Below are 115,343 nucleotides of genomic sequence, written 5' to 3' on the forward strand. Positions count from 1 at the left end.
GGTGTCCCTTCGCACCCAAGGCGACCGGCAATGTGCCGACCGAGGACGTGGTCTACATGTTCGAACGCTCGGGCCTGGCCACCGGGCTGGACCTCGACCGCGTGATCGAGGCCTCGCACTGGATGGAGGGCGTCATGGGCGGCCCCCTTCGCGGTATGGTCTCGAACGCGGGCAATTTCCCGGCCGTAGCGCTGGGCAAGGACATCTGATTTTCACCGACATGACCGGGTCAGGGGCAAAGCCCCGACCCCTGTTCCCACTTTGCAGGAAGATATCGAATGACGAATGAAGGGGCTTTGGCCGGAATCCGGGTCGTGGAACTGGGCCAACTGATCGCGGGGCCATTCTGCGGCCAGCTGCTGGGCGATATGGGCGCGGAAGTCATCAAGGTTGAGCCGCCCCAGGTCGACGGTAAAGGCGGCGGTGATCCGATGCGCAACTGGGGTCACGGCGAGGCCAAGCTGTGGTGGGAAGTCGTCGCCCGCAACAAGAAGTCGGTCAGCGCCAACCTGCGTATCGCCGAAGGTCAGGAGATCGTCCGCAAGCTGGTCGCCCATGCCGACATCCTGATCGAGAACTTCAAGCCCGGCACCATGGAGAAATGGGGCCTTGGTCCCGATGCGCTTCACGCGATCAACCCGCGTCTCATTATCGTGCGCGTTTCGGGCTATGGTCAGACCGGCCCTTATTCTTCGCGCGCGGGCTTTGGCGGCATTGGCGAGGCGATGGGCGGCTGGCGCTATATCGTCGGCGATGCCGACCGCGCGCCGTCGCGCATGGGCGTCTCGATCGGCGATAGCCTTGCCGCGACTTACGGTTGCATGGGCGCGCTGGCCGCGCTCCACGCCCGTGAGCGCACCGGCAAGGGCCAGGTCGTCGACAGTGCGCTTTACGAAGCGGTGCTGCAGGTGATGGAGAGCCTCGTCCCTGAATACATGGTGTCGGACCACGTGCGGCAGCGGACTGGTTCAATCCTAGAGGGTGTTTCGCCGTCCAACGTCTACCCCACCAGCGACGGCGAGTACCTCATCGGCGCAAATCAGGACGCGGTGTTCAAGCGGCTGTGCGATGCGATGGGCCGCCCCGACCTTGCCACCAACCCGCGCTACGCGACCCACGTCGCGCGCGGCGACAACTTGCGCGAACTTGACGATATCATCGCCGAGTGGACGCGTACTTTGACGGTCGACGAACTGGAGGCGAAGATGATCGAATTCTCGGTCCCCGCAGGCAAGATCTTCCGTGCGGCCGAGATGCTGGAGGACCCGCATTTCGAAGCCCGCGACGCCCTTGTCGAGATGGAGCACCCGCGCTGGGGCTCCTACAAGATGCAGAATGCCTTCCCCAAGCTGTCCGATACGCCCAGTTCGGTGCGTCGGCGCGCGCCGCTGGAGATCGGGCAGGACAACGCCGAGGTCTACGGCGAATTGCTGGGCATGACGGCTGAGGATATGGCCGCGCTTCAGGCCCGGCAGGCGATCTGAGTATACCGCAGGGGCGCGGCGGCCCCTGCATTTGCCAGAACGGTGGTACGCTAACCGTTCGCAGGAGCGGCCGGATTGAGGCGGGCGTGGAGAGCGCGGCGAATATGCGCGATCATCAGCGCTTCCGCCCAGTCCGGGTCGCCCTGCGCCAGCGCGGCGGTGATTTCGGTGTGTTCACTGTAGCTGCGGGCCAACTGTTCGCGGCTGTAGGCCATGGCTGTCTGTTGCACCACCGGCTGCATGACGAGGCGGCCGAGCAGCGCCGCCAGCCGGTCCGACGCGGCGATCTCAAGGATCAGCGAGTGAAATTCGGCATTGGCGGCGAGGTACGCCTGTACGTCGAGCGTGGGTGCATCGAGCACATCGCGCAGGTTCTCGTTGATGGTGCGCATGCGTGCGATCTGGGTCTTGTCGGCACGGCTGGCCGCGCGGCGCACGGCATAGCCTTCCAGCATGCCGCGAAGCGTGAAGACTTCCTCGATGTCCTCCAGCGTCCACTCGGCCACGAACGAGCGCTGGCTGTCCGTGCGGCGCACGAACAGTTCAGTCTCCAACCGACGGATGGCATCGCGCACCGGGGTACGCGACACGCCGCAGATGGCGGCAAGTTCCTCTTCCTTGAGCTGCGTACCGGGCGCGAGTTCGCCCGAAAGAATACGCGCGCGCAGTTCGAGATAGGCCTGATCGCTGGCTTTCGACAAATATGCCTCCCCGGCGATGTGACGAAGCTGCGCAGTATACAAAATCACTCGTCTTCGCGAGTGCTATACGCCGTGGATCAAAATTTTTCTGGACGCTGCGGAAAAATCCAGGCGAGGCTGCTTTGAAGATTTTCGCGCACGAGCAGGCATTGCTGCCACGCCATGATCCAGGACCTACTCGAGAACAAATTGCTTCCCCAACCGGGTCTTTCAATCATCCACCCACAGAGGCGGGAAACGAAGAGGAGGAGGCATCACTATCATGAAGGCGTAGAAATCGAGGCCCTGCCTTGTGATAAACGATGCCAACTCAACATTACGACGCCAGGCGGCAATCCTCGGCCTCTGCTGGAGGACCGGAGGCAGTCAGCAATTATGGTGTTTGCGGGCGCGCGCCGATGTAGTGGCCGAAATACCGTGAACCGTCGCTATCGCGTGAGAATTCGAAGACAATTCCCACTTCCGCTCGATTGGGCCCGAACACTTGACCGCGAAATGTCCCGCGATAGCCGTTCAATTGATCGGTCAGGGTGCCGCTCAAGGTGTTGGTCGGGCGGTCGAAGCGGCCTTCGGCGGTCAGGAGCCCTATCTGGATCTGGGTTCTGTCACGCACGATCGAGAGCGCCACCGACCCTCTGATGTGGTTGACAGAAGGAGTGTAGGACCAGAAGACGTCTTGGTCGCTGGTGACGAGGTCATTCAGGCTTTGATCCTGCGATCCGGGGATGCCGCCATAGACCGCGGTGCGCCCGGTAAAGCCCAGGAAATCGGGCAGGGGGTCGGCCGACGAGGACGGCGTGCCCAGTAGTGCAACCCGGTACTGGTAGCTTGGTTTCTGCGCCCCGCCTGGAAGCATCAGCGGCTTGGTCGAGCGCCAGGTGTATTGGGCAATGTAGCGTGGCTGGGCGGCCAGGTTCAACGCCGTCAGCAGCAGCGATTCTTTTCGCTCGTTCTTCTCATAGAGCCGGTAGGTCAGGCCTGCCACTCTATCCGTTGCGGCGAAGTTCATCGTCATGCCATCATAGCCGATGTCCAGGCGCTCGGGATCGTGGGTATAGTTGAACGCGGCGAAGTGCGCGGCGTCGATCAACGCGCCCGAGGCGAAGTACTGCCGGTCCGGGTCGGTGCCGGTGCCCGGTACGACCTCGAAGTTAGCCAGATAGGCCAGGTTCGATGACAGCCCGAAAGTGGCGCTATAGTCGGTCACCGCGTAAGTCGGCGCGGGCGTCGGGTTCGGGGTGGGGGCCGGTGTCGGCGCCGGAGTGGGCGTAGGCCCACCTCCACCCGAACCCGTATCGTCACCACCGCAAGCGCCAAGCGCTAGCACGCTCACCGCGAAGGCAATATTCAGAAACCGCAAGTATATTCTCCCCTGTTTGCGTGAAAATCGTTAGCCTGCACGCAGGGCTTGAAACAACAGCGGAACGAAAAAAGTACTCGGCAGTGTCGGTCAGGTTGCCGGGGCGTCCTGCCATGTGCCGCCCAGTGCGCGGAACAGGTCGACTTGTGCAAAAGCCACGTCGCGGGTTGCGGCCGCCGAATCCGCTTCGGCCTGCGCTAGCGTGCGCTGGGCATCCAGCACGGCGAGCGAATCTATCTCGCCCCGGCTCTGGCGGGCCAGGCCGACGTTCGCAGCGCGGCTCGCGGCATCGCGCGAGGCGGCTAAGCGGTCCTTGCGCAGCAGCGCGTTGCGGTAGGCGGAAAGCGCTGTTTCCGTTTCTCCCAGCGCGCGCAGGACGGCGCCGTCGAAGGTGGCGAGGTCTGCCTTCGCGTCTGCCCTTGCGCCGCCGATGCGGGCGCGGATCGCTTCCTGGTTGGGGAAGGCCCATGAGATCATCGGGCCCAGCAGCCACCGCAGCGGGCCGCCGCCGAACACTTCGGCGGCGCCCACAGCTGTGGTGCCCACCGAGCCGCCCAGCGTGATGCGGGGATAGAGGTCTGCCGTGGCCACGCCGATGCGCGCGGTGTCGGCCGCGAGGCGGCGCTCGGCTGCCTTCACGTCGGGACGGCGGGACAGCAGCGTAGCGCCGTCTCCGACCGGGATAGGCTGGCCGACATCGGGGGTGGTCGTGCGGGCGAGCACCGCGTCGGGCAGGTCCTGCGGCGTGCGGCCGGTGAGGACTGCGATGCGGAACAACGCGGCGTCGCGCCGCGCCTCCAGCGCCGGGATCGCGGCGGCCTGAGCCTCGCGCAGCTGGATGGTGCGGATCACGTCGAGCTTCTGGTTGAGACCGCGCTCGAAGCGGGCATTGGTGATGCGCTCCGACCGGGCGAGCAGGTCTACCGTGCGCTCGGCGACGTCGATCTGTTCGCCTGCGCTGGTGGCGTCGACATAGGCGCGCACGGTATCCGCCACCACGGTCACCCGCACGGCGTCGGCATCTTCCTGCGCAGCGCCGAGATCGGCGCGCGAGGCTTCGATGCCGCGTTTTACCCGGCCGAACAGGTCCAGTTCGTAGCCGACCGAGAGGCCGCCATCGACGCGGCGGCCTTCGCGGTCGTATCCGGGCAGGACCTGACTTTCAGAGGCGCGGCCATAAGTGCCGGTGGCGTCGATGCTGGTACTGGGCAGCGCGTCCGATCGCGATCCGCGCAAGGAAGCGCGGGCGCGCTCGATCCGTGCCAGGGCCACGCGCAGGTCGGTGTTGGCCGTCAGTGCATCGGTGACGAGGCCGTCGAGGACGGCATCGTTGTAGAGGTGCCACCACTGCGCCACGGGCGCGCCGGCGGACACTTCGGCGGACTGCACGCCTACGAAAGGCGCCTCGGCGGACGGGGGCGGCGTGGGCGCGACATGGTCGGGGCCGACCGCGCAGGCGGAAAGGGCGGTTGCGGCCAGCAAGGCCGCGATGGTCTTCGTCATCATCGAAGATATCCTGTCATTCGCCGCGACTGGCGGCGGTGTGAATTTTGTGGTCCTTGGCAAGTCCAGGGTCGGCAGGTTCGATCCCGCCTACCCTGGACTGCCAAGATCATTCCGTCGGCTGCAGCGCGTGGCTGGCGTGATGGTTCGGGCCGCGGCGGCCGCCGAGCCTTTCGGCAAGATTGCGGCACACGACGTAGAAGGTCGGCGTGAACAGCAGGCCGAACCCGGTGACGCCGGCCATGCCGAAGAACACCGCTGTGCCCAGCGCCTGGCGAAGCTCGGAACCGGCGCCTTCCGCGATAACCAGAGGCACGGCGCCCAGGATGAACGCGAAGCTGGTCATCAGGATCGGGCGCAGACGGGTCCGGGCGGCGTAGATGGCGGCCTCCACCGGAGACATGCCGCGTTCGTCCTCGGCCTGCTTGGCGAATTCTACCACGAGGATCGCGTTCTTCGCCGACAGTGCGATCAGCACAACGAGGCCAATCTGAGTGAGGATGTTATTGTCCATGCCCCTGACGTTGACGCCCAGCATTGCTGCGAGAAGGCACATCGGCACGATCAGGATGATCGCCAGCGGCAAGGTCAGGCTTTCGTACTGCGCGGCAAGGACGAGGAACACGAACAGGACCGCCATGCCGAAGACGACGCCTGCCGTATTGCCGGCGGTGGACTGCTGGTAGGCGATGCCTGTCCATTCGTGGCCGTAGCCTGCGGGCAGGGTATCGTCGGCGAGCTTTTCCATCGTCGAGAGCGCCTGTCCGGTCGAGTATCCGGGGGCGACGTTGCCGTCGACCTCGATGGCCGGGTGCAGGTTGTAGCGCACGACGCGGTAAGGGCCGGTCTTGTCCTCGAAATTGGCCACCGAACCGATGGGAACCATCGCGCCGGAATTCGAGCGGGTCTTGAGGTTGGCGATATCGGCGACCGAGCCGCGATGGGCCTGATCGGCCTGCGCCGTGACGCGGTAGGTGCGGCCCAGCAGGTTGAAGTCGTTCACGAAGGCCGAGCCGAGGTAGACCTGAAGCGCTTCGAACACGCGCTCGGGGGGGACGCCCAGAAGATCGGCCTTGCGGCGGTCGACATCGGCGAAGACGCGCGGGGTATTCTGGTCGAACAGGGTGTAGATCTGATGCAGGCCTTTGGTCTGATTGGCCTTGGCGATCAGCGGGCCGGTCGCCTTGGCAAGGTCACCGTAGCCGCGTCCTTCATTGTCCTCGACGATCATGCGGTAGCCGCCGGCGGGGACGATGCCGTTGATGGTCGGCGGCGGGATCAGCAGGACCTGCGCTTTGTCGTAACCCTTCATGGCTTCCTGCGCCTGCTGCATGATCTGATCGTAAGTGACGCCCAGTTCCTTGCGCTCCTCGAAGGACTTGAACGGGAAGTAGATCGCGGCGGCATCGGGAGCGGCGGTGCGCGAAGGCCCGTGGAAACCGGCAAACATCACCGCGCCGCGAATGCCCTTGATCGGCAGCAGCCGCTTGGCGATGTCCTGCGTCACCTGGTCCGTGCGCTCCAGCGAGGAGCCCGAGGGGAGGAACGCGGCGGCAAGGAAGTAGCCCTGGTCCTGCTGCGGAACGAAGCCGGTCGGCGTCGCCCAGAACAGGCCCACGGTAGCGGCGATGAGGGCGCCGTAGACGGCCATCATGCGCGCGGGCAGAACCACGAGACGGGCGGTGAGGCGGGCATAGCTGTCGCTCATCCGCTCGAAGCCGTGGTTGAAGCGGTCGCCCGCCGATTGCAGGACACGGCGCCAGCGCGGCGCATCCTCGCCAAGGCGTTCCTTGTGGCGCAGCAGGATCGCTGCAAGCGCCGGGGAAAGGGTGAGCGAGATGATCAGCGACAGCACCGTTGCGGTCGAGATGGTGACGGCGAACTGCTTGTAGAACTGGCCGGAAATGCCATCGATGAACAGCGTCGGCACGAAGACCGCGCAGAGCACCAGGACGATGGCCACAAGCGCGCCGGAAACCTCGTCCATCGAACGGCGCGAGGCTTCGAGCGGGGTTAGTCCTTCCTCGATGTAGCGTTCAACGTTCTCGACCACGACAATCGCGTCATCGACGACGATGCCGATGGCGAGCACGAGCCCGAACAGCGAGAGGTTGTTGAGCGAATAGCCCACGGCTGCCAGCATCACCGCCGTGCCGACCAGCGAGACCGGGATGGCGATGATCGGGATGATCGCCGCACGCCAGTTCTGCAGGAACACGAGGATGACGAGGACGACGAGGATCACCGCTTCGAACAGGGTGTGATAGACGGCGTCGATCGACTGGCCGATGAATTCGGTGGGGTTGTAGATCACCGAATATTCAAGGCCTTTGGGGAACTTGGCGGCAAGTGTATCCATCTCGGCGCGGACGGCCTGCGCGGATTCGAGCGCGTTGGAGCCGGGGCGCTGCAGCACAGCCATGACGATGGTGGGCTTGCCCGAGAGGTAGGTGTTGGTGTTGTAGTCCTGCGCGCCCAGCTCGACGCGGGCGACATCCCGTACGCGTACCTGATGGCCGTCGGGATCGGTGCGGATAACGATGTCGGCGAACTGCTTCGGGTCGGCAAGGCGCCCCTGAAGTTCCACGCCGACCTGATAGGCGTTACCCTTGTCGAACGGTGGGGCACCGATGGAGCCTGCCGAGACCTGTACGTTCTGGGCCCTGAGCGCCGCGACGATCTCACCGGCGGTCAGGTCCATTTCGGCGGCGCGGCCGGGGTCGATCCAGATGCGCATTCCGTAGTCGCGCGCGCCGAAAAGTTGCACGTCGCCCACGCCCTCCACGCGCGCCAGCCGGTCCTTGACCTGGGTGAGCGCGTAGTTCGAAAGGTAGTCGCGGTCATAGGTGCCGTCGGGCGACTGGAGGTTGACCACCATCAGGAAGTCCGGCGAGGACTTGCGGGTGACCACGCCCAGGCGCTGCACTTCTTCCGGCAGGCGCGGCGTGGCGACGGCCACGCGGTTCTGCACGAGCACCTGGGCAGCATCGAGGTCGGTGCCGATCTTGAAAGTGACGGTGATCGTCACCTTGCCGTCGCCGGTGGACTGCGAGTCGACATAGAGCATGTCGTCGACGCCGTTGATTTCTTGCTCGATGGGAGCAGCGACGGTGTCTGCGACGGTTTCGGCGGAGGCGCCGGGATATTGGGCGGTCACCGTCACGGTAGGCGGGACGATGTCGGGATACTGGCTGACCGGCAGGCCGACGAACGCCAGCGCGCCGATCACGGTGATGATCACCGCGATGACGCCCGCGAAGATCGGGCGGTCGATGAAGAAGCGGGAAAGTCGCATTTTTGGGTGGCCCTTATGGGCGCGCGTCGGGGCGGGCGTGTAGCGGGGGCTACACGTAGGGCACTCCGGCGCGCCGGTGGCGCGGTAGGTTGAAATCGGTAGTCGCCGTCATCCCAGATTTGATCCGGGATCGCCGGGTACTCTTGAGGCGAGACCTCGCCACGAGTTTTCTGCAGCGCCGTACCTGCTCAACAGGTGGGCGCGACTTTCCCAGCGATCCCGGCTCAAGTCCGGTATGACGAAAATCAGGTCACGGAAGTCAGTTCACGAGCGTCGCCTGTGCGGCAGCCGGTTCGGCCGGGCCGGGCCCTGCCCGGACCTGACCGCCGGAAACGATCTTGCCCGGTTTGGTCTGGACATGGGCGCCGGGCATGACGGCCTGATAGTTGGAGATCACCACGGTGTCGGCCGCCGTCAGCCCGGACCGCACGACGCGAAGGTCGCCGATCAACGGTCCGGTTTCTACCGGCCTGCTGGCCACGGTGCCATCCTTGCCCACGACCATTACGACCTTGCGGGTCTGGTCGGCACGGATTGCAGCGTCGGGCACCAGCATGGCCTTGACGGTGCCGCCGCTGGCGAGGCGCATGTTGCCGAACATGCCCGGCGTCAGGAAGCCATCGGCGTTGTCGAGGCTGGCGCGCACGCGGATCGTCCCCGAACGCGGATCCAGTCCGTTATCGGTGAAGTCCAGCTTGCCCTTCCAGCGATAGTCGGCCTCATCCTGCAGGCGGACCTCTACCGGGGCGGCCTCGCGCTTCTCGGCCTTGTCGCGCTGGGTCTTGAGGAACAGCGATTCAGAAGCGTCGAAGGTGAAGTAGATCGGCGAAACCGCGTTGATCGTAGTGAGCAAGGTGGCATTCGCACCGCTCTCGCCGGAGACGAGGTTGCCCGAGTCTACCCGGCGATCCGAAATGCGGCCCGAGATCGGGGCGCGCACGATTGAGAATTCGACATCGAGGTCGCGGGTGCGTACGCGTGCCTGTGCTGCGGCGAGCGCGGCTTCGGCGGCCCGGACGCGCGAGCGCCGCTGGTCGACCTCGCTGGCGGCCATGGCCTCGTCACCGGTTAGTCCGGCGACACGGCTGTAGTCCGATCGCGCAAGCGACAGTGCGGCACTGGCCGAGGCGGCGTCCGCCTGCGCTTCTGCCAGGGCGGCGCGGTAAGGGCGCTGGTCAACCACGAACAGCGCCTGTCCGGCCTGAACGTAATCGCCGTCCTTGAACAGGATCTGGGTGATCGCACCCGAGACACGCGGGCGCACCTCGACCGTCTTGCTGGGGGCGAAACGGCCGACGTAATCGTCCCACTGCGTCACTTCGCGCACCAGCGGATGGGCGGCCTGGACGATCGTGGGCGGGGGCAGGGCAGCAGCAGCCTCGGGCTGGAGGAATTTCCAGCCGAGACCGGCGACCGCCACCAGCGCAAGGGCGCCGATGACGACCGGCATCCGGCGCGAGGACGAGCCGCGCTCGGTCCTCACGTCGGTGTCCCGCGCATATTCGGAAGGGATTTCAAGAGATGTGGCGAGATTCACGCGGCGAGCCTCCGGAAGGGCGCTTTCGAACGCCCGATGATATCGATGACGGCGCCGATCTTGGCTTCGCTGTGGCCGGCCGCACGGGCTTCCTTCAGCGCAGAGACCGGGAGGGTGTAGCCCTGATGCCAGGCGTAGACCGCCAAGCGTCGCAGGGCTTCGAGCTGTTCGTTGGCCAGCATGGCCGAAGGCGGCGTCGGGCCGAGGACCAGCCGCGAAAGCCAGCCTCGCTTGCGATGGGGGCGCAGTGTGCCGAGGCCGTCCTGCCTTGCGAGGGCGACGACGCGGTGTTCCAGGGCGGAAAGCGGCTGCATTTCGGCAGTCGGGACCAGCGGGGCGGAAATTGCGATGGGCAGCGCTTGATGTGCTGCATCGGTGAAGTCGATGAAGGCCATGTTTCGTGCTCCTTCCTGGAGTGCCCCGGCGCGCGCCCCGGGACGGGGGAAGGGCGCACACCGGGGCAACTTCCGGCTCGGGGCAGCCGGAAGGGTTTCGGGCGCAGTCGGCCAGCGCCGGACACGGGTGTCCGACCGGGCAACTGCCAGTTCTGCGTAATAGGGCCTCGACCCACACGGGTGTTCGGCGCCATGACCGACCCGCGAGGACCGGCTGGTTATTAAGGGATTACCCGATGCCGTGTCGGCGGCGAGTCGGGTGGTTTGTTTCTATACCGATTGGTATATATTCCGTGCTGCGTTGCGTCAAGCGGCTTTCTGTACCGACCGGTAAATTAGGTCGCGCCAGCGCTTTTCAAGAGGTGAACCGCAGTTGAATGAAATATTTTGCACAAAGGGGCGGCAGGTTTAGCCCGGCTTTCGTGTGGCTCCGTTCCCTGTCCTCAGGGCATTTCTCGAGAGCTTTTTGAGTAGCCCGCGTTAGCGGCTGGGCCACATCGAAAGAAACGTATCGACGGTACCCTGAAGTTCGGTGGGGCACACGCAACCCTGCGCCTTGACCGACATGCCCTGCAGCACGGTGGTCAGACAGCCGGCGAGCGCGCTGGCGTTGACGCTGTCGGGGAGGTCGCCTTCAGCCTGCGCGCGCTTGAAGCGCACGGCGACGGCTTCTTCCGATGCGATGCGCCGAGCGATGACATGTGCGCGGATCGAATCGTCTTCGGCACAGGCGACGGCACTGATGACGCCTAAGCAGCCGTGCGGGTCGCTTGTACCGCAGTGAGTCGCCAGCGCGCCATTAAGCAGCCGTTCGGCCACTCCGCGTGCGGTGGGCGCTTCCAGCGCCTTGCCGATATAGGCCATCTTGTCGCGCTCGTAGAGGTCCAGCGCCTTCTTGAAGAGCGCTTCCTTGTTGCCGAAACACGCATATAGGCTGGGCTTGGTAATGCCCATGGCCTCGGTCAGTTCGGCCATCGAGGCGCCTTCGTAGCCGCGAGTCCAGAACACTCGCAGCGCGGCGGAAAGTGCCTCGTCGGGATCGAATTCACGCGGTCGGCCCCGACTCGCAGTGGGGGCCGTATTGGGGGCCGAACATTTCATACCGAGCGGTATATAGGTAGGAGGGGCGGCTGCGTCCAGTGCCGCTGCCCCTCCTGTCCTTTTGCGCAGGCCGCTGTCCCTTGCCGCGCTCCGGTCATGCCGGGAGCATCGAGCCCGTGTCGATGAAGCGCTGATGCCACGACAGCGCCTCGCTCGGCAGCGATGGGGCGTGGCGTCCGTAGGAGCCGTGATAGGCGCGGTCGTAGTAATCGCGCAGCGCGTCGCGGTACATCGGGTGCGCGCAGTTCTCGATCACCAGCGCGGCGCGCTTGCGCGGGGGCAGGCCGCGCATGTCGGCAAGCCCCTGTTCGGTCACCAGCACCGCCACGTCCTGCATGATGTGGTCGACATGGGCCGCCTGGGGGACGATCGCGGAGATCGCGCCGCCCTTGGCCGTCGAAGGCGTCATGAAGATCGAGACATAGGCATTGCGCGCGAAGTCGCCCGAGCCGCCAATGCCGTTCTGGATGCGCGATCCCATCACGCAGGTCGAGTTGACGTTACCGTAGATGTCCGCCTCGATCAGGCCGTTCATGGCGATGCAACCAAGGCGGCGGATCAGTTCTGGGTGGTTGCTGATCTCCTGCGGGCGCAGGATCATACGGCTGGAATAGCGCGCCATCTCGGCGTTGATACGCTCCGCCGCCTCGGGGCTGAGTGAGAACGCGGTGGCGGATGCCATGCGCAGTTTGCCCGCGTCGATCAGGTCGAGCATGCCGTCCTGGATCACCTCGGTATAGGCCGTCAGCTCGTTGAAGGGCCCGTCGATGAGGCCGGTCAGCACGGCATTGGCGATATTGCCCACGCCCGATTGCAGCGGCAAGAGGTCCGCCGGCAAACGGCCCTTGGCAACTTCGTGGCTGAGGAACTCGATGATGTTCCCGGCGATTGCCAGCGCGCTGGCATCCGGCGCGGTGAAGGGCAGGTTGCGGTCTGGCGCGTCGGTTTCGACGATGGCGACGATCTTGGAAGGGTCGCACTGCAAGGTGGCCTGGCCGATGCGGTCGTCGGGACGAACCAGAGGGATCGGCACGCGGTGGGGCGGCAGGGCGGTGCCGTAATAGATGTCGTGCATTCCCTCCAGAGCCGGGTTCTGCCACGAGTTCACTTCGAGGATTATCGCGTCGGCGCGGTCGAGCCAGGTCTTGTTGTTGCCCACCGAAGAGGAAGGCACCAGCGAACCGTCGGGCCGGATCGCAGTCACTTCCACCACCGCAACATCCAACGGGCCAAGGAAGCCCTGCCATGCCATCGGCGCCACCTGCGACAGGTGCATGTCGAGATAGTCCATCTCGCCCTTGTTGATCCGTTCGCGGGCGATGGGGTCGGAATTGTACGGCAGGCGCAGTTCGATGCCATCGGCCTTGGCCAGCGCGCCGTCGAGTTCAGGGCCAGTCGAGGCGCCGGTCCAGACCTTGACCCGCATCCGGCGTCCGGCGGCGTGTTCAGCTTCGATTCGGGCTGCGAGTGCCATCGGCACCGCCTTGGGGTAGCCGGAGCCGGTGAAGCCGCTCATCCCAACGGTTTGGCCGTTGTGGATTAACGCGGCGGCGTCTGCTGCGGACATTACTTTCTGGCGCAGGTCGGCACGGGCGATACGGTTCGTCATGGGGAGTCCCTCTCAGTACTCTGGCCTTCTCGGGGCCGCAGCTTCTCATTCGAACCGTGCAGGAATGAAGGCAATAGCTCAAATGAGTGCATCACTTGTGCTATACGCGTTCAAATGAGCGACCTCATCCGATCCCTGCGACTATTCGTGCGCCTGAGCGAAGAGGGTAATTTCTCTGCCCTCGCGCGTCGGCAGAACCTCAGTCATACCACGATAGCGCGGGCGATTGACGATCTTGAGGCACACTTCGGTGTTCGCCTGTTCCAACGCTCGACTCGCCGCCTGAGCCTGACCGGTGATGGCGAGCGGCTGGTGGAATATGCTGCGGCGATCCTCGATCAGGTCGGGCAGGCAGAGGCGGATCTGGCCGGTGCGGTGGCGGCGCGCGGACTGGTGCGGATCGGCGTGACCACGGCGCTTGGCCTGCATTATGCGCAGCGGCTGGAGCACTTGCGCGAAGGGCATCCCGATCTCATGGTGGAATTGCTGTTCGCCGACTGGCGAGACGTGGCCGACGACGGCGGCCTGGACCTGTGGCTAACGGTCGGGGCGAGCGAGGCGCCCGGCGCAGTCGCGCTGGGAGAACTGGCGCGCATTCTCGTTGCCGCACCTGCCTATCTGGAAGCTCACGGTGTGCCGTCTGGCCCCGACGATCTGATGGCGCACCAGTGTCTCACTTACGGCTACGCTGCCCGGTCCGAGCCTTGGCCGATCGATGGCCGCGAGATGCGCGTGAACGGGTTCCTGCGCGCCAATACCAGTGAGGCTGTGCTACGGGCGACACGCGGCGGGCTGGGTATCGGCCTGCTTCCGCGCATTCAGGTTGAGGAGGATCTGGCGCGCGGCACTGCGGTGCAAGTGCTGCCAGAGGCCCGCATCGCACCGCTGGTCATCATGGTCGCCCACGGGTTTCGCGGTATGCGCCTGCCGATGCGGGCGCGCGTGGCTATGGATTTCCTGGTTGAGGGCTTTCCCGGCGAAACGCTTCGATCTTCCATACTGTGAGCAATGACAGCAGCGGCGGTTTGCAGGCTTGCAGGGCCGGACTAACGCCGCCGCACCACCTTGAAGCACCGGAGACAGACGCAATGACGCTCATCGGCACTCACATGGTCCAATCACCCTTGACCGCCCGCCAGTATTTCGAGCAGGTCATGGCCAATCCTGCGCGCCGGCCATTTGGCTTCGGCCGCAAGCTCGCCATCGTCAACGTCGACATTCAGTGCGCCTATACGCAGATCGACCGCTACGTGACCGCTTACGAAACGGATCCCCGGCAGGTCGAGCATGTCAACACGATTTCGGCGCTTGCCCGCAAGAAGGCGATGCCGGTGATCTGGACCCGCGTGGCCTATATGCCGACCGGCGCCGACTGCGGTGTCTGGGGCATGCGCGAGGATGGGCCGGACGCGCTGCAGTCTATCCGTGCAGGCAGCGAGCGCCACGCTTTCGACCCGCGCTGCGTGGTTGACGAAAGCGTCGATGCGGTGTTCGACAAGCGCATGGCCTCGGCTTTTCACGAGACGCACCTGAACAGCCTGCTGACTTGGCACAGGGTCGATACCGTGGTGATCACCGGCGGTTCGACGTCGGGCTGCGTGCGCGCGACTGCCATCGATGCGGTGAGCCACGGTTACCGCGCCATCGTGCCGATCGAAACCACCGCCGACAAGCATGAGAGCCCGCATTTCGCCAATCTGACCGATATGCAGCTCAAGTATGCGGACGTGGTCCCGGTAAGCGCCGTGGTGGAGTGGCTGGAAACCCGTTGAAGTTGGTCTAGCCGTCTTCCCCGCGCGTGCTGGCGCCGGGCAGGGCGGGCCAATCCGCCGTGCGCGGAGTTGCCGTCAATTCGGCGCTGATCGAGGCTGCGCACGTGCGGATCAGTTCGGAAAAGCGCTGGATCGCGTCCTCCATCTTCATCGCCGAGGCAAAAAACGCCAGCGATATGGCGCCGATCGGACGCTCATCGTCGAAGATCGTCGCGGCCAGTGACGATGTCTTGCCGGGATTACGCGTAAAGCGGTTGAAGCTGCGCGTGGCGTAACCCTGATCGCGCAGTTGGCTGATGAAACCGGCGTCCTCGGCAAGGGCGATGGCGTGGTCCCACTCAGGGTTCTCCAGCACCTTCATCGAGGCAATCAGCGTACCACGCTCCGCATCGCCCAGAGAGGCGATGTAGATCAGGCCCGCAGCGGTATCGAGCAGCGGACTGGCATAGCCGGGGAAGTATTCGTTGAAGGTCAGCGCGCTGAGCGCATGGGTAGAATCGCGGATCACCATCGAATGGCCGACATGGGTGGAAAGCGTGATTGGCCAGCCCACCATGCGGGTCAGCTCGACGATATGCGGGCGCGTAGCTTTCACCAGGCGAGCATCGCCCTGAAACCCATGCGCGAGAGTTTGCACCAGAGCGGTCGGGCGGTAGCGGCGGCGGCTCTGCTCGCGCTCTATCAAGCCTTCGTGAAGCAGCGACTGGACGAGCCGAGAAACCGTAGGAAAGGGTAGATTACAAGCCTTCGCAATGTCGGTGAGCGTCGCCGATCCACCCCGGTTAATGGCCTGAAGCACGGCGATGCCGCGAGACAGAGAACGAATCGGGATACCATTTTCCAACGTCGACGGCCCTCAATCTTGCGCCTCGAACGGGCGATTCCACATGAGCATCATGCCAATGCTGCAAGGCAATGTCCACAGGGTGAACATGCGGGGCGAGCCGGGTTCGATATCGGGTCTTGCAGGCATAGGACGGTCGGCAAGCAGCAGGCACCCGGCAAGGCGCCGCGCACCGAAATAGCAACGAGGAACACGATGGCACAGCCGATCCTGCGCAAGATGCTCGCTGAGGGCAAGTTCGTGACCGCTCCGGGCATCCAGGACATGATTTCCGCGGTCGTCGCGGCGCAGTGCGATTTCGAGGTCGTCTACGGGTCGGGCTACTGGCTTACCGCCTCGGCGCACGGGTTGCCGGATGCCGGAATCGCTTCGGTCACGCAGATGACTGATCGCATGGCGACGCTGGTGGCTTCTTCGAAAGCGGCGGTCATCGCCGATGCGGACACCGGCTTCGGCGGCCTGCTCAACGTCCACCACACGGTGCGCGCCTATGAGGCGGCGGGCGTCACCGCGATCCAGATCGAGGATCAGGAATTCCCTAAGAAGTGCGGCCATACGCCGTTCAAGCGGGTGATCCCGGCGGACGACATGGCGCGCAAGATCGAAGTCGCCTGCGAGGCGCGATCGTCCGAGGATTTCCTTGTCATCGCCCGCAGCGATGCGCGTCAGTCAGAAGGCTACGACGGGATCATGCGGCGCATGGAAGCCTATGCCAAGGCCGGCGCCGATGTGCTGTTCCCCGAGGCGCTCGAAAGCCATGAGGAAATGACCGCGATCACCTCGTCCTTCGATGTGCCGATGCTGGCGAACATGGCGCATGGCGGCCTCACCCCAATCGTCTCACCTGGCGAGCTTGAAAAGCTGGGCTACGCGATCGGCATCTATCCGGCGATGGCCTCGCTGGTAGCCGCGCAGGCGATGGAGGAGGCGTTCCGCCGCCTCCGCGCCGGCGATGCCCCTGCCAACGACGAGATGTTCGATTTCAAGCGCTTCTGCCGCCTGATCGGCTTCGAGGACGTCTGGGCCTTTGAAAAGCGCTGGGCGCAGGACTGATCGGGAGGCTGAGCGACATGACCCCACGCACTCTTTACGAAAAGATCTGGGACGCCCACGTGGTGTCGAGCCGCGATGACGGCAGCAGCCTGATCTACATCGACCGCCATCTGGTTCACGAAGTCAGCAGCGCACAGGCTTTCGAAGGCCTGCGCAAGGCCGGGCTGCCAGTGCGTCGCACCGACCTGACTCTGGCGATGCCCGACCACAACGTGCCGACGACGCCGCGCGTCGATGCGGCGGGTAACCTGATCCCGATCGTCGACCCGGCCAGTGCCATCCAGCTTGCCGCGCTGGAATCCAACGTGGCTGAATTCGGCGTGCCGTTCTTCACCGCAACTTCGCCTGAGCAGGGCATCGTCCATGTCGTCGGACCGGAACAGGGCTTCACACTTCCCGGCTGCACACTGGTCTGCGGTGATAGCCATACCGCCGCGCATGGCGCACTGGGCGCGCTGGCCTTCGGGATCGGCACGACCGAGGTGGAGCATGTGCTGGCCACGCAGACGCTGCGGATGGCGCGCTCCAGATCGATGGAAATCCGTGTCGAGGGCAAGCTGGGCCACGGCGTTTCGTCCAAGGACGTGATCCTTGCGGTGATCGGCCGCATCGGCGTTGGCGGGGGCATCGGCCATGTGATCGAATATCGCGGCTCGGTGTTCGATGCGATGAGCATCGAGGAGCGCCTGACGGTCGCCAACATGTCGATCGAAGCGGGCGCGCGGGCAGGCCTGTTCGCGCCTGACGAGACGACCTTCGCTTACCTCAAGGGCCGCCCGATGGCGCCCAGAGGCGAGCAGTGGGAGCACGCGGTTGCCCGCTGGCGCGAACTGCGCAGCGACGAAGGCGCCGTGTTCGACAAGTCGATCACTATCGATGCCTGCGAAATCGCGCCGAGCGTGACCTGGGGAACCAACCCCGAGCAGGTCGTGTCGATCGACGGCGCCGCGCCGCGTCTCGAAGACTTCGCCGACGAGGGGCGCCGCGCCGCCGTCGCCCGCGCGCTGGACTATATGGGCATCGCGCCGGGACAGGCGATGATCGACGTCGAGGTCGACCACGTCTTCATCGGCAGTTGCACCAACAGCCGCATCGAGGATCTGCGCGCCGCCGCCAGGGTGCTGGAAGGGCGCCATCTGTCGCCGCGGATCCAGTCCGCCATCGTCGTGCCGGGCTCGGGCCTGGTCAAGCGCATGGCCGAGGCCGAGGGCCTCGACAGAATTTTCACGGACGCCGGTTTCGAATGGCGCGAGCCGGGCTGTTCGGCGTGTCTGGGGATGAACCCAGACGTGATCCCGCCGCTGGGCCGCTGCGCCTCCACGTCCAACCGCAACTTCGTCGGCCGTCAGGGCCCTGATGCCCGCACCCACCTGATGAGCCCCGCAATGGCGGCGGCAGCGGGCTTGGCCGGGCACCTTGCCGACGTGCGCGCCTATATCGGAGAACCGGCATGACCATGGCCGTAGTGGCAGGGCGGGCCTATCCGCTGGGCCTCAGCAACGTCGATACCGACCAGATCATCGGTTCGGACTGGCTCAAGACGATCAGTAAGGTCGGCCTTGGCGAGGGTGCCTTCGCAGCCCTGCGCGATAACGGCGTCACAGTGTTCGACGACGAACGCTACAAGGGCAGCGAAATCCTCGTGGCGGGTGCCAACTTCGGCTGCGGCTCCAGCCGTGAACATGCCGCCTGGGCGATCGTCGACACCGGCATCCGCGTGGTGATCGCACCCAGTTTCTCGGATATCTTCTCCAGTAATGCCTTCAAGAACGGCATCCTTACCGCTGTCGTCGACGAAGCGGCTATCTCCCCGCTGATGGCCGTCGCGAGCGCCGACGGCGAGGATGGTTTGCTCAAAGTCGACCTGATCGACCAGATCATCGAGACGCCGGACGGCCAGCGCCGCCCCTTCAACATTGACCCCTTCCGCCGTGAATGCCTGATCGAAGGTCTCGACGAAATTGCGCTCACCCGCACTGAGGACCCTGCGATCAGCGCCCACGAGGCGCGCGTCTCGCTCGTCGAGCCCTGGCTTGCCGGAGCGGTCTGAACCCTATCCCCCCGGCTCCACCCCTGAAGGCCCGCGGGCCATCGTAACGGAGAATGAAATGACCACGATTGCGAGGATGGACCGCCGCAGCAAGGATCGGCAGGGCTACCGGATGAAGTTCGGCGTGCTGGGCCCGTCGACTAACACGATCGTCCAGCCCGACTTCGACGACCTGCGCCCGCGCGGCGTCACCAACCATTATTCGCGCATCCACGTCGACAATGCGCAGGCCGTCTCGAACGACACTTTCATGGCTGGCGCATGGAAGATCAGCGACATGACGCACGATGCGGTGAAGCGCGTGTTGACTTGCGAGCCGAACTACCTTGTCATGGGTATGTCGGCCGTCACGTTCTTCAACGGCGCCGAGGGCGGCCGGAAATGGCGCGAGCAGGTCGAGGAAGTCTCGGGGCTGGGCGTCTCGACAGGCGCGGAAGCGACCGTGGCTGCGCTGGAGGCCTATGGCGGGATCAGGAAGGTGGCGTTCCTTTCGCCCTACTTCCCCACTGCCAACGCCGAAGTGCGCAATTTCCTCTCGGACTACGGCTATGAAACAGTGCGCGACGTTGCGCTGGAGCGGCCAAGCTGGATCGCCATCGCCGAAACGCCCGAGCAGACCTTGCGTGAAACCTTCCGGCAGCTTGACGGCGACGATGTCGACGCGTTGATCCAGGTCGGCACCAACCTTGATTGCATGCGCTTCGCTGCAGCGGCCGAGACGTGGCTGGGCAAGCCGGTGATCGCCATCAACGCCGCCACGTACTGGCACGCGCTGCGCCGCAACGGGATCGACAACCAGATCGAAGGCTTCGGCCGCCTGATGGCCGAATTCTGACAATTTTCATCCGTGCCCGGCATCCGTGCCGGGCCTTGGAGACTACGAAATGACTACGAAGAAGCGGGTGCAGGTTGTCGTTGCGGGCGCGGGGCCGGTGGGCTCGGTCGCCGCGATGTATCTGGCGATGAACGGCGTGGACGTGGTGCTCGCGGAGGTCGGGGCGGACAACGCAGTCGACCTGCGCGCCTCCACCTTCCATCCGCCGACGCTCGAGATGCTTGACCAGATCAAGGTCACCGACTTCCTGATGGAGACGGGCCTCAAGTCGCCCATCTACCATTGGCGCGACCGCAAGACCGGCGAGATCCTGCCGTTCGACTTCGCGGAACTGGCCGGCGATACCAAATATCCCTTCCGCCTTCAGTGCGAACAGCACCACCTGTCGGGCAAGCTCGCAAGCCGCCTTGCCGAGGAGCCCCATGCAGAGGTGCTGTTCAACCACCGTCTCGTTTGGTTCCAGCAGGACGATGACGGAGTTGATGTGGCGTTGGAAACGTCGACCGGCATCGAGCAGTTCCGCGCCGACTATCTCATCGGCGCCGACGGCGCGAGTTCTATCGTGCGCAAGTGGCTGGGCATCGAATTCGACGGCTTCACTTACCCCGAGCGCTTCCTGTGCCTGTCGACCGAGCAGGAAATCCGCGACGAAGTGCCCGATCTTGCTTACGTCAACTACATCTCCGATGCGCAGGAGTGGATGGTGCTGCTCCGCGTGCCGCGCCTGTGGCGTGTGCTGGTGCCCGCCAACGAGGCAACCGATGCGGAGTTGCTGTCCGAGGAGAAGAAGGCCAGCGTCTTCGACGGCTTCCTCAAGGACGGCGCCAGTGTTCAGACGCACCACCGCACGATCTACCGCGCCCACCAGCGCGTGGCCAAGCAGTTCCGCAAGGACCGGGTGCTCCTGGTCGGCGATGCCGCGCATCTCAACAACCCACTCGGCGGCTTCGGCATGAACAGCGGCGTGCATGACGCGTTCAACTTGTGTGAACGTCTCGTCGACGTCATCAAGGGCGGCGACGATGGCCTGCTCGATCAGTTCGATCGGCAGCGCCGCACCGTTACCCATGCCTTCACGCAGAAGCAGACCATCGAGAACATGGAAGCCATGCGCGGCGGGCAGGGCGAGGCGCATGCGCGCCGCCGCGACAAGATGAGAGCCCTGCTCACCAATGACGACGCGCGCCGCAAGTACCTCCTGCGCCAGTCGATGATCGATAGCCTGAGGGATGCAGCCGCCATCGCTTGATGGGCTGATACCGGGCCGCTGTCCTGTTCAGATGGAACAGGACAAGCCCGTTAGCCCCGCGCAAGGGGTGGGGCGCGGTCCTGAAGGCAAAGCCACCTGGCTCTTCTCAAGGCAGTGAGCGGTAGAATTCCAGCTTCATGTCCTCGGCTACGCAGTCGAGGATGCCGGGCACCAGCCGGTCGTGGAAATCGATGTGCATGTGCTTTTCGTAGGCCGCATCGTCGCGGAAAGTGGCGACGACCTGGAACAGATCGGGGTCGGCCTCCGACTGGAACAGTTCATAGACCAGCGCATCGGGTTCGTGCTCGAACACCAGGCTCTTGAGCTGCGATTGCAGGGCGATCATGTCGCCGCGTTTTTCGGGGCGGGTGCGCAGTTGCGCTATGAAGCTCTTGGCGCTCATCGTGCCTGCCCCTCCAATTCTGAGGCCAGGTCGAACAAGAGTTCGCGCTCGTAGCTACCGTCCATACAGCCGACGATCTTTTCGATCAGCGGTTTGTTGTGGTCATAGGCCATATGCGCTTCGTCGGCGGCCTCGTCGACGAAACTTTCATGGACTGCGAACATGCCCGGCTGAGCCAGCTTGAAGAACTTGTAGTAAAGGGTTCCAGGTTCCTGCTTTGAAAGCGCCTCCATCTCTCGAGCGAGGGTCACGAATTCGTCTTGGCGGTCGTCTTTGATTCGGAAGCGGGACAGGAAGCTGAACGCCATTTGATAGGTCTCCTCAGATGCCGATTCGGCCGCCGCGGCAGCATTCTTCGGCTTCTCTCCAACGCGGCACCTGTTTCGGCGCCTGCTCGTCGGAGAGCATAGGTGATCCCGATATAAAAACAATCATGAATGCATGTGATAGGGCTTTTTCCGGTACTTGCACGGGGTTGCAGATAGGACGCGCATCTCCTTGGACACGGCGCATAGTACGGCTATCAAAAAAACATACATGAATGATTGCTTATCGCTCCGTCCGTGATACGTATTCGGGCAACCCGCAATAAATGGCGGGGTACAAGGAGAGAGAGGCCATGTTCACCAGGCAGCTATATTGCTCGTCTTGCGCGTTCGCGCTCGTCGCCGGACTTGCAAGCGCACCCGCCCATGCTCAGAACTCACCAGCGGATGAGGCGGCACCCCAGACCGCAGCTCAGCAGACCAGTACAGGTCTGGCCGAAATCGTCGTTACCGCTACGCGGCGGGCAACCGATCTTCAGTCGACTCCGGTCTCGGTCTCGGCGGTCGATGCCAACCTGATCGCGCAGGCCGCGCCGCGCGACCTTGGCGACATTGCCGCGTTCGTGCCGAACTTCTCGGCCGCGACGATCGCCAACTTCAACGCTGCCAGCTTCGCGATGCGCGGTGTCGGGCAGACCTCGATCATAGTCTACTTCGAGCCGCCCGTCGCGGTTCTTGTCGACGACTTCGTGGTGCCTTCGGTACAGACCCAGCTCCTCGATACCTTCGACATCGCGCAAGTCGAAGTGCTGCGCGGACCGCAGGGCACCCTGTTCGGCAAGAACACCACCGGCGGCGTCGTCACCGTGCGCACCAAGCGGCCACAGATGGAATATGTCGGCGTCGATGCGCGCGCCGAATTCGGCGACTTCGGACAGAAGAAAGTCCAGGCCGCCATGAACGTGCCGATCGGCGACATCGCCGCGCTGCGCCTTGTCGGCGGGTACGAGAAGTCGAACGGGTTCTATCACAACGGTGCCTGCTACGGCCCTGTCACCGGCTTCGTACCGAACAAGTTCGAAGACTCCACCGGGTGCCTTGGCGGCGAGCGGATCGGCGGCAAGGACGTGTGGCAGGCCCGCGCCAAGTTGCTGATCGAACCGTCGCCCGATTTCAGCGCACTGTTCCAGTACGAATGGATCCGCGACCGTTCGGATTCGGTGCCTTCGGTCAATGAGAACTACCTCTATACCGGCAGCAACCCATTCGTCACCGACCTGCTGGGCCTTACCAATCCCAACGCGCAATCCATCGATCCGCTCAAGCGAGCGGCGTATACCGGACGCCACGACGGACTGCTCTACATGGATGAAGGGCAGCGCATCTCGGTTGACGGGTTCTACGCCAATCTGGAATATCACACCGGCATCGGCACGGTCAGTTCGGTCACCGGCTATCGCAAGCAGAAGTCGCGCATTCCCAACTCCTATGCGGGCGCGACGGCGGTGGGCAGCGATGGACAACTGCTTTCGTTCTTCGATGCTACTCGCGATGACGACCGCAAGACCTTCCAGCAGGAACTGCGCTTCTCGTCCGACTTCAAGGGGCCGTTCAACTTCGTCGCCGGCGGGTTCTACCAGCATGACAAGATCGACTTCTGCGTCTCCCAGATCCTCGGCTTCCTCGACCTGACTTCCGGTCCGCTGCCGTTCGGGGAGTGGAACAACACGCCTTACATCCTGTGCAATGCCCAGAAGGCGAAATCGCGCGCGCTGTTCTTCGAAGGCACCCTCAAGCTGGGCGACAAGCTGACGATCGCGGCAGGCGGGCGCTATACCTGGGACGACAAGACCTGGATGGGCCGCCAGCAGACCTTTATCCCGGCGCTGAACGGCGGTTTCGACCCGACGATCACCATCGACCACGCGCTGGACGCCAGCGTATACAAATATCCCGCGGGGGTTGTGACGGTGAAGGGCAAGTGGCGCGAGCCGACCTACCGCGCCAGCATCAGCTATCAGGCGACCGACGACATCTTCGTCTTCGGCGGCTATTCGCGCGGCTACAAGGGCGGCGGTTTCAACGACCAGATCGGCGGCTTCGCGGCCTTCGGTGCCGATCTCGACGCCTTCCGCGCAGCGGCGCGCGCCACCGACCCGGAAACCGCCGACAGCTTCGAGGTGGGCTTCAAATCGCAGTTCCTCGACAACCGGGTGCGCTTCAACGTCACCGGTTTCTATGTGAACTACAAGGACCTGCAAAAGCAGCTCAACGTGCCGATCGAGGTCAACGGGCAGCCCAATCAGGTGACGATCTTCGTCAATGCCGCCAGCGCCACCGTGAAGGGGCTGGAAGGCGAACTTTCGGCTACTCCGGTCGAGGGACTGACCCTGCGCGGCGTGCTCGGCTATCAGGACGGCAAGTACAAGACCTATACGGCCGCGAACGCCGGCTACGATCTGGCGAGCGCGCCGCTGGACCGTGCGCCCAAGTGGCAGTGGACGCTGGATGCCGCCTATTCGCTGCCTTTGGGTGATGACTACAAGGTGACGCTCAACGGCAACGTCGCCTATACCGGACGCAACCTCAATACCCAGGCAATCGATGATCCGCTGGGCAATACTTTCCTCAACGCCCGGACGCTGGTGAACGGATCGATCACTCTCGCCCAGGCTAATGACAAGTATTACGTCCGTGTGATCGGCAGGAACCTGACCGACAAGCGCTACCGCATCGCTTCGCAGAACGTGGCGGGCCTGTGGCTCAACTCGCAGTTTGGCGCGCCGCGCTACTTTGGCGTCGAGCTGGGCGTGTCCTTCGGCGATCACTTGTAAGGCGGCCCGCCAATCCTCTCCATCGCCAGGGCCGATGGGGAGGATTGGGCCTTGCCCCCATTTTCGAACAAGAGGTGCACTGCGTGTTGGTGAAAGGCGATTTGGAAATGCTGCGGCCGGTCATGCTGGGCGCGCTGGTGTGGAGCCTCGCTGCCTGCGGTTCGGCCGATCAGCAGGCCATGGCGGGCAAGCGGGTAGCGGAGCCCTGGCTTCAGCAGCTGGACGATGCCAGCAGCGGCGACGACTGGCCCGCTTTCGGGCGCACGTATGGCGAGCAGCACTACAGCCCGCTGGACCAGATCAACGCGGGCAACGTCAAGGACCTCGGCCTCGTCTGGTCGGTGGACCTGCCTGTCGGCAACCCCGCCACCGGACCGATCGAAGTGGGCGGCAGCGTTTATCTCGCCACCGGCTATTCGGTGGTGCGCGCGATCGATGTGGCGACCGGCAAGGTCAGGTGGGAGCATGATCCCAAGGCGCCCGAGGCTTCCGGCATTCGTTTGCGGCAGGGATGGGGCAGCCGCGGTGTGGCATATTGGAACCACAAGGTCATCACCGCCACGCAGGACGGCCGCCTCGTCGCGCTGGACGAGAAGACCGGCACGCCCGTCTGGACCGTACAGACCCTGGACGATGGAGCGCCGATGTTCATCTCAGGCCCGCCGCGCGTGTTCGACGGCAAGGTCATAATCGGCAATGCAGGGTCCGATGAAAGCGCGGTGCGCGGCTTCGTGACTGCCTTCGACGCCGATACCGGCAAGTTCCTCTGGAAATTCTACACCGTCCCCGGCGACCCTGCGAAGGGCTTCGAGGACGAGGCGCAGGAGATGGCCGCCAAAACCTGGCACGGCGATTGGTGGAAGTACGGCGGCGGTGGCTCCGCGTGGAATTCGATCACTTACGACAAGGCGAACGACCAGATCCTGATCGGCACCGGCAATGGCGCTCCGTGGAACCACAAGATCCGCAGTCTGGGCAAGGGCGACAATCTGTTCGTGTGCTCGATCGTCGCGCTCGACGCGAAGACCGGCAAGTACAAATGGCACTATCAGATCAATCCCGGCGAAAGCTGGGACTTCAATGCCGCGATGGACATGCAGCTTGCCGATCTCACCATCGACGGCAAACAGCGGCAAGTGGTGACGACGGCGCCCAAGAACGGCTTCTATTATGTGATCGACCGCAAGGACGGCAAACTGATCTCGGCCGAGCCTTTCGTACAGGTGACCTGGGCGAAGAAGATCGACATTGCCACAGGCCGCCCGGTCGAAAATCCCGGTGTACGTTACGAAAGCGGTAAGACCACGTTCCGGCCTACGCCGCTTGGCGCGCATAGCTGGATGCCGATGGCGTACAGTCCGAAGACCGGCCTCACCTATATACCCGCCATCGATCTGCAGGTGCATTTCGACGACACCGGCATCACGCGGGAGAACTTCAAATTCGCGGGCGGAATGGCGCTCTCGCCGGGGGTGGGTTACGCCATCGACGCGGGTGACAGCAAGGTCACCGGCTGGCTGATCGCCTGGGACCCGGTGGCGCAGAAGGCGCGCTGGAAGCTGCCGATGCCGACCCACGGAAATGGCGGCATCATGGCGACGGGCGGCAATCTGGTGTTCCAGGGAAGACCAGACGGCGGCTTTTCCGCCTACAACGCGCAGGACGGCAAGCGGCTATGGAACTTCGACGCGCGCGCCGGAGTGGTCGCGCCGCCGATCACCTACCGGGTGAACGGCAAGCAATACGTCACGGTGATCGCGGGCATCGGCACGAGCGTGGGCCTGTTCGGTCCGATGTTTGAGAAGTACGGCATCGATTACCGTACCCAGGCGCGCCGGGTTCTGACTTTTGCAATCGGTGGCAAGCAGGCCTTACCGCCGCGCATTCCGTATAAAGCAGTTGCCTTCGAGGATGCCGACTACAAGCCGGATGCTGCACTTACCGAGCGGGGGGAGGGGATATTCGGCGGTCGCTGCGCGGTATGCCACGGCACCGGCGTCGTCGCAGGCGGCACCGCGCCGGACCTGCGCACTTCGCCGATCCCGCACGATGCCGAAGTCTTCGCGCAAGTGGTCAAGGACGGCGCGCTGGTATCCTCCGGGATGCCGGCTTTCGGAGAGTTCACGCCGGAACAGATCGGAGCGTTGCGCCAGTACATCCGCTCAAGGGCATATATTTTGCGAAGTGGAAAACCGGAAACGCCCTTCGGTTCGGCCCACAAAACGGGAGAATGAGCTTCTCGTCGTCCCGGACGTGATCCGGGACGACGATCTGCGGTCTCAATCCGAGCGTTTGGGCCATAACATCGTCAGTGCAATCCGGGCGAACTTCCACTGTCCGTCCTGGCGCACATAGACGTCATCGTAGCGCCCGATCAGCAGCAGCGGATTGGCCTCTCCGCCCCTGGTAACGATGGCTGATCCCTCATGCTGGCGCGTTACGAGATCAAGCAACAGGCAGTGGCCGTGCGCGGTATCGGGGCCGGTAAGTTCGATCGAATGGTTGGCGATGTAGTGCAGCGTCTCCAGCGGCGCTCGGCAATGGCGCCAGTTGTCGCGGAACAGGCCCAGCACCGCCTCCACGCCTTCGTAAGCGCCGCCAAAGGCGAGGGGGTATTCGCAGACGATATCATCCGTGCAATTCCGGCGCACGGCGGCTTCGTCCATCGTGTCGAAGGCGGTCGAATAGTCGACGCGCAATTGGCGGATGGCCTCGCGCGCGGTCAGATCTTCAAGCGTCATTGCCGTTAATTCTCCCGTCATCAGCCCGTTTTTCAGGCTATTTGCGCATTCGTCTGATCCGTTTCTGGATCGTCACCAGCTTGGCCAGATAGGTCTCTCGCAGCTCTCCCGTCAGCACCAGCGAGGCGCTCTGAAGGAAGCAGGCATGCAGTTCGAGGCGGCATTGGTCCGACCCGCACTGCCCCAGCGACCAGCGTCGGTAGACGAGGAATTCGTGCATCACATGCGCCTCGACCAGAGCCTCGCCGTCGAGATCACCGCGCAGGCTATTCTTGCTGCGCTGGTGCTCCAGCCAGCCGATGAAGCGGCTACGCGCCACCGAGGTCAATTCGCGGACCTCCAGAGTCCGTATCTCCGGCGCGAAGACGAAATCTATGACGACACGGGCGTAGAGGCTGTCGCGGTCCAGCTCGCTGACCATCCAGTCCAGTTCGCGGAAGACCACAGGCAGCGTATAGATGTGGTTCCGCCGCGCAATGTGTTCGCGCACTTCGACCATGCGGTCGACCACCGTTGCGCTGATGACGCCGTCCTTGTCGCCGAACAGGCGGTACAACGTGCGCTGCGCCACGCCTGCTTCGTCAGAGAGCCTGCGGATGGTCAGCGCCGCAACGCCCCCTTCGCCGAGGATGCGGTGCGCGGAGTCGACGATGCGCGCCCGGCGCTCCGTCATCGCCGGACTGGTGTAACGGCGCCGACTCGGGGTCGTTTTTTCTGCCGTCATCTCCTGCACTGCAGCAAGTTCCCCACGCATCTTCCTTCCCTCACTATTCTCTAGAAATTCTAGAGGCCTGCGGTTCTTCGAAGCAATCCCTTCGTCCATCCGCCGCTGCACTGCGATAAAATAAATCATACATGATTGTATTTTTTGTCTTCACAAAAATGAACATCTGCACTCATTTATACGAGCCGGACGAAAACGTCGGCAGTGATTCGAACTGCCCCATCAGAAAAAGGCAGTCGGTTCGGAGGGGAAGACCATGATCGGCAAGTCACACCTGAATTGCGTCTGCAAACTGCTCGTCACGGGGCTGCTGACAAGCGTCAGCAACACTGCCCTGGCCCAGGCCGCACCGGCTCCAGCGCCCCAGCCGCAGGGCACGAGCCAGTCGGGCCAGTCGACCGGCCTTGAAGACATCGTCGTGACCGCGCGGCGTATTTCGGAATCCATTCAGGATACTCCGGTGGCAGTCTCGGCCTTCACCGAGGCGGCGATCGAAAACAAGTTCGCCAACGATATCCGCGCCCTGGCCGGCGACGTTCCCAACGTGGTCATCACCAACGTTCCGGGCTTCAACGCCGCCGCGATCGGCATTCGCGGGCAGTCCACCGGCGACATCATCCTGACGTTCGAACCGGCTGTCGGCGTAGTCGTCGACGACTTCGTGCTGGCCCACGTCCAGACCCAGCTGTTCGACCTTTTCGACGTGGAGCGCATCGAAGTCCTGCGCGGACCGCAGGGCACCCTGTTCGGCAAGAACACCGTGGGCGGCGTCGTCAACGTCATCACCAAGAAGCCGGAGCCCGGCTTCAGCGCCGAAGTCCGCCTTGGCTACTCCAGCTTCAACACCAAGGACGTGAAGGCTTCGATCAACATTCCCTTGGCGGAAAACTTGTACTTCCGCGCGGCCGGATCGTTCCAGGAAAGCGATGGGTATTACCGCCTGACCAAGAACAATTCGGTCGACGGTTTCGAGGGCGTGCCTGGACGCGGTCAGCGCTGGGGCGGCAGCCGCTACTTCAGCGGCCGCGCCAAGCTGCTTTGGGAACCCACCGACGACACAAACCTGATGCTGACTTACGAACTCCTGCGCGATCGCGGTGATAGCCCGCCATCCGTCAACGAAACGCCTCCCGGCTTCCTCATCTCCGAAGTCGGCTTCCCCGGCATTCAGACCACCGGCCAAAGCCCGTTCAAGACAGGCACGACCCTGTGCGAAGGCTCCTCCAGCGCGCCGACCTGCGTCGGTACGCTCGACGGTCACCGCGTCGACGTGGACGGCGTATTCCTGCGCGGCGAGCATTCCATGGACGGCGCCGGCACGATCACCGTAGTCGGCGGTTGGCGCCGGGTGCGTTCGGAACTGCCCTCGGACTATACCGGCGAAAACGCCTACCTGTTCGTCTCCACCCGCGAGGACACACGGAAGCAGTACAGCGTGGAGGCCCGCTTCAGTTCCGATTTCTCGGACAGCATCAAGTTCACCGCCGGCGCCATGTATTGGGGCCAGACGCTGGACGCCAATGCGACCAGCTTCCTCGGTTTCCTGCGCTTCCTGGGCGATGCCACCGCGCTGACCGATCCGAACCAGTCCACCGCGAACTACAAGGTCGACAGCTACGCGGTGTTCGGTGAGGCGGAGTACAAGGTCGCCGATCCGTTTTCGGTGTTTCTGGGCGCGCGCTATACCAAGGAAAGCAAGGACTTCTCGGTCCGCCCGCAGGTGCGCCGTTCGACCATCGCCACCGGGTTCTGGCCCGAATACAGCGACAGCGCCAAGTTCAGCAAGCCGACCATCCGCGCTGGTTACCGCTGGGAAATCGCATCGGGCATCAACAACTACTTCACCTATAGCCAGGGCTACAAGTCGGGCGGCTACAACGAGCAGGCGATGTCCGCCACATCGGCGCTGCCGTTCAAGGAAGAAACGGCCGACAGTTTCGAACTGGGCTTCAAGACCGAAACCGCCGACCGCAAGCTGCGAGTCAATTTCGCGGCGTTCTATGTGAAGTACAACGATCTGCAGCGCGACGCGGTGGTGCCTTTCGTCGATCCGATCACGGGCCTGCCGGGCCAGGAAACCCGCACTACCAACGCCGGCAAGGCCGAGGTGAAGGGCATCGAACTGGAGATTTCCTCCGCACCGATCCCGGGCCTGACGCTGGGTGCTTCGCTGGGCTACCAGAAGGCCAAGTACCTCAAGTTCATCACCGACGTGAACGGCGACGGGATCAACGAGGATGCATCATATCTGAAACTGCGCGGCGCGCCCAAGTGGACCGCCGGGGCCAATGCGCACTACGAATTTCCGCCTGCAGATTTCGGTACGATCTCGCTCAATGCGGATATCAACTACCAGTCGCAGTTCGAATCCACGACGCTCAACGCCAGCTATTCGCAAGGTGAGGCCCGTACTCTGGTGGGCGCAAGCATTGGCTGGACCGATCCGGATGAGCGTTACCGGGTCGCCATCTTCGGGCGCAACCTGCTGGATCAGGTATACCGCGTTTCAGCCAACTCGGTTGCGGGGCTGTTCAACTTCACCAACTACGCCCCGCCGCGCAGTTTCGGCATCGAAGGCTCGGCGAAGTTCTGAGCGATGGTTGCGCCGGCTTCCCCTTGCCTCTCCCTTGCGGGTTTCTCCCCGAAGCAGCCCTTGTGCTTGCTTCGGGGGGAAGCGGGGTCAGCGAAGCTTGTGCGGCTTGCCCACGCCTGCGGGCACGAGGTCGAAGGCGAAACTGATGCGTTCCTGCTCGCCTCTGAAGGGCAGAGTCCCGTGCCACAGGTAGGAGGGGAACAGGATCATGCGCCCGGCGCGCGGGGACTTGATGACCGGAGTGCCGCCGCCGCCCAGTTCACCGGGAAGTACGCCGATCGCGAAGGCGCCGTCATCGCCCTCAAACGCGGGATAGTAGACGCCCGAAAGCCAGTTCGGCGCATGGATGTGGGGACCTACTTCGCCGCCGGGCTGGAGGATCGTACCCCACAGCGTCAGGTTCCAGTCTGCGGGCATGGCGCGCAGGAAAGGGTGGTCGGCAGGCTGGGCGGCGAACCCGGCGAGGGCCGCCGCGAGATGCTCTTTGGCGATGCCGGCCAGTCCGCGCAGCGCAGGGGTTTCGGCATCGGCAAGGTCGCCGCTCAGGCGGCCCTGCCGGGTGACGAGACCCTCCGGCTCGAAGGTCAGCGATGGATGAGCGCGCAGTTCTGCCACCAGCGCCGCGTTGAACTGCGCCATGTCGGCAAAGCCCGGCGCGGCCGTGATATCATGGACCGACACGAAGCGGTCGAGCGCCATCATGGCGTCGCGCTCACGGACATGGCCGAGCCGTTCGAACGCAGCGACACTCAGGGCGAGCGGCGTCGTGACGCTGGGCTGCGTCGAGGCCAGCGTGCCGCAGACGCCCAGCGCGTCCTCCCCCTCACCGGCGAGGATCAGCACGCGGGCGAGGTTGATGCCGAGCGCGTGGTTAGGCGCGGCAGGATCGAAAGCACCGCGCAGTGCGGCAACCGCTCCGGCGAAATCGCCAGCACTTTCGCGCATCAGCCCCAACTGGTTCGCGGCGCGCAAATTGCGGGGCTGGGCGCGCAGCACCTGGCGCACGAGATTTTCTGCCTCGTCCCGTCTGCCGCTGGCGGCCAGCGCATCGATCAGGTTGAGCGCGGTTTCGAGGTGCCCCGGGCGCAAGGCCAGCGAGCGGTTGTAGCGCGCCGCCGCCTCATCGTGACGGCCGACACGGGCGAGCGCCACGCCCATGTTGTTCAGCGCATCGGGCTTGTCGCCCGCTGCGGCGAGGACCTTGAGGGCATCTTCGCAGCGGCCCGCCGCGATCAGGCACGAGCCGAGGTTCGCCAGCGTGGCATCGTGGCCGGGACGCAGATCGAGCGCGGCGGCGAAGGCGGCAAGGGCTTCCTCGTAGGCGCCGTCATTTTTCAGCGCCACGCCCAGGTTCTGGTGCCGTCCGGCATCGAGCGGATCGGCATCGCGCGCGGCGCGAAAGGCGTCCAGCGCATCCTCCATGCGCCCGGTTCGCTGGGCGACTATCCCCGCCAGCGTCAGTGCATCGGCGTCGCCGGGTTTCGCGGTGAGCAGGCGTTCGACCAGCGGCCGGGCGGACGCAGGGTTTGGTCCCTGCGCGGCCTGCGCCGCCTCGGCCAGCATTTCCCCCCACATGACGAAAGGTCCTTCAAGTGATTGCAGTCATTATGCATGTCCGCACAAAACCGGACAAGACGCAGCGCTTCATCGAACTGACGACGCAGCTCCAGAAGGACGTGCGGGCGAACGAGCCGGATACCCTGCTGTTCCAGGTCCTGCAATCGCAGGACGACCCCGATGCCTTCGTGTTCACCGAATTCTTCACCACGATGGAGGCGAAGGAGGAGCACGCGCTGCGTCCCTATCACGTCGCCATGTCCGCCGACGGATATGCCTGCCTCGACGGCGATCCCGACATCCGCTGCTTCGACCATCTTGGCGAAGCGGCCTTCACAGGAGTTCCCGCATGATCGCCTCGCTTGAAGGACGCATCGCCCTTGTCACCGGCTGCACCGGCGGCATCGGCAGCGAAATTGCCCGTTCGCTGGGGGAAGCGGGGGCAGTGGTCGTCGGCGCTGACCTGCCCGGCGAATGGAGCGCAGGCCAGCCTGACTGGGGATACTACCAGCTTGACGTCACCGACGAGGCATCGTGGCAGGCGGTTATCGCGGCGATAGAGGCACGTTACGGGCGGCTTGATACGCTGATCCACGTTGCCGGCATCGTCGTGGTCGAGAAGATGGAGAACACCACGCTTGAGCAGTGGCGCAAACAGATGGCGGTCAATGTTGACGGCGTATTCCTGGGCACCAAGTCGGCAATCGGCCTGATGAAGCGTTCGGGCGAGGATTTGCCTCACGGTGCGTCCATCGTCGTGATATCCTCGGTCGCGGGCAAGATCGGCTCGCCGCTACATACCGGGTACTGCGCATCGAAAGGCGCGGTGGCGCTGTTCGTGAAAGCCTGCGCGATGGAATTTTCGGCGCTGAACTACAAGGTCCGGGTCAATTCCGTGCACCCCAGCGGCGTGAAGACCGGCATGGTCGACCACATCCTCCAGCGCATCGTCGACAGCGGGTTCGCCGCCAGCGTCGAGGAAGCCGCCGCCGGTCTGGCCCCCGCGCACCCGATCGGGCGCATGGCCGACCCCATCGACATCGCCAAGACCGTGCGTTTCCTTGCCTCGGATGAGGCCGGTTACATGCACGGCTCGGAACTGATCGTGGACGGAGGTTTCACCGCGCAATGAGCAATCTTGCAGGAAAAGTCGCCATCGTCACCGGCGGCACCAGCGGCATCGGCGCCGCCGTCTCGAAGCTCCTGCACGAGGCGGGGGCCAAGGTGGCGGTGCTCTCCGATGCCGCGCAGGCAGACCTCGACAAGGAAGTCGCCAGCGGCGCTCTGGACCACGCCGTCCATGTCGACATCGCCGATGCGGAGGCTGTTGCGCATGCCGTGCGCGGGATCGAGGGCGCGCTTGGCCCGGTTACGTTGCTGGTCAACAACGCCGCGATCTGGGCGCCCAATCCAGTGCCTGAAAGCCCGCTTTCGCTGTTCGACCGGCATATCGACGTGAACCTCAAAGGTACCTTCTACGTTACGCAGTCAGTGCTGTCGGCGATGATCGAGGCGGGCGGCGGCGCGATCGTCTTCATCGGTTCGGTCAGCGGCGTGGCGGGGCGCGCGGGCGACAGTGCCTACAGCGCTTCCAAGGCGGCCGTAGCGATGCTTTCTCGCACGCTGGCGGCGGAACTTGGCCCCAAGGGCATCCGCATCAACTGCGTGTGCCCCGGCGCGGTGGCGACCCCGCTGACCGCGAACCTGCGCACGCCCGAGGGCGAGCAGGCCATCGCCGCGCTGATGGACGGCCACCCCAGTCCGCGCCGCAAGTTCTTCATGGAGCCTGTGCAGATCGCCGAACTGGTCTGCTTCCTGCTCGATGACAAGTCGAGCTGTGTCCACGGCGCCGTCATCCCGGCGGACGAAGGGCTCACCGCCACGATGTGATTGTCCAAGGCAACATTCAATTTGGGAAGAGGAGACAACCATGACTGTTCTGCACGAACCCGGAAAACTCGGCGACCTCATCGTCAACATCAACGATTGCCACGAAGTCGCGCTGGGCGTTGGCACCACGATCCGCCTGCTGCGCTATAGCGAGGAAACCGGCGACTGGGTGCTGTGGGTCCACATGGAGCCAGGCGCCACCTTCGCCCCCCATTGGCATCTCGGCCACGGCCAGTACTTCGTCACCAAGGGCGAGCTGATCTACGATGTCGGCTCGGCGCCCGTCGGCACCTATGGCTACGAACCGATCGGATCTCGTCACAGCGAGGCGCGCTGCGAGGAAGTGACCGAGTACCTGTTCATGGGCCACGGCGCCGTCGCCTTCACCGACGATGCGGGCGAAATCCGCTTCATCCTCAACCACGAATTCCTGCGCGACGTGGCGAAGGGTGAAGTCGTCTCCAACGTCGCCAACGAGGGGCTGGAGGAGGCGGCATGACCGCACCTTCGAACCCGCGTGCCGACCGGCTGCGCTCGATGATGGCGGGGGAGGGGCTGGACGCGGTGGTCCTCAGCCACCCGCATGACGTGCGTTATGCGACGGGCTATCACTCGATCCTCGAACGCTGGCAGCAGATGGAGCCGATGGCGGCGGCCATCGTCTATGCCGATCCCACCAAACCGCTGACGCTGGTGATCCCGGAGGCGAACCTGGGCCTCGTCGCCGTGCTCAACAAGGACGAGGACGCCTGCACTTTCGCCGAAGTGCGCACGTTCGACATGCTCAACTTCTGCGAAGTCAGCCGCTACATCGACCCGGACCGCAACGGTGGCCAACTGGCCGAGGATGCGGGGCACATGGTGGCCGCCATCGCCGGCACCTGCCAGCCCGACGTGGCCGCCGCGATTGCCTCGGCGCTCGCCGATCACGGCATGGCGGGCGGGCGCGTAGGCTTCGACGAACACCGCGTTTCGGCGCGGATCGCAGGCGCGGTGCCCCATGAATACAGCGACGTGCTCGACTTCATGATGCGCGTGCGCGTGGTCAAGACCCCCGGCGAACTGGCGCGCTATCGCAAGCTGGGCAAACTGGCCGACCGGATCATCGCCCACGCCGGATCGCTGCTCCACGAAGGCGCGGACTGGAACGACGTGCAGGCGCGCATCTGCGACTTCATGGTCCGCAATGAAGTCATCCCGGTGGACGAAGGCGCCATGCTGTTCGGCGGCGCTTACGAGGCGGACGAGTTCATCCCCGACCTGTTCCGCACCCGGGGCAACCGTTCGCTTCGCAGCGGCGACATCGTGATCCTGGAAACGCAGGGCATCTACGACGGCTTCTGGGTCGACATCAACCGGACCGCCGTGGTCAGCAAGGCCAGCCCGGAATACCGCCGCCAGCACGACATCCTGCGCGATGCGTTTCTCAAAATGGTCGATGCGCTGCGGCCCGGCGTCTCCACCGCCAGCCTGCCCGCGATCGGATACGAACACCTGAAGGCCCACGGCGTCGCCACGCCCGAGAAGCTGCTGGTGGTCGCCCACGGCATCGGCCTGATGCCGCTGGAAATTCCGCTGGCCTTCCCCGCCGCCGGGCTTGCCGGGGTGAAGGAAGGCTTCGTGATGGAGGAGAACATGCTGATCTCGCTCGACAGTCTCTACTTCGGCGCGAAGCTTGGCCCCTGCCACATGGAGAACGTCTACGCGATCACCGCTGGCGCTCCCGAACCGATGTATGCGGCTCCGCTCGAACTTTTCGAGGCCGTCTCCGCTCCCCAGCCCGCACCCGTCCACTGAGAGAGGATCTGTCATGACCGCCATTGGCGACAACGACCGCAGGATTGAGAAGTACCGGCGCATGCAGCGCATCCGGCAGTTCGAAACCCGCGCCGAAACTATCCATGCGGCGGGCGAAATCCCCGGCGCGCTGCATACGTACGCCGGCATGGAAGCCTCGGGCGTGGGCGCCTGCATGGCCCTGCGCGACGACGACTACATGGTCGGCACTCACCGCAGTCACGGCCACCCGATCGCCAAGGGCGCGAAGCTGCGCTCGCTGATGGCGGAACTGCTCGGCAAGGTGACCGGGATCTGCAAGGGGAAAGGCGGGTCGATGCACCTGTCGGACTTCTCGATGGGCAGCCTGGGGGAAACCAGCATTGTCGGTTCGGGCGGCCCGGTCACCGCAGGGGCAGCGCTCGGCGCCAAGCTGCAGGGACTGGACCGCGTGGCGCTGTGTTTCTTCGGGGACGGAGCTTCCAGCGAAGGCGCGATCCATGAAGGCATGAACCTTGCCGCCGTGTGGAAACTACCCGCGATCTTCGTGTGCGAAAACAACCGCTTCGGCATGTCGACACCCACCGCTGCGGGCGTCGCGGGCGCTCATGTCGCCGACCGCGCCCACGGTTACGGCATCCCCGGCATCATCGTCGACGGGCAGGACGTGGACGCCGTGGAAGCCGCCGTGCGCGAAGCCGTCGACCGCGCACGCGCCGGAAAGGGGCCGACGCTCATCGAGACAAAGACCTATCGCTACGCCGACCACGCCGTAAACATGGGCCGCGATCTCACCCCCCGCGGGCCGGAACATGACGAGTGGCTGGCGCGCGACCCCATCGTCCTCTATCGTGCCCGGCTGGTCGAGGACGGCGTTTCCGGTGCAGATCTCGATGCGATCGACGTTCAGGTGGCCGAGGAAGTTGCTGATGCCCTGAATTTCGCCCGCGAAAGCGCATACCCGGCCTTCGAAGAGGCCTTCGACCACGTCTTCGTCGATCGCCTGCCGATCCCTGACGATGTACGTGCACACGCCTGAAGAAGGAGCCGGAAAAATGGCCAAGATCACTTACCTGGAAGCCATATATCAGGCGCAGGCCGAGGAAATGGAGCGCGATTCCAAAGTCTTCATCATGGGCGAGGACATTCGCTGCAACGTCTTCGGCACCACCACCGGGTTCGTCGAGCGTTTCGGCGAGGAGCGTGTGCGTGACACGCCGATCTCGGAAAACGGCTTCATCGGCGCAGCGGGCGGCGCGGCGATGGTGGGGATGCGGCCCATCGTGGACGCCACGATTTCCTCGTTCCTGTTCCCGGCGATGGACCAGATATGTTCGATCATCGCCAAGTCGCGCTATATCTACGGCGGCCAGGCGCAGTTGCCGCTCGTGATACGTTCGTGCCTGTTCTACGGCAATTCCAACGCCGCGCAGCATTCCGACAGACCCTATTCCATGTTCATGAACATGCCGGGGCTGAAGATCATCGCGCCATCCAATGCGCATGACATGAAGGGCCTGCTGAAAGCCGCGATCCGCGACAACGACCCTGTGATGTCGTTTGAGGATTCGACCTGCTGGATGGTCAAGTCCGAAGTCCCCGACGACCTCGACTTCGTCATCCCGCTCGGCAAGGGCGAGGTCAAGCGCGAGGGCACCGACGTGACCGTGGTGGCCATCGCGGGCGCGGTGAACATCGCACTAAAGGCTGCGGAAAAGCTGAAAGCGGAAGGCATTTCAGTGGAAGTCGTCGATCCCCGCACGCTGGTGCCGCTCGACCGCGATATCATCCTCCGCTCGGTGCGCAAGACCGGCCGCGCAATCTGCGTCGACCCGGCTCATAAGACTTGCTCCGCCGCCAGCGAGATCGCCGCCACTATCGCTGAAGAGGCATTCGAAGCCCTGCGTGCCCCGGTGGTACGGGTGACCACGCCCGACACCCACCTGCCGTTCAGCCCTCACATCGAAAAGCCGCTCTATCCCTCGATCGAGCGGATCATGGATGCGGCTCGCCGTCTGGTCGGTGCACCTGCGCCGCAGCCACAGCCCGCCTGAGGAGACCGTCATGGCTGAATTCACGATGGTCCTGCCGCAATACGGCATGGGCATGCAGGACGGTGAGATCGTGCGCTGGCTTAAGCAAGTGGGCGAGCGTGTCGAGGAAGGCGAAAACCTCGTCGAGGTGGAAGCTGCCAAGACCACGGTCGAAGTCCCCGCGCCGGTTTCCGGCATCCTGCTGCGCATCCTAGTCGATAGCGGCGACACGGTGGATGTCCGCGCTGCGATCGCGGTGATCGAGACGTAGCGGCTGGTCGTCCCCTCGCACGCGGGGATGATGAATAACAATGTGCTGAATGGCGCAGTCCCGTTCCGGGAGAGGACGCGAGGATGAACGACAAGAAGGTTGGGCCCGGCTGGCCGCGCTGGCTGGCGGGAACGGTGCTGCTCGCCATCGGCGCGGTACTGGCTCTGGGCGGGGTAAAGCTGCTGACGCTGGGCGGCTCGGCCTATTATCTGACGGCGGGCCTCGCGTGCCTCGCATCGGGCATGCTGCTCTGGCGCGGCGACCGGCGTGGATTGTGGCTGTACGCCGCCTTGTTGATGGTCACCATCGCGTGGTCCTGCTGGGAAGTAGGCGGCCAGTTCTGGCAACTCCTGCCGCGTGTCGCAGGACCGGCCGTGATCGGCGCTATTCTGGCCCTCCCGCCGGTCCGCCGAAGGATGACCCGCGCAGCCGACGCCCTGACGCGCTTCGGGCTTGGCACGGCGGTCGCGGCAGCAGCGCTGCTGCTGGGCGCGACGTTCGCCATGAACCCGACCTTCGATGTTCTCCCCGCGCGCGGCCCCGTCGTCGCGGTGGCAGCGAATCCCGCCAGCGCCGAGTGGACGGCCTACGGCGCAAACTCAGCCGGCACCCGCCATTCTCCTGCCACGCAGATCACCCCGGCCAACGCCGCGAAGCTGGAGCAGGTCTGGTCCTTCCAGACCGGCGATACCCGTGCCAAACGCCCTGAAATCAAGTCGATCTCGTTCATGGCAACGCCGCTCATGGTCGGTGACAAGGTCTACTTCTGCTCCCCCACCGGCAAAGTCTTCGCCCTCGACGCCGATAGCGGCAAGCAGGTCTGGCTGCGCGATCCGCACACCAAAATCGGCAATGCCCAGATGCTCAACTGCCGGGGTGTTTCCTACCACGCCGACCCCGCCGCGACGGGCCTGTGTGCCAAAAGGATCATCAGCATGACCGTCGACGGCCGGATGCTGGCAAGCGATGCCGTTAACGGCGCGCCCTGCGCTGACTTCGGCGACAAAGGCACCGTCAACCTCGATGCCGGGCTGGGCGAGGTCGACCCGCTGCGTTCCTACACTTCCTCCCCGCCAGTAATCGTCGAAAATACCGCGATACTCGGCTCCTACGTGCGCGACAACTTCACCAAGGACGATCCCTCGGGCGTCGTGCGCGCCTACGACGTCAAGAGTGGCCGCCTGCTCTGGGCATGGGACAGCGGCCGCCCCGACGATGCACCGATGCCAGGCCCCGGCGAGAGTTGGACCCGCGGCTCGGTCAACGCCTGGAGCGTGTTCAGCGCCGACCCTGCGCTGGGCCTCGTCTATTTGCCTACCGGCAACGCCACGCCCGACCACGTCGGCACCCACCGCAACCCCATGCTGGAGCGCTACGCCAGCTCCATCGTCGCGCTGGACGTGAAGACGGGCCGGGTGCGCTGGCATTTCCAGACCGTCCATCACGATATCTGGGACTACGACATGCCCGCCCAGCCGGTGCTGTTCGACTACACCGTGGATGGCCGCAAGGTGCCGGCCCTGGCCGCTCCGACCAAGCGCGGCGAGATCTTCATCCTCGATCGCCGCACCGGCAAATCGCTCACCGGCGTCGAGGAACGGGCCGTGCCCCGCGGCAAAATTCCGGGCGAGCGGTACTCCCCCACCCAGCCTTATGTTAAGGGCTTCCCCTCCTTCGCACCGCCGCTTTTGACCGAGGCCTCAATGTGGGGCGCGACCCCGCTCGACCAGATGTGGTGCCGAATCCGCTTCCGCTCGCTCGATTATGCGGGCAACTTCACCCCGCCGTCCGAACGCGGCATGATCCAGTGGCCGGGCACCTTCGGCGTGCTCAACTGGGGCAGCGTCAGCATCGATCCGGCGCGCAATCTGATGATCGTGAACTCCGCCGCGATCCCGCAGGAAGTGCGCCTGTTCCGCCACGGCGCGGATACCGAAAAGCCGGCACTGGCAAAGGATTCGCACGCGCCGGGCTATCTGCCGCAGGTGGGGACCAACTACGGCGTCAGCCTGCTGCCGATGCTCTCGCCTTTGGGCACTCCCTGTGAGGCGCCGCCATGGGGGCACATCGCCGCCGTTGACCTTACTACCGGCAGGATCGCCTGGAGCCGGACTTTCGGCACCACTGCCGACACCGCCCCGCTCGGCATTCCCATGCCCGGCGCCTTCAACCTTGGCGGTTCGGCGAACACCGCAGGCGGTGTTACCTTCATCGGCGCGGCGCTGGACAATTACCTGCGCGCGATCGACACTGCCAACGGCCGTGAGCTGTGGCGCGGTCGGCTGCCGGCAGGCGGACAGGCGACGCCGATCACTTACATATCGCGCAAGAGCGGCCGCCAGTACGTGGTGATCGCGGCGGGCGGCCACATGTACATGGGCACGACCCCGGGCGATTTCGTGGTCGCCTTTGCATTGCCGGGCTCAACGTGACGACTGAAATGAAGGTCATTGTCATCGCACCAGATATCGTAAAGGCGCTGCTGACTTGTGAGCAGGCGATTGACTAGACCTCCAGCGATCGACTTCGCGCATCATGGCTCATTCTGTCGGGCCGAATGGCGTCAGCGCAAGGCCGCTTCGAGCCCAAAAAAGCCGTGCCGATTTGAACGGAGCCTGCCGCATTTCCATCGGGAAGGCACTCCGGTGCAGGTCGAGCGGTGGAGAAGGGCAGCAGCAGATGCCTTTGCTCAAAAAAAAAGATGACTTCCCAGCTTTCGATCTCGTGTTACACGTATCTCAATAATAACGAGAGAGGAATCCTATGGAGCGCAAGCTGCACACGCACGCACTGTTCAAACTTGTCGTGATTTTCGCCTTATTCGCTGTGCTCTTTGCGCCGCTTCGCCAGTGGGCCTTGGCCTCGATCGGATTTTAGGCAGATTCCGAGACCGCTTGCGACCGGCATCGCGTAATAGGGCAACTGTTCCGTCCAATTATTGGGTGCCGCCGCATTTATGCATTTCTTCACTCCACGCCACCTCAGGCTTTCAGTGCTCCTGAGCGCGGCGGGTAATCCGCGCATCCAGGGCGTGCGGTGAAGATCAGATTCAGACGGCGACCATTGGCAACTCGCACCCTCAAGGCGCAGGTGTGAGCTTTGCCGCTCTGGTATTATTTTTGACCGAAGCGCCGCTTTTGCGTCACGTCGATCTGCATCAAACGACCTTCGTGAACGGTCAATACGATCTGGCCGAACTTCATCCCGCTAAGCGCTTCACGAACATTGGCGAGGCTCTCCTCTAAAGCAGGATCGGTTTCCGTTTCAGACTGGCTGGGGCGCAGGATCATTTTTCAATTTCCTCGCTATTGCATTACGATGGGTGTTTCTGGAATTCGCGTTCGCGCAAGGGCTGAATCTGAACAGTCTCACCCAGCATTGGTGCGGGGTTGGCGGCGTTGACGTCGAATTCGACGACCCTGTCGTGTCCTTCGATCCGGCCCTCGACCCGCCAGCTCCCACCGCGCCGGAAAACATTGTCGACCACTACCGGAATTCCGCCAGAGGTGACGAGTTCGATGTCATGCGGGCGCACGTGGATCCCGCCGGGAAGCTGGTTTGTTTCACCCACGAAGTCCGAAACGAAGGGGCTGGCAGGTTCCATGTAGACCTGCTCGGGCGTGCCGACCTGCTCGATCCGACCGTGGTCCATGACCACCACGCGGTCGGCCAGTTCGAGGGCTTCTTCCTGGTCATGGGTGACGAAGATCGAGGTCAGCCCCATGGTTTCGTGGAGGCCCCGCAACCAGCGACGCAGGTCCTTGCGGACTTTGGCGTCCAGCGCGCCGAAAGGCTCGTCGAGCAGCAGGAGGCGCGGCTCGATGGCCAGTGCACGGGCGAGGGCCACGCGCTGGCGCTGGCCGCCGGACAACTGCCCGGGATAGCGCTTGCCCAGCCCGTCGAGCTGGACGAGGCGGAGCAGTTCCTCGGCACGGGCGCGGATATCGGCCTTGGGCGGGCGGCCCTTGCGGCGTACCGAAAGGCCAAAGGCGACGTTCTCGGCAACCGTCATGTGCTTGAACAGCGCGTATTGCTGGAACACGAAGCCTACCTGGCGCTCACCTACCGAACGACTGGAGACGTCTTCGCCGTCGAACAGGACTTCGCCGCCGTCCTGGAATTCGAGGCCTGCGATGATACGCAGCAGTGTCGTCTTACCCGAGCCGGAAGGGCCGAGCAGGGCGACGAATTCACCGGCTTTGATCTTCAGGTCGATGCCATGAAGCGCCGCAAAATCGCCGAAGGTCTTGGTTACGTTTTGGACCCGGATCAATGCCGTGCACTCCCGTGAAGGTTGAAGCGCCACTCCAGCACGGTCTTGGCGATGAGCGTCACCAGCGCCAGGCCTGCAAGCAGCGAGGCGACCGCGAAGGCGCCGACGAAGTCGTATTCGTTGTAGAGTATCTCGACGTGGAGCGGCATCGTGTTGGTTTCTCCCCGGATGTGGCCCGAGACGACCGAGACGGCCCCGAACTCGCCCATGGCGCGTGCGTTGCACAGCAGCACGCCGTAAAGCAGGCCCCAGCGGATGTTGGGCAGCGTCACATGGCGGAAGGTCTGCCAGCCGCTTGCCCCCAGCGAGATTGCGGCTTCCTCCTCGTCCTTACCCTGTTCCATCATCAGCGGGATCAACTCGCGCGCGACGAAGGGGAAAGTGATGAAGACGGTGGCAAGGACGATGCCCGGCACCGCGAAGATGATCTTCAGGTCATGCTCTGCAAGCCACGGACCGACCCAGCCGCTGGCGCCGAACAGCAACACGAAGATCAGGCCCGAGACGACCGGAGAGACCGAGAAAGGCAGGTCTATCATGGAGATCAGCAGGCTTTTGCCCCGGAACTGGAACTTGGTGATCGCCCAGCTCGCCGCCACGCCGAACACGAGGTTGAGCGGGACGCTGATCGCGGCAATCAGCAGCGTCAGCTTGATGGCGGACAGTGCGTCGGGCGCGGTCACGGCATCCAGAAATGGGCCGAAGCCCGCCTTGAGCGCCTCGCCAAACACCGCGATCAGCGGCAGGGCGAGGAAAAAGGCGAGGAACAGCAGCGCTATGGCGATCAGAACGATCTGCAGCGCGCGGCTTTCCGTGGTGGAGCGCCGCATGCTCATGCTCCGTACCTGTGGCGACCGGCAGCCTGCACTACGTTGAGCGCGAGCAGGATCGCGAAGGAGACGAGCATCATGACGGTGGCGATTGCAGTGGCCCCGTCGTAATTGTACTGTTCGAGCTGGGTGACGATCAGCAGCGGGGCGATCTCGGTGCGACCGGGCATGTTGCCGGAAATGAAGATTACCGAACCGTATTCGCCCACCCCACGCGCGAAGGCGAGCGCGAAACCTGTGAGGAGGGCTGGGGCAATGGCGGGGAAGATGACGCGGCGAAAAGTCTGCAGGCGGGTGGCGCCGAGCGTGGCTGCGGCTTCCTCGACGTCGTTGCCAAGGTCGGCCAGCACCGGTTCGACCGAGCGCACAACAAAGGGCAGCCCGATGAAGACGAGCGCCACGGTGATGCCGATCGGAGTGAAGGCCACCTTGATCCCCAGCGGATCGAGGAAGCGGCCCACCCAGCCGCTCGGCGAATAGAGCGCTGTGAGAGCGATGCCCGCCACGGCGGTAGGCAGTGCAAAGGGCAGGTCGACGATAGCGCCGATGATCCTCTGCCCGGGGAACGTATAGCGCACCAGCACCCAGGCGACGAGCAGCCCGAACACCGCATTGACGAGGCCCGCCGCAGCCGCCGTGCCGAAACTCAGGCGGTAGGCGGCCAGGGCGCGGTCCGAAAGGCCGACGGCGACGAACTGGTCCCACCCCATGCCGGCGGACTTGAGGAAGATCGTCGCCAGCGGGATCAGCACGATGAGCGTAAGCCAGCCCAGGCTAAGCCCGAATGTCAGCCCGAAGCCGGGTAGCACGGATGGTTGGCGCCAGCGGCGCCGCATGGCGGCGGCGGAAGAAGCGGTCATCTGCAGGGGCCTGCTCGATTATTGATAATGACTAGGTAAGGCTCACTTCTTCGTGGAAATGCGGTCGAATACACCCCCGTCATCGAAGAACGTCTTCTGCGCGGCGCGCCAGCCGCCGAAGTCCTTGTCGATGGTGACCATAGGAATCTGCGGGAAGGTGGACTTGAACTGTTCGGCGATCTCGGGGGCGCTCGGACGGTAGAAGTTGCGCGCGATGGCGACCTGTGCCTCGGGAGTGTAGAGATATTCGAGGTAAGCCTTTGAAACCTCTTCAGTGTGATGCTTCTGCGCGTTTTTCGCCACCACCGCGACCGGCGGCTCTGCAAGAATCGAGATGGAAGGGGCGACAATCTGGAACTTGCCCGCGCCCAGCTTTTTTTCGGCCAGCAGCGCCTCATTCTCCCAGGCGATCAGCACGTCACCGATGCCGCGCTCCACAAACGTGGTGGTTGCACCGCGCGCGCCGCTGTCGAGCACCGGGACATGCGTGAACAGGCTACGCACATAGCCTTCCGCGGCCTTGTCCGATCCGCCTGCCTTGCGACCGTAGGCCCAGGCGGCGAGGAAATTCCAGCGCGCGCCGCCGCTGGTCTTGGGGTTGGGGGTGATGACTTCGACGCCCGGCTTCACCAGGTCGGCCCAATCCCGGATACCCTTGGGATTGCCCTTGCGGACCAGGAAAACGATCGTCGACGTATAGGGCGAGGAATTATCCGGCAGGGCCTTCTGCCAGTCAGTCGGAAGGAGCTTGGCCCGGTCAGCGATCGCGTCGATATCGTAGGCCAGGGCCAGGGTGGCGACGTCGGCATCAAGACCGTCGATGATGGCGCGGCTCTGCTTGCCCGAGCCGCCGTGGCTCATGCGGAAGGTCACGTCCTTGCCGGTCTTCTTCTTCCAGTAGGCGGCAAAGGCAGGATTGATCGCTTCGTACAGTTCGCGTGTCGGATCATAGCTGACGTTGGTGATCTGTACCTTGTCGGACTGCCCGCCGCCGCCTGAGCAGCCGGGCAGGGCGATCGCGAAGCATAGGGCGAGGGGAACCAGAGCGCGGGATTTCAGCATAATCATATCCTGTCCGTATTCTTTACGCCCGAGGCGGTCTTCGACCGTTGCCCTGCGCATCGCTGCGACGGCGAACTGGAGACGCCACGAAACTAAGACCGGAAGCAAGAATACTCAACCATTTTGGTTGGGTAAATGGCCGTTGGGAAAAGTTCGCCTATCAAGCCTGCAATCAAGAGTTGATGGCAGGCCAATTTTGCCCAGCCAGACGGTGCAAATCAGCCGAAAATCGACGCCCCGTCTGTGACCGCCACGTTTTTGCATAAAGGTTGAATGGCTTAAATCCAGTCCCGCCACTTGAACCAGAGGAAAGGAATTATTGCGGAAAGCAGGCACAGGATGATCGCGAAGGGGTAACCGAGCGGCCAATTCAGCTCAGGCATATTATGAAAGTTCATGCCGTAGACGCCGACGACCAGGACGGGCGGAATTCCCACTACCGATGCGACTGTGAGCACCTTGACGACATCATTCTGCTCAATGCTGATGAAGGCCGTTGCCGCGTCTTGAAGGAGTTGGATGCGCCCGCTGAGACTTGTCTCGAATTCATCGAGTGAAGCGATGTCATGGCGGATAGCATCAAACCTGTCCCGCACCGCCTCGTCGAGTTTCGGCGTGCAACGATCAAGAACGAAGGCGACCATTCGCCCTATGCTCAGGAACGTGTATCGCACACGCGAAGCGCGGTCGCTCGCTTGCCCCATGTCGCGCATGATCTGACGGATTTTACGCGTTTCCCGGCTGAGTCCGGGACGTGCCGCCTCCTCGAAAAAGAGAGACTGAGACACTTGTGCCACGATCTCGGAGGCGTGCTCAAGATGATCCGCCGCTCGGTCCACGAGGTCTTCCAATAATGTCGCCAGTGCCGAAACCGGGGTCAGTTGCGAGATATCCGGCAATTCACCTGCCACGGTATCGAACGGCGCGATCTCAGCGTACCGTACCGTGACCAGAACGTCAGGCGTGAGAACGAAGCCGGTGGGAGCGAACTCCCAATGTTGCGTGTGAGTGCCGGTGATCAAAGGCGCGCTCATGTAAAGCACGTTTCCGTCTACCCGCAGCCGGCTCGAAGATTCGATCTCCCGAAGCGCACCAAGGTCTGGAAGGTGGACACCATAGCGTTTTTCGACGGTGGCCCGCTCGCCGTCATCGGGCGACATAAGATCGAGCCATTTGGCGTTGGCCCCATCTGCTTCATTGGGAAAGGATCTCAACATATTGTCTTCCTACTCGCCCATTGGCGCTTGGGCCAGCACCCACCCTCCTTGAAATTACTGCGTTGTCAGGCCATGCCGTCGACCGCTGCCCGGCCGAGGCCCGGATCGTCGGTGAAGAAAGAATCGACGCCAGCCGCCACGTAGCGGCGCATCAGTTCGACGCAGCCCTTGTCCTGCCGTGCGTCATCGCCGCCGGGGCCTTGGAAATCGGTAGGCAGGAAGCGGTTTTCCGGGCGAACCGTCCATGTCGAGACAAGCAGCCCGGCGGCGCGTGCATCGCGTACCAGCGAGGTGGGTTTGCCCAGCGGCCCGGACTTGCCGGTCGCATCGCCGAAGGGGATGATGCCCTGAAGCACAGGCGAGACCCAGTCGGCATAAGTCTTCATTTCGGCTAGACCCGCCGGGGTATGCATCTGGTTATAGGTCAGCTTGCCGCCGGCGGCGGTAACGTCAGGCGGGCTCATGTCCATCGGCACGGTAAGCTGCAGCAGTTGCAGCTTGGCGTAGGCGCCGATGCGCGGGCGCAGCCATTTGAGGTTGGCGACCTCGAAGCTCTGGACGATCACCGGCGTGGTGGAAAGATAATGGCTGAGCGCCACCCGGTCGAGCAAGCGCTGTTCCTGCGGCAGGCCGATGCTGGCGAAATAGGTCGGGTGCTTGATCTCGGGGATGAGACCGATCGCGCGCCCGCGCGCGGCGGATTCTGCCGCCACGAAATCGGCGATCTCCTCCAGCGTGAGCAGTTGAAACTGCCCGTCGTAGCTCTTGCTCTCCGGGCGCATGGCACCAAGCCGCTCTATCGCGCGCAGGGTCTTGATCTCGGCCAGCGTGAAGTCTTCGGTAAACCATCCGGTAAGCGACTGTCCATCGATGACCTTGGTGGTGCGGCGATCGGCGAACTCGGGATGATCGGCGACGTTGGTGGTTTCGGCGATGTTGTTTTCGTGGCGGGCGATCAAAGCGCCGTCCTTGGTCGAGACCAGATCGGGCTCGACGAAGTCAGCACCCTGTTGGATGGCCTTGGCATAGGAGGCCAGCGTATGCTCGGGCCGCAGAGCGGAACAGCCGCGGTGGCCGATGACCAGCGGCTTCCTGCGCTGGGCCAGGTCATTCGCCGCCGCAGTTGCAGGGGCCGCGCCAAGCGCGACCCCTGCAACTGCGGCACCGGCTCCGACGCGGATCAGTCCGCGCCGGGAGAACGTGTTGTCCGTCATGTTTACATCCCTACCGAGAAAATCAGGAACCACTGGCGCGGGGCCAGCGGTTAGACCGCTTAAACCGAAGAAGGCTGGCTGATAGACACCGTGGATGCACCTTTAATGTCGAATATGTTGATGACGGAGGAAGAGATCGATGCAAGGGCGCCATGTCGGTGCGATCGCCGTATGGGTCCTGCTATGGGGCTGACCTCTCATCACGGATACACCCGACACAGAATGTCGGCGTTTGGAACGGATACGGTTTAATGAAGATGAAGAACAGCCTAGAAGCCACTGATGTCAAAGCTATTCTGGTCGCCGCGGAGGCCGAAGCTCTGGCAAATGGCTGGGCCGTGACCATTGCGGTGGTCGATGACGGGGGCCACCTCCTTGGCCTGCAGCGGCTGGACGAGGCTGCGGCAAGTTCCGCGCATATGGCTCCTGCCAAGGCCGTCACTTCGATCATGGGGCGCCGGGAGTCCAAGGTCTATGAGGACCTCATCCTCAACGGCCGAGTGTCGATGCTGTCGGCCCCGGCGTTGCAGGCGATGTTGGAAGGCGGTGTCCCGATTGTTGTTCAGGGCGATTTCGTTGGCGCGGTCGGCGTATCCGGCGTCAAATCGGAGCAGGATGTGCAAATCGCGCGCGCAGGGATCGCGGCAATCCTCTCGTAAGAGCGCTATGGCGCGGCGCCCCTTCACTTGGCCCGTAACGTCGGCCTTGTTGAAGGGGAGCAACGCCTGCAAGTTGAGCGGCCTTTCCTCAGGCGGGGGCCGTGAATATCTCGTGGCCCGTTTCGGTGATCCCGATCGAATGTTCGAACTGGGCGGAAAGCGTCCGATCGCGCGTGACGGCGGTCCAGCCATCTTCCAGGATCTTTACACCGGGCCCGCCGATGTTCAGCATCGGCTCGACGGTGAAGAACATGCCGGGCCGCAGTTCGGGCCCGGTGCCTGCCCTGGCCGCGTGAACCACGTCCGGCGCATCGTGAAACACCCGGCCCAGGCCGTGGCCGCAGAAATCGCGAACGATCCCATAGCGATACTTCGCCGCGAAACGCTCTATGGCATGGCCGATGTCGCCCAGGCGGTTGCCCGGTTTCGCCTGCTCGATCCCGCGCATCATCGCCTCGTGTGTGACTTCGACCAGCCGCTTCGCCTTGAGCGGGACTTCGCCAACCATATACATGCGACTGGTATCGCCGTGCCATTCGTCAAGGATCGGGGTCACGTCGATATTGACGATATCTCCCTCCTTCAAGGTCCGCTCCGAAGGGATGCCGTGGCAGACCACCTGGTTGATCGAGATGCAGCAGCTATGCGTGAATCCGTGGTAGCCGAGCGATGCCGGCCTCGCGCCTGCCTCCAGGGCCATGTCGTAGACCATCGCATCGAGCGCATCGGTGCGGGCACCCGGGACCACGTGGGGTGCCAGGCGGTCCAGCATGTCGGCGGCAAGCCGCCCCGCCTTGCGCATTCCCTCGAACCCTACTGGCCCATGCAGTTTGATGGCTTCCGTGCGTTCGACCGGCGCCAGCGCCGCATCGATGTAGGTTGCATGCTTCATGGGGGAGGCGTCCTCGGTTCTTTTCGGCACGACCTTGGCCTGCTGCTGCGATGATCACTGCGCAGATGGCCCGATTGGTCGGTGTTGTCGTTGGGCACATACTCGCCTAATTTATGGCTGGTAAGTACGCACATGAAGGTAAGTGTCGATGTTAAAGCGCACATCCACGCGTCTGGCCGATCGCATGGAGCGCGGCGACGTGTTCGAGCCGCGCTCTCCCTCGCGAGAGATAATGAAACACGTGACCAGCACCTGGGGCGTGCTTGCGCTTATAGCGCTGAAACCCGGGACGATGCGGTTCAGCGCATTACGACGCAAGTTGAACGGGGTGAGCGACCGAATGCTCGCCCAGACCCTGCACCAGCTGGAGGGAGACGGGCTGGTGAAGCGGCAAAGCTACCCGGTGGTGCCGCCGCATGTCGAATATACGCTGACCGACCTTGGCCGCGAAGCGGCGGACCGCGTTGAAGCTCTGGCCAACTGGATAGACGATCATTTGCCCGTGCTGCTCGCTTACCGATAAAATCCGGTAAACCGGTGAAGCGCCCGAAAACGCTTTATACCCGGATTTAGTCGGGCAAGTGGCTTTCGGGGCGCTTCTATCAGGTCAGGCGTTCAGTCCACCACGAAGGTTGTGGTGGCAACCCTGTGCAGCACAGAAACCGGGCCGAGTGTCGTGTCAAACTTGCCTTCGTCTTTCAGGGTCGCGGAGATAAGATAGCGGCCCTTTTCACGGATCGGCACGGCGACAGCTCCATCCGCGTCGGTCTTGACCGATTTCGACCACTTTTCCGGCGAGACCACCGTGATCTGCGTATCTTTCACCGGCTGGCCGTCGCGGACGAGCACGAAGCGGTCACTGCCCGCAGTCACGGGCGTGAGTTCCATCGGCATCACAGCGCGTGCTTCGCTGCGGCCTGCGCGTGCATAATAGGCTACGCCTTCCTTCTTCGTACCGGTGCCCCAGGGAGCAAACACGGTGTCGTCGTGCGCACGCACGTCACCGGAAGGCACCGCCACTTCCAGATATCCGGTCTTGCGGGCCAGCACGGCCTTGCTGGCCGGCACGAGCTTCGGCGCCTTGAGGTGTTCGAACTCAGGGTCGCCACCGACCGGCAGCGCTTCGGCGGGTTCGCCAAGGTAGATGCGGGCCGGGCCCGAGGCATCGCGTTCGATCCAGACCTCATGGGCCTGTACTGCCGGAGCGGCACAAGCGAGGAACAAGGGGGCCAGGTACCTGATGGACATCGTATGCTCCGCAATTGTCTGAAAGGGCCGGCGGCCGGAATGAATGATTTGTGATTATCGCTATTACATTGCATTAGCAAGATGGCAGTCGATGTCCGACGTTTTCAGCGATTTGGACGAGGCCCGAATTCGCCATCAAGCTGTCATGCCCCGAAGATACCCGGCGGCACCGGAGCCGGGGAGGCGAGTCTTGAATTTCGATGAATCCGTCTATCGCCTGTGCCGCCGTGAGGTCTATCGCTTTGCTTACAGGCATCTGGGCGATCATTCGGCCAGCGAGGACATCGTTCAGGACAGCTTCGTAAGGCTCGCCCAGTACCGCACCGGCACCATCGCCAACATGGGAGGAATGCTGCGCACGATCGCGCGTAACCTCATCGTCGATCATGCCCGGTTCCGCACACGCCGCAGCGAGGATGCACTTGCTGGCGGGATGGACGCTCCGGCAGAATATCCATCGCAGGAACAGATTATGCTGCACCGCGAGCGTATGGAACAAGTGTCCGAGATTCTCGCGCAGATGCCGGCCCAGCGCCGCGAGGTGTTTATCATGCGTCGGCTCCACGGGATGTCCGCCAAGGAAGTGGCCGCGGCCCTGGCGATCAGCCCCGCCGCTGTCGACACGCATGTCGCGCGCGCTGTGCTGGCGCTGCATAAGGGCATGGCCACGCTGGATGAGGCGCCGGGCCAATGACGGCGGATATCTTGCACGATCAGGAACACGAGGACGCTGCGCTGTGGGTTGCCCGCCACATGAGCAACGCCGTCGACGCCGCCGCATTCGCGCAGTGGCAGGCTGGTGCGCCGGGCCGCCGGGACAAGTTCGAGGTACTTTGGGCCTCGTGCATGGACGAGGCGGTCGCCGATGGCGCGCGCCTTTATGAATGGCGCAAGGAGAAGCGGCGGCGGATGCCGACTGCCCGCAGCGGGACCCGCCGTTTTGCCATCGGCGCTCTGGCCGCTGCCTGCCTCGCGGTGCTGGCCTTGTCATGGCCGCAGTTGCAATTCGCAATGACGCCCGCGCAGACTTACGCCACGACCGCCGGCGAGGTGCGCAGCGTTACGCTGGCCGATGGAACTGAGGTCACGCTGAACGGCGCCACCCGCATCAGGGCCAGGATCGCCAACAACCGGCGCGAGATCGCGCTGGAGGCGGGCGAAGCCCTGTTCGACGTGACGCACGACAAGCACCGGCCTTTTACGGTCTCTGCCGGACCAGGGCAGGTTACCGTGCTGGGCACGCGCTTCGATCTTGCGGTGAACGCAGGCCGGGTCGACCTTGCCGTGGAGCGCGGCCTGGTTCGTTTCGAGGCGAGCGAGGGCCATACGGCCCCGGTCCTCGTGCCGGCCTCGCACCGCTCCGCGCTGATCGGGGGGCGGGTCGGCGATGCTGCCCGGTTCGAGGCCGCATCCGTTTCCGATTGGCGGGAAGGTTGGCTGCAGGTCTCTGACATGCCGCTGGCGCAGCTTATCCCGCGCCTGCAGCGCTGGACCAGCCGGACCATCACTGTAGCGGACGAGGCCCTGCTGGAAAAGCGCGTGGCAGGCCGGTTCCGCCTCTCCGAACCTGGTGTCGTGCTCGATAACCTGGGAGCACTTTATGGCTTCAGGGTCAGGCAGACGGGGCAGGGCTATGTCCTCGAACAGCAGTGAAAGCGGCCCGGAAACCCCCGCCATCCGCCTGGCAAGACGCGCGATGTACCTGACTACGGGTAGTCGGCCGAAGGCGTAGGCCGGCGATGCGATGAAGGCCTTTCCTCGCTTCGCGGCGCTGGCGACGGTTGCCGCCGTGACCCCTGCGTCAATCCCGGTCTACGCGCGCCCCACGTCCTTTGCGATTCCGGCCGGACCTTTGTCCGAGGCACTGACGGACTTTTCTCGCGCCAGTGGCATTCAGGTCATCGCCGACCCCGCCGTGCTGCGTGGCAGACGTACCGGCGGCGTGCGCGGCGTCATGGCGGCAGCTCAGGCAATGAAGGCTTTGCTACGCGGCAGCGGACTGACCTTCCGGCAGCGCGGCGAGGTAATCCTCATCGTCAGCGCACCGCAGTCTTCTGCAGCGAGCATTCCACCTCCGAGCCAATTACGGCGCGCCCGCGCGGTCGCCGTGCCGGGCTCGGCGGTGAGCGATATGGTCGAGGCTCCGGCCCCCATGGTGGTGATCGGCCAGCGGATCGCCGACCAGCGCGCCTTGGCTACCAAGCGGCGCGCGCGCAATATCGTCGACGCCATAGCGAGCGACGAAGTGCGGCGCCTGCCTGACAACACCGTGGCCGACGCGATGCGCCGCATTCCCGGCGTGTCGGTAGTGCCCATCGCCGATAACGAGCATCCGCGAGACGTGCCCATCGCGCCAGTTGTGCGCGGACTGACGCAGGCCTACAACAATGTCACCATCAACGGAATGCAGGTGGCGTCTACTGGCATTCCCGATGTGGCTTCCAACAGTGCCAGCCGGGGCGTGCGGCTGGACATCCTGCCGACCTCGCTGGTCAGCCGCCTGCTGGTGGTGAAGACCTTCACGCCCGAATTCGATCCCAACGCCATCGGCGCCGCTATCGATCTACAGACACGCAGCGCTTTCGATGACGGTGGCCGGCCGTTCCTTTCGGTCGAAAGCGGCACTTCCAGCCCGAGCGAGTGGGGGCAGGTGCAGCGCCAGTCCCGCTTCGGCGGCCATGCCTCTGTTACCGCCAGCACGACGTTCGGGGCGGAGAAGCAGTTCGGCATAGTCGTCTCGGCCAATTACCAACGGCTTCAGAACAACAGCAACGTGCACGCCACGGGCGACAGCAATTTCCTCTCTTTCTACGACGATGCGGGCAGCCGCGTGGACGACGCCGCGCTGGGCAACGGCATTCCGGTGCCGCGTCAGGAAAAATACTGGTACAATGCCAGCGATCGTCGTCACATGGGCGCCACTGTGCGGGGCGAGGCGGACCTCGGCGCTCTGCGGCTGTCGGTCCTGGCAGCGGACTACCGTTTCCGCGATGGCTACATCCGCAACGAGATCGTCTTCGATCCGGAAGACGCCGTTCTTGTCGACCAGACACCGACTTCCGGGCACTTCGATTCCGCCTCCGCCCAAGTCGGCTATCGCGGCGGGGTCACCCACAACGAGACGAAGGTCGTGCAGTTCGATGTAAACTGGCAGCCGACCTCACGCGACGAATTCTCAATGCGCGCGGGTCTGTCGCGCGCCACCATGCACGAAGCCTACGACATGGTGAAGTTCACGGCCGGGCAGGGCGAGACCGGCGCTGCTGTGGGGACGGGCGCGCTGGGCTTCGGCTACGATACCTCTGGCCTGCAATTCAGCTTCGATGTCCCCGCGCAGGGATATTACGACTTGTCGCTTTATTCCGCCGATTACTGGCGCCATCGCAGCCGCCAGGCAGCCGCGCGGGTGGATACCATCCATGCCGACTGGCGGCACGGCCTTGACGGAGCGGGCGACGGGACAGGTTTCGCCGCCGGCCTCGCCGCGACACGTACAAGCTATGCCTATGGCTACCAGAGCCTGGCTTTCGGGACGAGCGACCTTGGCCTCACTCTGGCGCAGGCGGGCTATGTCAGCAATGCGGCGCTTCCCTTCAACGGAAGCGGCCTGATGCTGATCGCCGTCGACCCTACACTCGGCTGGCGGATGTTCGACGAGAACCAGTCGAGCATCTTCATTACCGATGGCGTCGAGAACGATCACGAGGACGATTTCAGGCACCGGGAAACAGTCCTCGCCGGTTATGCGATGGCGCGCTTTGAAAGCGGGCCGGCCGAGGTGCTTGCAGGGGCCCGGCTGGAACACACCGGGATCGCCACCCAGGGCTATTTTGGCGCAGGGGACACATGGACCACGCAAACGACGTCCTCCGGCTATTTGCGGCTGCTGCCGTCGCTGCTGGTTAATTATCAGATGCTGCCGCGCCTCAAGCTGCGCGCAGGCTACAGCCGCACCATTGGGCGGCCCAGCTACGAATCCTATGCCCCGCGTTCATCGATCGATTTCGCAAGCGAAAGTTCGATCGGTGACGGCAATGCTGCGGGCGTGCATGTCAACCTGGGCAACCCGGACATCGACCCGCGCATGTCCGACAACTTCGACCTCAGCCTGGAATGGAGCCTGACGCGCCGGCTGGACGGCATGATCTCGGGGGCGCTGTTCCGCAAGGAGATCGCCAACGAGATCTTCGACGCGGTCACCGTGGGGTATGACTATGGGGGCATTTATTATCGCAATGCGATGGTCACCAAACCGACGAACGCAACGGCGGCGCACATATCGGGATTGGAACTGAGCGCCGTGATAGGATCGCTGGAGGCGGTGATACCGGCTCTGAGCGGCTTCGGTGTAAGCGCCAACTGGACGGTACTTGGCGGTGCCATGAGTGTGCCGATGAAGGGCGGGGCGGTGCGCACAGTCGACCGCCTCGTCGGGCAACCCGATGAGATTCGCAACCTGGCGGTGTTCTACAACCGGGGCGGGTTCGAACTGCGCGGGGCGATGAACTGGACCGGACGGGCCTTGCGTAGCATCGCGCCGGACACTGTTCCGCAGGATGTTTACTGGGCGCCCAGGCGACAGTTCGACGTGCAGGCCCGCTATCGTTTCGGAGCGGGAGTCAGCGCCATCCTCGACATCGCCAATTTGACGCGGGAGCGCGTTACCAGCCTGACGGGCCCCAACGCGGGGTGGCTGAAGGACAGCTATTCAGTACCACGCGTCGTCCGGTTGAGCGTCAACTGGAGCTTCGGACGTTAGGGCCTTGTCCGGCGGCTGGGTGGCTGGCGCGATCAGTTCCTGGCCGCGCACTTTGCCAGGTATCCGCGCAGCAGGGCCGGATAGTTGGTCTGGATGGTGTTGGCGCCCATAGCCTGTAACTTGCTGAGTGCGGCGCAGGCATTTGTAGCACTGCGCACCATCAGGTCGTCGGTTTCGCCAAGGCTGTTGGCCCAGATCCGCGCGGGCAGGGCCTGGATCTGTGCGCGGGCTTTCGGGCTCAGCGACTGTGCATCGCCGTGGACGATACGCACCGGCGACAGGCCTTCGTTGATGCCCTCCAGAGTGGCATCCTTGGTCAGGCGGGTCATCACCTGAAGGTCCGGCTCCAACGCCCGAGCCGCGCGCAGAAGGTTGCTGTCGGCATCGAACATCTCGATCTGACCGGCCATGCCAAGACCCTGTATCACCGCGAGGACGGGAGCGATGTGATCTGTCTTCATGTCGATGTCGACGAGCACCCGGCCGCAGGTATGCATCAGCATTTCCAGCAGCGTCGGCGGCGGGGTGTCGGCGCCTTTCAGCCGCAGGCTGCGCAGCTGCGCATAAGTCAGGTCCTCGCCCTTGCCGGTGCCATTCGTGGTGCGATCGACGGTATGGTCATGCATGATGAAAGGCACGCCGTCACTGCTGACCTGGACATCGATCTCGACGAAATCGGCGCCCGCTGCCACGGCTTCGTCGATGGCCGCCAGCGAGTTCTCGGGCACCTTGAGATGGCCGCCGCGATGCGAAGCGATCATCACCGGGCCGCGTGGATCGGCCCATTCGCGGGTGAGGGCGGCGATGCGGGGCGTCTCGCCGCAGAAGGGCGCGGCGAGGGTAGGGTGCGCAATCAGGGGAAAGGCCAGAACGGCGGCGGCTTTCGTCAGGTTCGCAATCATCGCGGGGAAATTCCGATCGGTTTCGGGAAACGGAGTGGGAGAAGCACAAGGCAGGCCAAGGCTTGTCCCGCCCCGCGCTTCTCCTGTATTGTCACGACGGTTTGGTGTCAGAACCGCGCGTTTACACCGAGCCACAGGACGCGGCCCTTCTGGGCGCGCTCGGCCAGCAGTTCGCCGGTCGGCATCTTGCGATAGTATTCGATATTCGACTTGGTGAGGTTCTGGCCCTCGGCGATCAGCGTCACGTTTTCCAGCGCCTTCCAGCGCACCTGCGCCGAGAATTCGCCGCGATGCCGGCTGTGGATGTCGAAGATCGAGGCGTCCTCATTGATCGACTTGAGGTAGTCCCCGACGTAGCTGTAAGCGACCGAGGCGCCGAACACCGAAGTTTCGTAGGAAACGGTGCCATTGGCGAGGAACTTTGGCTGTCCTTCCAGCCCACCGACCTTGCGCAGGGATTCGTCGGACTGGATCACCGTCTGCTTGCCGTCGATGAAGGTGGCATTGGCAGACAGCACGAAGTTGCTGAGAAAGCCGGAAACCAGGTCGCGAAGATCCTGACGGGCAGATAGTTCGAGACCCCTGAGTGAAGCCGTTTGCGAGTTCATCGGCGTGGTGATGCGCGCAGTGTAGGTCTGTCCATTGTATTGATAATTGTCGTCGGTCACGTTCTGCGTGAAGATCAGGTTCTTGATGTCTTTATAGAACAGCGCGACCGAAAGCATGCTGCCACGCGTTGGATACCATTCCAGCGACAGGTCGAAGTTGTTCGAAGTGCGCGGCTTGAGATCCGGGTTGCCGCGCGTCACGCCGATGACGTTCTCCTCGCTGTCGTCGGGCAGGCCCACGGATTCGCCGATCGCGTAGTAGGAGAAGTTGGGGCGGCCGATCGTCTTGCTGTAACCGGCGCGGGTGATCACGCCGTTGTTGAAGTCGTAGCTGGCAATGAGCGAGGGCAGGAGATAGGCGTAGTCGGCCTTGCGCTTGGTTCGCACGTATTGGGCGGCGGCGTTGGGCGTGGCGGCAAGGTTTTCGTCCTGCGACCACAGGTTGATGCGGTTCACGGTGGAATCGTAACGCAGGCCGGCGCGCAAGTTGAAGGCATCGGTCCGGTAGTTCGCCTCGAGGAATGCGGCGGCGACCTTCTCGTTGAGATCGTAGTCGCTCTGGATGTTGTTGTCGCTGTTGTCGTCTGTGCTGGGATAGCCGGCGGCGACCCAGGCGGCGCGATAGGCTGCGTCATCGATCAGTAGGAAGTCGACGTCCGGATCGGTTGTGCCCAGCCGTGTCGATCGCACGAACCCTGACATGGTCGGCGCCGCTGCGCCGTTGGTGCCCGGAATTTTCCCGCTTTCCAGGTTCTCGTCATAAGACTGGTCGGTGCTCTGGAAGCTCGCGCCCACGTTGAAGCCGAAGCCGCGATCGTCGGCGCCAAAGTTGTAGTCGAAGTTGGCGCCCACGAACGTCAGGTCCTGTGCGGCGCGCTGGGTGATGTGCTGGATGTAGCTCTGGACGTAGTTCGCCGCGTCGTTGCCGTAATCCGTGTTAGGAAACGAGAGCACCGGATAGCCGCCGCTCAGGTCGTAGGAGAAGCCACCATTGGCGGTGTTGCTGGCCATCTGGAACTTGGAACGGTCGCGGATGGTGTTGAGCCGGGCCAGCGAATGCGAGGCGCGCAAATGCATGCCGACGTCGTCGCTCAGCGCCTGGTCGAGGATGCCTGAAACCACGAAGGTCTCGCGCTTCTGCGGCTGGTGCGAGTAGCCCAGAGCCGTCCGCCCCTTCGCCCATGTGCCCGAGGTTTCGGTCTGACCGGTCGGGGCGTTGGCGGTGTCGGCGGTTGCAAGGTATTCGTTACGGACTTCGTCTTCCTTCTGGAAGAAATAGCCAGTGTAAAGCGACGCATAGGTCGTCTTGCTGGGGTTGTACTCCAGCTTCATGACGCCGGATGCGCGGGTGACGGTATCATCGTAGACGAATATCTGGTTGCGCGAGGCTGCCGAATATCCATTCGTATCGGTAAGGTCGTTGTAATCCGCGATCTGTTTGCCGGTAGTCTTGTTGTAAAGAAGGTAGCTGTTGTCGACCGCGCCGGGCTTCTGGTCGTAGTTACTGGAGTTGTAGCGCGCATAGGAGCCCGATACGACCACGCCAAAGTCGCGGTTTTCGCCGAACACGCTGGAGAACGTTGCGTCGGTACGCAGGTTTTTGCCCTGGTCAACGTCCAGCGCGCCGGCGGTGGAGTTGTCGCCGATCGAGGCGCGGGCGGTGACCGTGGTCTTGCCGGTGTCGAAAGCGCTGGCGGTTATCAGGTCTAGCTGGCCGCTGAGCGCGTGGGGATCGAGGCTGGCGGTGATGGTCTTGACCGCGTCGATGCGGCTGACAAACGAGGGGGGCAGCAGTTCGATGCGCGCGCCGCGGCTGTCCTGGGATGTCGTCGCCAGCGGCAGACCGTCGATGGTGACGAGGTTGTAGCTGGACCCAATTCCTCGGATCATTACGCTTTCGGCGAGGTCGGGCGAGCGGTCGTCGGCGGTGGCAAAGTCCGGCACCAGGGCAACCCCCGGGATGCGCTGGGCAACCTGTGCGATAGTAAGGTCGGGCAGCAGGCCGGCCTGGTCCTGGGCGACTGAGTCCGAAATGCCGATTGCGCGGCGCTTGGCCTCGATCGCGGCGGCATTGGACGAGCGGTAGCCGGTGACGACGATACCTGCGGCCTCGCCTTCAGTATCGCGGGCATCGGCGGCGCGGTTCTGGATTTCGTCGGCATCGGGTCCGGAAGGCGGCGTTGCAGCGTCCTGCGCGAAGACCGGTGCGCTGACCAGGCCGGCGATAAGGGCGGAGCCTGCGACGGCGTAGCGGAACTTGGAGATGCGTTTCATGGGTACAGCTATCCTGTGAACGAAAAGCGAGAGTCGAAATCCGAAGGAGGTGCGCGCGCGGCGCCAAAGGCCCGATGGGCCTGGTCGACCGGTTTTATTCGGCCGGGGGCTCGCAACGGTAGGCGGCGGCGTTGGTACGCTGCAGGTAGGTCTTGAGCGCAATCGGCTCGTCGGTCTGGACTGCGTCGACACCCAGGGCGATCAACTTGCCCCAGACGAGGTCGGGGTCAGCCACGGCCTCGCGATCGTCGAAGGCACGTCCGGCAAGGCCGTCGATCCAGTAGCGCGCGCAGCGGGTATGGACGATCGGGGCGACGAGTGCGGTGAACGCTTCGTCCTTGACGTCGATCTCGTAGCTGACCGGCCTGAGTGTATCATAGGCGGCGATGGCGGCGGCGGGGTCGGTATGGATGTAGGGCTGGCGCAGGATCGGCTGGAACCGCACCGATGCCGCCCACGGCGCCGCGGCAAGGATCGTCGCGACCGGCGCTTCCGCCTTGAACAGAACCTGCGCACGCATGCCTGCTGCATCGACTTGCGCCAGTACAGCGGCCGAAAGTGGTGCCTTGGCATCGACGTTGATAAGGATCTTGTCCTTCGCCGCGCGCAGCGCCTGCTTCAGGGTCGGGATACGACGCTTGCTGAGCGGCGTGCCGTCGCCCCGGCCCTCGCGCAGGCGAAGTTTGCGAAGCTGCGCCCAGTCGAGGTCCTCGACCTTGCCCACGCCATCCGTCATGCGTTGCAGCGCAGGGTCGTGCATCAGCATTAGCTTGCCATCACGCGAGGCGCGCACGTCGAGTTCGACCATGTCGATCCCGGCCTTGATGCAGGCCTTGATGGCGTCGACGCTGTTTTCGGAAGTGTCGTGCCAGCACCCGCGATGGGCGACAACCATGACAGAGCCGTCAGGCCCGGCAAGTCGTCGTTCCAACTCGGCTTTGCCGAGTGCGACTTTGGCAAAATCCTGCGCGGCGGCCGGAGCCATATACAACGAGACAGATGCAATGGCTGCGCAAGAAATGCTCAGTGCAGCCCCCTTGTCGGCGATTTTAAATCCTATGAATTGTGATGAGTTCAGATGATATAGGCGTCTCAACAGGCTCCATGTTGGCATGGAGGTTATTTTTTCGTGCATGTCTGGCACAAGATGTTCCCGATTGCGCAAGGTGTTTCGCGTATCTTCACCGAGATGACGCCGCGCATCTTCATATCTTACAGCCGCTGCGAAATTTTTCTCGCGGGATCGGGAACTGGCCTGAATGTAATCCTGTTACGACCTCAGTCCTGAGGTCCACACCAACCGGGGAGAAAGTCGGCATCCTTGTCGCGGGCAAGTGACAGGGCTTTGGTCAAGGCAGCCTCGGGGGCGTTGGCGAGTTTTTTCGTGCTGATCCGATGGCGCAGGAAATCTGCCCAGAGAAATTCTGAATATGGCGTCGGGACCTTGGCATAGCCACCGGCACGCCGCAGCGCACCTGCGAGCGATCGAAACGGGTCGTCGCTGAGATCCCCGATGCTCTTGGGCAGGTCTTTCGCAGACTGGCGTTTGCCTTGCGCATCATAGGGATGGAGCCAGTTCCTGTTATCCATGAAAACAAGGAAGGCCTGACGCTTGAGCACTCGCAGGTCAGCAACGACATTGACCAGCACATGGCCCGCGCCTTCCTGATGAAGGGCCAGTGCCAGGTGATGATGGTCGATCAGCCAATGGCGCTCGTCCGGCCCGATCACGACCGGCAGCATGTGCCGTCCGAGAAACTCGGGGCCGTCGTGTTCGCTATGCTCGCGCCAGAGGCGGCGCTTTCGTTCGACCTCGCTCATCCCCACGGTCATCTGCGTAGGGCGCAGGGCGGTGACTTCGACGGGGCGTAGGAAAGGTTCGATCATCTTCATGGCGTTGCTGCTTTCACGGGCGCTGCTAGAGCGGCTTTCACGGCATCGTCGACACTGAAATGGCTTCGCTGAACGAGTTCCCCGGCGCCGGATTTCGCCAGCAGGTCGCGTAGTTGATCGTGCAGCCGGGCATAGAGGACGGCAACCCCGCGTTTCGTCATCGCCCCGTCGAATTCGATGAGAGCATCGAGCGCGGTGCTGTCCATGTCCGGGCTTTCCTCAAGGCTGAGGACCAGCATCGTCACGTTCGCCGCCGCCGTCGCGCTTTTTGTGACTTCTGCGAGCACCCGGTCGGCGTTCGCGAAGAAGATCGGTGCAACGGGGCGGGCGATCAGCATGTTCGGAATGGGCCGGGCCTCAGGATGGCGGCTCCAGTCCACATAGTCGTGGCTCCCATCCAACTGACCCAGAAAGACGATGTGCGGGGCCGCCAGCCGGCGCAGCAGCGCTGCGATCGACAGTGCGATTGCCAGCAGCATCCCGTCCAGCACGCCGAACGCCATTACCCCCGCGGCGGAGGTCAGCGCGACGTACTGATCCCGGTCGAGACGCCAGAGGCGAAGTAGCGGCGCCGGGCTGAGCGCGTGCGACAGTGCGGCGATCACGACGGCGGCAAGCACCGGCTTGGGCAGCTCGGCGATCGCGGGGGCGGCGACCAGGACCATAACGGTGAGGGCGCAGGCAGCCAGAACGGCGGTCCAGCGGGTCTGCGCGCCAGCGGCCTCGGCAGCTGATCCCGCCGAAAATCCTGCTCCCACCGGCATGCCTTGCACCAGCGCAGCACCGACATTGGCTATACCCAGCGACAGGAGTTCGCGATCCGGCTCCACCGTATCGCCATGGCGTAGCGCCAAGGCGCGGATCGTACCCCAGCTTTCGGCGAAAAGAATAAGCACGAGAGGCAGGACCAGCTGCGCCAGTTGCGAGAAGGCGCGAAACGTCATGCCGGGCCATTGCGGCCATTGGAGCGCGGTATCGATCGTACCCACCACGGCAACCCCATGCGCGGAAAGCGAAAGCGCGGTCGATGCAAGGATGCTGCCGGCCAGCACGCAGAATGCACCGGGAATGGCGGGCCATCGCCTGAACAGGAATAAGGCGCCCAATGCCAGTGCGCCGGTGACGAGGCTCGGGACATGCCACTGCGGAATGGTGCGTATCAGGCTAATCGCGATACCGGCAATGGATGAACCCTGTTCCGGTACACCGACGATGGAGGGAAGCTGGCGCAAGATGATGGTGATCGCCAGTCCGAATGCAAAACCACGCAGGACAGGCCGGGATACAAAGCCCGTAAGGCTACCCAGACGCCCGGCGGCCGCGATGAGGAAGAACAGGCCTGCCAGGGCGACGGCAACCGTGGCGATCGCGGCCTTCTGCGCTACGCTGCCGGGAAAGACCGCCAGCGTAGCGGCAAGGATGGCCGCCGAGGACGAGGTGGGCGACACGATCGCAAAGCGGCTTCTTCCGACGAGTGCGTAGATCAGGCAGCCCGCTATCGCCGCCATCACCGCGTGCTGGGGAGGGAGCCCGGCGATTCCGGCATAGGCAACCGCTTCGGGAAGCATCAGTCCCGCAACGGACAGTCCAGCGATCATGTCTCCCCGGCGCATCCTGCCTTCTAAACCGGAATCAGCAACCTGCGAGCAAAACTTCGCATGATCTTCACGCATCGTGGCGGAAAAAGCCCAGCGGCCAGGGCCACTGGGCATAGTGTCAGGTCAGGGAAGATATGGTCAAGGGAGGACCAGATCCGAGTGCGTCCTAAGCACTCAATATGAAGTAAATGAGACGCATAGCAGGCTAGAGGCTCGCTTGAGCGCCCATCCTGATCGGCCATCCGATCTGCGTGAAATGAGCCGAACTTTAGGCTCCCAAGGCAAACTCGATGCGGTTCCGGCCATCTCGCTTGGCACGGTATAGAGCGCTGTCCGCGTGGGAGAGGAGCGATATGGCATCCAGCGCAACGGAGGCCCCGTCGGCACCAGCGGCGGCCTCGGCGATCCCGAAGCTCACCGTGACCCGGCCGAACGGGCTGCCCGGATGAGGGATATTCAGGTCATCTATGGCCCGCTGGCAGTTTGCTGCGACAGTGGCGGCGCCGCCGATGTCGGTGTCCGGCAATACTAGGAGAAACTCCTCCCCTCCATATCGGCAGGCTGCATCTCCCGCGCGGCGCAGGCATCCGATGAGTGCGCGCGCCACGGCATAGAGGCATGCGTCGCCCTGCGGGTGGCCCAGGCTGTCATTGTAATCCTTGAACCAGTCGATATCGATAGCGATCAAGGACAACGACTTGCCTGCGCGCCTCGACCGCCTCAACTCGCGGTGAAGTACGCTCTCCAGGCCGCGCCGGTTGAGCAGGCCCGTCAGATGATCTCGCCGGGCGGTGGCGATGAGGCGGCGGCGAGATTCTCGCAGCAGGTGTTCGACCTGCACGCGCCGGGTCACATCCAGCACTATGAGCAGAAGCTCGAAAATGCCTCCGTTCCGGTCCGCAGTGGCATGAAACGTAACCTGATAATGGCGGCCACCCGCGGTGAAATAGCGATCCGGCAGTGCATGTCCGAGCGCGGCGAGATCGAAACATCCCTGGACCACCGGACCTGCACCGGGGACGAGGTCGCCGGCCAGGCTGCCGGCTATCGTGTCCAGCATGAAGATCGAAGACATCGATGGGCTGGCCATCGTGACCCGGTGGCTGCGGTCCAGGACGCACAGCGTCATCGAGGGGGACGCAAACAGATGTTCCATGAGCCTGCCGTCATGGTCCGCGGAATGGTTCAAGGAAAAGCCGCCCGGCCCACACGGGCACCGGCGCCCATGGCGGCTATTTGCATTTTTATCAGGACTTTCCCGTAATTTTCATTTGGCCGGACCGTAGGCGCCGCCGCCCCTCACTGTCATGTAAAAGAATGTTAATCCCGGTCGAACGTCCCGTACCGGGGCGTCCTGTAAAACATTGCAAAGACGCATCTCTAGACCTCGCAATCACCGCTCGCCCTGCTATTGAACAGCCATGCCTGCATGCGGGTGAAGAAGGACGGCGCGTGCGGATAGCGATACTTGAGGACGATGTGGCCCTTGCCGGGCTCGTGGAAATGACGCTCACGGAAGCGGGGCATTTCTGCGAGGTTTTCGTCGAAGGCCATCTGCTTACCCGTGCCCTGCATCGTGAGACGTACGACGTTCTCATCCTCGACTGGAATGTGCCGGGCATTTCGGGGATCGGGATCCTCGAATGGGTGAAGGCAAACCTCGACCTGCCGCCGCCTGCGCTGATGCTGACCAGCCGGTCGGCAGAGGAGGACATCGTCGAAGGGCTTTCCGCCGGCGCGGACGACTACGTCATCAAGCCGGTTGCCCCTACCGTTCTCAAGGCACGAGTGAACGCGCTGGCGCGGCGCGCCTATCCCGCCGCCCTGCTGGGTATGGAAGTATTCGGATCCTACCGCTTCGATACGCGCGCCGAGACGGTCGAATGCGGGGGCGAACTTATCGCGCTTACCGCGAAGGAATTCGCCCTGGCCCTGCTGTTGTTCCGCAACCTGCACCGCGCCTTGTCACGCGCGTATATCTTCGAGGCAGTATGGGGACGTAATCCGGACCTGCCGACCAGAACTCTCGATGTTCATATCTCCAACGTCAGAACCAAGCTGAATATTCGCCCAGGCAACGGGTTCAAGCTGGTCCCTATCTATGCCTATGGATATCGTCTTGAAGCACTTACCTCTTAGAAATCGCGCGTTGACTGTAGGGGCCTTGGTCCTGCTCGCTGCGACTTCGGGAACCGCCTCAGCCGCTCAAAGCCAGACTGCTCAAAATCGCGGCGTGCAGAACTCTGCAAGGCAGACTTCGGGCAAGACCTCCGATGAGATCGTGCGGTACGAGGTCCAGCGCGGCGACAACCTCTTCAGGCTGGCCACGCTCTATCTCATCCGGCCGGACGATTATCGCGCCGTGCAGCGCCTTAACCGGGTAGCGGATCCACTGCGCCTGCCGATTGGCATGATCCTGCTCATTCCACGCGAACTGCTGAGGCTTGAGCCAGTTCGCGGCGCCGTGCACAGCTACAGCGGTGCAGTACGGATCGGTGGGCGCCCCGCGACGGTCGGCATGGGAGTGAGCGAGGGGACCTTGATCGAGACGGGGCAGAAGTCCTTCGTCACGCTCAGGCTGCCGGACGATTCCAGCATCGCGCTGCCGTCGCAATCGGCGGTACGGGTGCAGCGTCTGCGCCGCGCTGTTTTGGGCAACCACCTGGAGCGACTGTTCGAGATCGAACACGGCCGCGCCAGCGCGACGGTGACGCCGATGACCGATCCGTTCAGCGACTTTCGCTTTGCCACGCCCGGCGCCGTCACGTCCGTACGCGGAACCCGGTTCCGCATGAGCTACGACGTACAGGACGGACATGCCACGAGCGAGGTGCTTGAAGGCAAAGTCGGATTCGCGGCGGAAGCGCACGATGCACAGACTTTGCCAGCGGGCTTCGGCACGACCAGCGAACTGGAATCCCCGGTGGCCTTGCTCGATGCGCCCGGGCTTATCGGCGCAGCCGACGTGCAGGCCGGCGATGACATTCGTTTCGTCTTGCAGCCCGTGCCGGGCGCCAAGGCATACCGCCTGCAGATCGGCGCGGATGCGGCGTTTCTCTCGGTATTGGACGAGACGCTGACGGCTACGCCCGAGGCGCGTTTTGCATCCTTGCCCGACGGCAGGTACTTCGTGCGTGCGACCGCCATCGACCGGAACGATCTGGAAGGTAAGCCCGGCATTGCCCAGTTCGAGCGGCGGTTGGACCGTTTCGAGATGGGGCTTGAGGTCAGCCCTGCCGGTTATTCCCGGCAGTTCCGGTTCTGGTGGCGGGCACATGGCGCCATCAATCCGCAGTTCCGCTTCCAGCTTGCGAAAGCGGGCAAGGAAAACAAGCCCATGGTCGAGCAGGGGCCCCTATCTGGCAATGACCTGATCGTGATCGACCTGCCGAAGGGCAGCTATCGGTGGCGCGTCATGACCAGCCAGGTCATTGACGGCCAGGCCGTATCCAGGTGGTCGGATTACACCGATTTGAGGGTCGAGGGCGCTTGGTGATCCAGCGCCGTGGCCTGAAGCTGCGGACGCAGTGGTGGCTGATCGCGATCGTTACCAGCCTTCTGGTGGCCGGGATGACGATGGACCGCACGATGATGCGCATCGACAATCTCATCTACGATCACCTCCTTCAGGCCAGCTTTTGGGCGTCGCCGTCGCCATCGTCGAAGCCCATCCTTCTTGTCGAAATCGACGATGACAGCATCCGGCGGCTCGGCCGTTGGCCCTGGAGCAGGGCCACGCATGCAGCGCTTATCGATCGGCTGAGCGCCGCTCGGCCCAAGGCTATCGCCTACGATGTCCTGTTCACCGAACCGGGCGACCCCGACGATGACCGGGCCTTGGGGGAATCGGCAGCGGGTAGCCCCATTTTCTTCCCCATGCTGCCTGCCGCGGCCGGGCAGGAAGGTGCTGCGCCTATCGCCTCCCTGCAAGCGGCGGCCACCGGGGTCGGATATGCCACCATCGACCCCGACGCGGACGGGGTCGTGCGGTCTGCCACGACAATGGCGGGGGCGCAGGGCCAGTGGCACCATCTGATAAGTCTGGTCGCCGCCTTTGCAACTGGCCGGGAAGTCACCGATGCCCGGGCACGGCTCATTCCGTTCGGCGGAGGGCAGGGGCGCTGGCCGGAAGTTTCCGCCGCCTCCGTACTGGCGGGCGAAGTCCCGCCGGAACTGATCCGCGACAAGATCATCCTGGTCGGAGCGACAGCGTCGGGTCTTGCCAGTCGCTATCCCACGCCGACCGGCAGCGTGATGTCGGGCCTGGAGATCGAGGCTTACTTGCTGCAGGGCCTGCGGGACGGTGCAATGATGCGCCCCGCCGGAAGTTGGGCCTGTCTGGCACTAGCGCTTCTGCCACTATGGGCTTTGATGGTACTGCTGGGACCGGTGCGCCGCTTTCCCGCGCTGGCCTGCTTCGCGCTGTGCTTGGCGCTGGTTCTCGGTTCGTGCGTGGCCGCTCTGATATTCTGGCGGCTGTGGCTTCCGCCCGGCGCGGCCTTGAGCGGGCTTGCCGTCGCCTATCCATTATGGGGCTGGCGGCAATTGGCGGTGATCGAACAGTTCATGCGTGTCCAGTTGGAGCGGCTCGATCACAAACCCTCGCTTGTGCCGCAGGCGGAACCGTCTGTCCGGGAGCGGGGGGTCGCCTATACCATCGGCCTGCTGCGCGCGGCCATCGCCCGCGACCGCGAAATGCGCCATTTCGTGGCCGACAGGCTCGACCAGTTGCCTGACGCGACACTGGTGCTGGACCTGCAGGGCCGGATCGTCATCGCCAACGCCGCCGCACACGCTCTGTTCGCCTCGACGGGCGGGACGATTGACGAAAAGGCGAACGCCGCGTCACTCTTGCAATACTTCCGCCAGACCGGCAGCGGCGATCCGGTTCCTTTCCCTCCCATTGGCGGTGATCCGGCGATGTGCGAGGTCCAGGTCGAACAGGCCCGGTTCTTTTTGGTCGGCATGGCCGGGCAGACGTCGACCGAAGGCGCGCGCGTGGGATGGGTCATCCGTTTCGTCGACATCAGCGAAGCGAAGGCCGCACAGCGGCAACGCGACGATTTCGTGCAACTTCTCACCCATGACATGCGCTCGCCTCAGGCATCGATCCTTGCGGTGTTGGAAACCGCTTCACCTGACCGGATATCCGCGAGGGAGTCGGTGGCGATCCGTCACTATGCGGAAAGCACGCTGAGGCTTGCGGACGAATTCGTCCAGCTCGCGCGGGCCGAGAACCTTGAATATGCGTTGGAGGAAGTCGAACTGGGCGACATGCTGATGGACGCGATCGACGATCTATGGCCGCAGTCGAAAGCCAAATCGATCGACATCGTGACGCGCGGCAATGAAGCGCTACTGATTATGGGCGAGCGCTCGCTGCTGACCCGTGCGCTCGGCAACGTGATCGGCAATGCGATCAAGTACAGCCCGCAAGGTACGACGATCACCTGCGCACTGAGCAGCGAGACGCGCGCCGATGGAACGAACTGGGCGCTCTGCGCAGTCACCGATCAGGGCCCGGGAATGGAGGCGGACCTGCGCATGACGATTTTCGAACGCTTCCGCCGCGGCCCCGTAGGCCTTGGCCCGAAGACCAGCGGCGCGGGCCTCGGACTCAGCTTCGTTCACACCGTCGTCGCGCGGCACCATGGCGAGATCGAATGCGAAAGCGAGCCTGGCCAGGGGACCACCTTCACCTTCAGTCTTCCGGGCATTATGGACACCGAGCAGATCACAGCGCAGGTGCTGTGAACTTCCCGCGCAACGATCGTCGCGGGCGAGGATGTCATGAGGTGAATACGACACACCCAAGCCCGCGAACCAGAGCGTTGTAAAGCCACGTCAAATCAACCGGGACCAATGCCGAGCCCGCCGGAAGCGGGGCAACTCCCCCGATTTTGCACTGTCTATTTCGGTCGAAAGTGCGGCGGCACATGCAATTGACGGCCAGTGCAATCAGGCCTAGCCCGCCGGCTTGCGCATTACATGCGGCAAGATAGCTGCGTCGATGGCGCTGTGTGAACGATTTTGGCGTGTCCATGCGACCGCTTCGCAAGGACGACCTAATGAGCCTGACGGCCACTGCTGCCGTATTGATTATGAGTTCTGCCGCCCCGGTGGCGGAGCCTCTCATCATGATCGATCCCGTGGTCGCGGTTCAGGCCGAGCCGCAGCCGGACGCTGCACCTGAGCCCACGGCGGCGCCCTTGCCGGCGCCTTCGCCGGACGTGCCAAGCGCAGCCCCGGGCAATGATGCTGATGCGATTCAACGTGATGTGACTCAAGGCGACGATATTGTCGTAATGCGCCGCCAGCCGGCGCCACCGGGCGATCCGCTCGAGCGGATCAACGAACAGTCATTCAAGACCGTGCAGGCCGTCGATAACGCGGTGCTGAAGCCGGTCGCCCAGGCCTACAACAAAGGGCTGCCCGGACCAGTCAGGCAGGGTCTGCGCAACTTCTTCTCGAACCTTGGCGAGCCAGTGGTCTTTGCCGCCTATCTCCTGGAGTTCAAGCCCGGCAAGGCGCTCGAAACGGCGGGGCGGTTCGCGATCAATACCACTATCGGGGCGGCCGGTCTTGTCGACATGGCAAAGCGCAAGCCGTTCAACCTGCCCTATCGGCCCAATGGCCTGGCCAATGTAATGGGGTATTATGGTGTCGGGCCGGGGCCTTACATGTACCTGCCGATCATCGGCCCAACCACGCTGCGCGACATTATCGGCGATTCCGTCGACAAGATGCTGGTGCCCGCAGTGGTAGGCAAGCCGTTCACCAAACCGGCGGTCGTGATCCCGGCGACGATCCTGGGCCAGTTGGGCGAGCGTGCTGCCTTCGATAGCGAAGTCACCCGTATCCGTGAGGAGGACAATCCTTACGCGACTTATCGGGAGCTGTACCTGAAACAGCGCAAGGCCGAGATCAACGCGCTTCATGGTCGGATGACGCCTGCAGTCGTCCCGGTCTATGGCCGCGCGATGCCCACCGCCGGAACCCAAGAAGAGGATGGGACTACCCAGCCTGAACAGGTTCCCCAGCAAAACGGCAGCACGCCGCCGCCGCATCCTGATCCCGCCGCCAATGCGCAAACGGGTGAAGGCGGAGCGAACTAGGGATTACCCTTCCGGCGAGTTGCAGAACAATAATGCTGTGGGCGTTGCCGGTCCTGGGCCCGCGTTTCGGGCGAGGGTCTGTTTTGCAGGCAAAGTCGGCCAACAACTGATCCCGGTGACCGGGCGGCGTTGACTGCGCCTGAAGGCTGCGGTTTGACGCCGCAACCTTCAGGCGTTCGATCAGGGAGCGGGATGGGCGAGACGTTCGCGCGTGATCTTTTCAAAGGTCTCCAGCGTGCAAGCGGTCTTGGTCGATCCGCAGCCCGGGATTTCCAGATAGCTACGGCTCGGCGGCGCGGCGCGGGTCAGCGGGGTGAGGGCGCGCAGCTGGTCCATCGTCTGCGCTTGCTGGAATGCGCGCACGAAACGGTGACCGGCCTTGTCGCGCAGCAGTTCGAAACCGATCGCGCCGCCGGGGGCGATATCGTCGCGCGGATAATCGGCCATTGTCCAGTGCAGTTCGTAGAAACCGCCGAGCGCGGCAATATTGCTGTCATGGCCGAACAACAGTGTGACTTTTCCGCCGGTGCCGGAAAGCGCGTCGATCATCCGGGTGACGATCGGCGCGGCGAGGCGCTGGGCGACGTAAGCCGGGCGCGTCTCGTACTGGAATTTGACGGGGTGGAAGCGCAGTATCGCGCGGATGTCGGCCTTGCTGGCACGGCCCCAGCCGACCTGGCTCATCGGCATCCCCTCAAGATATTCCAGCAGCAGGGTCTGGCCTGCTGTGGATGCGAACGACAGGCCGCCTTTCATGTCCGGCTTATCGCCCGGCGTAGCCTTGAGCGTCGAGGCGGGGTCGACGGGCACGCCGACGATCCGCTGCAAGGCTGCGAAATCGGCCCGGCGCGCGGCTACGACGGCGGGAAGACCACCTTTGGGAAACTGCGCCTGCGAAGCCGCCAGCGCCTTGTCGCCATCGATGGCTACCTCCGCGCCGGTCGGATGGAACTGGTCCTCGGCTTCTTCATCGGCCGGGTGGTCGAGCGCAACGTTGCAGCCGGGCTGCAGCGTTCCGAGGAATGCTTTCCCGGTCTTGATTGCGCGCGAACTGCCACTCGCCCAGGCGCTGATGGTTCCGGGGACTGCGCAGCCCGAAGCCGGGAGAAGCCCCGAGGCAACGAACAGATTGCGGTCGTAATCCGCCAGACGCCGGATACCGTCAGCGCCGTGGTCGGTGAGATCGCCGGCGGGGGTGTTCCACGTCGGCCATTCGTCCTTCGTCGTGCCCACCGGCGTCGCCGGGAACTTGGTGGAGGGGCGCACGCCATGCCGCATCAGCATCACCACGCGTTCGACCGTCATCTCATCTTTGGGGGAGGCAGCGGACGCGGCGGCTGAAATGCAAAGCAGTGAGGCAGCGGTACAAGCAGCAGATACGGCACGCAGACGCCGGGAGGTTGAGCTACGGTTCATGATACAAGCGCCCTGTTTTAAGATGGGGTGCGCGGTAGCTGCCTTATGTGACTGATCCGTGACGGTAAACGCGCTGGCCGCCTGCGGAGCCTGCCAGTCCCTGCGTGCGCCACCAGTCGAGGTCGCGCTGTCCGGGTGGCAGATCGGCTACCAGAGGGACATGGGCACCATGAACGTCTCAGAATGACCGCAGCCTATTCACATGCAATGCGCGCTGCCAGTTTCGGAAATACCGGATTTCGCACAAAGCATGACAGGCGTGGTCGGCATTAGCTTGAGTGACCGGACCATGGGTGCGGTCAACGTCTTGTACTTCATGAATTGCGGGGAGCGCAGATGCGCCTCGTAGGCCGCGCGGTTGGCGTAGACTTCGAGAAGACGAATATGCGCGGGGTTTTCGTCGATCGACACCGCGTTGAGCATCAATACGCCCGGCTCCAGCCTTACCGATGCCTCTACTTCTTCCGCTAACAACGCCTTGTAAGCTGCGATTTGGGCCGGATCAATGTCCAGTTCGGCTATCCTGACCAAGGGGCGAGCGTCCGCCGCAGCCGGGCCCGTTGCCTCCGGCGGGGCAGCGGACAGGGCGCCGGGCGGTGCGAGACTTACGGCGATTATCCATAAGGCCCTGACCCCTAACGACTTCAAAGATGTCCAGGTCATGATAAATGCTCCGGTTGCCGCAAATAGACGCTGTTTCATGGTGTTTCCGGCAGGCAATTTTACCGGTCGACCAGATTTTCCTGGGCCTGCGAGTACCGTGCCCCCGCAATCGCTATGGCAGCGGAGGCATCCTCGATGGAGCGCATGTCTTCGGGCGTCAGGACAACATCGGCCGCCCCAAGATTTTCCTCCAGCCGGTGCAGTTTTGTAGTCCCCGGAATAGGCACGATCCACGGCTTCTTCGCGAGGAGCCAGCCCAATGCGATCTGCGCAGGCGTTGCGCCTTTCCGTGCGGCGAAGTCTGCCAGCAGATCTACCATGACCTGGTTGGCCTTGCGGTTCTCCAGTTCAAAGCGCGGCACCGTGCTGCGAAAGTCGGTGCTGTCGAAGGGAGTGGATGCATCAATCTTGCCGGTGAGGAAGCCCTTGCCCAGCGGACTGAACGGTACGAAGGCAATGCCCAGTTCCTCCAGCAGCGGCATCAGCACTTCCTCGGGTTCGCGCCACCACAGCGAATATTCGCTCTGCAATGCCGCTACGGGCTGAACCGCATGGGCGCGTCGGATGGTCTGCGCGCCGGCTTCGGAAAGGCCGAAATGTTTGACCTTGCCTTGCGCGATCAGGTCCTTCACCGCTCCGGCCACATCCTCGATCGGCACTGCAGGGTCGACGCGGTGCTGGTAATAGAGGTCGATCGCATCGACCTTCAACCGCTTCAGCGAACCTTCAACGACCTTGCGGATATGCTCCGGACGGCTGCTTAGCCTGCTCCAGCGATCGGTATCGCCGGGTCCCGGCTCCATGCCGAACTTGGTGGCGATGACGACCTCGCCTCGGAAGGGGGCCAGTGCCTTGCCGACCAGTTCCTCGTTTAACAGCGGACCATAGACCTCGGCGGTGTCGAAAAAGGTGACGCCGCGTTCCACTGCGGCACGCAGCAGCGCGATCATCTCCTGCTCGTCCTTGGCCGGACCATAAGACCAGCTCATGCCCATGCAGCCCAGGCCGATGGCGGAAACTTCCAGCCCGTTCGTTCCAAGAGTGCGCTTTTTCATTGTGAGGTTCCTTTCCGTTACTCGGAGGCCGGACCGGCGAGATATTCCTCAACCGGCGGTGACGATCAGCGTCTAGCCGAGCGAGTGGGTGGGTCAGGGGCTGCGGGCACCGGGCTCGAATGAGGCGGTCCGTCCCGCAGCATGTTGCATTGGCAACCTAAGCGCGCTGTGCTTCATTGATTAGATGCTTTTATCTGCATGAACTTGTGAAGACAATTCAGCAATGTCGCGGATTGATCCGAACGACCTCAACGCAGTCAGCACTGCAGCGCGCAAACGCAGCTTCGCCTGGAGAGCAAAAGAAAAGCCGGCCACGAGGACCGGCTTGAAAAGTTTTGGGAGAGGATGCCTGAAAGGCGAGATCTGTTTCGTTCATGTTGCGGCGCAGCACAAGTGCGCATTTTGCACGCTTACTTTCAAATGCAGCAAGTCCCCCAGTCGGTTGGTCGACGAGGGCAACCGATTGATGGAAATCTGGATTTGAATACCCCGACGTTGGTTGGCATGCAGGGAAGCGGAGACGGTTGCTATGTCCTTGGAACAGATCATCACCGAATATGGCTTGGTCGGCCTTGCACTGGGTGCAGGTCTTGAAGGGGAAACCGTAGTTGTCATCGGCGGACTGATGACCCATCGAGGTATCCTGCCGTTCTGGCCCTCCGTCGCGGCGGCAGCGGCTGGCTCGTTTCTAGCAGACCAGTTGTTCTTTTTGCTGGGGCGACGTTTTCGTGAGCATCGCTTCGTTCGCGGGTTGCAACGGAGACCGGCCTTTGCGCGTGCTTTAACCGCATTCAACAGACATCCCGTTTTGTTCGTATTTGCCTTCCGCTTCCTTTACGGGCTGCGTACGGTCAGTCCGCTGGCGATCGGCACAACACTGCTTTCCGCCCGAAAATTCCTTGCGATCAACGCAGCCGCGGCGATCGTGTGGGCGCTTGTCTTCGTCACCGTCGGCCATTGGTTCGGGCAGGCGATCGAGGCAGAGTTCGGACGCATCAAGTCGCTTGAGCATCTCGTTGGCGGTGCGCTGGCGATTGCAGCCATCATCGGTATTGCCGTGTTGCTTGTGCGAAAGAACAGGGCAGCTGGGAGCAGCAAGACAGACGGCTAACGGTCAACGGTCAGTGCCGCGATATATCCGAAAGAGCGTCGATCGCGAATTTAACATAAGATATATTATCAGCCTTACGGTGCCGATAATGGGCCGGCCAAATTTGGCGCGCCCTTAGAACCGATAGTACAATTGAGCGCTCTCTCTCGGCGCTAGAGTTACAGACCAGGTCGCAATGCCGTCGACCGCGTCAAGCGCGGCGCCATCAACCTTGATCTTTTGACCGGCGCTGCCGATCGGCACCTCCAGCACAACGGGAAACGGGTTGGCATTGCTGGCAGTGATGACTGACTCTCTGGCGGGGCCCCCTTGCTGCGTGACGACGACTTGTGTGCTGCTTCCCGCTGCGAGCCGGAACGTCTCTCCCTCCGCCCGGTCTGTCAGCGAGCCCAGGCCCAGCAACAGTCGTTCACCGCTCTGCCCATTAGCGTAAAGCGCAGTGCTTCCGGCAGGCAGTGCCAGGCCAAGCCCGGCCTCGCTCTTGTTGCGCAGGACCAGTACGACCGTTGTTGCAACCGCCTCTATCCGCTGCCCCGGATAGACCGGACGGCGATAGCGGCGCTCGAACGGTACTTGCCCGCGCGCCAGCAATGCCACCTGCTTCTGACTGCGTGGGCTTACCGTCACGCGCTCGGGCACGCGGTAGAGCTTGAGGTCGCCCAGGTCCTCCGGCGGTGGCGGAGGAGGTGCTGGTGGTGGTGGGGCCGACATTGCTGTCATCGCCATGGCTGGTGCGCTTTCGAAGCCGCGTGAGGCCGTGACTATGATATCATCATGCTCACGTAGATTGGAAGTCGTGGTTCCCAGCGGAAAGCATTGGAGCCTAAGGGCGCCCACCGCCGCCCGCAGCATGGGCGTGGCCACCCGGTTGACCTTGCCTGCCACCGCTCTGACCTGGGCATCGGCAAAGCCCTGAGGATTGCCGTTGCCCAGGCTCAACCAGGCAAACAGGTCGAGAGACCGGCCATCGCTCGCCTGCGTCGCGACATAACTTGCACGCCAGTCGAAACCGGAGGCAATGTAGCTCAACCGTACGGAAACGGTGCGGGCCGAGGGGCTGTCGGTAACTACACTGAGTACCGGCTTGCTGGACAGTCCTGCAGGCACCCCGGCGAATTCCAACCGTTCGGGCAGGCCGGAGCAGCGCAGCGTCTCCACGCCGGTCGCCGTGCGCAGGACTACACCAGGTCGCGGCCCGGCGACGATCGTGGCTTCTTCGCTGACTTTGTTCCCGGTCACTTTATCCGTGCGCGTCACCGTGACCTGCCGCCCTAACGTACCGTCGACGAGCGAAGACGGCGACAGCAGCCGCGCATCGCGGTTTTTTTCGACCGTGCCGCCGGGCAGTCCCTCTATCACGGCGCTCACAGGGATGATCCCTTCAGCCACGCCTTCGAAGCGCAACACAGCGCGGCCGCGCGGCAGGCGTATCTTGCGCGTCTCCGTCACCATTGCGAAGCCGCCCAGACTGCGCAAGTCGAGCGCGCCGTTGCCGTAGGGCGCACGGTAGACAGTCAACTCCACACTACCGGGTCCGGGCGAAGTTACCGCTTTTTCGCCCCCCTCGCCGCGCGCTGCTTCCCTGGCATTCACAGGCCAGCCAGCGGCCAGGGCCAGCAGCATGGCTATAGCCGGCACCGGAAAGGATGGCCGCGCGGTCATCAGTAGCGCGTGTCGAACGTCGCGGTGACCACCGCCTCCCCGTTGGCCGGCACTGGCACCTGCCATACGGCCGAACCCGCATCACGGCGTTCGCTCTTGCGGTTTTCCTCGATGATACGCGTGTCGCCCCAGTCGAGCCCACCCTGCACCAGTTCAACGGTCGCCGCACGCGAACGGGCATTTGTGAGGCGGTAGCGCATTTGCGTGCGCCAGCGGCCATCGCCAAGGCGCGTGCGCAAAACGGTCGTGGGCTGGACCTTTACGTCGAAGGCGTCGCCGGTAGGCAAACCGATGGTCGATCCCTGCGGAGTATGATCGATCTGGTTTTCGCCGGTGAACTGCGGTTGGCCGCGTGCATCGCGGACATAGACCCGCACTGTCCCGGCAGGCAGTGCATCGCCGAGGCCACCAGCGCCCGAATTGGCGAAACGCAATACGCTTGCGGCGCTGCGCGCCTCGTTCGCCGTGCCCAGCCAGGGGTTCTCGAACCGATAGCCCGAACTGGCGGACACGCCCTTCGCATCGAGGAAACTGACCTGCTTGGTCTGCTTGTCGGCAATCGTCGTGCGTTCTGCCAGCGGGTAGAGATAAAAATCGCCGAGTTGTTCGCGGTTCGCAGTTTCTGTGCCAGGCTGCACGCGCGTAGCCCGGCGCGGATAAGACGGTGCATATTGATTGCCACCGTTCGAACTGCCCACGTCACCGGCGACAAGCAGTGTCCTGGCGGCGTTGAAAGTCGTCCCGCTGGTATTGCGCAGGGTCACCCAGCCCTGCACATCGACAGTGCCGCTCTTGTCATCAAACAGGGCGACGTAATCGGCGCTCCAGCCAAGGCCGCTGGAAAGATAGGAGAGGGTTGCGGGGCGATTACCGGCGCGATTGCTCGCCAGTGTGACGGACAGCGTCGGACGGGCACGCAGCGATTCGGGCACACGGTCGAACACGGCGCGCACTGGCAGGCCGTCATCGCGCAGGACTTCGACGTGGCCGTTTATTTCCAGCACCACGCCGCCGTTCACGGCAAGGACTTTCGCCCGCTCCCGCGTTTCAGCGCCGGTTGCGGGATTTGTGCGGATCAGGTTGATCGTCTCACCAACGGCCTTTTCCATCAGGCTGGACGGGCTGAGCAGGTCGTAATCGAAATTCTGCTCGACGATCGCGGCGTCGGCGACGGTGAGCGATACAGTTTCCGGCCTGATCTGGGCGCTGACATCGGGAAAGCTCTGCCGCACCCGGCCCTTGCCGATGTCGAGCGGACGGACGTCCTGCACCAGCGCCACGTCGTTGTTGTAGATGGTGACAGAGAGATCGCCTTGCGCGCTGGCACCGCCGGGCGTCGCGGGAACCTCCTGCGCAACCAGTGAAGCGGGTACTGCCAGAGCTGCCCAGCCGGCCCAAATCGCACGCATCGACTTCCCCTTCGACCTTGATGCATCTTCATGCAGGCGATGCACCCGTGATGCAATGCCCCAAAAATCAATCGGGTGCGGGCCGAAGTTGCGGTTTTACCGAGGTTATTAGAGATAGGCCTTGGCAAAGAAAGCCACGGTCACAGCGCCCGCGAGCGTAACCGTAACAGCCTCAACGACACGGCGTGGTAGCCGGGTTGCCAGCAATGCCCCCAGATAGCCGCCTGCGATTGCCGAGGGCGCCAGCAGCAGCACGTCGTGCCAGCGCACCGCGTTCATCACTGCGAAAATAGCGATGGCAGCGGTGTTGGCCGCTGTCACCAGAACCGTCCGCGGGCCTTGAAGGCGCTTGAGGCCGGTGCGGGTAGTCACGCTCCAGAATGCCATCATCATGATGCCGACGGCGCCGCCGAAATAACCGCCGTAGATACCCAGCAGGAACTGGCCCGACTGGATGAGCTTCGGCCCGGCCCCCTGCCCGCCTTCGTCCCCGTGGAGCCGCGATGCAACGCGTTTGCCGAAAGCCAGTGCCAGCGTGGCAACCAGCAGGAGCCATGGCAGGACGCGGTCGAACAGGGTCGAAGGGGTCGCCAGCAGGAGCACGCTGCCGATCGCCCCGCCGAGCAGCGAAATCACCGCAAGCTGGGTCAGCGAAACGCCCGCCACGGGACCGATGTCCTTGCGGTAGACCCATGCGCTGGCGGCACCTCCGGGATAGAGGGCGACGCTGCTCGAGGCATTGGCGACTACCGGCGGTACGCCTGTCGCCATCAAGGCCGGCAAGGTCACGAAGGAGCCTCCCCCCGCGAGCGCGTTCATCGCGCCCGCCAGGAGGCCCGCCCCGGCAAGAAGATAATTGGTGTCCACACAGAAGCTTGTGCCATCCGGGCAAGGCAGCGCAATGCGAATGGCCGGCAAGAAGGTGGTCTGCGCTATAGCCCGGCGGGCGGGATCAACCGGACTGGAAGCGGCAGCTCGCGCCGCCATAGTGCGCAGGCTTGCTGGCGCGCATTCAACGGCCGGGCAAGGTCGGCGATCTGTCTGCGGCTGAGGCCCGAACGTTCGCAATAGAAGGGATGGCGCGGTTGCCGGGCGAAGTAGCTGTGGAACAGGGCGGTGCGATCCACCGTATGGGCAGGCTGGCCGCGATGGAAATGCTCCGCCGTCTCGCAGAAGATGACGGTGCCAGCCGGTCCTTCGCAGCTGACCATGTCCGTTTCGTACCCTGCGCCCAGCCTCTCGGTGAGCGCAGCGTCGTCCGCCAGCATGTAGCGGTAGCCGTTGACACCCCCCTGCCGGGGGTCGCGGCGGCGGATCATCTGGAAGGGGCCGCCGCCGGCAGTAACGTCGTTGCAGTAGACGGCGACCTTGATCGTGCGCCGGTCCTCCCAGTCGCGGTGCCAGCAGCGTGGGCCAGCCTCCTTGCCATCGGCGACGGTGTAGATGAGTTGCAAGCCGTCATAGGCAGCGGGCAGACCGAGGTAGCTCTCCACGATGTCGAGCAACCTCTCGTGAAGACCCCATCTGAAGATCTCCGGGCGGGAGGCGATGTCGGAGGGCGGGACGATGACGAACTCCTGTCCCTTTGCCGCGAGCCGCCGCGCTTCCGGGACGAAATCGCGTGACAGGCCCCGCGCCGCCGCCATCATCTCATCCGATCCCGGCAGGCCGAGCGCGTCCAGGCTGGTGATGTGGATGCCGTCGCGGTGCAGGTCTTCGACGATGCGAACGTCCGCGCCGGAAAGGCGTGGCGCAAGGGGCCCATGCCGCGCCAGCGCGTTTTCGTGGCCCTGCATCAGCAGGGGGTTGAGCATCGCCGAATTGGCGCAGCGCAGCGCGGTTCGTGCCGGCAGATCACGCGCCCATTTCATCGCCGAACGCAAAGGCGCTTCAGCCATGGCTGAGAATGTCGATGGTTCGATCGACAAGACTATCGCTGAGATTGGGATGGATCGGCAGGCACAGGATCTGCCGGGCGATGCGGCGTGCTACCGGCAGCGGCTGACGCGCCGAAGGCAGGTCGCGGTAGCCGGGCATGTCACAGATCAGTGGATGGAAGTACCGCCGCGCCAGGATTCCGGCAGCCTGCAGGCGGCGGCACAGGGCATCGGCGTCGACGGGATAGTCTTCGGATACCAGGATCGGGAAGTACGAATGGTTGAGCGTGGCTCCGCCGCCGATGCTGAACGGCGCGATTCCGTCAATGTCTGCCAGAGCTGCGTGATAGCGGGCGCTGATCTCGCCGCGCCTGGCGATCAGACCGTCGATGTAGCGCAGTTGCAGCAGGCCGAAAGCCGACTGCAATTCGTTCAGCTTGCCGTTGATTGAGGCGCGGGCCATCACCGTGTCTTCGATGAACCCGAAATTGCGCAGCCGGTCGATCTTCGACTTGGTGCGCTGATCCGGCGAAACGATCGCCCCGCCCTCTAAAGTGTTGAACACCTTGGTTGCGTGGAAGCTGAGGACGGAAAGGTCGCCCTGCCGCAGAATGCTCTGGCCGCCGATCTGAACGCCGAAGGCATGGGCCGCGTCGTAGATCACCTTGAGTTCGTAGACGTCCGCAATGCGCGAGATCGCCGCCGTGTCGCAAGGGTGGCCGAAGCAATGGACCGGCAGGATCGCACTGGTCCGGTCGGTGACGGCGGCTTCGATCCCGGCGGGCGCCAGGTTGCAATCATCCTCGTCGATATCGACGAAGACCGGGGTTGCTCCGACCAGACGCAGCGCGTGGGCCGTCGCGACGAAGGTGAACGGCGTGGTGATGACCTCGCCGCCGACCTTCATCGCCTGCAGGGCAAGCCAAAGGGCCGTCGTGCCGTTCGAGGTCAGCGAGATGTAGGGAACGCCGAGATACTCTTCGAGCGCCCGCTCCAGTTGCTGGTGGAACGGCCCCGAATTGGTCAGCCAGCGGTTGCTCCAGATGGTTTCCAGAAACGGAACGAATTCTTCCAGCGGCGGCATGAAAGGCTGCGTGACCGGGGTCGGCGGCTCTGCCGGCAAGTCCATCGGCATAAGGGCCGGGATACGTGCCAGTGCGGGCATGGCGACAGGGTGTTCGCTGAGTTTCATGCGTCCATCTTCACCTTTGGAAGGAATGGGCAGCCGCCTCGTTCGACGCGGCCATTGCGATGTCTACATACTATATTCCAGGCGTGGCGGCCCGCGCAGGCAGCGTAATCCGTGGGGAATTCGCAGACCGCCATCGTCACCTGCCGGGGCTTTCAGGCAGGTTCGTAGTAGTCGTAATCGTACCGGCGGGTGCCACTGGTCATGGACTTGTTGAGCACCGTGCCGACGATCCGCGCCGCGCCGAGCAGGCGCATGGCCTCCTTCAACTCACCCGAGGTCGTGCGGCCTTCCTCGATCACCATCACGATACCGTCGCCCTTGCGCGCGATTAGCATCACGTCATCCAGCACCAGCGCAGGCGGCGTGTCGATGATGCATAGCGGCTGATACGGCATGGCGCGGATCGCAGCCATCGCGCCCGCAAGCCGGTCCAGTGACAGTAGGGTCGATGAATCCTGGCGGGGTTCCCGCACGGGGTAAAGGGTCAGGTCCAGCCCCGCCACTTTCTGGGCGACATCTTCCCATTCGCAATCGCCCAGCAGATAATCGTCGACGCCGGCATTCACCGTCAGACCGAAGCGCTGGGCCATCGTCGGTCGCCGCAGGTCGAGGTCGATCAGGACGGTGGGCTGGATCAGGCTGAGCGCGCAGGCGAGGTTCGCAGTGACGAAGGTCTTGCCGTTGCCCGCCTGGGTCGAGGTGACCACAAGGATACGCCCGCCCTCGGCATGGAAGCCGTTCATGATCTGCGATCGCAGCAGGATGAAGGTGCGCGCGCGGGGGTCCATGTGTTCCAGCCCGAAGATCCCGTTTTCAAGCAGTTTCTCGCGGTCGAGCCGGATCCGTCGCCGTTCGAGATCGACGATGGTGCAGGCATCGGTTTGTGTGACGAAATCTTCCTTGCCGACAGTTATCATCGTCATGCCTCCGCTCGACGGGAATGGGGACGCGCTCGCAGTTTTTGCAGAATCCGGCGGATGTGTTCGAATAGCGGCGGCGTCGAACCGGGGCCCAGCACCGGGACTACTGCCAGCGGCGGCGCATTCATCAGCCGCGTGACCGCGCCGATGCCATGGATGGGGCCGGCCAGAACCTCCCAGGCAACCACCAGCGCGAAGCCCAATGCCAGTCCTCCAAGCAGCCCTCCGAGCACCATCTGCATACGCTTGGGACGGATCGGGTCGCCCGGTATGCTGGCCGCATTCACTACAGTGAAGCGCTCGCCCTTGTTCTCTGCCTGGAGATTGGCGGTGACCTGCGCTTCCATCTGCTTGTCGCGCACGTCCTGATACTGGCGCTTGAGGTTGTCGTAATCACGCTCGAGGTTGTTGAGTTCATAAGTCGCCTGTGGGGCCATGGCGGTCATTCGCTCCATCTGGGAGATCGAGCCCACCAGTTCCCCGCGGCGCGCCGCAAGGGAGGATATGCGCGAACGGGCCGCTGCCATTTCCGATGCCACCACGCCGCCGCCTGGGGTTGGACTTATGGTCGACAGGGCCGCCTGGCGTTGGCGGGAGACCGCCGCGCGCGCCGCGACCACATCGGGATAAGTATCGGAATAGGTCGCGGAGAGCTGGGCAAGCCGGTCTTCGGCGGTGCGCAGCGCTTCGAATTCAGGCTTGGGCGCCGCGGCGATCTCCTCGCTACGGGCCGCCAGCAGGCCGTTCTGCTGCATCAACCCCTGGGTTTCCGCATCGAGCCGCGACACTTCGGCGCGTAGGGCAGAACCCGATTGCGCGCTGAGGGCGACCTGATCGGGCAATGCCCCGGCATAGCGGCTTTCCACTTCGCGGCGCTTGCCTTCCAGTTCGACCATTTGCGCACGAAGATCGTCGACGCGGCGGGTCAGGAAGGAAGCCGTGCTTACGGCCTTTTCGGTGCGCAGCCGCTTGTCCTCGGTCAGGAACATCGCGACCAGTCGCTCAGCAACCTTGTGGGCGGCGACGGGGTCCGAATAGGTGAAGGACAGGTCGAAAGCGATCGTGTCGTTGCCATTGCCCGACGGCTGGCGTCCGCTGGCGCTCACAAGGTCCACCGCGATCGAATTGCGCATCACGCCCAGCAGGTCTTCGAACGACATCTCGTTCTGCTCGCGCTTGTAGAGACCGGCTTCGTGGATGAGACGGGTGAGACTGGAGCGGCTCATGATCTGTTCGCGGATCTTGGCAACGCTTTCGTTGGCGTAGTTCGCAGACTGAACCGGAGCGACGAAGTTGGTCGGGATCTCCGGCGCGTCGATGAGCAGGGTCGCCTGAGAGCGATAGGCCGGGGTCATCAGCACGGCTGCCGCCAGCGCCACCACAGTACCGATCACCGCCGGTACGACGATCCACCATAGCCGCCGGTAGAAGATGGCGAATATCTCGAGCGGGCTGATGACGCTGAGGTTCGGTGCTTGCTCGTCAGTCATGTTTCATCACTCATCTGCGGGACCCGGGCTTGTAACTGAGCTGAATACCGAAATAGGCGGCGCCGATCCGATCGCCGTTCACGACCTGGCGGCGCAGGTACTGGACGTTGCCCGTCAGCGTGACTTGCGGGCGCAATCTCCAGTCCAGCGCCACCACCCCGCGCACGGCATCGGTGGCACCATCGCCGAAAGTATCCGGCGGTCCCGTCGCCGGCGCGCCGCCGACCAGCGTCGAATGCCGAAATTCGCCCGAGCCGCGCAGCACGAACTTCGCGCCGACCGGTTGCATCACCGAGAGCGATACGATCGCATTGCGGCGCAATCCGCCAAGTCCGCTGACTTCGGTGTCGAGCGAAGTGGAAAGGCATCCGGTCGGCCCCTGGCGCGCCCACTCCCCGTCTTCGCGGCAAATTTCCACCCTGCCGGCAAGCAACGTGCGGCCCGGCCGGCTGATCGAGATCCCGGTGGTCATTTCCTTCTGCGCGCCTGTTCTGGATACGCCGAATTCAGCCAGGATCTTGGTGTGATCGGGTAGCTTCCGGTTGAAGGTGGCATAGAGCGCGGCCGTGTTGACGTTGCCCATGCCGGCCACCGAGCTGATGGAATTTCGGGCTCTCAGGCCGATGCTGGTGCGCGGCCCCGTGCGCCGCGAATAGCCAAGACCCATCGACAGCGCCTCGGCATTGAGCAGCAGGCTGCTGCCCGTGTAATAGGTCCGTTCCACGCGTACTTCCGGCGTGAACAGCTCGTATTCATTTGGGGTCCAGGCAGCATCGATGCCGGTGAACCAGCTGTTACGGATCGCACCGGGATCGCTCGCCCCGTCGGGGCTGGAGGTCAACAGGTCTAGCGCCAGCATCCGTTCGAAACCGGCTGCGAAGCCGATGTTCAGGTATTCACTATCACGATAGCGCCCTTCGACGTGTGCATCGCCCAGCATGAAATGCCCGTAGAGCCTGCTGTAGTCGCGCCTTCTGAGAGTGCCGCCGATAATCAGCATCGAACCGCCCTGATTGGTAATCTTGATGCTGGGGGATGCCGCGATCTCTACCATCACCGCTCCTGCGTGCTCGGTGGACAGCAGCAGCGGATCGGACGAGGCGAAGATCGCCATGTCCACGTCCAGCTTCGGCTCGGTCCTTGCCTCGGCCGGCGATGCGGCCAAGACCGGCAGGACAAGCGCGAAGCCCACTGCGGGAAGCTGACGGCGGCGCTCGGTCATACAAGCGGCATACTCAGGGAATGACGAGGACATCGCCTGCTCCCAGTACGGGCAAGGGCACGGTAAGCCGCCCGCTATCCATCTTTCGCGCGCCCTTTAGCACGCGGGAAAGACGTACGGGCTCGACTGTCTGCCCCTGCGCCGTCTGGCGCAGGATGATCGCGTTCTTCACGTCGGCGAATTCCGCCAGTCCCCCGGCCATGCTCAGCGCCTGCAAGACATTGACGGAGCGGCCCGAGGCGAATCCGCCCGGTGTCCGCACTTTGCCCATCACGTAGAAGCGCATGCCCGTGGCGTCACGCACGGCGACGGTCACGTCTGGCGGCGCCTCGCGGTAATTGGGAGCGAGATTATCGCGAATTTGGAGCGCAATTTCGCGCACCGTCCGGTTGGCGGCGCTGACGCGCCCGGCCAGCGGGAAGTTCAGTGTACCGTCGGGCAGAACCCGGACCAGGCGCTGCAACCGCTCGTCACCCCATACAAGGATGTCGAGCTCGTCGCCGGGATTGACACGGTATTCGGGATCGACACCGCTGGGCTGGACCACCGGAACCACGTCTTTGGCGGCTGCCAGCGCCGGCGCTCCCATGCAAAGCGCCGCGAGAAGTCCCGGCAGCGCCTTGAGGGTGGCCATACTGCCTCGCAAACAGAACATCTCGGTTAACCCCTGTTGTTGAGGGCCAAGTGTACGACCGGCGCGGGCCTTGCGTCATTCGTCCAAGGGGGGTCCGATTTCTCACCACACGAAAAGGGATGGGTAGGAGCATATCCCTGCAAATCCGTAGGTAAAACGTCCCGGATGATACTGAGGTCGCAATAGCCGCGAATGCGGAACATGACTCGAAATGTATAACAAACCCTACTGAAGATTATGAACTGCACGATAATAAAAATAAAACAGCCAATCGGCGCAGTAAGCGGAGCGAATAGGAATGGAAATGTTAGCTGTTCCCGTCACTGCGGCCGGTCCGATTTCCGCTTATGGTGCACAGGCGTCCACCCCGCAGCGGATTCGCGGGCACCAGCGCACGTCGGAATTCATCGATATGAAGTTCGCCTGGCGTGACCAGACGCGTGTGCTTCGCGATGTCGAGCAGCGTTCCGCCAGCTCACCTTTCGCCTATATCGTCACTCCCAACGTCGATCATGTCGTGCGAATCCAGCATGCCCGCTCGGACCTCTGGCCGATGTACCGCAATGCCTGGATCACCCTGTGCGACAGCCGCATCCTGGGCCGGCTAGCTGCACGCGCCGACCTGGCCCTCCCGATCGTCCCCGGCAGCGACCTGACCGTCGCCCTGTTTCACGAAGTCATCCGCCCGGACGACCGGATCGCGGTGATCGGCGGCAGCAGCGGTGCTATCGACAAATTGCGCCAGACTTTCGGCCTGACCAACCTGGCCCATCACAACCCGCCAATGGGGTTCATCCACGATGCGGCCGCGACGCAGGAAGCGGTGCAGTTCGCGATCGATGCACGGGCCCGCTATACTTTTATCGCGGTGGGATCGCCGCAGCAGGAGATCCTTGCCTATCGCATCGGACGCACCGGACAGGCGACCGGCGTGGGCCTTTGTGTGGGCGCCAGCCTCCAGTTCCTGACCGACGAACAGACCCGAGCGCCCCGGATCGTGCAGAAGATGTGCATGGAATGGCTGTTTCGCCTGCTGAGCGACCCCAAACGGCTATGGCGCCGTTATCTTGTTGAAGGGCCGCTGATCTTCGAGATCGCCCGGCAATGGCGCCTACGCAGCGCCGCCTGAACTGGCGTCAAGCATATGAGGCGCGTCTATGGACTGTGTACGCTGGCGGTTGTCGGGCTGGTTGTGTGGCAGATCGGCCCGGCGCTGCCGGTCGTGACGGGATCGCCGCCAGCCTTCGAAGCCAGCGAAATGCGATCGGCACTGGACCTTCCCGCTCGCATTCCCCGCCGCCTGCTTGTATCCGGGCACAGTCTGACCGACCACCCCTATCCCGAATATCTCGAGGGCATCGCCAATAGCCTCGGCCGTCCTCTGGACTGGAACATGCAGGCGCTGGAAGGCTCATCGATCAAGGACCGGACGATGGGTTCGGGGCCCGTCCCCTGGGCCGGATATGCCGCCGGGACCGACCGGGCGGACCGGCCACTCGATTTGCTTGCGCAATTGCAGCGTCCCCTCGCCCCCGGGGAAAAGGCCTACGATACCCTCGTCATAACCGAGCAGCACACCTTGCTTGGGAGCATCGTGTGGAACGACAGCCTGCGCCTACTGCGTGACTTCCATGAGCGTGTGATCGCACAAAAGCCCGACGCGCAGACCTATCTTTTCGAGGCCTGGATGAATGTGGTGGACCTCGACGATCCCGCGTCATGGATTGCCTACGAAAGGGCGGCGGCACCGCTCTGGCGCTGCGTTGCCGGGCGGATAAACCACGACCTCGCCGCCGAGGGACGTTCCGACAGAATAGCGACCATCCCTGCCGCTTCGGCCCTGACGGTGCTGGTCGAGGAAGCTACCTCGCGCCGTCCCGTCCCCGGTCTCGAAGGCCCCGACACCCGGTCGATACTGGCGCGGATCTTCCGGGATGACGTGCATCTGACTTCGGCGGGCGTTTATTACATCGCGCTGGTATCCTCCGCCAGATTACAGGGGCAGACCGTCCATACTTCCGTGCGGCCCGAGGGTATGCGCAAGGACACCGCCGACCGCCTGCAGGAGATCGCAGCCCGGTTCGTCACCGCACATCGGGCCGAACGCCAGGAGATACCGGCGGAAAACTGCAGCAGCTATGTTAGCGAAAGCTTCGCGCCGCGGTATCTTGCCTACCAGCGGTCGCTGCAATGGCGCGACTATCCCGGACCGATGGTCTGGCTGAAGTGGGCAAGGCTGAGGGTGCAATGGCCCCGGCTATTTCGGCGCCGGGACGCTTCCAACCCGCTCTACTTCAGCGAGGCGCAGGCCCCGATCCTCTGACAGAAGCTGCGCAAGGGCGATCGGGCGCCCTTCCCCAAACCGGACCAGAGCTATGCGCGAGATATCCTGCCCGCCGCCGGGGCCTTCCACACGGATCGGGCCCTGGTCCGACTCTCCGCTGAAGCGATAAGCCTCGCGTTTTGCCGGCAGGAACAGTGTATCGGTGCCGCCGCCGCCGTCGACACGCCCTCCGGGAGCGCCACTGGCGATGAACCGGTCGTCCCCGGTGCCGCCGACCAGAACGTCATAGCCATGCGCGGTCTGCGTGAGCGTGGAACCGCTCGGCTTGCCGATCATCAGGCGCGAAGGCGCATAAGCCACCGAGGGGCCCCGCAAAGGTGAAGGAGGATGGGCAGCGAGCCAGGCCATCATCGCGCCGTACCGGGGAGAAGTCTCCTGTCCCACCGCCTCCAGTGCGGACCAACTCCCCCATTTCGAAGGCGCGCCGATGATGCCGAAGTTCATGAACAGACGCCCGCCGGCTGCAGCGAACGCCTTGTAGTTGGCGGTTTCCAGCGCGGTGAATTCGGGCCTGCGCTGCAGCTTCACCAGAAAATCGGTATAGGCCTCATTGTCGTGCTGCGAAATCGGCGTGTATTCACCGAAACCGCTTTCGTAGCTGACCAGTCGCAGTCCATGCGCCTTCGCCTGCTCGGCGTGATAGCGATAGAGCGGTGCGTTGAAATCGGCGATGCGCTTGTCCAGCGCGGCAACTGCGCGGGTATAGCCGCCGTCGCTGTCCTTCCACCAGCCTTTCACCGTGGCAACCGTCTCGTCGGTATTCATCGTCCCGTCGTAGTAGGCGGTGATGGCATATTCGTCGAAATAGTCCGCGGCGTGCATCTGCCGGCCCTGGGCATCGCGCCAGTTGGCGGTGTCCAGTCCCTTTGCCTCCAGCCCGCGCCAGGCGAACTGGGTTCCGAAGACCATCGACACCCTGCCCGCCTGAGAGCTGCGCCGTTCGGGTTCGTTGAAAGCCTTTTTCCAGATCATCCCGACTTGCGCCGCGCGCATGCCGTACCACTCCAGCCAGTCGCCATTCGGTCCAAAGGCTCGCCGCGCCTGGGCCTGCGCGTAACGTGCCTGCGGAAATATCCAGTTCCACACCTCATTGGACAGTTCGACATGGATCTTCAGGTCCGGTCGCAAGTGGGTGCGCACATAGCTTGCGAAGCCCCGGACATAATCGTCGCTGGCATTGACGGGCATCGTGAACCACGGCTCCGCGCCGGTACGGTTGGCGATCTCCACCAGCGCCTCTACCGGCACGCCCCGGCTGCCGTCGCCCCAATGCATTGAACTTGGGCGCGGCCGGTCGGCCCAGTCGAGTTGCGGCGCAGCGTTGATCGCTGCTTCGTCCGTGATTGGCCCGCCGGTGGGCGCGAACAAGGCATTCGTGTTCATCCAGTCCATGAAACGCAGGACCTGGAACGCGTCGATCCGCGCGAGGAAATCGGGGTTGAAGGTGAGGCCGGCCCGGTAGAACGGCAGGTACTCCTCGCGCACCACGCGGATGTTCCGTAAGGAGGCGCCGGCGTCGAGGCGGAGATAGAGACTGCCGCCGCGCCCGGCCTCCACATGCATTTCGCCCGGCGCCTGCGAGATGACGCTGGCACCGTCGACGTCAAGCGCTGCGATCTGGCCCAATCCATCGTAAAGGACGACATATCGCGCGCTGGGCGGTGCTGCCGGGTTGTCGTGAATGACGTTGACCACCAGCGAACGGTAACGCCGGCTGGCAGGATCGGCAGAGGGCAAGGCCCACCCGTCCCGGTCAAGCGGGACAGTTTCGCCGGTGTCGTAAGTACCGTCGGTCTGCGGCAGCCACCCGCCGGCGGATTTCATGACATCGAGGGTCGGTAACGCGGTGCTCCAATAGGCCAGCCCGTCGAGGTTAGTGCCCATGCCCATGTCGGCGCCCATATCCGCGGCCATCACGGGGGGATCATCCTTGCTGGCGGCGGCGAGGATTCCTTCCCCGCAAGCGGCTAGCGGCACCGCGACCACGCAGGCCACGAACAGCCATCGCACGGCGTACCTAGCCACCGGAAATCTACCCACGCGCTTCTCCCCTCCCAATGGGCATGATCGGATGTTGCGGGCGGCGGCCATATAGTGCCGACAAGACCGGAAGGACGCTGCCGGGACGGACCCGGCGTTCGGCAAGTCCTTCTTCCGCCGCGATTCTAGCCGTTCACCCCGGCGCTGACAGGTATCCGTATTATGGTGGTTGAAAGTACCGGGCAGATTTCGGAACATCACGGTCCGGGGCCAGATCCTGCGCCGCACCCAAAGCCCCGGCGCATCCTGCTGCTCGCGGAGATAGCCAACCCCGATATGGTAAGCGTGCCGCTGGTCGCCTGGTGCATTGCCGAGGCGCTGGCCCGGCAGGCTGAGGTCCATCTCGTGACGCATATCCGCAACCGCCCTGCGATCGCAGCGCTGGGCTGGAAGGAGGACCGCGACTTCACGATCATCGACACCGAACCGATGGTCCGCCGGATTTTCCGCATCGCCCGGTTTCTAGGGGCTAGCGATAATCGCGGTTGGACTATTTATCAGGCACTTGCCCCGATAGGTTGCTATGCTTTCGAGAAAGCGGCTTGGGATCGTTTCCGTCCGGCTTTGGAGGCGGGCGCATACGACATCGTCCACCGGCTGACCCCGATGAGCCCGACAACGCCCTCCTTCCTGGCACGCAAGCTCAAGCGGATCGGGGTGCCGCTGGTCGTCGGCCCGCTGAACGGAGGGCTGCCATGGCCTTCCGGTTTTGCCGACCGGATGCTGCGCGAGCGCGAGTGGCTGTCACGGCTGCGCGGAGCCTACAAGTGGCTCCCCGGGTATGCTGCGACCCGGCGCGATGCCGCCGCGATCCTGGCGGGTTCGCTCTACACCCTGTCAGAGCTGCCCGCGAAGGCGCAGCCGCGCAGCTTTCACCTGCCCGAGAACGGTATCGACCCCGCCCGCTTCGGCCTGCGCCGCACCCGCCGCGCCAAGGCGCCGCTGCGAGGGGCCTTCGTTGGCCGCTTGGTTCCCTACAAATGCGCCGATGTGCTGATCCGGGCGGCATGGGACATGCTGGCTAAACGCGAACTGCACCTCGACATCATTGGCGATGGCCCGGAGCGGGAGAGCATAGCCGCGCTCATCAGGGACCTGGGTGTGGATCATGCGGTAACACTCCATGGCGAGGTCCCGCACCGTGAGGTCCAGACGCTGCTGGTCGACTGCGATTTCCTCGCCTGTCCCAGCATCCGCGAATTCGGCGGCGGCGTAGTGCTGGAAGCCATGGCGCTGGGCGTGGCGCCGATCGTGGCCGACTATGGCGGCCCCACCGAACTGATGGACGACGAGACGGGCATCCGCGTCCCCTTCGACGGACCCGAGGCGCTGGCCGAAGGCCTGCGCACCGTATTGCTGGATGTCCTCGCCAACCCTGAAAAGCTGGACCGATTAGGAGACGCTGCCGTGGCGCGGGTACAATCGACTTTCACCTGGGACCGAAAGGCCGAACAGATCGGCCAGGTCTATGACTGGGTCCGGGACGGCGGCCCCCGCCCCTCCCTGCTATGCGCTGCGAGCTGAACCATGGCCTATCTTGCGATCCTGATGCTGACCGCCGCCGTGGTCTGGGGCTTTCGTCATTTGCCGGGGCGACTGCATACGCTATGCGGACCGCACCAGATGACGATCGTGCTGGCGCTTCCGCTCCTCGGCACGTTCGGGCTGCACTATGCGATCTTCGCGGCCGGCGTCATCCTCCTGATAGTTGCGGCACCTGCCGTCAGCAGCGCCGGTCTGATTCTCCCCGCCACGCAGGCGCTGGAACTGCGTAGTCAGCTGTTTCTGCTGTGCCTGCCGCTGATGCCCATGATGGTCTACACGATTGCCATCGGCGGGTTGACCTTTGCCCAGCTCAACTACGTCCACCTGCTCGGTATCGGCTATGTTCTGGCCATGATGCTCTCGGGGCAACGGCTGCTGGAGCCGAGGCTTCAGGCATGGGACATGCTATTCCTGAGCATGATGGCCGTGCAGGCCTTCATGGATTGCCGGGGCAACGACCTCACGTTTTCCATCCGTGCCTGCAACCAGATCATCCTGAACCTGGGGCTGCCCTATCTGGCGGTCAGTCGCGCTTTCATTCGGTCGCGCTCGCCGGGGGACCTGATGCTGGCGGTCCTGCTGGGTGGCTGCATACTGGCGCTGATCGCGACGTTCGAGGCCCCTCGCCACTGGCTGCTTTACGACACCATGCCGCAAGGCATAGGCGCAGATCCCGAAACGAGTTCCGGTTACGCCAAGCAGCGCGGCGGCCTTGTCCGTTCACGGGCGAGCTTCGGGGAATCCACCAGCCTCTCCCTGTTCCTTGGCATGGCAGTCGTGATCGCCGTGGCAATGCGCAAGTATATCGGATCGAGGCTCACGTTCTTCGCGGTGCTGGTACTGCTGTCCTCGGGCGTCTTCTTCACGTTGGCGCGGATCGGCTACATCGTCATCATTGCCGGGCTGGTCGCCTGCATGGTGCAGGAGCGGCGATGGACCGGGCTGTTCAAACTGGTGCTGGCGGTGCCGATCTGCGGCGCCGTGCTGCTGGCGCTGTCGCGCGTGATCCCCACACTGGCCGCCTCCATGGGTACGGGCGAGGATGCGGCCGGATCGGTCGACTACCGCTCCGAACTCCTGTCGCGGGGGCTCGCGCTTGCGCGGGAAAACTGGATAACCGGCCTCAGCATGACGGATATCTACGACAATCTGGAAAGCCTGCGGCAGGGTGAAGGGATCATCGATCTCGTCAACCAGCCCTTGACGATCCTGATGCGCGGAGGCGTCTTCGGTGCCTCGCTTTATTACGCGATGCTGGTCGGTGTGCTGGGCGTATTGTTCGTCCGCGGACCGGCGCTGGGCCGCGATGCTGGCGCTGCGGCAACGGCGAGCTTCGCCGGGCTGATCGGCCTGATGGCCAGCCTCGTCACCACCAGCTACGGACGGAACGAAACGACATATGTGGTGCTGCTGGCGGCCGGTGCCGGGCTGGTAAGTCGCGTGGTGATGCGCGCCGCAGCCCCGTCGATGCGCCCGATCTTTACGCCTCAGGCCGCGACGAGCATGAAGTAGAGCTTGTCGCCGACGATGCCGAGGACCGCTCCGAACCCCAGAGCGCCCAGGATCAGTGCTTCCTGCCCTGCCCGGAACAGACCGGCCCTGCGCAGTTCGTGCCAGCAGTAGACCTGCACCGGCACCTCGATGCACCCTACCGCCCCGACCAGACCCATGGGGCCGAAGGCAAGGAACGCGGAAGTCCCGACCACGATCAGCCAGGTCAGGCGCACCAGATTGCCGTAAAGCAGCGCCTGCACCCGGCCGACGACGATCAGCACTTCGCGGGCGGCATAGATGTTCATCGCCATTGCAGGTGCCAAAGCCAGGAGTTGCAGGTACGTCGCCGCCGCCTGATAGCGCGGGTCGTAGAGCAGGTTGACGACCGCCGGGGCCATGCTGATGAACCCGCCCATGGCAACCATGTAAAGCAGCGTCAGGGTGCGGCGGCTGTCGTAATAGGCATGCGCCATCGAACCGGGATCCTCGCGATATGCCCGCGCGAAGGCGGGCAGCAGGATGCGGCTGGGATAGAGCGTGGTGAAACCGGAAGCGACGCCGGACAGGTTCGCGGCCAGCGAATAAAGACCGAACAGCGAAAGCGGAAAGATGCGTGAAAGCGCGATCTTGTCGACGTTCGAGAGCAGCACCTGAATGGTATTGGCGCCCGCGATCGTCCGCCCGAAATGCCATAGCTCGCCCACCTCATGCCGGTCGAAAGCGAACCGGCGCAAGGAGCCCGGAAACAGTACGTAGCTGAGCACGGCTTTGATCGTGGCGCCGACGAGCCCGGCGAAGATGATGGCCCAGTAGCTGTGCAGCGCGATGGCCAGCACGATCCCCGTCACCGTCTGGCTGACGGCGCTGGCGATATCGAGCATGCTGAGCATGAAAAGCCGTTCCTCCCGCACTGCGCTGAAAGGGGCGAGCGAGGAACAGGCGTCGAGCACGAAATTGATGCCGGTCACGGCGATGGCGATGGTCAGCGCCGGCTTGCCCAGCAGCATGGCGAGCGGTTCGGCGCAGGCCGCCATGGCCAGCGTCAGCACCGCTCCGCGCAGTAGGCGCAGCGTCCAGATGACATCCAGCAGCCGGGGGTCGTCACCTTGCGCATGGCGCACGATGTAGACGCCGAATCCCACGTCGGAGATCATCAGCAGAATGTTGAGGATCGCCCCGGTCAGCCCCGCCACGCCAAAGTCGACGGGCGAGAGGACGCGGGTGAGGATTAGCGTACTGGCAATGCGCAGCACGTTGGAGGCGACGATGGTGATCACCACCAGGCTGACACCGCTCTGGATAGCGCGGCGCCAGGGCGGGTGTTCTAGGACGGTTGCCATGCTTTCAGCCCGCCCCCTGCCGGATCATGCGCCTGTCCCCTCTGCCGCAGGCGCCGCCGCAGACGGCGCAGCAACGGCCTTTCGAACAGCAGGAACACCGCTATCGAAAGCGCGATGCAGACCGGCGGCAGTATCGCAGCCAGCGCGGGCGCAAATGCCGGATCGCCGCCCCACAGACGAGCCACCAGCGTCACGAGGGGCCGATGGGTCAGGTAAAGCGCGAAGGAAGCCTCGCCCAGCAGCACAGGCCAGCGGCCCCGCAGGACCTGCGAAACAGCGCCCCGGCCATGTGCGAAGACCAGCACGGCGGCGGCCATCAGCGGCAGATAGGCAAGCTGCCAGCGCAGCGGCATCGGCAAGGCGACCAGCGAAAATCCCACCATCGCGGCCGGGATCGCAAGGGTCACGCACAGCTCTGCCGTCGTCCCTGCCAACCGCCGGCCCCAGTCCTGTCGCCAGGCGCGATGGAGCAGCATCCCGGTGACGAAATCGGCCAACCTCACGGGCGGGGCGACGTAGAACAGCCACTCCAGCCTTGGCGAATAGCCCGGCTGCCACATCATCGCCATAACCGCGAGCGCGGTGACGAGCATCACGCCAAGGGCGAGGCACGGCGCCAGAACTCGGGTGGGCACCCGGCTCAGCCACGGGAATGCGGCGTAAAAGAACAGCTCGTCCGAGAGACTCCACGACGGACCGTTCAGCGCGTAGTGAACGGTAAAGTCGGGCGACCATGCGTGCAGCAGCAGCAGGTTCAGCCCGATTGTGCCGGGTCCCGGCACCGCGCCTTTCGCCGCCGCCAGCCATGCGAGGAAGAACAGCGCCATGATCCAGTGCAGCGGGCCGATCCGGCAGATCCGCAGCAGAAAATAGGACCGCAGCCCCGTCTCCCCGCTGGCCAGTCGGCTGCCATAGGCATGGCTCAGGATGAACCCGGAAAGGACGTAGAAGAATGAAACCCCGCAATAGCCCTGTCGAAACAGCGTTTCGTAGATCCCGCTGGCCCATGATCCCGGATCGCTGCCAAGAAAATCGAGGTGCGAAAGCAGGACCGCGAAGGCCGCCACGAAGCGCAGCCCCGTCAGTTGCGCCAAAACGGGAGATGTGGGGGAGGGAGGCGACCGGAGCGCGTCCACCCATCACCTCGCATCCAACGCAAGCAGGTCGAGATATCTGTCCGCGACTTCGCGTTCACTGAACTGGTCCAGCCAGCCCCGCGCGATCGGCGCGGGCCTTTCGCGCAGAGCTTCGAGTATCGCAGCGCTCATCCGGCCGATATCGCCGACGGGAACCAGCGTACCGCATTGCCCATGGTTCAGCGCCTCGGCAGGGCCGGACGGACAATCGGTGGCGATCACGGGCGTGCCGACCGCCAGGGCCTCGATCACGACGTTGGCAAGACTCTCGAAATCGGACGAGAGGACCATCAGGTCTGCCTTGGCGACATAGGCGTGAGGGTTCGGCACAAAGCCCAGCAGGGCAATGTCCTCTCCCAGGTCCATGTCGGCGACGAGGTTTCGCAGCATGTCGCGTTCCGAACCGTCTCCCAGGATCACGAGTCGGGCGGGCATCTCCGCGCGTACCCGCGCGAAGGCGCGGATGAGCAGCGAGAAGTTCTTCTGCGGCTCCAGCCGTCCCACGCCAATGATGATGGGCACCGTGTCGTCCGCGAACCAAGGGTGGTCGACCGGCTCCTTTGCCTGCTCGATCAGCCCGTCACTGACGAGCGGGTTATAGATGCAGGAGATGGTTTTCGGGTCGATATCGATCACTTTGGCAAGGTCGAGCGCCGTCCCTTTGGACACCGCGACGATGCGGTCGGCAAAGGGGTAGAGGTAGTGCGCCAGCGGGAAGAACCAGTAGCGCGACTGCCACGGCTTCGGCCCCGCGCGGTCGACCGAGGGGAAGCAGTGCTCGGTCAGCATCAGGTGAAACCGCAGGCCCGAGATCCAGCGCACGACAACCGCGTAGAGATTGGGAAAACCGAAGCTGGCGCACATGACCGCGCTGGGTCGGGATTTGCGCAAGTAGCTGCGCAGCTTGAACAGCCGCGCGATCGGGCCCTTTGCCTCTAGCACGTCGTAGCCGATCCCCTCGGGGATGAGCGTGCGAAACGGCGAATGGGGATTGTCGACATCGACCACGATCGAGGACTTGATACCTCGCCGCAGGAATTCGCCGGCAAGATTGAACACCACCCTGTCGACCCCGCCGTTGTGTAGCTGGCGGGTGTAGAAGATGATATCGACGGCGGGGTCCATTGCTTTCGTCGCCATGTCAGCGGGCCACCTGTAATGAGGGCGAGGCGGTCTGTGCCTCGCTGGTTGTTCTCGGGCGGGCGCGGCTGCGGCCCGAACCGTCGGCGGCTTCCCTCAGCACGCCCAGCACGGCCTGCGCCTTGTCTGCCCAGCCGTGCCCCGCCTGTTCCAGATGACGCCGCGCAGCGCCGCCCATCGAACGGCGCAGTTCGGGCGACGCAGCCATGCGTGCCATGGCCGCGGTCAGACCATCGATCACCGCCTGTTCGGACGTGGGCTTGACCAGCAGAGCGCAATCGGGCGCGGCGTATTGCGCGGCCCCGCCCCAGTCGATGCCGATCACCGGCAGTCCCACCGCCATAGCCTCCATCATCGCCATACCGCCGCATTCGCGCAGCGACGGGGTGACGTAGACATCCGTCTCGCGCAGCATTTCCTGATAACGATCGCGGTCGACCCGTCCGTGCAGGATGGCCCTGCCGGTCAGCCCCTCGCGCCGAACCTGCTCGCGGATTTCCTCGAACAGTTCGCCGTCACCAACCAGGTGGAGCATGCTGTTCCCCGACCGCGCCAGCGGAGCAAAGGCGCTGACCAGAAGGCGGATGCCTTTCCAGTCCACGAAGCGGCTGCAGAAGATGAAGGACGTGGGCTCGTTCGAAGCCTTTTCCGTAACGGGACGCTGGACCCAGCGTTCGAGGTCGACCGCGCTTTCCATCACTTCATGGACTTTGCCGCGAATGCCGCCGGGCAAGGCGGCGCGGGTCTGTTCATTGGCGACGATCAGCGCGGCGGCGCGCAGTTTTCCGGGAAACAGCCGGTGCAGCGCGGCAGAGCCGAAGCGGGCTGCGGCAATGGAAAAGCGCACCACGGGGCCGTCCATGCGCCGGAATGCGGGCGGCAGGTTCATGCCCCCGCTCATCGGGCCGATGACCACCGGCGCGCCGAGCCCGTGCATGAAGCTGACCGCCCTTGCCGCGATGGGCGCTGGCTGGAACACCACGTCGATATCAAATTCGCGTACCATGTCGCGGGCGATGCGGCGCATGTGCCACTGGGTGACGATCTGAATCAGCTGGTTGAAGACCAGGTCCTCGACGCGGTAGGGAAACCTCCGCCCGAGCCGGAACAGCAGGTTCTGCAGCGGCCTGTCCTTCACGAAGCGGACGCGCGCAAACTGATCGGGAGGAAGATCGGCCCGCAGGTCCTCGCGGACTCGCTCATGGCACAGCAGGCGCACATCCTCGCCTGCGGCGACGAACTGCTCGAAATAGCAGCAGGGGAGCAGGGTTTCTCCGCTCAGCCGCAGCGAGATATTTTCGGCAACCAGCAAGATCCGCATGTTCGTCTCCGCCAGACCCTCGGCACGCGCCATCACGGCACTACTGGCCCGGCGGCGTCGGCAACCCCACGCTATCCGGCATCCGGCCTGCACCACAGTCTACGATCTACGTTGGCCAATATCGGAAGGGGGAAGGTCACCACTGGCTTTCCGGGGGCGATAAGGTTGGATGTTATCCCGCAGCGCAGCACGTCACTATGATGCAAAGGCTGCGCGCGCCGCGCCACGTGAAGAGGAAGAGCATGCCCTTGCGCCTTCAGTTTCGACATCTCGCCCCGGTCGCGTTGCTACAAGGCCGTCCCGAATGACCCATGTTGCCGGAGAGGAACCGCTTTGCGGCCGGGCCGCCCCGGAAATGGCCGGACCTTGCAGAACACGCGTGGCCTATCTCACGAACGTCTATCCCAAGATCAGCCATAGCTTCATCCGCAATGAGATACTCGCCCTCGAACGGATGGATTTCGACGTCACCCGGCTCACGATCCGCGCGTCGCCCGATGACTTCGCCGATCCGACCGACGAGGACGAACGTGCCCAGACGACGACCCTGCTGGACGGCAACGTCGCGGGCATGCTGTGGTCCGCCATGCACAGGCTGGTTCGGCAACCGCGTGCCTTCATGCGCGGATTGTCGGTGACCGCCACTACTTTTCGCCACAGTACTCGGGGGCTCGTCCGGTGCACCGCCTATTTCCTGGAGGCATGTCGCCTCGCCGACAAGATGGAGCGGGCGGGCATCCGTCACGTCCATGTCCATTTCGGCACCAATCCCGCCACCGTCGCCCGCATCGCCAGCCGTCTCGGCCAGCTCAGCTATAGCCTGACGATGCACGGGCCGGACGAATTCGACGCGCCCGAAAGCCATGAAATAGGCGAGAAAGTCGCCGACGCCCGCTTCGTGGTTGCAATCAGCGCATTCGGTCGCAGCCAGATCATGCGCTGGTCCGCCACCCGCGACTGGTCGAAGATCGCGGTGGTGCGCTGCGGTAGCGACCCCCTGTTCATGCACGCGGTGACGCCGATCATCGATACCGGGCTGACCGACAGTTGTCTGGTCTGCGTGGCGCGCCTCAGCCCGCAAAAAGGCATCATGCTGCTGATCGAGGCAGCCGCCATCGTGGCGCAGACGCATGAGTTCCGCCTCAACATCATCGGCGACGGGCCGATGCGTGCCGAGCTGGAAGAGCAGATCAAGGCCCGCGGCCTGGAAGATGTCGTCACTTTGAGCGGATGGCTCGACCCCCGCAGCATCTGGCGTGAACTGCTGGCCTCGCGCGCACTGGTGTTGCCCAGCTTCGCCGAAGGCCTGCCGGTCGTCATCATGGAAGCGCTGGCGATGGGCCGGCCGGTGATCGCCACCGCGATCAGCGGTATCCCGGAGCTGGTCGACCGCGATTCCGGATGGGTCATCCCTGCAGGTTCGGTCACCGCACTGGCCGACACGATGATCGCCGCGCTCGAAGCACCGAGCGAGCAACTGCGCGCCATGGGCGAAGTAGGCCGCCAGCGCGTCAGGGCCGGACATGACATCGATGAGAATGTGCCGGACCTGGCCGATCTCCTGCGTCCGCTGGCCTAGGCCATGGTTGATATCCTCTGCTGGGCGCTCGCCGCCGTTGTCGGACTGCCGCTGTTCATACTGGCGGCCGAATGCATGTTGGGGGCTTCGCCTTCGGTAAAGGCGCCCTATATTCTGCCCCCCCCGTTCACCGTGCTGATCCCGGCTCATGATGAAGTGATCGGCATCGCCGCCGTCGTGCGCGCGGTGCGCCAGCAACTGCGTCCCTGTGACCGGGTGCTGGTGGTGGCCGACAACTGCACCGACGATACCGCCTCCATGGCCAAGGCCTGCGGCGCGGACGTGGTTGAGCGCAATGCCCCCGACCTGCGCGGCAAGGCTTATGCTCTTGTCCGCGGCCGGGAGGCGCTGCGTTTGCAGCCGCCCCCGATCGTCATCGTTCTGGATGCCGATTGCCTGCCCGCAAGGGGCGCCTTGCCCCGTCTTGCCGCCCATGCGGCGGGCAAGAGCGCGGCAGTGCAGGGATGCTACCTCCTGACCGGAACCCCTGATGCGACGCCACTAGTGCGGTTTTCGATCTTCGCCTTCCTGGTCAAGAATCTGGTTCGGCAGACCGGTCTGCAACGCCTTGGCGGCGGTGCGCTGTTGCAAGGCACGGGCATGGCCTTTCCTTGGCCGATGTTCGATACCGCACCGCTCGAAACCGCCTCGCTGGTAGAGGATCTCAAGCTCGGTTTGGATCTCAGGCTGGCGGGACGCAAAGTACAGTTCGATCCGCTCGCCGTCTTTACCAGCGGTGCGAGCGCGGAAAGCGCCACCCAAGGCCAACGAACCCGCTGGGAGCATGGCTCGATCGCGACCATGGCGCAGTACCTGCCCCGCTTGACAAGCGCTGCGCTGCGCGGCCGCCCCGCCCTGCTGGTGCTGGCAGCGGACATTGCCGTACCGCCGCTCGCGCTGCTCGCCGGCCTGACGGTGCCGATCTGCTTGTTACTGGCCATTATCGCAATGTTCACCGGCACCTTTGCTCCATTGCTCGCCCTGTTGGGTGTGGCGGCGGCGGCGGCGGCGGCACTGGTACTCGTCTGGTTTCGCTTGGGGCGTGACATCCTGCCCGCTGCGATAGCGAGGCAGCTGCCCCGCTACGTCCTGTGGAAGCTGCCGATATATCGCCGGCTTGCCGGTGCCAGGCAGACCCTCTGGGTACGTACCAGTCGCAAGCCTTGAGCGAGGTGTAGAAAGACGATGCAAGGCCATCGTGTGGTTCAATTACTGCCCGCGCGACTGTGTTGGGTGTTCAGAGTTCCGAATTTTCAGGAGCAATCCAAGTACTGGATTCGCCCCCTAGTCAAGAAAAGCGAATTGGTAGAATACAAGTAAAAATCGATGTGGTGATAAGTGATACCGTAAAACATCAAATAACGATCCAGCCGAATCCGTTTTACAAAATGGCAGGCGATCTCCGAAATTTCGATCGACCATCAACAACGCATATTCATGCGGTGGAGGGGCAAATGCGTCTCGTCGTTTCCAGTTTTCTGATTTCCGTTGCCTTGATGGCAAGCGCCCCGGCCAACGCCGTCGGGCATCCCAGCGGCGGCGATGCGCATTGCACCGTCGACGCAGCGACCAGCCATGGGCAGGCCGCAGGCAAAGGTGACAGCCCGATGCTGCTACCGGAGGGCGCATGCCCCCCGGAGGTCTCCGGGCCTGAGTGGAACGTCGACACCTGGATGCTGGCGATGCTTCTCCTTGGCGCGCTCGTCATCGGCGTGCCGGCTGCGCGTCGCCGCTCCGTTCCGGTGGTGTTTTCATGACATTCGCCGGCCCCGCATCGGGGATGGGCATGAGGTCGCGCTGCGTCCTGATCGGCTCGGAGAGACTACTCACCGAATGCGCTGCAAAGCTGCGGGATCGCGGGCATGAGATCGTCGCTATCGTCAGCGATCAGGGCCCGATCCTCGACTGGGCGGGGCAGGAACGCATACCGGTGCTGGGAAAGCCGTCGGCGCTGATCGACGCTGGCCTGCCTCCATTCGATTACCTGTTCAGCATCACCAATCTGCGCCGTCTGCCGGCAGAAATCCTGTCCTTGCCCCGCCGCGCCGCGATCAACTTTCATGACGGCTTGCTGCCCGGTTATGCCGGCCTCAATACGCCCGTCTGGGCGCTGCTCAACGGCGAGACACGGCACGGGATCAGCTGGCACCTGATGACGGCGGACGTCGATGCAGGCGACCTTCTGCTGACCCGCCCGGTCGACCTCGACGCCGACGACAGCGCACTTTCGGTTAATACCAAATGCTTCATCACCGCGCTCGACAGCTTCGACGCCCTGATCATGGGTCTGGAAACCGACACGATCGTACCGCGCCCGCAGGACGATGCGCCGGGCCAGCTTTATGGCCTCACCGCCCGGCCTGCCGGGGCCGGAATGATCGACTGGAACGGCGATGCCCAGGCCATCGCGCGGATCGTGCGGGCACTCGACCATGGCAGCTATGCCAATCCGCTCGGCACGCCGAAGCTCAGTATCGACGGACAGGTGCTGCTGGTCGGCATGGCTTCGATCCAGCCTGCCTGCTCGGGATTGCCCGCCGGTACAATCGTCTCGATCCAAGGCGAGGAACTGGTCGTGGCGACCGCGACGCACGACTTGCGGATCGGCGCGATCACCACTTGCGGCGGCCTGCCCTGCCGTCCCGGCGAACATGGACTGAAGCCCTGCGCAAGGCTGGACATCCCGAGCCCGCAGCAGCGGGCGGACCTGTCGACGCTGAATGCCGCCGTCGGCAGTTTCGAACCCTGGTGGCGCAAGCGGCTTGCCCGCCGCGAGCCGCTGCTGCTGCCGCATGTCGATCGCAGCGGGACCGACACTTCGCCAAACATGGCCCACCGCGATCTGGCGGTCCCCGGCGGGGCAACACCGAATCCCGCGCGCGACCGCGCTGTGCTGGCGGCGCTGGTCGCCAGCCTCGGCCGCATCACCGATAAACCCAGGTTTGACCTGGGCTATACCGACCCGATCCTGATGAGCCAGTATGGCGGGCTGGAGGCGTGGTTTTCGCCCCAACTGCCGCTGGGCATCGACATCGACTTCTCTCGCGGCATTTCGAACCTGCGCGAAGCGCTCTGCACCGAGATACGCCAGATCCGCCGTCGGATCGGCCATGCCGCAGACCTCTTCGGACGCAGTCCCGAGTTGCGTTTGGCACCTCAGGCTGAGGCGGGCGGCGATCCTTCTACCCTGCCCGTCGCCATCCTGCTGGTCGAGGACCTCGACAAGGCGGCTGCCCGCCCGGCCGCAGACCTCACCATCGCCCTGCTTTCGGATGGAAGCGCCTGCCGCTGGTTCCACGATCCCCGCCGCCTCGACGGTGAAGCAATCGAGACAATGCAGTCCGCCTTCCTCGCGCTGCTTGCCGCCGCCGATGCCGATCCCGACCGTCCGGTAGGTGAACTGCCTTTGATGGACCCGGATCAGCTGCGCCGCGTGATCGAGGACTGGAACGCGACCGACGTGGAAATCCGCCGGGATTTATGCATCCACGACCTGTTCGCGCAGCAGGTGGCACGCATGCCCGATGCTCCAGCCGTGACCTGCCGCGACCGGACGCTGACTTATGCAGAGCTTGATGCCCGCTCCAACCAGTTGGCCCATCAACTGCGCGCGCTGGGTGTCGGTCCGGACGTATTGGTCGGGCTGAACGCCGACCGTTCGGTCGACCTTGTCGTCGCCCTAGTGGCGATCCACAAGGCGGGCGGCGCTTACGTGCCGCTCGACCCGAGCTATCCGACGGACCGGATTGCCTACATGATCGCGGATTCCCGCGCGTCGATCATCATCACCGACAGCGCCCTGGTCCACGCCCTGCCGCCGACCGACGCGACGATCCTGTGCCTTGACGGCGACTGGCCCTTCATCGCAGAGCGTTCCAGCGAGCCGGTTCCGGCACTCGCCGTGCCGGAGAACCTGGCCTATGTGATCTACACGTCGGGCTCCACCGGCAAGCCTAAGGGCGTCATGGTGGAACACCGCAACGCGGTGAACTTCTTCGCGGGCATGGATCGCAAGCTGGAGGCCCCCGGCACATGGCTGGCGGTGACCAGCCTCAGCTTCGATATTTCGGTCCTGGAACTGTGCTGGACGCTCACCACGGGCTTTCATGTGGTCCTTGCCACGAACGACGATATCAAGGCGGCCCCGGCGATCGCGGCGGCGCAGACGCCGGTCGAGTTTAGCCTTTTCTACTTCCCCAGCGCCGATGCCAGCAGCGCCGCCGACCAGTATCGCCTGCTGCTGGAAGGCGCGAAGTTTGCGGACAATCATGGCTTCACCGCCGTCTGGACGCCGGAGCGGCATTTTCATGCCTTCGGCGGTCTATACCCCAATCCATCGGTCGCCAGCGCGGCGATTGCCGCGATCACTAGCAATGTCCAGATCAGGGGCGGCAGCGTTGTCCTGCCGCTGCACCATCCGATCCGCGTGGCCGAGGAATGGTCGCTGGTCGACAACCTTTCGCAAGGTCGCGTCGGCATTTCCTTCGCCGCTGGCTGGCAACCCAACGACTTCGTGCTGCGGCCCGAAAACTTCGCCGATCGCAACGCCGCGATGATGCGCGGCATCGATACGGTGCGCGCCCTGTGGCGCGGTGAAACGCGGCCCTTCCCCGGTCCGCTCGGCAGCGACGTGGAAACGGCGATCTACCCTCGCCCGGTCCAGCCCGAGCTTCCGGTATGGATTACCTCGGCAGGCAACGTCGATACTTTCGTATCGGCAGGCACGGCGGGAACCTTTGTCCTTACCCACCTGCTGGGCCAGACGGTGGAGGAAATGGCGGCCAAGGTCGCCCGCTACCGCGAGGCGTGGAAAGCGGCGGGTCATCCCGGCGAGGGTCATGTTACGCTGATGCTGCACAGCTTCGTCGGCAACGATGCCGAAGCCGTTCGCGAGGCCGTGCGCGGGCCGATGATCGCTTACTTGCGTACTTCGACCGATCTGGTGAAGAAGTTCGCCTGGTCCTTCCCGGCTTTCAAGCGCCGCCCCGGCATGGAGGAATCGAGCGCCCACGCCGACCTCTCCAGCGTCACCGAGGCGGAGATGGACTCGCTCCTGGAATATGCCTTCGACCGCTATTACGATACCAGCGGCCTGTTCGGCACGCCGCAGAACTGCCTGGCGATGGTTGCTCGGGTCCGGGCGGCGGGCATCGACGAGATCGGCTGCCTGATCGACTTCGGCCTGCCGGTGCAGCAGGTGCTCGACCACCTGCCCGCGCTCGACGCGCTGCGGCAGATGGCGAACCCGGGACCGTCGGTCCAGTCCGCCACGCTGCCCACGCTGATGGCCCGGCATGAGGTCACGCATCTCCAATGCACCCCTTCAATGGCGCATATGCTGGTCGCAGACGACGCAGCGCGTGCGCAGCTGGCGAAGCTCCAGCGCCTGATGATCGGCGGAGAAGCCTTTCCGCCTTCCCTCGCACAGGATCTCTACGCGCTCGCCGGAACGTCCGTCATGAACATGTACGGGCCGACGGAAACCACCATCTGGTCTGCCGTCCACAAGCTGGACGGGGCACCCGGTGCAGTGCCCCTGGGACGTCCGCTCGCCAACCAGCAGGTCTTTATCCTCGACAGCCGCCAGCAGCCCTGCCCGCCGGGCATTCCGGGTGAGCTGGTGATCGGCGGTGAGGGCGTGGTGCGCGGCTATCTGTTCCGGCCCGAACTGACGGCGGAGCGGTTCATCGCCCACCCCTTCCGTCCGGGCGCGCGTGCCTATCGTACCGGGGACCTCGCGCGGCAGCGCAGCGACGGCACGCTCGAATTCCTGGGAAGGCTGGATCACCAGATCAAGATACGGGGCTATCGCATCGAACTGGGCGAGATCGAGGCGGTGCTCAGCAGTCACCCCGAAGTGGAGCAAGCGATTGTCTCCGCCAGGGAGGACACTCCGGGGGATGTCCGGCTGGTCGGGTATTATGTACCAGCAAACGTTGCCAATACCCCTGTCGACGTACTGCGCGACCACATGCGCGTACATCTCCCGGAGTTCATGGTGCCGGCCGTGTTCGTGGAAATGCGGGCTCTGCCGCGCACGCCCAACGGCAAGGTCGATCGCGGTGCCCTGCCTGCCCCGCAGGGCGGTGCGATTTCTCCCGGTGGCGACTATGTCGCGCCGGGAGACGCCATGGAGGAGCGGGTGGCGGCCATCTGGCGCGAGGTTCTCAAGCTCGACAAGGTCGGCACGCACGACAATTTCTTCGACATCGGCGGTCATTCGCTGCTGGCGGTGCAAGTCCACCGTCAGCTGCGCGCCGCGCTCGACCGGCCGCTGCCGCTGACCGACATCTTCCGCTTTCCAACCGTCCAGACGCTCAGCGCGCATCTGTCGGGTGGCGGTGATGGCAATGCAGCAGTGATCGAAGGCCAGGCGCGGGCAGCGGAACGGCGGGCGGCACTCGATCGGCGCCGCGGCGTCAGGGCGCCGCTGGCAACACGATAACGGGGTGGACAAGACATGTATCGCAACGACGAGCATTTCGAGGGGCAATTCCCTGCCGCTGGCGGCGAGGAGCCCGAGAACGCAATCGCCATCGTTGGCATGTCCTGCCGTTTCGCCGGGGCGCGCGGAATCGATGCCTACTGGGATCTGCTGAGTGGCGGTGTCGAGGGGATAGAGCACTATTCCGAGGAAGCCCTGCTCGCCGCCGGGGCCGATCCGCGCATGATCGCCCGCCCCAACTACATCCGCGCCGGCGCGCCGCTGGCGGACATGGAATGCTTCGACAACGCCTTGTTCGGGCTCAGCCCGCGCGATGCCGCGATAATGGACCCGCAGCACCGCCATTTCCTGGAATGCGCCTGGGAAGCGATGGAGGATGCCGGCCACGTCGCGGACCGGGTGCCGGGCGCGATCGGCGTTTTCGGCGGCACCGGTCACAACGCCTACCTGTTCAGCAACCTGCTGACGAATCCCAAGCTGGTCCGCGATGTCGGGCCGTTCCTGCTGCGCCACACCGGCAACGACAAGGACTTCCTGTCGACCCGCGTATCGTACCTGCTCAACCTCAAGGGGCCGAGCGTCAACGTCCAGACGGCGTGCTCGACCTCGCTGGTGGCGATACACAGCGCGGTGCAAAGCCTGTTGAACCGCGAGTGCGATATGGCGCTGGCGGGCGCCGCCTCCATCGAACTGCCCCATGCACAGGGCTACCTGTACGAAGAGGGAGAGATCACCAGTGCGGACGGCCACTGCCGTCCCTTCGATGCGGATTCGACCGGCGCCGTCTTCGGCAGCGGCGTGGGCATCGTCGTGCTGCGCCGGCTTGAAGATGCATTGGCCGATAACGACCATATCTACGCGGTGATCCGCGGCTCTGCGGTCAACAACGACGGGTCGGGCAAAGTCAGCTACCTCAGCCCCAGCGTCGATGGCCATGCCGGCGTCGTCAGCGAAGCCCTGGATGTGGCGCAGGTCGATGCCCGCAGCGTCGGCTATGTCGAGGCGCACGGCACCGGCACGCGCGTCGGCGACCCGATCGAGATTGCTGCGCTGAGTCAGGCTTATCGCCGCCATACCGCCGACACCGGCTTCTGCCGCATCGGTTCGGTAAAGGGCAATATCGGCCATACCGACACCGCCGCCGGGGTCGCGAGCGTCATCAAGGTGGGTCTGTCCCTGCACTACGGTGCTATCGCTCCGACGCTTCACTATTCCCGGCCCAACCCGGCCTGCGACTTCGGCGACAGTCCTTTCTCTGTGGCGGGCGAGTTCGAGCCTTGGCCCCGCTTGCCCGGCAGGCCGCGCCGCGCAGGTGTCAGCTCGCTGGGTGTCGGCGGGACCAACGCCCACGTTATCATGGAAGAGGCCCCGCCGCGTGCGCCCGGCAGTGCCGGCCGCCCAAGGCAGGTACTGACGCTGTCCGCCCAGACGGCCACGGCACTGGAGGCAAACGCCGCCGCGCTGGGCAATCACCTTCGGGCAAACCCGGGGCTTAACCTCGCCGATGTCGCTTTCACTTTAAGTACAGGTCGCAAGTCACTGGCTTATCGTAAAATTATCGTTGCAAGAGACGGAACGGACGCTGCCGAGGCGCTTGCCCAACCCGCCAATGCACGAGTATGCAAAGCCGTGACTGGAAGCGGAAATCGCTCGGTTGCCTTCCTGTTTTGCGGCGCCGGCGCGCAATATGCCGGGATGGGCGCGGAACTCTATGCGAGCGAGCCGCTGTTCCGAGGTGTGATCGACGAGTGCCTGTCCCATCTGGGGCGCGAGGAAGGCGAGGTTCTCAAGGGCTGGCTCTATCCGGATGCGCAGAATGCCGAGCAGGCGGCACTGGCGATGCAGCGCCCCTCCATCGCGCTGCCGCTGCTGTTTTCGGTGCAGGTCGCGCTGGCACGGTTGTGGATGGCCTGGGGCGTCACACCCGGCGCCATGATCGGACACAGCTCGGGTGAATATGCTGCCGCGCATCTGGCCGGCGTGCTCAGCCTTTCCGACGCACTGACCATCGTGCGCGCCCGTGGCCGCCTATTCGAGACGGTGCCCGGTGGCGCCATGCTCAGCGTGCCGATGGCCGAGGCGGACATTGTGCCGCTGCTATCGCCCGAACTTTCGATCGCGGCGGTAAACGGGCCGAAGCTGGCCGTCGTATCCGGCCCTGCCGCCGCGATTGCCGCTTTCGCCGAAGAACTGGCCGCGCGTGAAGTGGAAACACAGACCGTGGGCATTTCGGTGGCGGCACATTCAGCCATGCTCGATCCGATCCTGGATGCGTTCAGGAAAGTGCTGGCGACCGTCCGGTTCAGCCCGCCCAGCCTCGCTTTCGTCTCCAACCTGACCGGCGACTGGATCACCGCCGCGCAGGCGACCGACCCGGAATATTGGGTGACGCACCTGCGCCAGCCGGTCCGCTTCACCGACGGTCTGGCGCGGCTGTTGGGCGATCCCGACCGCGTGCTGCTGGAAGTCGGCCCCGGCCGGGTCCTTTCAAGCCTCGCCCGCCAACACCCCGACCGCAATGCCGACCTGCCGGTGCTCAACAGCCTGCCCCATAAGGACGAGCGCAAGTCTGGCGATCTGGCCCATGTGCTCGATACGCTGGGCAACCTTTGGGCTGCCGGCGTGACCCCGGACTGGGACGCTTACTGGGCGGCCGAGCGGCGCTGCCGCCTGCCTTTGCCCACATATCGGTTTGATCGGCAGCGGCACTGGTTCGAACCGGGCACGGCTGCGATGGCCGCAATGGAACCTGAGATAGCGCCCGACCAGCCCCTGCCCCGCCATGCGGACATGGCCGACTGGCTATACGAGCCGATCTGGCACCGCGCGGCTCAGGAGGCAGTCGCCACGCCGGACGGCGTGACGCTGGTGTTCGAGGACAAGGCCGGGCTTGGTGCCGAAATTGCTGCCAGCCTGCGCGGGCAGGAACAGCGCGTCATCTCCGTGCGGCCGGGACGGCGCTTTCGCCAGATCGACGACGTGACGTTCGAAATTAACGTCCGCGCCGCCGAGGACTACAGCCGCCTGGCCACGACGCTTGCGGATCGCGATCTCGCGCCTGCCCGCGTCTATCACCTATGGCTGGTGACCGGCGAGACTGCGCCCGATGCCGCCGCTCTGCAGGACCTCGGGCTGCACAGCCTGGTCTTCCTGACCCAGGCGCTGGGCGAAGGCGACACCGGTCCGATTGCCGTCACCGTGGTTTCGGACGGCGTGCAGCGCGTCTGCGACGAGGAAGGGATGGTGCCTGCCAAGGCCACCATCCTCGGCGCATGCCGTGTCATCCCGCGGGAATATCCCGAAATCCGAGTGCGCAGCGTCGATATACGTCTACCCCGCCGCAACGGCCCCGCCTGGGCCACCTTGCGCGACATGTTGATCGCGGAAAGCGCGCAGCCCGACGACGCCGAAGTCATCGCCTATCGCGCCTCCGAGCGCTGGACGGCCAGCTTCGCGACTGCCCGCACGCCCGTCACCGCGCCGATACCGGCCGAGATCCACCTCAAGCAGGAAGGCGTGTACCTGATCACCGGCGGCCTTGGCGGGCTGGGCATGGTGATGGCCGGGCACCTTGCACGGACCCGCAAGGCCCGGCTGGCCCTGCTGGCACGCCGCGCCTTGCCGCCGCGCGAACAATGGCAGGACATCATGGCCCGCGCCGGAGCCGACCCGGTGGCCCGCACGATCCGCAAGATCCGCGCGATCGAGGCGGCTGGCGGCGAAGTCATGCTGATCGTCGCCGACGTCTGCAACGTTCGCGCGATGCGCAGGGCAGTGAAGCAGATCCACCAGCAATGGGGCCCGATCGACGGCGTCTTCCACACCGCCGGCGTGATCGACGACGGACTGCTCCAGCTCAAGACCCGCTCCTCGATAGACCGCGTACTGTCGCCCAAGCTCCACGGCACGCTTGCGCTCGACGTGGCCCTCAAGGACGAGCGGCCCGAATTCATGCTGCTGTTCTCCTCGATCAGCGCTTTTGCCGGGATACCCGGGCAGGTCGACTATGCTGCGGCGAACGCCTTCCTCGATGCTTACGCCCAGAGCCGGCGGGACGATGTGACGAACGTCGTCTCCATCGCCTGGAGCCGTTGGCAGGACGTGGGCATGGCGGCCGATCTCGCCGAACAGGCAGCCGGGGACCGCGCCACCGCACCGCTGGGCGTAGGCGAGGCGATGGACCATCCGTTCCTGCACGCCATGCACCGGCTGTCGCCAACCGAAGTGATCGTAGAGGGCATGCTTTCGCCCGATCGCCACTGGCTGCTGGACGAGCACAGGCTGGCAGACGGTTCCTCCCTCATCCCCGGCACCGGCTTCCTCGAACTTGCGCGGGCCGCTTTCGACAGCCTTGAGGCCGGACCAAGCGAACTGGCCGATATTCTGTTCCTGACGCCCTTCGCCGTCCCCGACGGCGAGAGCCGGACCTTGCGTATCCACATGCATCAGGAGCGCGACGGCGACTGGCACTTCTCCATCCTCGGCCGCGCTGTGAACGGCGACCCGGAGCAAGGCTGGACCGAGCACGTCCGTGGCGTCATCCGCCGCCTCGCCGCCGCGCCCCTGGCGCCGCAAGACGTGCATGCGCTGCTGCAACGCATGCCGGCAGAGGGCAATGCCGAAGCACTTGTCGATGCATCGTCGATGATGCGCTTCGGGCCGCGCTGGCGGTCGGTGCGTCAACTGCGCATCGCCGATGGTGAGGCCGTGCTGGAACTGGCGCTGGACCGCCGGTTCGCCCACGATCTCGCCCATATAGCGCTGCACCCCGCCCTGCTCGATTTCGCCACGGCGGGCGCGCAGTGCCTGATCCCGTCACGGCGTCCGGGACAGGATTTCTTCGCGCCTGCCTCCTATGGTTCGATCAAGCTCTATCAGGCCTGCCCCGCGCACCTGGTCAGCCATGTCCGTTGCCGCCCCGTGACGAGCGACGCCATTGCCGTGTTCGACGTGACGCTGCTCGATCCCCAAGGCCGGGTGATCGCCGAGATCGCCGAATTCACGATGCTCCGTCTTTCGGACACCGCCCGGCTCTCCGGCACCGAAACTACGGCACCACGCCCGGCAAGCAGGCCGCTTCCCGCAGAGCCGGCGAGCGACGGTCTGGTCTCCGCCGAAGGCGTGGCGATCGTCGAGCGCGTGCTGGCGGGCGTGCGAGCCAGCCATGTCATCATCTCGCCCACCGACCTGCACCAGACACTGGCCCGAATCCGCGCGCCCTATCAGCCGACAGCGGCGTTCGAGCGGGACGACGAAGCACTCGGCGGCGATCCCCCGGCGACCGCTGCTGAGCGCATCATCGCTGAAATCTGGAGCGAGATGCTGGGCGTAAGGCACATCCAGCGCAGCGACGACTTCTTCGACCTTGGCGGCCACTCGCTGCTGGGCGTGCAGTTCATGAACCGCCTGCGCAAGCGGACCGGCAAGCAACTGCCGCTGGCCACACTGCTGGAAAGCGCGACGGTAGAGAAGCTGGGCCGGCTGATTGATCCCGAAGGCGCCGCCGTGGTCGGCTCCAGCGAAGCGCCGGAGGAGGAAGTCGCCGCCAACCGCAAGATCATCACCATCCGTCCCGGAAGCCGGAAAACCCCGCTGTTCCTGGTCCACGATGGCCTGGGCGAAACGCTGCTCTACCGCGCGCTGGCGATGCGGATGGACCCCGATCGTCCGGTTATGGGCATCGAGCCGGACGTCTATGCCGGCGGCGCCTACCTGCACACCAGCATCGCCGAAATGGCCCGCGCCTACATCGTGCGGATGCAGACGGTGCAGCCGCATGGCCCATACCTCATCGCAGGACTTTGTGCCGGCGGCGTCATCGCGTTCGAGATGGCCCGCCAGCTGCAGGAAATGGGGGAGAGCACTGCCTTCGTCGGCATCGTCGATGCCGCAGATGTCGAAGCGCACAAGCGCTCGTTCTACATCACCCGTACCCGCATCCAGCGCGTCCGCGCACTGCTGCGCGGCGATGCCGGAGGGCCACCTCCCAGCGTCGGCCTGCTGATGCGCCGCGCGACCAACGCCGTCGTCTACGACGTATCGACCCGCCTTGAGTGGATGAGCCGCACCCGCAAGGTCGCCCGCATGGCCGAAGGCCCAAGCCCGGCGAACGACGAGGTGCAGGTCGCCGCGCCAAAGCTGTCGTTCCTGCATCTCTACGAAGTGGCCCACAGGGCGCACCGCCCCAGCGGCCTGTTCGAAGGCGGCGAAGTGGTCCTGTTCAAAGCCATGCAGGGTACGGGCGCCGATGACGATGTTCCCTATTGCGATCTCTATACCGATTGCATCTTCGGCTGGGGAAAGCGGGTAGAGGGCGACGTAACGGTCGTCTCGGTGCCGGGCGGGCACAGCAGTGTCCTGCAGGAACCCAATGTGGACGTACTGGCAGGCGCAATGCGCGAGGCCATCGCCCGCGCCCGGCCGGACGAAGACGTAGTTCAGGAACCGATACCGATCATGCATGCGCCGCCGCCTACGGTGGACTTCGGACGCAGGGCAGAGACAGCCCAATTGCAAGTCCAGTGACATAGTGAGGAACGGCAGCATGGAGCGCCAGCAGCGGCCGACCCTGATGGTCGTGATCGTGAATTATCGGACCGGAAAGCTGGTCGTCGACTGCCTGGCCAGTCTGGACAACGAAGTCGCGGCCTCACCCGGCACCCGTGTGGTGGTAGTGGACAACGATTCACGTGACGGTTCGGCCGACACGATTGAAGCGGCCATCGAGGCACGGGGCTGGTCCGACTGGTCTAGCCTTGTGCGATCTCCCGTCAATGGCGGTTTTGCAGCCGGCAACAACCTTGCCATCCGCGCTGCGCTCGCCGATGCGGCGGCGCCGGACCTGTTCTGGCTTTTAAACCCTGATACGCGTGTTCATCCAGGTGCTTTGAGTACATTCCTAGATTTTTTCGAGGCCAACCCCACCGTGGGAATCGCTGGGAACTTGCTGCTCTATGGCAATGAAATGCCATGGCCTTTTGCCTTCCGCTTCCCCTCCATCCTGAGCGAGCTGGAACGCGGCGCCGCCTTCGGACCGCTGACCAAGCTGCTGCAGAACCATTGCGTGGCCAGGGTCATGGGAACCGCGCCTGAGCAGGTCGATTCCGTATCGGGTGCCAGCATGGTGGTCCGGCGCGCAACGCTCTATGCAACCGGCCTGATGGATGAGGGCTATTTCCTCTATTACGAGGAGACAGACTTCTGCCGAAGGGCGCGGCAGCAGGGATGGAGTTGCTGGTATTTGCCCTCGGCGGTGGTTCTGCACATTGCCGGCCAAAGCACCGGCCTCAAGGACAACCAAGCCTCGAGGATTCCGCGCTACTGGTTCGATTCCCGCCGCCGCTATTTCATAGTCAACCACGGCAAGGGCTATGCCATCATCGCGGACATCGCCTGGCTGGCTGGGCATGTGTGGTGGCGTGTGCTGCGCCGTTTGCGGACGCGAAAAGAAACCGTCGTTCCCTTCCTGCTGCGGGACTTCATCGCGCGGTCCGCCTTGTTCAACGACGCACAAGCCCTTCCCGGGCGGGCGTGAAGGCTATGGGTCTCGCTCTCGACCTTTCGTCCTTTGCCCGGCCATTGGTGGGCGACGTACCGCTGGAGCTGTGGCTACTGGACTTGTCCGGCCCCCCGCCCGCAGAGGCGATCGCCTGGCTCTCGCAGGAGGAGCGTGACCGAGCGGCCCGCTTCGCCTTCTCCCGCAACCGGGAGCGCTATCTCAATGCACATATCGCCCTGCGGTTGGTGCTGAAGGAATATTGCGGGCTGGCCCCGCATCGCCAGCGCTTCGTTCCGGGGCCTGATGGCAAACCGCAACTCGCAGAGCCGGCGGACTGTCATTTCAGCCTCAGTTATGCAGGGGACCTGGCGCTGATGGGGATCGACTGCGACAGCGCAGTCGGAGTCGATATCGAATGTGACCGGCCTATTCCCGATGCCGACGAATTGAGCGCCCTGCATTTCCATCCAAGAGAGCAGCAGGCGCTGTCTTCGCTGCCGCCACCCTTTCGCCACGGCACCGGCTTTCTTCAGGGCTGGACCCGCAAGGAAGCCTGCCTGAAGGCGCTTGGCCACGGATTGACGATGCCGGCGGCACAAATCCATTCCGGTCTCAAGGGACGCAGGCCTGTGCGCATGGACGGACGGGTCGTTCTGGAAGTGGGCTGCTGCCCGCCGCTGACCGGCTACACCGCCGCATGGGCGCGCACCATCGATCATCTAGACTGCCGCGCTTAGCCCTGCCGGGCTTCGTGCAGCAACACCCCTGTCAGTAGGCATTCTGCTGGCGCAGCACCGTCACGACCGTCTGCGCCAGGATACGCAGGTCGAACCAGATCGACCAGTTGCGCACATAGTAGAGGTCATGCTCCAGGCGGCGGAGCAGTTGCTCCTCGCTATGCGTCTCTCCCCGCCATCCGCAGACTTGCGCCCACCCGGTCATGCCGGGCTTCACGTTGTGCCGTGCGGGATAAGACTGCGAGATTTCTCCGAACAGGCGGCCGGCAGCGCGGGTCGATACGGCATGAGGCCTCGGCCCCACCATGGACATGTGTCCCAGCAGCACGTTCAGCAGCTGCGGCAGCTCGTCCAGGCTAGTGCGACGGAGGATGGCGCCGACGGCGGTGACACGCGGGTCATTGCGCCGCGCCTGTATTACGGCATCGGCCTCATCGGCGACCTGCATGGTGCGGAATTTCAGAATTTCGAAGTCGCGGCAGTTGTAGCCCTGCCGCTTCTGCCGGAACAGCACCGGCCCGGGCGAATCCAGCTTGATGGCGATCGCGACGATCATCATCAGCGGTGCCAGCAGGATCAGGGCCATCAGTGAAAGGAGACGGTCTTCGGTTGCCTTGAGCAGGCGCTGCCCGCGGGACAACGGCCAGTCCAGCAAAGTGAGGACAGGCCACTCGCCCAGCACCGTCACGGCATTCTGCGTCCAGGAAAATCCGCCGCCGGCTGGCGCCAGGCGGATCTCGACAGGCGTGTCAGACAAGCGGGCCACGATCGCGCGGGCTCGACTTTCCTGCCCTTGCGGCAGCGCGATGATGACGCGGTCGATAGCGCCCAGCCGGATCGCCACGAGCAAGGCGTTCAGGTTGCCTCGATAGGGCAATGCGCCGCCTTGAGGCGTGGTCTGGAAATCGAGAGGCTCAGCTTCGTCGTCACAGTAGAAGCCCGTGAGCGACAATGTCAGCAGCTTATGTTGTGTTATATAACGAACCAGTTCGCTAACCTGTTCTCCGGTCCCGATCACGGCGCTGCGTTGATCGAAGACCCCTCGCCGCCGCAGTCCGGTCATGGCGGTAGACATACCTATACGGCCCAGCGCCAGAGCAGAGCCGCAAGCGATAGACCAGATATAGATATCCCCTGCAGCAAGCGGCATCCTGCCAAGCAAAGCAGCGCTAAGGCCAAGAACGAACAGGGTCACCCCTGCCCAGGCGTTCATTGCGCGCAGTACCGACCGTCCGGCTGACAGATGAGCCTGAAGCTCGTAGGCCCCCACCAATTGGGCTATGACTGCAAACAGGGCGCTCGACACGATGCCAATTCGATCGAGACGAAGCGCCTGCAATTGGCCTTCATGGTGCCCCAACGCCTGCCCTGCAAGCAAACTGGCGACGACGATGAGCGCCACATCGATGAAACATACGGCGCCTTGCATGCACTGTATGGGCATCGACCAGGTCCGAACATCGGGAAGCCCGTTTTCTCGCAGCACAGAATTGCCGTTGCCGACACTGTGAGGATCGGATGATAGCGCCGTCACTAGTGCCCCCGATGTCTAGGCAGCGTTGAATATATATCCAGGCGCCGCGTCGCCGATCATGCCGTTACGGATGACGTAAGCGATCATGTGAACACGGTTTCTTGTGCGGGTTTTCAGTCGTACGTTTTCGACATGCCGCTCAACGGTACATGGTGCGATCGACAAAGTTAGTGCGACCTCTTTCGCGGACATGCCGCGAGCCACCAGGCAGACCACTTCAGATTCTCGAACAGTGAGCTGCAGATTGCAAAGTTTATCCGCCATAATTTCCCCCATAAGCGCATGAAAACAAGAGATTATTTTACTCAAGGCTTCACTACTGGAATTATGGGAAATCGAAACTTCGCTGGCGACCCCTATAGGATTTTCCCATCGGTAAATTTATATAACACAGTTTGTAGACCCAGCACCAGTTTTGTTCGTAGTACGTTTTTTTACGTACATCTATTGCCGTTGCATCGTAACAGCAATCACAGGAAGATCGCGCTACTACCAGCAACTATGGTTGGTTAGTTACGCAACGAATTGGACTGACGGTATGGCTGATGGAGTTGGCGTAAACATTGAAGGGCTGACCAACAGGGAATCGGAGATCTTGCGTGCAATTGCCCAGGGACTGTCCGCCAAAGAAGTCGCCAAACAGCTGAACATCGCTCCGCGCACGGTGGAACGACATATAGATCATATCAGATTAAAGACTCGGACGCGCAACCGCTCGCACATGGTGGCATTCGCTATCGCCAACGGTCTGGTATAACGCCTACAATCGGCAGCCACTGCCGGGCATACCAAACGCACTGCCCAGGGCGATGGCCGAAGACTCCTCACATTGCCGTTCTGTAGCCAAATCGAATCAGACGGGCACGGAACCCCGTTCGAGCCATCGGCGAAAACGGACACTGCGCCGCCACCTGAAAAATCCATGGCGCCCGGCAATGTGACAGCAGGATTTTTGTGTCCCGGCACCTGCTCCGACAGCCGGACCATCACTAAACAGTGTTCAATAGTAGATTGAAACACGATTAATTGTCGCTCTAGGTCTTTATCGACGAGCAAAGCGTCAGCTTATTGCGTCGTGAGGCCTCGGCGATGATCGCGGCTTCGTCAGCCTGTCAGCCGCGTTCCAGCGCGTTAACGAGGCTCTCGCGCACACGGGACAGGGCAAGCCCCGCCGGATCGCGTTCACCCATGAGAGCGAAGCTGCCGTTGAGATCAAAGGTGCAGTGCCCATGCACTGTGGCCACCAACGAGCGGGCAAG

91 protein-coding genes and 1 pseudogene (1 of these 92 running past the window's edge) are annotated in these 115,343 nt (G+C 63.9%); 43 read left to right on the forward strand and 49 right to left on the reverse strand.

The features are described 5' to 3' along the window. Positions 1-209, forward strand: a pseudogene (locus GVL61_RS08140) (hydroxymethylglutaryl-CoA lyase); the annotation flags it as partial. Positions 210-278: 69 nt separating this feature from the next. Beyond that, the gene (locus GVL61_RS08145) at positions 279-1,484 is read left to right on the forward strand and encodes a CaiB/BaiF CoA-transferase family protein (protein WP_159978818.1); all 1,206 of its coding nucleotides are present in this window, start codon (positions 279-281) and stop codon (positions 1,482-1,484) included. A gap of 50 nt (positions 1,485-1,534) precedes the next feature. Here GVL61_RS08145 and GVL61_RS08150 read toward each other — a convergent pair whose 3' ends face one another. The 8 genes from GVL61_RS08150 to GVL61_RS08185 all read right to left on the reverse strand — a co-directional run bounded on the left by GVL61_RS08150 (position 1,535) and on the right by GVL61_RS08185 (position 12,985). Then, positions 1,535-2,185 (reverse strand): GntR family transcriptional regulator, encoded by a 651-nt coding sequence (locus GVL61_RS08150; RefSeq protein ID WP_159978820.1) that lies wholly within the window; start codon positions 2,183-2,185, stop codon positions 1,535-1,537. 373 nt (positions 2,186-2,558) lie between these two features. Beyond that, positions 2,559-3,392 carry a hypothetical protein gene (locus GVL61_RS08155; protein WP_159978822.1) on the reverse strand — a complete coding sequence of 278 codons (834 nt, stop codon included), beginning with the start codon at positions 3,390-3,392 and terminating at the stop codon, positions 2,559-2,561. A 243-nt stretch (positions 3,393-3,635) separates the two neighbouring features. Further along, a complete protein-coding gene (locus GVL61_RS08160) occupies positions 3,636-5,051 on the reverse strand; it encodes an efflux transporter outer membrane subunit (RefSeq protein WP_159978824.1) in 1,416 nt (471 codons plus the stop codon). Between the two features lie 106 nt (positions 5,052-5,157). After that, positions 5,158-8,343: an efflux RND transporter permease subunit gene (locus GVL61_RS08165; RefSeq protein WP_159978826.1), complete on the reverse strand. Its 3,186-nt coding sequence runs from the start codon at positions 8,341-8,343 to the stop codon at positions 5,158-5,160. Between the two features lie 259 nt (positions 8,344-8,602). Then, on the reverse strand, positions 8,603-9,880 hold the full coding sequence (locus GVL61_RS08170) for an efflux RND transporter periplasmic adaptor subunit (protein WP_235037575.1): 1,278 nt from the start codon (positions 9,878-9,880) through the stop codon (positions 8,603-8,605). After that, entirely contained in the window at positions 9,877-10,275 is a 399-nt protein-coding gene (locus GVL61_RS08175; RefSeq protein WP_159978828.1) for a hypothetical protein, read from the reverse strand. Before GVL61_RS08175 ends, GVL61_RS08170 begins: the two co-directional genes overlap by 4 nt. A 480-nt stretch (positions 10,276-10,755) precedes the next feature. Further along, positions 10,756-11,376: a TetR/AcrR family transcriptional regulator gene (locus GVL61_RS08180; RefSeq protein WP_159978830.1), complete on the reverse strand. Its 621-nt coding sequence runs from the start codon at positions 11,374-11,376 to the stop codon at positions 10,756-10,758. 94 nt (positions 11,377-11,470) lie between these two features. Next, complete coding sequence (locus GVL61_RS08185; protein ID WP_159978832.1) at positions 11,471-12,985, reverse strand: acetyl-CoA hydrolase/transferase family protein; 1,515 nt, start codon at positions 12,983-12,985, stop codon at positions 11,471-11,473. Between the two features lie 114 nt (positions 12,986-13,099). Here GVL61_RS08185 and GVL61_RS08190 point away from each other — a divergent pair, with 114 nt between their 5' ends. Both GVL61_RS08190 and GVL61_RS08195 read left to right on the forward strand, forming a co-directional pair. Beyond that, positions 13,100-13,990 (forward strand): LysR family transcriptional regulator, encoded by an 891-nt coding sequence (locus GVL61_RS08190; protein ID WP_159978834.1) that lies wholly within the window; start codon positions 13,100-13,102, stop codon positions 13,988-13,990. 83 nt (positions 13,991-14,073) lie between these two features. Further along, positions 14,074-14,757: an isochorismatase family protein gene (locus tag GVL61_RS08195; RefSeq protein WP_159978836.1), complete on the forward strand. Its 684-nt coding sequence runs from the start codon at positions 14,074-14,076 to the stop codon at positions 14,755-14,757. A gap of 7 nt (positions 14,758-14,764) precedes the next feature. Here GVL61_RS08195 and GVL61_RS08200 read toward each other — a convergent pair whose 3' ends face one another. After that, on the reverse strand, positions 14,765-15,601 hold the full coding sequence (locus tag GVL61_RS08200) for a helix-turn-helix domain-containing protein (RefSeq protein ID WP_255456484.1): 837 nt from the start codon (positions 15,599-15,601) through the stop codon (positions 14,765-14,767). Between the two features lie 195 nt (positions 15,602-15,796). Between GVL61_RS08200 and GVL61_RS08205 the strand changes: the two genes are divergently transcribed. From GVL61_RS08205 to GVL61_RS08225, 5 genes are read left to right on the forward strand one after another with little or no spacing between them, the layout of a single operon-like run. Continuing rightward, a complete protein-coding gene (locus GVL61_RS08205) occupies positions 15,797-16,654 on the forward strand; it encodes an oxaloacetate decarboxylase (RefSeq protein WP_159978840.1) in 858 nt (285 codons plus the stop codon). 17 nt (positions 16,655-16,671) lie between these two features. Next, positions 16,672-18,108 (forward strand): 3-isopropylmalate dehydratase large subunit, encoded by a 1,437-nt coding sequence (gene leuC, locus GVL61_RS08210; RefSeq protein WP_159978842.1) that lies wholly within the window; start codon positions 16,672-16,674, stop codon positions 18,106-18,108. Then, a complete protein-coding gene (gene leuD / locus GVL61_RS08215; protein ID WP_159978844.1) occupies positions 18,105-18,704 on the forward strand; it encodes a 3-isopropylmalate dehydratase small subunit in 600 nt (199 codons plus the stop codon). The genes leuC and leuD overlap by 4 nt, the downstream gene beginning before the upstream one ends. A 58-nt stretch (positions 18,705-18,762) precedes the next feature. Beyond that, complete coding sequence (locus GVL61_RS08220; RefSeq protein ID WP_235037576.1) at positions 18,763-19,539, forward strand: arylmalonate decarboxylase; 777 nt, start codon at positions 18,763-18,765, stop codon at positions 19,537-19,539. Between the two features lie 49 nt (positions 19,540-19,588). Then, positions 19,589-20,788, forward strand: coding sequence for an NAD(P)/FAD-dependent oxidoreductase (locus GVL61_RS08225; RefSeq protein ID WP_159978846.1), 1,200 nt, complete (start codon positions 19,589-19,591; stop codon positions 20,786-20,788). A gap of 106 nt (positions 20,789-20,894) precedes the next feature. Here the strand turns inward: GVL61_RS08225 and GVL61_RS08230 are convergent, their stop codons facing one another. Both GVL61_RS08230 and GVL61_RS08235 read right to left on the reverse strand, forming a co-directional pair. Then, the gene (locus GVL61_RS08230; protein ID WP_159978848.1) at positions 20,895-21,191 is read right to left on the reverse strand and encodes a putative quinol monooxygenase; all 297 of its coding nucleotides are present in this window, start codon (positions 21,189-21,191) and stop codon (positions 20,895-20,897) included. Further along, the gene (locus tag GVL61_RS08235; protein WP_159978850.1) at positions 21,188-21,499 is read right to left on the reverse strand and encodes a putative quinol monooxygenase; all 312 of its coding nucleotides are present in this window, start codon (positions 21,497-21,499) and stop codon (positions 21,188-21,190) included. The genes GVL61_RS08230 and GVL61_RS08235 overlap by 4 nt, the downstream gene beginning before the upstream one ends. 311 nt (positions 21,500-21,810) lie before the next feature. Between GVL61_RS08235 and GVL61_RS08240 the strand changes: the two genes are divergently transcribed. Together GVL61_RS08240 and GVL61_RS08245 are read left to right on the forward strand one after the other, a co-directional pair. After that, positions 21,811-24,291: a TonB-dependent receptor gene (locus GVL61_RS08240; RefSeq protein ID WP_159978852.1), complete on the forward strand. Its 2,481-nt coding sequence runs from the start codon at positions 21,811-21,813 to the stop codon at positions 24,289-24,291. A 107-nt stretch (positions 24,292-24,398) separates the two neighbouring features. Further along, the gene (locus GVL61_RS08245; protein WP_235037577.1) at positions 24,399-26,525 is read left to right on the forward strand and encodes a PQQ-dependent dehydrogenase, methanol/ethanol family; all 2,127 of its coding nucleotides are present in this window, start codon (positions 24,399-24,401) and stop codon (positions 26,523-26,525) included. 45 nt (positions 26,526-26,570) lie between these two features. Here GVL61_RS08245 and GVL61_RS08250 read toward each other — a convergent pair whose 3' ends face one another. Together GVL61_RS08250 and GVL61_RS08255 are read right to left on the reverse strand one after the other, a co-directional pair. Then, positions 26,571-27,032 carry a nuclear transport factor 2 family protein gene (locus GVL61_RS08250; protein ID WP_159978854.1) on the reverse strand — a complete coding sequence of 154 codons (462 nt, stop codon included), beginning with the start codon at positions 27,030-27,032 and terminating at the stop codon, positions 26,571-26,573. Positions 27,033-27,069: 37 nt separating this feature from the next. Next, positions 27,070-27,786: a TetR/AcrR family transcriptional regulator gene (locus GVL61_RS08255; RefSeq protein ID WP_235037578.1), complete on the reverse strand. Its 717-nt coding sequence runs from the start codon at positions 27,784-27,786 to the stop codon at positions 27,070-27,072. A 226-nt stretch (positions 27,787-28,012) separates the two neighbouring features. Here GVL61_RS08255 and GVL61_RS08260 point away from each other — a divergent pair, with 226 nt between their 5' ends. Then, positions 28,013-30,349, forward strand: a complete 2,337-nt coding sequence (locus GVL61_RS08260) for a TonB-dependent receptor (protein ID WP_159978856.1) — start codon at positions 28,013-28,015, stop codon at positions 30,347-30,349. Positions 30,350-30,436: 87 nt separating this feature from the next. Here GVL61_RS08260 and GVL61_RS08265 read toward each other — a convergent pair whose 3' ends face one another. After that, entirely contained in the window at positions 30,437-31,924 is a 1,488-nt protein-coding gene (locus GVL61_RS08265; protein ID WP_159978858.1) for a tetratricopeptide repeat protein, read from the reverse strand. 17 nt (positions 31,925-31,941) lie between these two features. Here GVL61_RS08265 and GVL61_RS08270 point away from each other — a divergent pair, with 17 nt between their 5' ends. The 9 genes from GVL61_RS08270 to GVL61_RS08310 all read left to right on the forward strand — a co-directional run bounded on the left by GVL61_RS08270 (position 31,942) and on the right by GVL61_RS08310 (position 40,308). Beyond that, positions 31,942-32,259 (forward strand): putative quinol monooxygenase, encoded by a 318-nt coding sequence (locus GVL61_RS08270; RefSeq protein ID WP_159978860.1) that lies wholly within the window; start codon positions 31,942-31,944, stop codon positions 32,257-32,259. Next, positions 32,256-33,038, forward strand: coding sequence for an SDR family oxidoreductase (locus GVL61_RS08275; protein WP_159978862.1), 783 nt, complete (start codon positions 32,256-32,258; stop codon positions 33,036-33,038). The genes GVL61_RS08270 and GVL61_RS08275 overlap by 4 nt, the downstream gene beginning before the upstream one ends. Beyond that, a complete protein-coding gene (locus tag GVL61_RS08280; protein WP_159978864.1) occupies positions 33,035-33,796 on the forward strand; it encodes an SDR family NAD(P)-dependent oxidoreductase in 762 nt (253 codons plus the stop codon). The genes GVL61_RS08275 and GVL61_RS08280 overlap by 4 nt, the downstream gene beginning before the upstream one ends. Positions 33,797-33,836: 40 nt before the next feature. Continuing rightward, positions 33,837-34,295, forward strand: a complete 459-nt coding sequence (locus GVL61_RS08285) for a cupin domain-containing protein (RefSeq protein WP_159978866.1) — start codon at positions 33,837-33,839, stop codon at positions 34,293-34,295. After that, positions 34,292-35,593, forward strand: a complete 1,302-nt coding sequence (locus tag GVL61_RS08290) for a M24 family metallopeptidase (RefSeq protein ID WP_159978868.1) — start codon at positions 34,292-34,294, stop codon at positions 35,591-35,593. Before GVL61_RS08285 ends, GVL61_RS08290 begins: the two co-directional genes overlap by 4 nt. Before the next feature lie 13 nt (positions 35,594-35,606). Continuing rightward, complete coding sequence (locus tag GVL61_RS08295; RefSeq protein ID WP_159978870.1) at positions 35,607-36,611, forward strand: thiamine pyrophosphate-dependent dehydrogenase E1 component subunit alpha; 1,005 nt, start codon at positions 35,607-35,609, stop codon at positions 36,609-36,611. 16 nt (positions 36,612-36,627) lie between these two features. After that, a complete protein-coding gene (locus GVL61_RS08300; protein WP_159978872.1) occupies positions 36,628-37,626 on the forward strand; it encodes an alpha-ketoacid dehydrogenase subunit beta in 999 nt (332 codons plus the stop codon). Positions 37,627-37,636: 10 nt separating this feature from the next. Continuing rightward, the gene (locus GVL61_RS08305; protein ID WP_159978874.1) at positions 37,637-37,876 is read left to right on the forward strand and encodes a biotin/lipoyl-containing protein; all 240 of its coding nucleotides are present in this window, start codon (positions 37,637-37,639) and stop codon (positions 37,874-37,876) included. Between the two features lie 83 nt (positions 37,877-37,959). Further along, entirely contained in the window at positions 37,960-40,308 is a 2,349-nt protein-coding gene (locus GVL61_RS08310) for a membrane-bound PQQ-dependent dehydrogenase, glucose/quinate/shikimate family (protein WP_159978876.1), read from the forward strand. 681 nt (positions 40,309-40,989) lie between these two features. On the opposite strand, the gene GVL61_RS08315 is transcribed toward GVL61_RS08310, so the two are convergent. The 7 genes from GVL61_RS08315 to GVL61_RS08345 form a co-directional block, all read right to left on the reverse strand. Then, a complete protein-coding gene (locus tag GVL61_RS08315) occupies positions 40,990-41,166 on the reverse strand; it encodes a YezD family protein (RefSeq protein ID WP_159978878.1) in 177 nt (58 codons plus the stop codon). A 23-nt stretch (positions 41,167-41,189) separates the two neighbouring features. Further along, entirely contained in the window at positions 41,190-42,149 is a 960-nt protein-coding gene (locus tag GVL61_RS08320; RefSeq protein ID WP_159978880.1) for a sulfate/molybdate ABC transporter ATP-binding protein, read from the reverse strand. After that, positions 42,146-42,979 carry a sulfate ABC transporter permease subunit CysW gene (cysW, locus tag GVL61_RS08325; RefSeq protein ID WP_159978882.1) on the reverse strand — a complete coding sequence of 278 codons (834 nt, stop codon included), beginning with the start codon at positions 42,977-42,979 and terminating at the stop codon, positions 42,146-42,148. Before cysW ends, GVL61_RS08320 begins: the two co-directional genes overlap by 4 nt. Before the next feature lie 2 nt (positions 42,980-42,981). Further along, positions 42,982-43,815, reverse strand: coding sequence for a sulfate ABC transporter permease subunit CysT (gene cysT / locus GVL61_RS08330; protein ID WP_235037591.1), 834 nt, complete (start codon positions 43,813-43,815; stop codon positions 42,982-42,984). A 66-nt stretch (positions 43,816-43,881) separates the two neighbouring features. Continuing rightward, on the reverse strand, positions 43,882-44,901 hold the full coding sequence (locus tag GVL61_RS08335) for a sulfate ABC transporter substrate-binding protein (RefSeq protein WP_159978886.1): 1,020 nt from the start codon (positions 44,899-44,901) through the stop codon (positions 43,882-43,884). 278 nt (positions 44,902-45,179) lie between these two features. Further along, positions 45,180-46,118, reverse strand: coding sequence for a magnesium transporter CorA family protein (locus GVL61_RS08340; RefSeq protein WP_159978888.1), 939 nt, complete (start codon positions 46,116-46,118; stop codon positions 45,180-45,182). A gap of 65 nt (positions 46,119-46,183) precedes the next feature. After that, positions 46,184-47,332 (reverse strand): glycerophosphodiester phosphodiesterase, encoded by a 1,149-nt coding sequence (locus GVL61_RS08345; protein WP_159978890.1) that lies wholly within the window; start codon positions 47,330-47,332, stop codon positions 46,184-46,186. Between the two features lie 251 nt (positions 47,333-47,583). Here GVL61_RS08345 and GVL61_RS08350 point away from each other — a divergent pair, with 251 nt between their 5' ends. Beyond that, positions 47,584-47,991: a heme-binding protein gene (locus GVL61_RS08350; protein ID WP_159978892.1), complete on the forward strand. Its 408-nt coding sequence runs from the start codon at positions 47,584-47,586 to the stop codon at positions 47,989-47,991. Between the two features lie 88 nt (positions 47,992-48,079). Here the strand turns inward: GVL61_RS08350 and map are convergent, their stop codons facing one another. Continuing rightward, the gene (map, locus tag GVL61_RS08355; RefSeq protein WP_159978894.1) at positions 48,080-48,883 is read right to left on the reverse strand and encodes a type I methionyl aminopeptidase; all 804 of its coding nucleotides are present in this window, start codon (positions 48,881-48,883) and stop codon (positions 48,080-48,082) included. A 148-nt stretch (positions 48,884-49,031) separates the two neighbouring features. Here map and GVL61_RS08360 point away from each other — a divergent pair, with 148 nt between their 5' ends. Beyond that, positions 49,032-49,406 (forward strand): helix-turn-helix domain-containing protein, encoded by a 375-nt coding sequence (locus GVL61_RS08360; RefSeq protein WP_200844689.1) that lies wholly within the window; start codon positions 49,032-49,034, stop codon positions 49,404-49,406. 92 nt (positions 49,407-49,498) lie between these two features. On the opposite strand, the gene GVL61_RS08365 is transcribed toward GVL61_RS08360, so the two are convergent. After that, complete coding sequence (locus GVL61_RS08365; protein ID WP_159978896.1) at positions 49,499-50,131, reverse strand: DUF4198 domain-containing protein; 633 nt, start codon at positions 50,129-50,131, stop codon at positions 49,499-49,501. Positions 50,132-50,321: 190 nt separating this feature from the next. On the opposite strand from GVL61_RS08365, the gene GVL61_RS08370 reads away from it, so the two are divergent. From GVL61_RS08370 to GVL61_RS08380, 3 genes are all read left to right on the forward strand, one after another. Then, entirely contained in the window at positions 50,322-50,825 is a 504-nt protein-coding gene (locus tag GVL61_RS08370; RefSeq protein WP_159978898.1) for an RNA polymerase sigma factor, read from the forward strand. Beyond that, positions 50,822-51,784: a FecR family protein gene (locus GVL61_RS08375; protein ID WP_159978900.1), complete on the forward strand. Its 963-nt coding sequence runs from the start codon at positions 50,822-50,824 to the stop codon at positions 51,782-51,784. The genes GVL61_RS08370 and GVL61_RS08375 overlap by 4 nt, the downstream gene beginning before the upstream one ends. A gap of 91 nt (positions 51,785-51,875) precedes the next feature. Beyond that, on the forward strand, positions 51,876-54,890 hold the full coding sequence (locus GVL61_RS08380) for a TonB-dependent receptor (protein ID WP_159978902.1): 3,015 nt from the start codon (positions 51,876-51,878) through the stop codon (positions 54,888-54,890). 32 nt (positions 54,891-54,922) lie between these two features. Here the strand turns inward: GVL61_RS08380 and GVL61_RS08385 are convergent, their stop codons facing one another. From GVL61_RS08385 to GVL61_RS08410, 6 genes are all read right to left on the reverse strand, one after another. Continuing rightward, entirely contained in the window at positions 54,923-55,792 is an 870-nt protein-coding gene (locus GVL61_RS08385; protein WP_159978904.1) for a glycerophosphodiester phosphodiesterase family protein, read from the reverse strand. Positions 55,793-55,899: 107 nt separating this feature from the next. Beyond that, complete coding sequence (locus GVL61_RS08390; protein ID WP_159978906.1) at positions 55,900-58,674, reverse strand: TonB-dependent receptor; 2,775 nt, start codon at positions 58,672-58,674, stop codon at positions 55,900-55,902. Positions 58,675-58,768: 94 nt separating this feature from the next. Continuing rightward, positions 58,769-59,659, reverse strand: coding sequence for a glycerophosphodiester phosphodiesterase family protein (locus tag GVL61_RS08395; RefSeq protein ID WP_159978908.1), 891 nt, complete (start codon positions 59,657-59,659; stop codon positions 58,769-58,771). A 293-nt stretch (positions 59,660-59,952) separates the two neighbouring features. Then, the gene (locus GVL61_RS08400; RefSeq protein WP_200844688.1) at positions 59,953-60,567 is read right to left on the reverse strand and encodes a ParB-like protein; all 615 of its coding nucleotides are present in this window, start codon (positions 60,565-60,567) and stop codon (positions 59,953-59,955) included. Next, positions 60,564-62,165, reverse strand: a complete 1,602-nt coding sequence (locus GVL61_RS08405; protein ID WP_235037579.1) for a SulP family inorganic anion transporter — start codon at positions 62,163-62,165, stop codon at positions 60,564-60,566. Before GVL61_RS08405 ends, GVL61_RS08400 begins: the two co-directional genes overlap by 4 nt. A 268-nt stretch (positions 62,166-62,433) precedes the next feature. Then, complete coding sequence (locus GVL61_RS08410; protein ID WP_159978912.1) at positions 62,434-63,321, reverse strand: GGDEF domain-containing protein; 888 nt, start codon at positions 63,319-63,321, stop codon at positions 62,434-62,436. 296 nt (positions 63,322-63,617) lie between these two features. Here GVL61_RS08410 and GVL61_RS08415 point away from each other — a divergent pair, with 296 nt between their 5' ends. The 4 genes from GVL61_RS08415 to GVL61_RS08430 all read left to right on the forward strand — a co-directional run bounded on the left by GVL61_RS08415 (position 63,618) and on the right by GVL61_RS08430 (position 69,280). Beyond that, the gene (locus GVL61_RS08415) at positions 63,618-64,304 is read left to right on the forward strand and encodes a response regulator transcription factor (protein WP_159978914.1); all 687 of its coding nucleotides are present in this window, start codon (positions 63,618-63,620) and stop codon (positions 64,302-64,304) included. 10 nt (positions 64,305-64,314) lie between these two features. Beyond that, positions 64,315-65,661, forward strand: coding sequence for a FecR domain-containing protein (locus GVL61_RS08420; protein ID WP_235037580.1), 1,347 nt, complete (start codon positions 64,315-64,317; stop codon positions 65,659-65,661). Continuing rightward, the gene (locus GVL61_RS08425; protein WP_159978918.1) at positions 65,658-67,919 is read left to right on the forward strand and encodes a CHASE2 domain-containing protein; all 2,262 of its coding nucleotides are present in this window, start codon (positions 65,658-65,660) and stop codon (positions 67,917-67,919) included. The genes GVL61_RS08420 and GVL61_RS08425 overlap by 4 nt, the downstream gene beginning before the upstream one ends. 314 nt (positions 67,920-68,233) lie before the next feature. Beyond that, positions 68,234-69,280 carry a VacJ family lipoprotein gene (locus GVL61_RS08430; RefSeq protein WP_159978920.1) on the forward strand — a complete coding sequence of 349 codons (1,047 nt, stop codon included), beginning with the start codon at positions 68,234-68,236 and terminating at the stop codon, positions 69,278-69,280. Positions 69,281-69,460: 180 nt separating this feature from the next. Here GVL61_RS08430 and GVL61_RS08435 read toward each other — a convergent pair whose 3' ends face one another. The 3 genes from GVL61_RS08435 to GVL61_RS08445 form a co-directional block, all read right to left on the reverse strand. After that, entirely contained in the window at positions 69,461-70,585 is a 1,125-nt protein-coding gene (locus tag GVL61_RS08435) for a histidine-type phosphatase (protein ID WP_235037581.1), read from the reverse strand. A 309-nt stretch (positions 70,586-70,894) separates the two neighbouring features. Next, positions 70,895-71,398, reverse strand: coding sequence for a putative quinol monooxygenase (locus GVL61_RS08440; RefSeq protein ID WP_235037582.1), 504 nt, complete (start codon positions 71,396-71,398; stop codon positions 70,895-70,897). A gap of 20 nt (positions 71,399-71,418) precedes the next feature. After that, a complete protein-coding gene (locus GVL61_RS08445; RefSeq protein WP_159978924.1) occupies positions 71,419-72,414 on the reverse strand; it encodes an aldo/keto reductase in 996 nt (331 codons plus the stop codon). A 529-nt stretch (positions 72,415-72,943) separates the two neighbouring features. Between GVL61_RS08445 and GVL61_RS08450 the strand changes: the two genes are divergently transcribed. Beyond that, on the forward strand, positions 72,944-73,525 hold the full coding sequence (locus GVL61_RS08450) for a DedA family protein (protein ID WP_159978926.1): 582 nt from the start codon (positions 72,944-72,946) through the stop codon (positions 73,523-73,525). Positions 73,526-73,639: 114 nt separating this feature from the next. Here GVL61_RS08450 and GVL61_RS08455 read toward each other — a convergent pair whose 3' ends face one another. From GVL61_RS08455 to GVL61_RS08495, 9 genes are all read right to left on the reverse strand, one after another. Then, positions 73,640-75,148, reverse strand: a complete 1,509-nt coding sequence (locus GVL61_RS08455; RefSeq protein ID WP_159978928.1) for a DUF4139 domain-containing protein — start codon at positions 75,146-75,148, stop codon at positions 73,640-73,642. 38 nt (positions 75,149-75,186) lie between these two features. Continuing rightward, positions 75,187-76,596 (reverse strand): DUF4139 domain-containing protein, encoded by a 1,410-nt coding sequence (locus tag GVL61_RS08460; RefSeq protein WP_159978930.1) that lies wholly within the window; start codon positions 76,594-76,596, stop codon positions 75,187-75,189. Positions 76,597-76,704: 108 nt separating this feature from the next. Then, entirely contained in the window at positions 76,705-77,463 is a 759-nt protein-coding gene (locus GVL61_RS08465; RefSeq protein ID WP_159978932.1) for a sulfite exporter TauE/SafE family protein, read from the reverse strand. 65 nt (positions 77,464-77,528) lie between these two features. Further along, positions 77,529-78,494, reverse strand: a complete 966-nt coding sequence (locus GVL61_RS08470; RefSeq protein ID WP_159978934.1) for a hypothetical protein — start codon at positions 78,492-78,494, stop codon at positions 77,529-77,531. Continuing rightward, a complete protein-coding gene (locus tag GVL61_RS08475; RefSeq protein ID WP_304621349.1) occupies positions 78,487-79,665 on the reverse strand; it encodes a DegT/DnrJ/EryC1/StrS aminotransferase family protein in 1,179 nt (392 codons plus the stop codon). Before GVL61_RS08475 ends, GVL61_RS08470 begins: the two co-directional genes overlap by 8 nt. 152 nt (positions 79,666-79,817) lie before the next feature. Continuing rightward, a complete protein-coding gene (locus GVL61_RS08480) occupies positions 79,818-80,588 on the reverse strand; it encodes a CpsD/CapB family tyrosine-protein kinase (protein WP_159978936.1) in 771 nt (256 codons plus the stop codon). After that, positions 80,585-82,075, reverse strand: a complete 1,491-nt coding sequence (locus GVL61_RS08485) for a Wzz/FepE/Etk N-terminal domain-containing protein (protein WP_159978938.1) — start codon at positions 82,073-82,075, stop codon at positions 80,585-80,587. The genes GVL61_RS08480 and GVL61_RS08485 overlap by 4 nt, the downstream gene beginning before the upstream one ends. 10 nt (positions 82,076-82,085) lie before the next feature. Beyond that, the gene (locus tag GVL61_RS08490) at positions 82,086-83,330 is read right to left on the reverse strand and encodes a hypothetical protein (RefSeq protein WP_159978940.1); all 1,245 of its coding nucleotides are present in this window, start codon (positions 83,328-83,330) and stop codon (positions 82,086-82,088) included. Further along, on the reverse strand, positions 83,311-83,931 hold the full coding sequence (locus GVL61_RS08495) for a polysaccharide biosynthesis/export family protein (protein WP_235037584.1): 621 nt from the start codon (positions 83,929-83,931) through the stop codon (positions 83,311-83,313). The genes GVL61_RS08490 and GVL61_RS08495 overlap by 20 nt, the downstream gene beginning before the upstream one ends. Before the next feature lie 304 nt (positions 83,932-84,235). On the opposite strand from GVL61_RS08495, the gene GVL61_RS08500 reads away from it, so the two are divergent. Both GVL61_RS08500 and GVL61_RS08505 read left to right on the forward strand, forming a co-directional pair. Then, a complete protein-coding gene (locus GVL61_RS08500; RefSeq protein ID WP_159978944.1) occupies positions 84,236-85,060 on the forward strand; it encodes a WecB/TagA/CpsF family glycosyltransferase in 825 nt (274 codons plus the stop codon). Positions 85,061-85,075: 15 nt separating this feature from the next. Next, entirely contained in the window at positions 85,076-86,254 is a 1,179-nt protein-coding gene (locus GVL61_RS08505) for a hypothetical protein (RefSeq protein WP_159978946.1), read from the forward strand. Here the strand turns inward: GVL61_RS08505 and GVL61_RS08510 are convergent. Next, positions 86,189-88,315, reverse strand: coding sequence for a hypothetical protein (locus GVL61_RS08510; RefSeq protein WP_159978948.1), 2,127 nt, complete (start codon positions 88,313-88,315; stop codon positions 86,189-86,191). The genes GVL61_RS08505 and GVL61_RS08510 overlap by 66 nt on opposite strands. 162 nt (positions 88,316-88,477) lie before the next feature. Here GVL61_RS08510 and GVL61_RS08515 point away from each other — a divergent pair, with 162 nt between their 5' ends. Both GVL61_RS08515 and GVL61_RS08520 read left to right on the forward strand, forming a co-directional pair. Beyond that, the gene (locus GVL61_RS08515) at positions 88,478-89,839 is read left to right on the forward strand and encodes a glycosyltransferase family 4 protein (protein WP_159978950.1); all 1,362 of its coding nucleotides are present in this window, start codon (positions 88,478-88,480) and stop codon (positions 89,837-89,839) included. 3 nt (positions 89,840-89,842) lie between these two features. Further along, a complete protein-coding gene (locus GVL61_RS08520; RefSeq protein WP_159978952.1) occupies positions 89,843-91,372 on the forward strand; it encodes an O-antigen ligase family protein in 1,530 nt (509 codons plus the stop codon). Here GVL61_RS08520 and GVL61_RS08525 read toward each other — a convergent pair. Genes GVL61_RS08525 through GVL61_RS08540 form a run of 4 tightly spaced genes read right to left on the reverse strand, consistent with a single transcriptional unit; the run spans position 91,348 to position 96,291 of the window. Beyond that, positions 91,348-92,694, reverse strand: a complete 1,347-nt coding sequence (locus GVL61_RS08525) for an oligosaccharide flippase family protein (RefSeq protein ID WP_159978954.1) — start codon at positions 92,692-92,694, stop codon at positions 91,348-91,350. The two genes, GVL61_RS08520 and GVL61_RS08525, sit on opposite strands and share 25 nt — an antisense overlap. Beyond that, on the reverse strand, positions 92,679-93,830 hold the full coding sequence (locus GVL61_RS08530; RefSeq protein ID WP_159987253.1) for an acyltransferase: 1,152 nt from the start codon (positions 93,828-93,830) through the stop codon (positions 92,679-92,681). The genes GVL61_RS08525 and GVL61_RS08530 overlap by 16 nt, the downstream gene beginning before the upstream one ends. Before the next feature lie 3 nt (positions 93,831-93,833). Then, positions 93,834-94,970: a glycosyltransferase gene (locus GVL61_RS08535; protein ID WP_159978958.1), complete on the reverse strand. Its 1,137-nt coding sequence runs from the start codon at positions 94,968-94,970 to the stop codon at positions 93,834-93,836. Between the two features lies 1 nt (position 94,971). Continuing rightward, positions 94,972-96,291 carry a glycosyltransferase family 4 protein gene (locus GVL61_RS08540; RefSeq protein WP_159987252.1) on the reverse strand — a complete coding sequence of 440 codons (1,320 nt, stop codon included), beginning with the start codon at positions 96,289-96,291 and terminating at the stop codon, positions 94,972-94,974. Between the two features lie 304 nt (positions 96,292-96,595). On the opposite strand from GVL61_RS08540, the gene GVL61_RS08545 reads away from it, so the two are divergent. The 7 genes from GVL61_RS08545 to GVL61_RS08575 all read left to right on the forward strand — a co-directional run bounded on the left by GVL61_RS08545 (position 96,596) and on the right by GVL61_RS08575 (position 112,550). Then, positions 96,596-97,870 carry a glycosyltransferase family 4 protein gene (locus tag GVL61_RS08545; protein ID WP_235037585.1) on the forward strand — a complete coding sequence of 425 codons (1,275 nt, stop codon included), beginning with the start codon at positions 96,596-96,598 and terminating at the stop codon, positions 97,868-97,870. A 3-nt stretch (positions 97,871-97,873) separates the two neighbouring features. After that, positions 97,874-99,037, forward strand: a complete 1,164-nt coding sequence (locus tag GVL61_RS08550) for a glycosyltransferase family 2 protein (protein ID WP_159978964.1) — start codon at positions 97,874-97,876, stop codon at positions 99,035-99,037. 164 nt (positions 99,038-99,201) lie between these two features. Further along, entirely contained in the window at positions 99,202-99,627 is a 426-nt protein-coding gene (locus GVL61_RS08555; protein WP_159978966.1) for a hypothetical protein, read from the forward strand. Then, a complete protein-coding gene (locus GVL61_RS08560) occupies positions 99,624-104,315 on the forward strand; it encodes a MupA/Atu3671 family FMN-dependent luciferase-like monooxygenase (protein WP_235037586.1) in 4,692 nt (1,563 codons plus the stop codon). The genes GVL61_RS08555 and GVL61_RS08560 overlap by 4 nt, the downstream gene beginning before the upstream one ends. 15 nt (positions 104,316-104,330) lie before the next feature. After that, positions 104,331-110,840 (forward strand): type I polyketide synthase, encoded by a 6,510-nt coding sequence (locus GVL61_RS08565; protein ID WP_159978968.1) that lies wholly within the window; start codon positions 104,331-104,333, stop codon positions 110,838-110,840. Positions 110,841-110,859: 19 nt separating this feature from the next. Next, positions 110,860-111,849 carry a glycosyltransferase family 2 protein gene (locus GVL61_RS08570; protein WP_159978970.1) on the forward strand — a complete coding sequence of 330 codons (990 nt, stop codon included), beginning with the start codon at positions 110,860-110,862 and terminating at the stop codon, positions 111,847-111,849. 5 nt (positions 111,850-111,854) lie between these two features. Further along, a complete protein-coding gene (locus tag GVL61_RS08575; RefSeq protein ID WP_159978972.1) occupies positions 111,855-112,550 on the forward strand; it encodes a 4'-phosphopantetheinyl transferase superfamily protein in 696 nt (231 codons plus the stop codon). A gap of 31 nt (positions 112,551-112,581) precedes the next feature. Here GVL61_RS08575 and GVL61_RS08580 read toward each other — a convergent pair whose 3' ends face one another. After that, positions 112,582-113,994, reverse strand: a complete 1,413-nt coding sequence (locus GVL61_RS08580; RefSeq protein WP_159978974.1) for an undecaprenyl-phosphate glucose phosphotransferase — start codon at positions 113,992-113,994, stop codon at positions 112,582-112,584. A 105-nt stretch (positions 113,995-114,099) separates the two neighbouring features. Beyond that, positions 114,100-114,348 (reverse strand): response regulator transcription factor, encoded by a 249-nt coding sequence (locus tag GVL61_RS08585; RefSeq protein WP_159978976.1) that lies wholly within the window; start codon positions 114,346-114,348, stop codon positions 114,100-114,102. A 274-nt stretch (positions 114,349-114,622) separates the two neighbouring features. Between GVL61_RS08585 and GVL61_RS08590 the strand changes: the two genes are divergently transcribed. Next, on the forward strand, positions 114,623-114,841 hold the full coding sequence (locus tag GVL61_RS08590; RefSeq protein ID WP_159978978.1) for a response regulator transcription factor: 219 nt from the start codon (positions 114,623-114,625) through the stop codon (positions 114,839-114,841). A 355-nt stretch (positions 114,842-115,196) separates the two neighbouring features. Here the strand turns inward: GVL61_RS08590 and GVL61_RS08595 are convergent, their stop codons facing one another. Then, positions 115,197-115,343, reverse strand: partial view of a TetR/AcrR family transcriptional regulator gene (locus tag GVL61_RS08595; protein WP_159978980.1) — the 3' portion only. 453 nt of this gene lie beyond the right edge of the window; the window shows 147 of its 600 coding nt (coding positions 454-600); its start codon lies beyond the right edge, outside the window; the stop codon is at positions 115,197-115,199.

The sequence above is a fragment of the Novosphingobium sp. 18050 genome (assembly GCF_902706195.1).
Classification (GTDB): Bacteria; Pseudomonadota; Alphaproteobacteria; order Sphingomonadales; family Sphingomonadaceae; genus Novosphingobium.

Excerpts from the sequence above, each read along its gene's own strand:
- GVL61_RS08145 (WP_159978818.1), top strand. The coding sequence starts at position 279 with ATGACGAATGAAGGGGCTTTGGCCGGAATCCGGGTCGTGGAACTGGGC.
- GVL61_RS08160 (WP_159978824.1), bottom strand. The coding sequence starts at position 5,051 with ATGATGACGAAGACCATCGCGGCCTTGCTGGCCGCAACCGCCCTTTCC.
- GVL61_RS08165 (WP_159978826.1), bottom strand. The coding sequence starts at position 8,343 with ATGCGACTTTCCCGCTTCTTCATCGACCGCCCGATCTTCGCGGGCGTC.
- GVL61_RS08175 (WP_159978828.1), bottom strand. The coding sequence starts at position 10,275 with ATGGCCTTCATCGACTTCACCGATGCAGCACATCAAGCGCTGCCCATC.
- GVL61_RS08180 (WP_159978830.1), bottom strand. The coding sequence starts at position 11,376 with ATGAAATGTTCGGCCCCCAATACGGCCCCCACTGCGAGTCGGGGCCGA.
- GVL61_RS08185 (WP_159978832.1), bottom strand. The coding sequence starts at position 12,985 with ATGACGAACCGTATCGCCCGTGCCGACCTGCGCCAGAAAGTAATGTCC.
- GVL61_RS08190 (WP_159978834.1), top strand. The coding sequence starts at position 13,100 with ATGAGCGACCTCATCCGATCCCTGCGACTATTCGTGCGCCTGAGCGAA.
- GVL61_RS08195 (WP_159978836.1), top strand. The coding sequence starts at position 14,074 with ATGACGCTCATCGGCACTCACATGGTCCAATCACCCTTGACCGCCCGC.
- GVL61_RS08205 (WP_159978840.1), top strand. The coding sequence starts at position 15,797 with ATGGCACAGCCGATCCTGCGCAAGATGCTCGCTGAGGGCAAGTTCGTG.
- leuC (WP_159978842.1), top strand. The coding sequence starts at position 16,672 with ATGACCCCACGCACTCTTTACGAAAAGATCTGGGACGCCCACGTGGTG.
- leuD (WP_159978844.1), top strand. The coding sequence starts at position 18,105 with ATGACCATGGCCGTAGTGGCAGGGCGGGCCTATCCGCTGGGCCTCAGC.
- GVL61_RS08220 (WP_235037576.1), top strand. The coding sequence starts at position 18,763 with ATGACCACGATTGCGAGGATGGACCGCCGCAGCAAGGATCGGCAGGGC.
- GVL61_RS08225 (WP_159978846.1), top strand. The coding sequence starts at position 19,589 with ATGACTACGAAGAAGCGGGTGCAGGTTGTCGTTGCGGGCGCGGGGCCG.
- GVL61_RS08230 (WP_159978848.1), bottom strand. The coding sequence starts at position 21,191 with ATGAGCGCCAAGAGCTTCATAGCGCAACTGCGCACCCGCCCCGAAAAA.
- GVL61_RS08235 (WP_159978850.1), bottom strand. The coding sequence starts at position 21,499 with ATGGCGTTCAGCTTCCTGTCCCGCTTCCGAATCAAAGACGACCGCCAA.
- GVL61_RS08240 (WP_159978852.1), top strand. The coding sequence starts at position 21,811 with ATGTTCACCAGGCAGCTATATTGCTCGTCTTGCGCGTTCGCGCTCGTC.
- GVL61_RS08245 (WP_235037577.1), top strand. The coding sequence starts at position 24,399 with ATGCTGCGGCCGGTCATGCTGGGCGCGCTGGTGTGGAGCCTCGCTGCC.
- GVL61_RS08250 (WP_159978854.1), bottom strand. The coding sequence starts at position 27,032 with ATGACGCTTGAAGATCTGACCGCGCGCGAGGCCATCCGCCAATTGCGC.
- GVL61_RS08255 (WP_235037578.1), bottom strand. The coding sequence starts at position 27,786 with ATGCGTGGGGAACTTGCTGCAGTGCAGGAGATGACGGCAGAAAAAACG.
- GVL61_RS08260 (WP_159978856.1), top strand. The coding sequence starts at position 28,013 with ATGATCGGCAAGTCACACCTGAATTGCGTCTGCAAACTGCTCGTCACG.
- GVL61_RS08265 (WP_159978858.1), bottom strand. The coding sequence starts at position 31,924 with ATGTGGGGGGAAATGCTGGCCGAGGCGGCGCAGGCCGCGCAGGGACCA.
- GVL61_RS08275 (WP_159978862.1), top strand. The coding sequence starts at position 32,256 with ATGATCGCCTCGCTTGAAGGACGCATCGCCCTTGTCACCGGCTGCACC.
- GVL61_RS08280 (WP_159978864.1), top strand. The coding sequence starts at position 33,035 with ATGAGCAATCTTGCAGGAAAAGTCGCCATCGTCACCGGCGGCACCAGC.
- GVL61_RS08285 (WP_159978866.1), top strand. The coding sequence starts at position 33,837 with ATGACTGTTCTGCACGAACCCGGAAAACTCGGCGACCTCATCGTCAAC.
- GVL61_RS08290 (WP_159978868.1), top strand. The coding sequence starts at position 34,292 with ATGACCGCACCTTCGAACCCGCGTGCCGACCGGCTGCGCTCGATGATG.
- GVL61_RS08295 (WP_159978870.1), top strand. The coding sequence starts at position 35,607 with ATGACCGCCATTGGCGACAACGACCGCAGGATTGAGAAGTACCGGCGC.
- GVL61_RS08300 (WP_159978872.1), top strand. The coding sequence starts at position 36,628 with ATGGCCAAGATCACTTACCTGGAAGCCATATATCAGGCGCAGGCCGAG.
- GVL61_RS08305 (WP_159978874.1), top strand. The coding sequence starts at position 37,637 with ATGGCTGAATTCACGATGGTCCTGCCGCAATACGGCATGGGCATGCAG.
- GVL61_RS08310 (WP_159978876.1), top strand. The coding sequence starts at position 37,960 with ATGAACGACAAGAAGGTTGGGCCCGGCTGGCCGCGCTGGCTGGCGGGA.
- GVL61_RS08315 (WP_159978878.1), bottom strand. The coding sequence starts at position 41,166 with ATGATCCTGCGCCCCAGCCAGTCTGAAACGGAAACCGATCCTGCTTTA.
- cysW (WP_159978882.1), bottom strand. The coding sequence starts at position 42,979 with ATGCGGCGCTCCACCACGGAAAGCCGCGCGCTGCAGATCGTTCTGATC.
- cysT (WP_235037591.1), bottom strand. The coding sequence starts at position 43,815 with ATGCGGCGCCGCTGGCGCCAACCATCCGTGCTACCCGGCTTCGGGCTG.
- GVL61_RS08335 (WP_159978886.1), bottom strand. The coding sequence starts at position 44,901 with ATGCTGAAATCCCGCGCTCTGGTTCCCCTCGCCCTATGCTTCGCGATC.
- GVL61_RS08340 (WP_159978888.1), bottom strand. The coding sequence starts at position 46,118 with ATGTTGAGATCCTTTCCCAATGAAGCAGATGGGGCCAACGCCAAATGG.
- GVL61_RS08345 (WP_159978890.1), bottom strand. The coding sequence starts at position 47,332 with ATGACGGACAACACGTTCTCCCGGCGCGGACTGATCCGCGTCGGAGCC.
- GVL61_RS08350 (WP_159978892.1), top strand. The coding sequence starts at position 47,584 with ATGAAGATGAAGAACAGCCTAGAAGCCACTGATGTCAAAGCTATTCTG.
- map (WP_159978894.1), bottom strand. The coding sequence starts at position 48,883 with ATGAAGCATGCAACCTACATCGATGCGGCGCTGGCGCCGGTCGAACGC.
- GVL61_RS08360 (WP_200844689.1), top strand. The coding sequence starts at position 49,032 with ATGTTAAAGCGCACATCCACGCGTCTGGCCGATCGCATGGAGCGCGGC.
- GVL61_RS08365 (WP_159978896.1), bottom strand. The coding sequence starts at position 50,131 with ATGTCCATCAGGTACCTGGCCCCCTTGTTCCTCGCTTGTGCCGCTCCG.
- GVL61_RS08375 (WP_159978900.1), top strand. The coding sequence starts at position 50,822 with ATGACGGCGGATATCTTGCACGATCAGGAACACGAGGACGCTGCGCTG.
- GVL61_RS08380 (WP_159978902.1), top strand. The coding sequence starts at position 51,876 with ATGAAGGCCTTTCCTCGCTTCGCGGCGCTGGCGACGGTTGCCGCCGTG.
- GVL61_RS08385 (WP_159978904.1), bottom strand. The coding sequence starts at position 55,792 with ATGATTGCGAACCTGACGAAAGCCGCCGCCGTTCTGGCCTTTCCCCTG.
- GVL61_RS08390 (WP_159978906.1), bottom strand. The coding sequence starts at position 58,674 with ATGAAACGCATCTCCAAGTTCCGCTACGCCGTCGCAGGCTCCGCCCTT.
- GVL61_RS08395 (WP_159978908.1), bottom strand. The coding sequence starts at position 59,659 with ATGGCTCCGGCCGCCGCGCAGGATTTTGCCAAAGTCGCACTCGGCAAA.
- GVL61_RS08400 (WP_200844688.1), bottom strand. The coding sequence starts at position 60,567 with ATGAAGATGATCGAACCTTTCCTACGCCCCGTCGAAGTCACCGCCCTG.
- GVL61_RS08405 (WP_235037579.1), bottom strand. The coding sequence starts at position 62,165 with ATGATCGCTGGACTGTCCGTTGCGGGACTGATGCTTCCCGAAGCGGTT.
- GVL61_RS08410 (WP_159978912.1), bottom strand. The coding sequence starts at position 63,321 with ATGGAACATCTGTTTGCGTCCCCCTCGATGACGCTGTGCGTCCTGGAC.
- GVL61_RS08430 (WP_159978920.1), top strand. The coding sequence starts at position 68,234 with ATGAGCCTGACGGCCACTGCTGCCGTATTGATTATGAGTTCTGCCGCC.
- GVL61_RS08435 (WP_235037581.1), bottom strand. The coding sequence starts at position 70,585 with ATGACGGTCGAACGCGTGGTGATGCTGATGCGGCATGGCGTGCGCCCC.
- GVL61_RS08440 (WP_235037582.1), bottom strand. The coding sequence starts at position 71,398 with ATGAAACAGCGTCTATTTGCGGCAACCGGAGCATTTATCATGACCTGG.
- GVL61_RS08445 (WP_159978924.1), bottom strand. The coding sequence starts at position 72,414 with ATGAAAAAGCGCACTCTTGGAACGAACGGGCTGGAAGTTTCCGCCATC.
- GVL61_RS08450 (WP_159978926.1), top strand. The coding sequence starts at position 72,944 with ATGTCCTTGGAACAGATCATCACCGAATATGGCTTGGTCGGCCTTGCA.
- GVL61_RS08455 (WP_159978928.1), bottom strand. The coding sequence starts at position 75,148 with ATGCTGCTGGCCCTGGCCGCTGGCTGGCCTGTGAATGCCAGGGAAGCA.
- GVL61_RS08460 (WP_159978930.1), bottom strand. The coding sequence starts at position 76,596 with ATGCGTGCGATTTGGGCCGGCTGGGCAGCTCTGGCAGTACCCGCTTCA.
- GVL61_RS08470 (WP_159978934.1), bottom strand. The coding sequence starts at position 78,494 with ATGGCTGAAGCGCCTTTGCGTTCGGCGATGAAATGGGCGCGTGATCTG.
- GVL61_RS08475 (WP_304621349.1), bottom strand. The coding sequence starts at position 79,665 with ATGAAACTCAGCGAACACCCTGTCGCCATGCCCGCACTGGCACGTATC.
- GVL61_RS08480 (WP_159978936.1), bottom strand. The coding sequence starts at position 80,588 with ATGACGATGATAACTGTCGGCAAGGAAGATTTCGTCACACAAACCGAT.
- GVL61_RS08485 (WP_159978938.1), bottom strand. The coding sequence starts at position 82,075 with ATGACTGACGAGCAAGCACCGAACCTCAGCGTCATCAGCCCGCTCGAG.
- GVL61_RS08490 (WP_159978940.1), bottom strand. The coding sequence starts at position 83,330 with ATGTCCTCGTCATTCCCTGAGTATGCCGCTTGTATGACCGAGCGCCGC.
- GVL61_RS08495 (WP_235037584.1), bottom strand. The coding sequence starts at position 83,931 with ATGGCCACCCTCAAGGCGCTGCCGGGACTTCTCGCGGCGCTTTGCATG.
- GVL61_RS08500 (WP_159978944.1), top strand. The coding sequence starts at position 84,236 with ATGTTAGCTGTTCCCGTCACTGCGGCCGGTCCGATTTCCGCTTATGGT.
- GVL61_RS08505 (WP_159978946.1), top strand. The coding sequence starts at position 85,076 with ATGAGGCGCGTCTATGGACTGTGTACGCTGGCGGTTGTCGGGCTGGTT.
- GVL61_RS08515 (WP_159978950.1), top strand. The coding sequence starts at position 88,478 with ATGGTGGTTGAAAGTACCGGGCAGATTTCGGAACATCACGGTCCGGGG.
- GVL61_RS08520 (WP_159978952.1), top strand. The coding sequence starts at position 89,843 with ATGGCCTATCTTGCGATCCTGATGCTGACCGCCGCCGTGGTCTGGGGC.
- GVL61_RS08525 (WP_159978954.1), bottom strand. The coding sequence starts at position 92,694 with ATGGCAACCGTCCTAGAACACCCGCCCTGGCGCCGCGCTATCCAGAGC.
- GVL61_RS08535 (WP_159978958.1), bottom strand. The coding sequence starts at position 94,970 with ATGGCGACGAAAGCAATGGACCCCGCCGTCGATATCATCTTCTACACC.
- GVL61_RS08540 (WP_159987252.1), bottom strand. The coding sequence starts at position 96,291 with ATGCGGATCTTGCTGGTTGCCGAAAATATCTCGCTGCGGCTGAGCGGA.
- GVL61_RS08545 (WP_235037585.1), top strand. The coding sequence starts at position 96,596 with ATGACCCATGTTGCCGGAGAGGAACCGCTTTGCGGCCGGGCCGCCCCG.
- GVL61_RS08550 (WP_159978964.1), top strand. The coding sequence starts at position 97,874 with ATGGTTGATATCCTCTGCTGGGCGCTCGCCGCCGTTGTCGGACTGCCG.
- GVL61_RS08560 (WP_235037586.1), top strand. The coding sequence starts at position 99,624 with ATGACATTCGCCGGCCCCGCATCGGGGATGGGCATGAGGTCGCGCTGC.
- GVL61_RS08565 (WP_159978968.1), top strand. The coding sequence starts at position 104,331 with ATGTATCGCAACGACGAGCATTTCGAGGGGCAATTCCCTGCCGCTGGC.
- GVL61_RS08570 (WP_159978970.1), top strand. The coding sequence starts at position 110,860 with ATGGAGCGCCAGCAGCGGCCGACCCTGATGGTCGTGATCGTGAATTAT.
- GVL61_RS08575 (WP_159978972.1), top strand. The coding sequence starts at position 111,855 with ATGGGTCTCGCTCTCGACCTTTCGTCCTTTGCCCGGCCATTGGTGGGC.
- GVL61_RS08580 (WP_159978974.1), bottom strand. The coding sequence starts at position 113,994 with ATGCCCATACAGTGCATGCAAGGCGCCGTATGTTTCATCGATGTGGCG.
- GVL61_RS08585 (WP_159978976.1), bottom strand. The coding sequence starts at position 114,348 with ATGGCGGATAAACTTTGCAATCTGCAGCTCACTGTTCGAGAATCTGAA.
- GVL61_RS08590 (WP_159978978.1), top strand. The coding sequence starts at position 114,623 with ATGGCTGATGGAGTTGGCGTAAACATTGAAGGGCTGACCAACAGGGAA.